The organism is Nocardia sp. NPDC050712, assembly GCF_040654295.1.
Taxonomy (GTDB): Bacteria; Actinomycetota; Actinomycetes; order Mycobacteriales; family Mycobacteriaceae; genus Nocardia.
The window spans coordinates 1,971,374-2,082,848 of sequence record NZ_JBFAHT010000002.1 but is presented as its reverse complement, the minus strand read 5'-3'; the positions used below and the strand labels follow the sequence as shown (position 1 = coordinate 2,082,848).

The following is a 111,475-nucleotide window of genomic DNA, read 5'->3' as shown; positions in this document are numbered from 1 at the left end:
CACGGCGCATCCCGGGTAGCCATCGGCGAAAGCCGGAATGGGCCGCCCTCTCCAGACATTCCGACTATGCAATTCCGCCGCTGAGAGGATTCATCATGTTTTTCGACGGCGCGGGCGGCCGCATGCACTACCGAATTTGGCGTACTCGTGAAAAGATTCCCGATGCCGTTCTGGTTTTCCTGCACGGCATCGGCCAATCCACGGTCGACTACCACCGCTTCGGCCGGGCCATGAACCGGCACAACATCGAAGTGTGGGGCCTGGATCACCCGGGCCACGGCCTCAGCGAGGGTGATCCACACACCCTCGCACCGATTTCGGTGCTGGTCGGCAACGCCGAACTGTTCTTGGCTGTCGCCCGCGCCGCCCGCCCCGACGCCCCGCTGATGCTGGCCGGCCATTCCCTCGGCGCCGGCGTCGCCCTGCTCGCGCTGCACGCCGCCGGTTCCGATGCCCGGCACGTCCGCCGCCTCGTCCTCACCGGAACCCCGTCCCGCGACCTGATCATGCGACTCCCGCCCCCTGCCGTCCCCACCCTGCTGCTGCACGGCGCCGAGGACCGCATCGCTCCCATCGTCCCGATCCGGCACTGGTCCGCTCGCTCCGACATCACCGAACTGCACGAATTCCCCGACGCCGGCCACGACATCCTCCACGAACCGGTCTATCCCGAAATCCACACTCGGATAACCACTTTCCTCCGACATCGGCCTGGCCGGCCAACGGCGCCGGCGAAGTTCGGGGGCCGGACCTCCACCCCACCGCCGAGTACGCCTCTTACGGCCCGATCTTCGTGATCACCGACGACATGCGGCCCGTCGTTGTCAGAGCCATTCGGCAAAGATCGCGGCCATGACCAGCACCCCGACCACTCCACCGCGGCCGCTCGACGTCACCACCGTCTTCTCTCGACAGGCTCCGCTGGCACGCGCGGCGACCCGGTTGCACCCCGACCCGGTGAACGGTCCGGCATGCTGGCATCGGAGTTCAGCGGGACGGATCGGGGGCGGGATGGGCACTGATACCGCCGATCACGATGTCGACCACCCGGCCGGCCAGCTCGTGGATTTCTTGTTCGGTCTGGCCCTCGATCTTGCGGTACCACACATCGACGGCGTTGAGGTTGCTCAGCAGGGTCCGAGTGGCCAGCGCGTCGTCGACCTGCCGTAGCGAGCCGTCGGCGATGCCCTCGGTGATGACGCGATTGAACAGGCCCTCGTAGTCGCGCCGAAGCCCGTTGAGGGCCACCAGCGCGTCGCGCTGACGGACCTTCAAGGCCGTCGATGCCTGGTCGCGCACCCCCTGGTGGACCACCTGGTGATACCCGAGATCGATCATCAAATTCTCGACATGGGCAATCGACATCGCCACCAAACGCTGGCGGCCGTTGCCCGAGCCGCGGGCATGTGGTTCGACCCGCGCGCGCACCCGGCTCATCCCGGCTTCGTACACCGCCAGGAAGATGTCGAACTTCGACCGGAAGTGGTAGTAGATCAGGCCTTTGGTGGCGCCTACCTGGTCGGCGATGTCGTCGATGGTGGTGTTGGAGAATCCCCGCGTCATGAAGGCGTCCGACGCCGCGTCCAGTATCCGCGCTTTGACATCGGGTGCCAGTTCGGCGCTCACGCTCACAGCTCTCTCACTTCCCTCAGCTCGCTCTAGAACCATCATCGCACCGCCGCTGCTCGCGACACCCCGGTGCGCTGGCTGCTGTCGGAGTGACGGGGGTCCGAACTCCCTCGTGTTACGGCGTGATTGACAGCTATTGTGACCCTCGTTACGATAATACTCAGTAGTATCCCTGGTGAAAGGCTTTTATCCCTCGTGAGTATCGACTTTTCAGGCAAAGTGGCCATCGTGACCGGGGCCGGTGGTGGCCTCGGTCGCGCGCATGCTTTGGCGCTGGCCGAGCGCGGCGCGAATGTTGTCGTCAACGACATGGGCGGGTCGGTCGCGGGTGCGGCCACCTGCGATGCCGACGCGGCCGCACGTGTGGTCGCCGAGATCGAGGGCAACGGCGGGCGGGCGTTCGCGCATCGCGCCGACGTCACTTCCCCCGGCGAGGTCGAGGACATGGTGAGCCAAGCGGCCGCGCGCTGGGGTCGGGTCGACATCTTGATCAACAACGCCGGCATCCTGCGCGACAAATCCTTCGCCAAAGCCGGCCTCGAGGACTTCCGAAAGGTCCTCGACGTGCATCTGATGGGGTCGGTGCACTGTAGCCAGGCGGTGTGGCCGTACATGGCCGAGCAGGGCTACGGCCGCATCCTCATGACGACCTCGGCCTCGGGCATCTACGGCAACTTCGGCCAGGCCGGCTACGGCGCCGCCAAATCCGGCGTGGTCGGGTTGATGAACGTGCTCGCGATCGAGGGCGAGCGCAAGGGAATCCGGGTCAACGCACTCGCGCCGACCGCGGCCACTCGCATGACCGAAGACCTGATCGACGAGGCGGCGCTCGAGGCGCTGACTCCGGAATCGATCACGCCCGGTGCGCTGTTTCTGGTGTCGCAGGCCGCTCCGACCAAAACCATCCTCGCGGCCGGAGCGGGTGTGTTCGCCGTGGCCCGAATGCGCGAGTCGGTCGGGGTGTACCTGCCCGAGCAGGCCCGCAGTGCGGAGGTGATCGCCGAACGCTGGGACGAGATCAGCGACATGAGCGCCTCGGTTGTCACCGAAACCGCGTTCGGTCAAACCGGTCGCTACGTCGCTATCGCCAACAGCGCCACCCTGCGCGCGGAGGTCACGCGATGAGGGAAGCGGTCATCGTCGCCACCGCGCGCACCCCGATCGGCAAGGCCTATCGCGGATCGTTCAACGACACCACCGGCCCGCACCTGGGCGCGCACGCCCTCACCGCGGCGCTGGCCAAGGCCGGTTTGGAGGGCGCGGAGATCGAGGATGTCGTGCTCGGTTGCGCCATGCAGGAAGGCTCGACAGGGCTGAACGTTGCGCGCCAGGCCGCGCTGCGCGCGGGCCTGCCGGTCACAGTGCCGGCGATGACCATCGACCGGCAATGTTCGTCGGGGTTGATGGCGGTCGCCGCCGCGGCCAAGCAGATCGTCGTCGACGGTATGAACATCACCGTCGGGGGCGGCGTCGAGTCGATCTCGCTGGTTCAGAACGAGCACAAGAACAGCTACCGGGTAACCGACGAGTGGCTGACCCACAAGCTGCCCGCCACTTACATGCCTATGCTCGAAACCGCCGAGATCGTCGCCGAACGCTACGGCGTCAGTCGCGAGTCCCAGGACGAGTTCGCGCTGCTGTCTCAGCGACGCAACGCCGCCGCGTGCGCGCGGGGTCTGTTCGCCGAAGAGATCGCCGCGTTCACCGGCACCCGCCTGGTGAGCGACCTCGGTGCGGGGCAATCACATGCCGTCGATTTCGTGCTCAGCGCCGACGAAGGCGCACGGCCCTGGACCACTGCCGCGGATCTGGCCGGGCTGCGGGCGGTCCTGCCCAACGGGAAGGCCTCGACGCGCTCGTCGATCACGGCCGGAAACGCCTCCCAGCTCTCCGACGGCGCCGCCGCGGTGGTGCTGATGGAGGCCGGGGTGGCTTCCCGCCGCGGGCTCACCCCGCTGGGCGCCTACCGCGGGCTGGCGGTCGCGGGCTGCGCACCGGAGGAGATGGGCATCGGCCCGGTCTTCGCGATCCCGAAACTGCTGTCCCAGCACGGTCTTTCGGTCGAGGACATCGACTTGTGGGAGCTCAACGAGGCTTTCGCCTCCCAGGCGTTGTACTGCCGCGACCGGCTGGGCCTGGACCCGGACAAGGTCAACGTCAACGGCGGAGCGATCTCCATCGGTCACCCCTATGGCATGTCCGGAGCCCGGATGGTCGGCCATGCCCTGTTGGAAGGACGACGACGCCGTTCCCGCTATGTCGTCGTCACGATGTGCATCGGTGGCGGTATGGGAGCCGCCGGCTTGTTCGAAGTGCACTGATCGGCCTCCGCGGCCCTCCGCAAGACCCCCATCGCGCCGGTGGATCCGGCGACGAGCTATTGCAACAACCCTAAGGAAAATCTCATGAGCATCGATTCTGTGCTCGCTACCGCAGATGAACTGCACCAGCGCGCGACCCGCAAGGCCGTGCTGCGGCTGTTGCCGGTGATGTGCGCGGTCTACTTCATGGCCTATATCGACCGCACCAACGTCGCCCTGGCCAAAACCGCGCTGAAGGCCGACGTCGGCCTCAGCGTCGCCGCGTTCGGTCTCGGCGCCGGCATCTTCTTCATCAGTTACGCCTTCCTCGAAATCCCCAGCAATCTGGTCATGTACCGGGTCGGACCGCGCAAATGGATCGCCCGGATCGCGGTCACCTGGGGCACGCTGTCGGCGTTGATGATGTTTGTCCAGGGCGAGTACTCGTTCTACCTCATGAGGTTTCTGCTCGGCGCCGCCGAAGCGGGCCTGTATCCGGCGCTGATGTACATGGTCACGGTGTGGTTCGCCCAGCACTACCGCGCCACCGTCGTCGGTTTCATCTACCTCGCGCCCACCATCGCCCTGGTCGTGGGCGGCCCGATGGGCGGGGCGTTGATGGAACTCGACAATGGTCTGGGCCTGCACGGCTGGCAGTGGATGTTCCTCATCGAGGGCATCGTCACCGTTCTCGTCGGTGTCCTGGTCTGGTTCAAACTCCCTCAGGTGCCCGGTGACGCGCGCTGGCTCTCGGCCGAAGAAGCCGCCATCCTCACCTCCCGTGCCGTCGGCAATCGCCACGAAACCCACACCAAGTTGCGCGGAAACCTCGGCGAGGCCTTCGGGCGTCCCTTCGTCATCGTGGTCGCGCTCATCTACTTCCTCAACCAGGTCACCAACGTCGGCATCGTGTTCAACATCCCGGCCATCGTCGAAGATCTCGATGTCAGCGGGTCGTTTCTGATCGGTCTGGTCTCCGGCAGCGCGGGCATCGGCGCCACGATCGGTGTGCTGCTGGTTCCGCGCCTGTTCACCTGGTACAAGCGCGAGGCCAGCGCGGTTGGCATCCTCGCCGCCGCCACCCTGGCCACCTCGATCGCCTTCATGCTGTCCTCGAACGCGACGGTGCGCATCATCCTGATCGCGATCTCGATGATCTTCGTCTTCGGAACCCTGCCGCTGTTCTGGTCGATCGCCATGGCGCGGATGTCGGGGCTGATGGCCGCGGCCAGTCTGGCCTTCATCAACACCATCGGCCTGATCGGCGGCTTCGTCGGCCCCTACCTGTTCGGACTGGCCGAAGCCGCGACCGACAACCCCTCGGCCGGCTTCTACGTCGTCATCGCCGCCTCGGTGCTCGGCATCGCGCTGACCCCGGTGCTGGCCTACGCCATCAAACGAGAAGATGCCGCCACCCCGGTCCCGGCCCCGGTCACCGCGGCTGCACCCGCGCCGACCACCAGTCTCTGAGACCGAAACCGCTCTGCCGCAAGGACTTCACCCTATGCATGGATTGATGCAAGACAGACCCCTGAGCCTGCCACTGTTGATGGACGGCCTGCGGGGACGATTCAGCCACAAAACCGTTTCCACCCAGCACAACGGTTTTCACACCACCGCGAGCTATGGCGAGATCGCGCAGCGGATCGCCCGCCTCGCCGCAGCACTCGATCACCTCGAGATTCCACGCGGCGCTCGGGTGGGCAGTTTCGGATGGAACAGCCAGCGCCACCTCGAGCTCTACATGGCGGTGCCCTGCAGCAACCGAATCCTGCACACCATCAACCATCGGCTCTTCGCCGAGGACATCGTCTATATCGTCAACGACGCCGCCGATGAGGTCCTGTTCGTCGACCGCTCGATTCTCGAGGTGGTGTGGCCGCTGATCGATCGCTTCGAGACCGTCCGCCACGTCGTGGTCATGGACGACGGCGTAGGGATGGCGATCCCGCAGGATTTCCGCGTCCACGACTACGAGGAGCTGATCGCCGCCGCGGTGCCGGTCGATGGCTTCGAGGTCGCCGACGAACGCGACGCCGCCGCGCTGTGCTACACCTCCGGAACCACCGGACGCCCCAAAGGCGTGCTCTACGACCATCGCTCGATCGTGCTGCACGCGATGACCCTGCTGATGAGCGACACCTTCGCGATCAGCGAATCCGATGTGGTCATGCCGATCGTGCCGATGTTCCACGTCAACGCCTGGGGTCTGCCGTATGCGGCGATGATGGCCGGGGCGAGCCTGGCACTGCCGGGCGCGGCGACGGCACCCGCCCAGCTCGCCTACACGATCGCTACGGCCCGGGTCAGCTTCGCTGCCGCGGTCACCACGATCTGGCGCAGCGTGCTGCCCCTCTTGCAGAATCGCGAGCTGCCCGCCCTGCGTCGGCTGGTCAGCGGCGGCAGTGCGCTTCCGGTGGACTTGTCGCGCCGATACCACGAGCAGGTCGGGGTGCCTTTGACCAGTTCCTGGGGGATGACCGAGACCAGCCCGCTGGTGTGCAGCGCGCGCGTGGGCAGCGACCAGACCGGCCTCGATATCGACGACCAGATCCAGATCCTGGCCCGGCCCGGACCGCCGGTGCCCCTGACGGCGCTGCGGCTGCAGCACGAGGACGGCACCTTCGCCCGGCACGACGGCGTCGACTCCGGGGAACTACAGGTGTCCGGGCCCACCGTCGCCGGCGGCTACTACGGAAGCACCGACGGCTCGGCCGCTTTCACCGAGGACGGCTGGTTGCGCACCGGCGACGTCGCCACCATCGACGTCCGCGGGCACCTCCGCATCGTCGACCGCACCAAGGACCTCATCAAGTCCGGCGGGGAATGGATCTCCTCGGTCGAACTCGAGAACGCGATCATGAGTTCTCCGGAGGTCTCCGAAGCCGCGGTGATCGCCACCGCGCACGACACCTGGGGTGAACGACCTTTGGCCTGTGTGGTTCCCGTCGAGGGCAGCGCGGTCACCCCGGAGTCGATCCGCTCGCATCTGACGGGTCTGATCGCGCGCTGGTGGATCCCCGAGCAAATCGTGATCCTCTCGCAGATCCCCAAGACCGCGACCGGCAAGGTTGCCAAACTCGTTCTGCGCCAACACTTCAACGACCCCGCCGTCGCACCAGCCCTCGCCGAGATTGGCCACCCATGACTATCAAGAACCGCATCCTCGCCCTCGGCTCGGGTATCGCGCTCGCCGCGACCTTCACCCAAGCTCTTGCTGCCGGGGCGCCGGAGGCGCAGGGCTCGCCGTTGCTGCGGACCACCGACCTCGGTGTCGTGAAGGGAATCGATCAGAGCCGAGCCGGGGGAACCTATTCCTGGCTGGGCATCCCGTATGCCGAGGCGCCAGTCGGGGAGCTGCGCTGGAAAGCCCCGGTCACCCACAAGCCATGGACCGATACTCGCGCGGCCGACAAGTACGGCAACGGCTGCATCCAGCAAGGCCGCATGTTCAGCCCCGCGCCCAGCGGCCCGCACTACGGGCTCGATATCCGTGACGGACTCGGACAACCTGTGGGCGCCGAGGATTGCCTGACCCTCAACGTCACTCGCCCCGCCAACGATCAAACCGATCTGCCGGTCATCGTTTTCATCCATGGTGGCAGCAATGTCGTCGGCTACTCGGCGGATCCGATGTATGACGCTCGGGCGCTGGCGCAGAAGACCAATTCGGTGGTGGTCACGATCAACTACCGGCTCGGTGTGTTCGGGTGGCTGGATCTGCCCGGACTCAAAACCGGTGACCCGGTCAACGACTCGGGCAACTTCGGAACCCTCGATCAGCTCGAGGCCTTGCGCTTTGTCAATCAGAACGCCGCCGTCTTCGGTGGTGACGAGGGCAACGTCGCGGTGATGGGGGAGTCCGCGGGCGCGGTCAACGTGTGGGCGCTGCTGGTCTCGCCGAAAGCAAAGGGCTTGGTGGACAAAGCGATTCCGCTCAGCGGTGGTCTGGTGTTCGCAACTCCGGCCAAGGCGCGGACCTACGCCGAGCAGTTCTCCACCGACGCGATCGGCGCGGTCTCCGATCCGGCCGAGGCGGCGGGCAAACTGCGTGCGGCCTCTGCCCAAGATCTCATCCGGGCCGAGGTGCGCCGTGGCGCGGTGGTCGGTGACCCGCCCGCGGTGATCGCCGATGGCACCGTGCTGCCGGCCGACTATCACGCCGAGATCGCCTCGGGCAGGTTGGCCGGGGTGCCGGTGCTGGCCGGTAACACCGCCGAAGAGGGCAAGTTGTTCGGGTCGCTGGTCGGGGCCTATCGCCCCAACGACTACAACCGCTTCACCGCGCAGTATTTCTTCGATCCCAACAAGCCGACCCGGCTGACCGAGAGGGACTTCCTCAACGACAAGTTCCTTCCGGTCGACGCGCCCGGCAAATGGAACGACGCGGCAAAGCAGTTGGCCGATGCCATTTTCACCAGTATCACCGCCGACTCGATGAACTCGATGCAGGCCGCCGGCAACAAGAACTTGTACTACTACGAGTTCGAGTGGAATCAGGAACCGGCCCCCTTCGACACCGTCTACGGCGCGGTGCACGCGATGGATCTGCCGTTCGTGTTCCGCACCTTCGACAAAGGCCTCTATACCTTCGCGTTCAGTCGCGCCAACCAGCCCGGACGCTTGAAATTGTCGGACATGATGATCAACAGCATCGGTGCTTTCGTCCGTAGCGGCAACCCGCAGCACACCGGTCTGGGCGACCAGTGGGATCAGTGGCCGCGCAGCATCGTGCTCGATGCCGACAACCAGAACGCGACCGCAAAACCTGGATCGTTCTAGGTCCCGCCAGCGCGAGGCGAACCCCAACAGTGCAGCGCGACAGTGCATCTAGTCGCCAATCGCCGTGGTCTCGCCGCCGGACCGCAACACGGTCCCTCGGCGCGCTCACCGCCTACCGCCCCGGACTGCCGGCGGGGCAGACCCGCCGCCGGCACCGTGCGGCATCGATATCTCCTCAACGATCGAACGGATTCACACTATGAAGATCACCAAATTCGCCGTGGCCACGGCGCTCGCGACCACAGCGGTGGCCGTCACCGCGGGAACCAGTCCCGCACAGCCACCCGCCGCCGCTCCGGCGGCTATCGGGTTCTCGGCGCACGCCACCGACACCCAGTCGATCATCTCGATCGATTCCGGGTCGCTGGTCGTCGAGGACAACGCGCTCAAGATCAAATCCGCCGACGGGATCGTGGTCGCCGGAACCCCGCTGAACTTGCGTATCGATGAGTTCGAATTCCCCATCGCCGCCGAGATCTCCGGGCATGAGGCCACCCTCACCCCCCAATTGTCGGTGGATCGGGCGGTGTACAAGCCGGTCGCTCTGCCCTATGAGGACAAGGCGCCCTGGAAGACCGAATTCGACCGCGAACAGGCGGCCTGGTCTCGGCTGACCAGCACCATCAGCATGGGAGCCACCCTCGGCACCCTCATGGGTGGCCTCGGTGGCAGCGCGCTGGGGTGTGTCCTGGGTGGGATCGCGGGCGCGACGGTAGCCGCGGCGACCATCGTCGGTCTGTTCGGTGCTTTCCTTCCGGCGGCGGCCATCGGCTGCATCGGCGGCATCATCGCCGTGGGCGCGGTAGGCACCCTGCTCGGTCAGATCCTGGTCACCGCGCCGGTCGCCATCGGCGCGGTCATCCAATACGTCGCCACCCTCAACCAGCCGGCACCGGCACCGGCACCGGCACCGGCACCGGCAGCGAAGTAACCCCGCCACCCGGTCGCCGAGTCCCGAGCAGCCTGGAGCTCGGCGACCGGGTGGGGCCCGTGAACTATGCGGGAAGTCTCGATTCGTGGACGCGCTCACGACGCGAGCCCCCTCCGGTAGTGGCGGGGACTATCGGGCGGGTCTGTCACTGATAGGAAGCAGTACCTTGGGCCACCACCACTACGCCACCGACCGCGACGATCTCGAGGAAACCGCGGTCATCGACATCCCCGCAGGTGTTTTCGATGACGAGGCGGCGCCTTCCGAGTTGGCAGACCCCGACGACGACCAGGAGCCCGACGAGGACCAGGAGTCGATGCCGGTGCTGCGCCGGTGGCAGGCCAGGATCAGCGACTACGCCCACCGCGGCGATGCCCGCCGTCATCTGCCCTACGCCGTGGTCTCGGCGGTCGCGACGGTCGCGGTGTGCGGAATCTGTGTCGCAGCGGCGCTGTCCGGCCATACCGATGACGCCGAGTCGTTGCCGGAGCCGACGAGTACATACAGTATCGGCGACATCTTCGATCCCCTGCTGGGTAGTGCCGGGCAGACTGTCGAACCGCTGCCGTCTGATCCCGGCTCGGTTCCTAGCGACCTGTCCCTACCGGTTGAGGAGCAGAACCCCTACGAGGTCCCCTACGAGTCGATCGAGTCCACCACGATCACCGACACCGCGCCGGTCGACCCGAATGCCGAGCCCTCGACGACCGACACCTTCATCCCGGCAGAGACCGCATCGACCGCCCTGCCCGAGACCACCGCCCCCGCCGGGCCGAGTGTTTCCCTCCAAGCCGGCATCTCGCTGCCGCCTTATCCGCCACAGCAGACCGGCACCGCCGCGCTTGATCCCACCTCTTCCCCGGGCACCGTGGTCGTCCCGGCTGAGACGAGCTCGCTGCCACCGTCCACAGTCACCGTGATCATCACACCGCCCACGGCCACGACGGTGGCGAAGGCACCCTCGGCGGCGCCTGCGGCCGGTTGCGCGACGCCATCGACGAGCACCCCGGCCGCCCCGACTACCTCTGCGTCGAAAACCGCTGTGCCCCAACGTGCTACGGCAGTCGCGACGACCAAGAAGCCGCCCGTGCCGACGACCACCCGCGCCTGCAGATAGCCACGGAGCACGGAATGAACAGTCGAACTGCCCCCAGGAGACCAGGGGCTGCAACAGTGAGCGACAGCGGCATCGGCCGATCAGCCGCGCGAGGCCGTTACGCCGCGGCCATCGGTAGGGGGTGCTGATGCCCGCGGTGGCGATAGTCGCCCTCACCGGGGCCCGGCGGGGAGCGAGCGCGTCGCGACCTCGCAGGCTCCCGGGGCCGGGGGCTGGCCGCGGCCCGCTACCTGTGCGCCTCGGGCGGTGATCTGGCCACCTATCGCGGCTGGAGCAGGGCGATCGTTTCCTGCAATCACTCGGATGCCTATGTCCGCCAACTGTATTCGGCGGCAGGCGCATTGAGCAGCTGAGGCCTGTCTCGGGCATTCTCTCGGCCTCGCGCCCGTTGGGCGTCGCGACTACGGGCGTCGCCGCGACCCTGGTTCCCGGGCACGCGGAGTGCTTCTGCGATGGCACTCTGGGCAGGTCGTCTGAGCTCTTATCCGGATCCGGTCAGCTGCGCAGAGCGTGCAGCCGCAGGGCGACCTGCAGCTGCAGGGCGCGGTCGGGGGAGTCCCAGCCGGTCCCGAGGATGGACTCCACGCGGTCGAGGCGTTTGAGCAGGGTGTTGACGTGCACGTGCAGGGCGCCCGCTGTGCGGGTCAGGTTGGTGCCGTGGTGGAAGTACGCCGTCAGGGTGGCCACGAGCTGGGTCGCGCGGCGTTGGTCGTGGTCGAGCAGGGGCTGGATCGAGTCGGTGAGGAAACGGTCGAGGTCGCGCGAGCGGTCGGGGTCGAAGAGCAGGGCGAACATGCCGTACTGGTCGGTCGTTGCACCCGCGTCGTTCACCCCCAGCGACGCCATCAGGGCACAGCAGCGGCTTGCGAGGTCGAACGCGCGACCCCAACCGTGGTGGGTGACCCGCTCGGCTACCACGCGCACTTCAGTGCCCAGCTCGCGTCGCAGGCGCGCGTGCACCGCCCTTGCCAGCTCACCCGCCTCGGTGCCCCCGGCGAGCAAGGTCGCCCGGCCGAGGTGCTCGCCGGCCAGCCCTCCCCACTCGCCCGAGAGGGCGTGCAGCCGACGGCCGACCTCGGCTGAGGTTCTGGCCGAGCACTCGGCTACCAGCAGCACCTCGAGCGCGGCGATGTCGATGCCACGGACCTGGGCGCGGGCGCGCTGGGTGGCGCCCAGCGGGGTCGCCGACACCAGAAGCTCGGTCAGTAGCTCTCCGCTGACGCGCTCCTCGGCCGCCGCGACGGCGGTCTCCTTGAGGAAGAGCAGCCCCGTGATCTGCGCTGCCCGTTCGAGTGTGCGGACGTCGAGAGCGCTCGGCCGGTCCGACCGAGTCAGTAGCAGCGCGCCCAGGTGGGAATCCCCTGCCTGGATCGCCGCGGCGCTGTGCCACAGGCCCGTGCTGTCGGTCGTGGTCGCCCAGCGGCCGGACCGGCGGGCCTGCTCGACCGCATCGGGGAAGGCGCGCTCGGTCGGATGACCCACTGCGTCGTGATGGCACCGCGCGACGACGGTGCCGGTCCGGTCGAAGACGGTGACCGCACCGTGCAGGTGCTCGACGAGCAGCCCGGCGACCTCGGCCGCGCCACCGCCGGTGAGCACCAGGTGAGCCAGGGATTCGTGGGCGGCTTGTGCGCGCTCCATCACCTCGACCTGTTGCTCGATCGTTCGATAGGCCGCTCGTAGCTGCTCGAGAGCCGAGCGCGACTCGTCGTAGAGGCGGGCGTTGTCGAGGGCGAGGGCCGCGTGGTCGGCGAAGGCGCTGAGCAGGGCCACCTCGTCGTGCGCGAAGGGTCGCTCGGTGCGGTCGGCCGCGAAGAGTACCCCGATGACCTCTTCGCCGACCAGCAGCGGCACCCCCAGCAGTGCCACCATTCCCTCGGGCAGGACGAGGTCGTCGAAGCCCTGGTCGTGCCGCACGTCGCGAGTCTGCAGGTAATTGCTGACCCATGCCGGTGCCCCGGTCGCGATGACCCGCCCGCCGACGCCGGACCCGGCGGGCATGCTGGCGGTGGCGAAGCTCGGGGAGATGGTGCCCTGGGATGCGGTCACGGTGAGCCCGCCATCGGGTCCGACCAGCGACAGGTAGGTGAAGTCGGTCCCGATCAGCTCGTGGGCCGCTCGCACGATCGAGGCGAGAACCTGGTCGACCTCTCCCAGGGCCGTCAGCGAGCGAGCGGTGGCGTAGAGCGAGCTCAGCTCTCGTTCGCGGCGCAGCCGGTAGGAGGTGAGGTCGGGGCTTTCGATGTGGTGCTCCCGATTCATCGTGATGTCCGCTCTTCCCTCGAAAGGTGGGAACTACCGACACCTTGCCGTCTGGATGGTGGAGGAATCATCCCTCTTCGCCGCCGATTCGGCCACCTATGTTCTAAGCACCGCATGTGGCACACGCCACAGATGGTGTCTTACGGCTCAGGAGTTCACATGCCCACCTTCCGGTTCGCGCACCTACTCAAGCTCATCGCCGTGCTGGCGAGCCTCGGTCTGGCCGCCGGGTGCGGCAGCGGCTCCCCGCAGGCGGATAGCTCGGGAGCCGTCGGGACCGCGAAAGGGAAGACCGTCGCGTTCGTCGGCTACGGCAAGGAAAACCCCTGGGGCGCGTACTTCAACCAGATCTTCATCGGCCGGCTCACTGGCCAAGGGGTGAACGTTCGCGATCTCACCTCGATGGACCCCGGCACGGCCGTGACGAACTTCAACCAGGCCGTGGCCGGCAAGCCGGACATGATCGTGACCGCGCTGCTGGACACCTCGGCCATGGTGGTCCCGATCAAGAAGGCCAAGCAGGCACGGATTCCGGTGCTCGTCTTCGACGGCCGTCCCGACCCGGCCAACGAAGCCGACGTGCTCCAGGTGCTTTCCGACAACGCCGCGCTCGGGACCGCCGCGGCCACGAACCTGGTGGAGGGATTGCAGGCCCAAGGTAAAGACTCCGGCGCGGTTTTCGTAATCACCGGCACCGCCTCGGGCTTCGTCGCGCAGGACCGCATGCAGGCTTTCACGCAGGAGATGGCCAAATACCCTGCCTACAAGGTGATCGATGTCCAGGACGGGAATTGGGATCCCGCGCTGACCGGCAAGATCGCCACGCAGCTGTTCGCCAAGTACGGCTGCTCGGGGGTGCAAGGCGCCTACGGGATGGCCGACTACACGGCGCTGGCAATCATCGCCGCGGCCAAGCAGGCCGGTTGCGCTCTCGGGGGCAAGGACGGCCTGATCGTCACCAGTAGCAACTGCTTCAAGGCCGGTATCGAGGCCATCAAGGCCGGCACGCTCTACGGCACCGCGACCGAGGACCCCGGCACGATCGCCGGTCAGACCGCCGATTACGTACTGCGCTACTTCAGGGGGCAGAACCCGCCCGCGAAGGAAAGTGTCAAAGAGCAGCGTGTCACCAAGGCCAACCTCGCGCTGCTGGAGTCCCAGTGCAGCAACGCGTGATGGTCGAGCCGGCCGCGCAGGCCGGCCCCGCGCCCCTGGTGCGGGTGCAGGGCCTGGCCAAGAGCTATGGCGGCACCCGCGCGGTGCGGTCCGCGTCATTCGGCATCGCTGCCGGGGAGATCCACGCTCTGTGCGGCCACAACGGAGCGGGCAAGAGCACCGTGGTGAAGATGCTCTCCGGGCAGCAGCGCCCGGACTCGGGCACCATCCATCTCGGTGCGCAGTCCCTGGAGCTGCGCAGCCGGCAGGTGGCCCAGCGCCAGGGCGTGGCCTTGGTCGATCAGGAGCTCAGTGTCGTCACCGCTTTGACGGTCGCGGAGAATCTCATGCTCGGGGATCGCCGGACTCGGTGGGTCAATCATCGACGCGCCAGTGCGTCCCGATTCCGGACGCTGCTCGACAGCGTCGGGCTCGAACACGTCGGCCTCGACCAACCGTTGGCGCAGCTGGGCATCGGTGAGCGGCAGCTCGTCGAGATCGCCCGCGCTCTCGGACAGGACGCCCGCCTGATCATCCTCGACGAGCCGACCGCAACGCTCAGCGACGTCGAGAGTGCCTATGTCTACGCCTCGGTGCGCAAGGTGGCCGAGGCCGGGCGTGCGGTGCTGTTCGTCTCGCACCGGCTCGGCGAGGTGCTGGCGCTGTGTGACCAGGTCACGGTGATGCGCGATGGCGAGGTCGTAGTGACCCGGCCCGCCGCGGAGTTCACCGTCGACTCCCTGATCCACGACATGCTCGGCGATGCTCCCCAGCATCCGCAGAAGCGGACCGCCGAGGAGGTCAGCGACGAGGTCGTCCTGGCGGTGTCGGGACTGCAGGTCCCCGGCCGGGTGCACGAATTCGGTCTGTCCCTGCGGCCCGGACGGGTGTACGCGGTGGCCGGGCAGCTCGGCTCGGGTGCCTCCGAGGTGCTGCGCACTCTGGCCGGGCTCGTACCCGAGGCGAGGGCACGGGTTGTTCTCGACGGGACCCCCCTGCGCCTCGCGAGTCCCGGGGCCTCGGTCCGCGCCGGCATCGCGTTCGTGTCCAATGACCGCAAGGCCGAGGGCCTGTTCCTCGACCAGCCGATCAGCTGGAACCTGCTGGCCACACGGCTACCGTCGATCACCCGCGCGGGGCTGGTCAGCCGGCGTCGGTGGACCTCGGCGCTGGGGTCGCTGGTGGAGCTCTGCGGCCTCGACCGCCACCGAGCCGGACACCCCGTGCGCTCGCTGAGCGGGGGCAACCAGCAGAAAGTCTTCGTAGGCCGCTGCCTGGGGCGCGAGGACGTGCGCGTGCTGCTGCTCGACGAGCCGACTCGCGGGGTGGACGTCGGTGGCCGCGCGGCCATCCACGCCTTGATTCGCGACGCCGCGGACGCCGGGATGACGGTGCTGTTCAGCTCGACCGAGCTCGAGGAGCTGCTCGATCTCGCCGACGTTGTCGTGACCATGCACAAGGGGGTCGTCGTGGCGCGCCACGAGAGCACCACCGCAGGCGCGGTCCTGCTGCGCGAGATGACCCACGGTGGCGCGAGCGGCCCGGTGGCCCAATCATGACCGCCATATCGACTCCGTTGCGGGGAGAACCTGGGCCGCGGCGCCGGCAGCGTTCGATCAGCGAGCTCGTCACCGACGTTCTCGTCGTGGCGGCGGTCGTGGCCGTCGTGGTCGTCGGTCTGCGGACCGAGCGCTTCCTGACGGTGGCCAACACCAAGGCGATTCTCACTTCGGCGAGCCTGGTGGGCATCGCCGCGCTGGGGCTGACGCTGATCATGATCGGTGGCGCGGCGGTCTCGCTGGCGGTCTCGCAGACCGTGGCAGCGGCCGGCATGGTGTTCCTGGCCGCGCAATCCCTGGGACTGGTGCCGGCCTTGGTGCTCGCCGTCGTGGTGGGCTCGCTGCTGACCGGTGTTCAAGGTGCTGTCGTGGGCTACGCGGGCGCCAACCCGGTGGTGCTGACCATCGCCGCCGGCTTCGCCATCGCGGGCCTGGCCGTGGGCATCAGCGGGGGAGAGTCGGTAGATCCGTCCGGCACGGGCTACGACCTGCTCAACGCCACCCCGGCGGGCGTCCCGCTGTGCGTGTTCGTCCTCGTGGCGCTGGCCCTGCTCGTCGAATGGGTGCTGCGGCGGAGCGCCTTCGGGCGCACGCTCTACCTGGTCGGGGAGAATCGTCCGGCTGCTCGCGCCGCGGGCCTGCCGGTCGGGCCCACCACGACCGTGGCGTGGCTGGTAGCGGGAGCGCTGTTCGCCGTGACCGCGGCTTTCACCGCTTCCTTCAACACCGCGGCCAACGTCAACCTCGGAGGCACCCTGACCTTCGATGCGATCGCCGCCGTCTTGGCCGGGGGCACGCCGATCTCCGGTGGTCGGGGCTCGGCGCTGCATACTTTGGCCGGGGCGGTGCTCATCTCGGCGGTCTCCGACATCTTGCTGTTGCGCGGCTATTCCACCGGTGTGCAGGTATTGGTGAAAGGACTCATCGTCTTGGCGGTCGTCGTACTGGTCTACCTGCGAGCGAGAGGACGGCGCTCATGAACCTCGCACGTCTGAAACGACCCGAAGCGTTGCTGCCCGCCACGGCGTTCGCGCTCACCGCGGTCGCGTTCCTGGCGATCCCGACCTACACGGACTCGGGGCCGGCCGTCTTCGACGTGTACAACACTCTGCAGATATTCGCGCGGCTCGGCCTGCTCGCCCTGGCCCTCGGGCTCACGATGATCGTCGGGGAGTTCGACCTTTCGGTCGTGGGCATCTACGCCCTGGGTGGCATGCTGGCGGTGCAGGCCGGCCAGCAGCACTGGCTCCACGGCGTCCTCGTGGCCGTGGCGGCGGGCGCGGTCATCGGGCTGGTGCAGGGCGTCATCATCGCCGGTCTGCAGATCCCATCGATGCCGGTCACGCTCGCGACCTACATCGCCCTCCTGGGCTTGACCAGTGCCTTATCGGGCGGGCTGACCAAAACCTACGCCAACATCGAGGTCACGCTGTGGGTCGATGAGCCGGTGCTGCAGATCTTCTCCCCGCGCAGCCTCATTACTCTCGCCCTGTTCGTGCTGGCGGCCGTGGTGCTGGGCTGTACCCGATGGGGGCGCGAACTGCGCGCCATCGGCGGCGATCGGCGCGCGAGCCGGGTCGCCGGCGTGCGTGTCGAGTGGCTGCTGGTCGGAACGTTCGTGGCCTCCGGAGTGCTCGCGGCGCTCGGGGGCTCGCTGCTCAGCTTCAGTCTCGCCTCGGCCAACCCCGATCCCGGGGTACAGCCGTTGATCCTGGCCGCCGCCGCGGCGTTGCTCGGCGGGGTCTCCCTCGCCGGCGGGCGCGGGACACCGCTGGGCCTGCTCGGCGGGATCGCGGCCGTCTGCCTGCTGAGCTCCATCGTCACCGTGGCGGCCCTGCCGGGCCACCTCGCCCAACTGTTCTACGCAGGCCTGCTCGCCGTCATCGTCGTCGTCGACGCTCCGGACCTGCGAGACACGGTGGTGGCGCTGCGCACCCGTCTGGCATCTCCGGACATCCACGTCCCCGCGACCACCGAGACCTAGGAACCGCTGTGGCTGAACTATCTGTGATCTTCTCCGACCTGCGCTTCCCCGAGGGAGCCCGCTGGCGCGAGGGCCATCTCTGGTTCTCCGACATGCACACCGGACAGGTGTTCCGCTCCGACCCTATCGGCCGGACGTTGCAGGAGGTCGTAGTCGTCGACGACCAGCCGTCGGGCTTGGGCTGGCTGCCCGACGGCTCACTGTTGATCAGCTGCATGCTCGACCGCGTTGTGCGACGTCTCGATGTGTCGGGCACGTTGAGCGACTTCGCGGACTTGTCGGCACTGACCTCCGCGCCCATCAACGACCTCGTCACCGACGAGTCGGGGCGGACGTTCGTCGGCGGGTTCGGCTACGACCTGTACGCCGACGCGCCTCAGCGGCCCGGACCGATCTTCGGCGTCGACCCCGAGGGCAGCGCGACCCTGCTGGAAAAGGACATGGTCTTCCCGAACGGTTCGGTCCTGCTCCCCGGTACCTCGACGCTCGTGGTGGCCGAGACCTGGGCCGCGCGGCTGACAGCGTTCGACGTCGACGACCACGGAGCTCTCACCCACAAGCGGGTCTGGGCCGAACTGCCCCCGGGCTCCACCCCCGACGGCATCTGCGTCGACGCCGCAGCCGGAGTGTGGGTGTCCTCCATCGCCACCGGGCAATTCCTGCGCGTCGAGGCGGGTGGCCGCATCACCGACACGATCGAGGTTCCGGGGCGGTGCGCCACGGACTGCGTGCTCGGTGGACCCGACGGGCAGACACTGTTCCTGCTCACCTCCAACAGCTGGCAGCCGCCCGAAACCACCTCGCGTATGGGGCGGGTCGAGGCTGTCGAGGTCGAGATTCCGGCCTGAGGCGCGAAGGTCTGAGCCGACCTAGCGCTCCCAGCCGCGTTCGGCCGGCGCCTGCCGTCGGCAGCGGGATGCCGCGATCGGCGAAGGCGAAGCCCGCGCGAGCCAACCTGGTGAGCATCGGCCCGGGCGGTGAAATCGTGGTGGTCAGTCACCCACCGGCAGCCATTCGATCGTTTGGAACGCCTGGTCGACCTACGGTCCTCGGCGCGCAATTTCTGTGGCTCCGTTGATATCCGAGCGGCTCGCCGGGCTGAGCTGCTCGGGTCGGAGGCTCACCGGACTTGAACCGGTCATGGTCATCTCCGATATTGCCCGCACGAGTACCAATGGCATTGCAATGAAGCAGCTTTCAGGCCGCAGCGAGCTGAGGCGCGATCTCCTCCCGCGCGGTCAGGCCATTTTCGACGATGTCGGTGCCGGCGCGGACCGACCTGTGTACGGTGGCCGTCGGTGCATCAGCCTGGTAAGTGGTTGCGCCAGTCCAGTTTACGGGATTGCGAGAAGGGGGTTTCATTCATGGCCGATGGTGCAGTCGTGGAGATGCGATTCGGCGACGTCGACGTGCTGGTGGAAACGGTGAGGGCGACAGTCGTCGGCTCGGAACCCACCGCGGCGGGCGGGCCGTCGAGGGGAGTTGTGGACGCGCTCGAACGTGCTCGTGAGGTAATCGTCGCGGCGGCGACCTCCACCGCACACACGATCCAGCAGTTGGGTGCGGCTACGCGACCGGATCGGGTGGAAATGGAGTTCGGGCTCGGGTTCTCGTTGAAGGGCAACGTGATCGTGGCCAGCGGGTCCGCCGACGCCACCCTGAAGGTCAAGCTCGTCTACGAAGCACACGCTGTAGACGCCCAGCAATGACCGGCCCGGACACTGCCTCGTCCCCTCAGCAGCCGGATCAGCGAGTGCCGGGGTACCTGGGGCGAATCCTGTACACCACCGGCGCGCCCGCGGGAACGTGCTTCCAGGCAGCACCTGGGATTCTGGTGACGGCAGCGCACGTGCTGCACGAGGTCGCCGCGGGATATAAGACCGCGACGGTACGGGTCGATGCGTTGTCCGGGGGGATGCCGGCGTTCGAAGCCGTAGTCGTCGAGTTCGACGAGGTTCATGACCTGGCGGTGCTCACTTCTCCAGTGGTCCTGTCGGATTCGGTGCCGGGATGGGGTGCGACCGATTTCGTCGGGGTGCGAACCGAGACAGTGATCACCGGGGTATCCGCCGTGCCCGACCCTCGCCACGATTACCGGTACCTCGATGCGCCCGGTACCTGGTCGGGCGGGACGATGCGCGATGATCAGGTCCGGCTGGGACGGTTGGAATCCCGGTCAGTGATGCGGGGGATGAGCGGCGGCCCGGTCCGCCGCAGGGCCGATGGCTACATCGTCGGCATAGTTTCGGCACGCTACAACGCCGCGGACGGGTGGGGGCGCGACAGCGTCTTCGTCGCACGCGTCGAGGATCTCGAGCCCCTGCTATCCAAATTCGTCAAGTTCGAAGTTGTTCGAAGTCCGGCGTCCGAGGAAAGACCGCCGCGGCTCGAGGTCGGCATCATCCCGGCACCGCCGATGGGCGGGTTCGTCGAGCGCGCCGAAATTCTCGGCAAATTGGCGGCCATGCTGGATTCGTCTCGGGTCGCGGTGATGTGTGCTGCGCTGACCGGGATGCGCGGGGTCGGAAAGACGCACTGCGCCGCGGCGTATGCGCGCGAGGCCACGCAGTACGACCTGGTGGGCTGGATACCGGCCGAGAGCCCAGGAGACCTGGTCCTAGGGCTCGCCGCGGTGGCCGAACGCTGCGAGTGCGCAGACCCGCACGGCGATTCATATGAATCGGCGCTGCGGCTCGGCGAGCACCTGGCCCGTGCACAGCGCCGCACGCTGCTGGTATTCGACAACGCGACAGATCCGGACGAGGTGCGCCGGTGGCTGCCCACGTCTCATCTGGTCGACGTCGTCATCACCAGCACCGACCAGAATTTCACGAACATTGGGGAGCGGGTCGAGGTCGGCACCTTCACCCGTCAACAATCAATCGACTTTCTGATCGATCGCACCGGGTGCCGCGACCGCCTGCACGCCGATCTGATCGCCGACCGCGTCGGTGATCTGGCCCTGGCATTGGCCTCTGCTGCCGCGACAGTGCGGTCGAGTGCAATCGATCTTCGGGAGTACCTGAAACGGTTCGACAAATATCCACTCAAACGCGTACTGCCGCGCCTGCCCGGTGCTGGCTACCCGCACCCGACCGCGACAGCGCTGCTCATGGCCGTGGAGAGTATCGAGGCCGCGGATCCCAGTGGCTTCTCGGCTCGACTTCTCGAGACCATCGCTTACCTGTCGCCGGACGGTGTGCGTCGTGACCTGCTCGTCGGCGCGGCGCGGGACCTGTCGGCCGCCGACGATCTGGCAGTCGAGGACGGTTTGCAGGCCTGCGTCGACCGATCCACGCTGACCTGGTCTCGCTCGGGTGAGGACGTGATCATGCACCGGCTGACGGGCCGAGTGATCCGCGACCGCGCTGAGGCCGCCGGCCGTGGTGACACCGCCCGCCGATCGGCGGCGGACCTGCTGGAACGCTATCTAGGCGCGCACGGTCGGCACGGTGGGCTCGATCGCGACACCACCCACCGTCTGGTGGACAATATCGAGGCCTTTTGGTCGACCGCGATCGAGGAACGCGACGACGAGGACGGCTCAACCGACAAGCCTGGTGACCGACGAGATGACTGAGCACGCGGAACGTCGTCGGGCAGTGGTGTTGCGGTCGAACAGCGTGCGGCTGTTGACCGAGCACGGTGAACTGGTGCGCGCGACCGATATCGGCGAAGATCTCGTCCGGTGCGCCGAAAAGATGCTCGGCGGCCGTGATCCCGACACACTCACCGCCAAACACGATCTGGGCAGCGCCCACTTGGCGGCCGGGCGTTTCCTGGACGCGACGCAGGTGCTCAGCAGTGTGCGGGAAGGACGCGAGAGCGTGCTCGGTGCGCTGGCGCCGGAGACGCTACGCACCCGCCATCAGCTTGCTATCTCGCGTGGTAGGCAAGGCGGTGCGGCCAATCTTGCCGCGGCGGTCGCCGAGCTCGAAGCGGTACTCGCTCAGCGGATCCGTGATCTGGGCGAGGCAGATCCCGAGACGCTGACCACCAAAGCCGACTTCGTTTTCTGGCGTGCCGAATACGACGGTGATGCCGGCGCCGCGGTCGAGGGATTCGTCGATGTGCTGGAGTCTCGAATCCGTGTCCTCGAACCAGACCACCCCGATCTGCGTACCACCCGGGGCAATCTCGCGATGTGGCGGTACCGACAGGGTGATCTGGCAGGTGCGATCCGGGATGGCAAGATCGCGGTCGATGACAGTCGAGAAGTTCTCGGCGACCTGCACCCGACCACCCTGGCATTCTGGAACAACCTTGCCGCTTGGTACGAGGTGGACGGTCAGACCGACAGGGCGGTCGCGGAGTTCAGGAAGCTGCTGCCCCGGCTGCGCCAAGTGCACGGCGAACGTCACATGGCACCCCTGATCACCCGGCTGAATCTCACGAGAATTCAAGGCAATTCGGGTGACGTCGACGGTGCACGCACCGAGCTGACCCAACTGGTCCCGGTGTTCGACGACGTCTTCGGCACGGACAATCCGCTGACCTTCATGTGCAGGGGTGGTCTGGAATACTGGAACGCGCGGGCGGGAGACACTTCGGCGGCGGCGCGACTCGGAGATCTGGAGGCGGCCGCGACTCGCGCTCTGGGCGAGAACAACCAAGCCGTGAGCTCGATTCGGCAACAACTCCGCTCGCTCGGCGCCGAGAAATAGACCTAGATTTCGAGGTCGCCCGCGCGGCGGGACGTCCTGGGAAGCCAGGGGAGGGGCGCGGATCCAGTAACCACCCCTCGAACATAGGTTCGAGGGGTGGTTGTATCGTCTGCCCATGGTCGAGGTAGCCACGGATGACGCACGCCGAAGTCTGGAGCAGGTTCGCGCTCAACTGCTCGACGCGGCGGCCTTCGGGAAACACCTGAATGCGGCGCAGTTGGAGAACGCGGCCCGCAAGATCGCCTACGCGCTGCGCGTCTACGGCAGTCCTGACTGAAGGGCTGCCCGGGGACGCGCCTGTGGTGGGCTATCCCGTGTGCATGGCCTGCGGCCCGGCGCGCACGACAAAAAAGGTAGCTGTGAATATGCTGACTGTGTGATATCAGCGCCGGCACCGATGCTGGCCGTCGCGGGACGGCCACCGGACACCGCCAGGTGGGCGATCGAGATGAAATGGGACGGCGCCCGCGCGCTCGCGATCACCGATGGCCAGAACTGCCGCCTGTTCAGTCGAAACCGCCGTGAATTCACCACCTCCTTCCCTGAGCTGGCTGCCGCTATCGCTATGGCCGCCCGCGGCCGCAAGCTGATCCTGGACGGCGAAGTCCTCGCGCAAGTACCCTCTGGCGCGCCCTCTTTCGGTTTGCTGCAACGTCGCCTGCATGTGCGACCCGATGCGGGGTTGATCTCTTCGGTGCCGGTGCAGTGGTACGGCTTCGACATACTCTCGATCGACGACCACGACGTGGCGGGGTTGCCCTACCTCACCCGCCGCGAGATCCTCGAGGACCTGAACCTGGGTGGCGGGCTGGTGAGCGTGCCGCCGCACTGGCTCGGGGTGGAGGCCGAACGGATGCTCGCCCTGGCCGCCGAGCATCATCTCGAGGGGATTGTGTCCAAGCAGGTCGAGTCGGCCTACTATCCGGGGCGGCGCTCTCCGTCGTGGGTCAAGACCGCGCTGCGGCGCACGGCCGAGGTGATCGTGGCCGGCTGGACTCCGGGTGCCGGGATGATGTCGCAGACCTTCGGCTCGCTGGTGCTCGGCGCGCACACACCGGACGGGCGTCTGGTCTACATCGGGAACGTGGGCACCGGATTCACGCTGGCCGCGCGCCGCCAGCTGCGCGCACGCCTGGAAATCCTCATCGAACCGGTGCCGCCGTTCGACCTCGGACCGAACGGCCGCGGCGGCGGTGTCGTGACCTGGGTGCGCCCGGAAGTGGTCGGTGAGGTCGAGTACCGAGAGTTCACCGGCGAGGGGTTGCGGCATCCGAGCTGGCGGGGCTTGCGTGCTGACAAAGATCCTGGCGCGGTCAAGGTGCCATTGTTGGCGTAGGCAAACCAACACTGGATCGGACTTTGTTCGGGACGTTTCTCCAGTTGGCGGGCCGGCGTATTGATCTGACCTCATGCCGATTCGCGCCGAGCCTCGAGCGACCGCCGAACACCGGCAACCAGGATGCGCGCCAGCACGCAGCAGGCGGCGATCCCGGCACCGATCAACCACGCCTGGACATTCGCATCGGCCACCGCGACCAGAGCGGCCAGACCTTGCCAGGCGGCGGGCCTCGCGTCGAATGCCGAACGGCGGGGATCGCCATCGGAACTTGTTGTGCTGCTGCGCATTCGAGTCACATCCTTTGGAACTGTGGATCGGGACAAGCCCTGTCCTCAGATGCTCCCGCGACGCCGCGGCGTTCGGTAGCGACCGGATTCGAACACTGCGGATCCGGACCTACTCGCCACCGGAGCGAACAACGACGGATCGCAACGGGCAACCACGGATACTGAATGGGCGTCACCCACCAGGAGGCTCAGGTGCCACCCGCTCGCCGCCCACTCGATCCACGTCTGCCGACCGACAACTTCGCGCTGGCGCTGCGCGACCTGCATCGCAGCGCGGGCCGGCCGAAGTATCGGATTCTCGCAGCGACCATCAACGCCAGCAACGCCACGGTCTCGGCCATCCTCAACGGCCACCGATTCCCGTCCTGGGAACAGACCAAAGGATTCGTCCAAGCCTGCGACGGCGATCTGGTGCAGTGGAAGCGTCTGTGGACCCACGCCGACCTCGCGCGCGCCACGAACGCCGCCGACTACAGTCGGCCGCCGACTCTCCCGCCTGCGAGCTTGACCCCGGTCACTGGCGCCGATTTCTACGCCGCGATGCTGGCCGAGATTCGCCGTGCGCGGTACCGAATCATGACCAGCTACATCAGATTACGACCGCCCTCCTATTTTCTCGGCTTCACCGACGAGCGCACCAGCCGGGTCGCCGGCGCATATTTCGAGGAGGTCGTCGCGTGGGCGTCCGGACCCGGTCGCCGATCAGTGCGCCGGGTCATCGCCACACCCAACGAGGAAATGCGGCAGTGGGCGCGCGAGTTGGCGGACGCGACCGCCGATCAACCGAACCATCGCATACACCTCATCGACTGGCCCCTATCCGCCGACGGGGTCAACTTCGCGATCTTCGACGACACCGTTGCCTTCCTTGCGTTCACGACCGGAACCACCCAGCAGCTCAGTGGATTCCGTATCGAGGAACCCGCCTTCGTCCACGGCGCGATCGGGTACTTCGAACAGCTATGGCTGGCCGGGCGCGCGCTTCCGGCGTGAGGCCCCGGACCGCGGGATTCGGTCCGCTTGTGATCGTCTGAATCGGACCGGGGCAGGGTTGCTTCGCAGACCGTGGTGCGCGCGGCGCTACCGGATCGAAGTCGGCGAAACCGTTCGGTCCTCATATACATTTCCGGATTTCCCGGGCGACGTCCGGCGATAGACTCGAGGTCGGTCTATTCGCTTTCGGGCCAAGGAATCTCATGACAAGCAAAGAAGAAGTGCCCGGTGCTCAGCCGCGGAAAGCACGCGTGACGGTCAAGGGCAAGTTCACAATGATCTCGGCGACCTCGCGCAGCGCGGGAACAGGAGCGACACATACCCAAACCGATGCCCCTGCAAGCCAAGCCAGAGCGGTCGAACAGGCGCCCACGACCCCGGAGGCCGGGGCACATATGCAGTGGCTGGGGTCCACGACGGTCCGCTCCGCGCTGGCGGAACCGAGCATCAAGGCGCAGTGGTCGCCGCACAAGGATTGGTCGGTCACCGTCCGCGATAAAAAGCTGAACCACTTCACGGCTTTCGATTGGGACCCCGAGCATCCCTATATCTGGCGTTTCACCAGTCTGCCGTCGACAGAATTGGTCTCGATCACCGCCAACACCGGTTTCGCGACGATAATCCAATTGATCGGCGAGCACAGCGGCGGCAACATGAAGACCGATCCCCGGGTACGCACCTCGTCGTTCTGCCGCAACATCGGCGCCCTGCTCGGGGTCGCGGCCTCGGCGGGCGGCGACAAGAAGGTGCTCAACATCATCAACCGGACGCCGTATCTGTGCCGGATCGATCTCACCACCCTTCCGGCCAGGGGTATCACGGCAGCACCAGCGCTGTACCGGGCGATCAGCCTGTTCGAGACCGAATACGTCCTGGTGCCGACCCCGGCGAAGACGTACTACCTCGCCGATACCGGACATGTCCCAGGCGGTGCGGGCTGCCTGGACGCGGTGCTGTTCAACAATCCGTTCTACGGCTGCATCGACCCCGGCGGGACTTTCCGCCCCTTCCTGGTCGGCGATGACCTGAGCATCAGTCTCGAGTCCGACCTGTTCATCAAACCCGCGGGAGACTTCGCGCGGGCCGCCCAGGAACTGCCGCCGATCACGCCAGAAGCAAGGGTGCAGAACGTCCTGGATCTCGATCCCGGCGATGTCGTTCGGATCGTGTGCTACGCCCAGGCGGTATCCGAAGTCGCCGGCAAACTCGCTGCCCTGGTCTTGAACAAAGACCCGATGCTGCTGGGCAAGACCATGGAGCATGCGGCCAAGTACGCGGCCGATGTGGATGCCCGCTACAATGAACTACTTTCGACGCTGTACTGATCATTAACTGCGTGCGTTGATACAGCGAGCTGCGGGCAGCCGCTCATGCCGGGGCTCGATCCGGTTCAGGTGCCCGCGCGAGCGATTCAGGCTTTGCAGAGCAGCACCGACGCAGGCAACAGAGCCGAACAGATTACTGCGGAACCGCCCTTGCGCGCCTACGCCACCACCCCCTGACCCGCTGGCCACAGCTACCTACCCGGCGCGTCGAGTGACGAAGTCGAACTCGAGGTATTGCTCCGCGGCGGAGGGGACGTGCGTGAGGGTGAGGTCGGCGAGGTTGCCCTGGTCGGTTTGCACACAGAGGTGGCTGCCTGGGAGCAGGCGATAGACATCGTCCAGGGTCTGCTTCCAAGCGATCGGCGGAATGTCGGTGCATCGCTCGGCACCGGTGTCCGCGGGCGGCACCGCGAAGCGGGCATGGCCGTCGGTCATGGCGTTGAGTGAGTCGCCGGTTTTCGACGGGCTCATGTCGACGCCGGGCTGATTCTGATCGCGCACCTGACCGTTGTCCAAGTCGATACCCTCGACATTGATGAGTCTGGCGTGCCCCTGAGCCAGAAGTGTGACAGGGCGCGATGTCTCGGTCGAGGGAGTCGGGCGCGTGGTCGGCTGCGGCGCGGTGCCGGACGCGGAGTCCGGGCCCGAGCACTGGGCGACTGCGAAGACGATGAGTGCGACCGCAACGCTCACGACGCCTGCCGCGCCACCGACCGCCGTCCAGAAGTGGGTGGAGCCGAACCTGTTGCCCGCGGCGGGCGCCGGCGTCGGATCGTTCTGGGGCATCTACTCCTCCTGTTTGCGACTGGAGTCGAAACCTGAAGTGTACGAACGCACCTCAATATTGCAGAGGTTGTCCCCGCGACTGTGGGACAGGACGACCATACATAGCCGGCCGCTATATCGTGCGGGTTCGGCGATGATGGATCAATCTCCGAGCGTTGCTACCGGTGTGCACGTCGCGGCCGTCCAGATCGGTTGGCTGGCAAGGCTTTCCCAAGCGCACCCATGTGCGGGTCAGGTCCTGGCGCGAGTCTCGGAAGTCGTCCTCGCCATGCCGGGTGCGGCATTGGAGATATCAGATCGAGTAGCTCCGAACAGGGCTGCTCGGTTTGGATTCATCCCTGGAAAGATATCCAATGCGGAAAGCGATGCATTTCGAATGAAGTATGCGGCGCCAGTTCAGTGCAGCGTCGCGGGAAACCGCTTCGGCAAGAACTCATAGCGTTTCGCGGTGATACGACGGACTCGGCTGTCCGGTGTCAGTGCCAGGCTCGCCAGCGCGCGGTCCACGACCAACTCCCAGCGCGTCGGTGCGTCCCAACCGCCGTCGACCAGGATCTGGCCCACCTGTTCGGCGGTGCCGACGCCCAAGTGGCCCGAACCCCTTTCCAGCACCTCCGAGATCAGCTGTTTGGCTTTGCCGATCGACTCGATCGGAGCGGCCCGATAGTAGCCGTTGCCGAACTCCAGCACTCCGCTGTCGGGGTGTGCGGCCAGATCGCGCAGGATCGCTTCGACCTTGTCGACACCGTCGGCGCGCGGCTTCCATCCGTCCTTGTGCAGCAGTTCCGTCATCTGCGCTGGTGTGTGCGTTTCCTTCGCGTGCCGGTGCACCATCACCATGATCCGGTCTTCCAGATCCAGCATTGACGTGCTCGGTTTCGGATGGGCGGATCCGCTGCGCGGGCTCCGTTGCCGAGCTGTCCGCCGCGCCGCCGAGAGCCGCTCCGGGTGCTGATCGGGTGGCGGGCATTCGAGACCGCTCTGAATCTCCTGCATGCGTGCGCACAGGGCCGCCAACTGCGGATCCGGCTCCAAATGGGCGCCCATCGCGGTCAATGCGTCGAAGTAGTTGCATAGATTCGTCAGATCGGCTTTGACCTGCTGTACGCGTTCGCCGGCCACCGCATCGAGGGGAGTCCTCGCCGGCGCTGTGTCCGAATCAGGCGTCGAATCCACGCTGCGTAACCTCTCATTGTCGAAACCGATTCTGTTCGGCGCATATCCGACCACATCGACCGGGTTGTCGCGAGGCGGCGCGCCGCACTCTCGGCGCAAAAATATGGCAGCGGGCATTCAGCTGCGACGATGAGATCGAGTGCTGGATAACCGAGTTGGGGTTCCCCCGCAATGCTCTCGAATTCGACCGCTATATGCCAGAACGATCTCTTTCGTTATCGACCGCGGTGGACGGCCTGATGAACTCGGCGATGGCCGGTAGTTCGGGCCGGTATCCCGCTGTGGTGTCGACGGACAGTTCCGCGACCTCCCTCTGCACGGGCACGAAGGTGTTGGTCGTGAGAGCGCGGTCGTTGTGTGCTCTGCGGTGGGGATCGGTTCGAAGTCGCCGGGCTATCCGGTCGTGCCGGATCTCCGCGGCTGCCGTGCAGTGGATGACTCGGACTTCGGCGAACTCGGTCAGCGGTGGCATGTGGGGCCGAGGCGTTCGTTGCTCGCTGGTTAACGACCGTTGGGTGATTCGTCGTTGATCACGCCCGGCGCGCACTTGATCATTGATCGTCTACCAAAACATTCAGAAAGGTTGGTTTCGAAGTTCGCCGTCGGCCACCATTCGCTGTCTCGAACCGAGAGTTTGAATCATGCTCACCCCCATCGCCTATGGCCTTGCCGTCTTCCTCGTCGTCTTCGTCCTGCTCATCGGAGCACGTTTCCTGCTGACCCCGCAGTCGGCCGCGGTCGGCTTCGGAGTTCCCGCCGAGCCGGACGGCGACACGGCTTACTTGACCGTGAAAGGGTTGCGTGACTTCACCTCTGGCGTCATCGTGCTGCGTCATGGCGGAACGAAAGCCACCGCCTTCGGCATCCACTTCGCCACCGCTGTGGTCGTGCTGATCAGCGCGGCCCTTCTCTTCATCGCCTGAAACGGAGGAGCCGTTATGAAGAAGCTCTATAACGCCGCGCACATCTACATGATTGTCGGCCTGGTCAGCGGCCTCTACTACCGCGAAATCACGAAACTCAACGACTTCACCGGCGACTCCCAGCTGGGGCTGGTCCACACCCATCTCCTGGCCCTCGGCATGCTGTTCTTCCTGATCGTCTTGGCGCTGGAGAAGATGTTCACCCTCACGGCGAACAGGTTGTTCAATCCGTTCTTCTGGACCTACAACGCCGGCCTCGCCCTGACCGTCACAGTGATGATCATTCGTGGCACCCGAACGGTCCTCGGTCACGAAACCAGTGAAGTAGCAGCCCATTTCGCCGGAGGCGGCCACATCATCCTCACCATCGGACTGGTCCTGTTCTTCATCGCCCTGGGCAAACGCATCACCGAAACCACCCCGCCCGTCCCGGCAGCGGCGGCAGTGGTGCGGAACCAGGGGATACCTGCAACGCCTGGATCATGAGTGCGGCGAAGCGCCGGGTGGCCGCGAGGCGTGCGGCCGGTGTGGTCGCCTGAATGCCGTTGTTGGCCATGATCATCAGGATGAGGTCGTCGAGCATGATGTCGGGGCGCAGGCGCCCGGTGTCCTTGGCGCGGCGGATCAGTTCGGCGGCAGCGGTCAGCGAGGCGGTGCGGATCGCGGCGAAATCCAGCGCGTGGGGGTAGGTGGACATGAAGGCCGCGGTGAAACCGTGGTCGCGCGCTTGCAACTCGAAGAGCTGCTCGATCGCGTGGCAGAAGCCATGCCAGGGATCGGGGTCGGCGAGCCCGTCCTCCACCAGGGAACGGCAGGCCAGCATCTGATCGGTGAACGCCTGCGCGACCAGTACCTCCTTGGTCGGAAAGTGGCGGTACAGGGTCGCGGGCCCCACCCCGGCGCGGCGGGCGACCTCGCGCATCGGCACGTCCAGGCCGGCGCTGACGAATACCGTACGAGCGGCCTCGAGGATGCGTTCGCGATTGTCCCGAGCATCCGAACGCGTTGCCTGAGGCAAATGAGCAGTCACCACTCTCACTTTAGCTAAACGGACGGGGGCGTCCGTTACGGTCCGCTGGTTGGTTCCGATCGAGGAGAGTACGGAGAAACTGGTGCGAGCAGTGATGGTTCAGGCATTCGGCGGCCCCGAGGTGCTCACGGTCGTCGACCTTCCCGACCCGCGTCCGGGCGCCGGGCAGGTGGTGGTCACCACCGAGGCGATCGGCGTCGGCGGCGTCGACGCCCTGATTCGCGGCGGCGCGCTGGCCGCGTATGGCATCACGCCCGGTCACGTCCTCGGCAGTGAAGTCGCGGGCACTGTGACCGAGGTCGGTGCGGGTGTCGACACCAGCTGGGTCGGGCAGCGGGTGTGGGCATTCACCGGGGAAAGCGGCGGCTACGCCGAACAGGCCGTTGCCTCGGCCGAGACGCTCGTCCCCATCCCCGCCGAGCTGTCGGCCGTCGCCGCGGTGACGCTCGGTAGTTCGGCGATGGTCGCGCACTTCGCCCTGCGGCACGCGCACTTCGCTCGCGGGGAGTCGGTGCTGGTGCGGGGCGCGGCCGGCGGCATCGGGGTCGCGGCGGTCCAGATCGCCGCTCGTGGCGGCGCCGGTGCGGTGGCGGTCACGACATCCTCGCCCGAGCGTGGCGAGCGGTTGCGTGAACTCGGTGCGACGCATGTGCTGGATCGGCTCGGCGCGGGTGCGTCCGACGCTCCCGCGCACTACGACGTCATCATCGATATCGTCGCCGGTGCGGGGCTGCCGTCCTTCTTCGGCCGGCTCGCGCCGAACGGTCGGATGGTGGTCGTCGGCGTGATGGCGGGGCCGCCGCCCGCCGACTTCGGGATGGAGATGGTCGCGGCGTTCCGGAAGTCGATGTCGTTCGCCACCTTCAGTGCCGACACCGTGCCCATGGTCGAGCGCCGCGCCGCGACCGCCGAGATCTTCGCTGCTGCCGGTCGTGGTGAGCTGGAAGCTGTTGTGCACGAACAGCTTCCCCTCGAGCAGGCTGTTCGTGCGCACGAAATGATGGACGCTGGCGAGGTGTTGGGCAGGGTCGCGCTTACCGTGTCGCGGAGCTAGCCGCTCCCTGTCCGTCTACCTGGAGAGATCACTGGGCTACCTGCGGCGCGCAATAGGCCGCCCGAACCGGCTTCGCGGCGATTACAGCACGCGCGAACCGGTTCGGGCGAGGGGAATACTCAGCGCTCGCTGTCGAGGGTCAGCACGACCAGCGGCACTGCCCGGTCGATCTTGGACTGGAAGTCGGCCAGCAGGGGGTTGTTGGCCAGCACCCAGGCTGCGAACTCGTCGTATTCCGCACCTTCGAGGGCCTTGCCGGTCGCCTGGTAGGTCTTGTCGCGGAGCTCGACGGTGACCCGCGGATTCGCCTTGATGTTGTACCACCAGGCCGGGTACTTGTCCTCGATGAACGAGCTGATGTACATGGTGTCGTCCCGGTAGAGCGGGCCCAGGGGCGTGGTGTGCTGCTTGCCGCTCTTGGCGCCGGTGGTGGTGAGCAGGATGAGGTCGCCGCCCGCGTAGGCGCCGCCGACCTTGCCCGAGTTGTTGCGGAACTCGGTGATCACATCGTCGTTCCAGTTGGCGATGCTGCCCTCTTCGTCCCAGGCCTGGTTCCAGGGCGCGTTCGGATCGTTGTAGTCGGTGATGTCGGCCTGATCCTGCTGGCGGGCAGTCGATTCCGTGTTGCTCATGATTCAAGTATCTCGGCGAGATAGGACAGATACAGTCCTAACTCGGAGAGAGATCGAAAGAAATTTCTGATCGCGATCAGGCAGTTGCCATCGCGTCCGTCTCGACGAGCCGGCGCCGCCGGCTCGGCACCAGCAGTGTCGGGTGTTTCACCGACCACGCCGTACCCGAGCAGATCAGCTCTTTCACGCGTGCGGCCATGCGGCCCACCTCGACCTTCGAGGTCGGCTGATCCTCCTTGGTCACCTTCTGCACGATGGCATCACGGCGGCCGAGGCTGATGCACTGGCTGTAGTAGCCGATCGGGGCATCGGGGACCGGACGTCCGGTCAGGCGGGCGGCGAGAGCGTCGGCGCCCAGCCAGGCCATCGGGGAGGCGGTGGCACAGCCCATGCGCAACGTCTTCCCGCCCACTCCGGCGGCGTGCGCGGCATCGCCGACGGCGTAGACGTCCGGGTGCGAGACCGAGCGCTGGGTGGCGTCGACGACGATCCGCCCGGTCTCGGAGACGGTGAGGGTGCTCGCGGCCGCGATCGGGTGCACGGTGAATCCGGCTGTCCAGACGGTCATTCGGGCAAGAAGCCGCGCTCCCGACCGGGTGGTCACGCCGTCCTCGGTGACGCTGATGACCTCGGCCTGCTCGTGCACGGTGATCCCGAAGCGTTCGAACGCGCCGCGCAGGTGGTCCCGCGCCTTCTCGTCGAGCCAGTCGCCGACACCGCCGCGCGCGGCCATGGCGACCCGCAGATCCGGGCGCGCCTCGGCGATCTCGGTGGCGATCTCGATGCTGGTCAGGCCGCCACCCACGATCAGCACGGTCTCGCCGGCGCGCAGCTGGTTCAGGCGTTCCCGCAGCCGCAGCGCGGCCTGCTTGCTCGCCACCTGGTGAGCGTGCTCGGCGACGCCGGGCACATCGAAATCGGCGACGGTGCTGCCCAGGGCGTAGACGAGGGTGTCGTAGGTCAGGGTCTCGGCGCCCTGCTCACCGATCAGGTCGACGGTCTTGCGGTCGGCGTCGACAGACTCGACGCGGGCGATGCGGACCTGAACGCCGGTGCCCGCGAAGATCTTTCGCAGCGGCCGGAGCGGCAGGTCCTGGCCGGCGGCGAGCTGGTGCAGTCGGACTCGTTCGACGAAGTCGGGATCGGCGTTGACCAGGGTGATCTCGACGTCGTCGCGGTGCAGTCGCTTGGCCAGGCGGCCGGCGGCGATGGCTCCGGCGTATCCGGCTCCGAGGACGACGATGTGGTGGGTCATGGTGTTGCTCCTGTCTCGGTGGGTTCGGTACTTGAACCGGACAGCCACGCGAATGCTGACAGGAGTTGACTGTGATGTGGGTCACCACAGATCGGGCAGGGGTGCTCCCGGTGTGTAGATGGCCCACTGGCGGTTGACGTAGGCCAGCTTGTCGGGGTTGACGTGGCCGTGCACCGCGGCGATGCCGTCGGCGGTCACCTCCAGCACCACCACGCCGACAACGCGCTCCCCGGCCACCAGGACCAGCGCGGGCCTGCCATTGGCGATCGCGGCGAACAGCATGGGCTTGCCGCCGAGCTTGTCCCACTTGGCGCCCGAGGGCTTGATGGCGAGTCGCATGAACAGCGCGATGCGCTCGGCGCCGACGAGCGGCCGGTTCAACGTGGGGAAGAAGGCGCCGCCGTCGCCGATGATGGCGGCGTCATCGGTGAGCAACCGCACCAGTTGGTCGGTCCGGCCGCTGACCGCCGCGGCCAGGAATTCCTCGACAATCCGGCGGGCGGCGGCCGCGTCCACCTCGATGCGTGCCCGCTCGGCGGCCAGGTGCTGTTTGGCGCGGCGATAGACCTGCTGGCAATGGGATTCGGTGATGTCGAGCAGGTCGGCTATCTCGTGGTGCGGGTAGCCGAAGGCCTCGCGCAGCACATACACCGCGCGTTCATTGGCGGTCAGCCGCTCCATGAGCGTGAGCATGGCGATCGACACCGAATCCCGCTGCTCGACCGTGTCGGCCGGGCCCAGCATCGGGGCGCCGGCCAGCACCGGCTCCGGAAGCCACTGCCCCACATAGGTTTCCCGGCGCGCGCGGGCCGAGGTGAGCTGGTTGAGGCAGAGATTGGTGAGCACCTTGGTCAACCACGCCTCGGGCGTGGCCACGTATTCGCGGTCGGCCGCCTGCCAGCGCAGATACGTTTCCTGCACCGCGTCCTCGGCGTCGCCGGCCGAGCCCAGCAAGCGGTAGGCGATCGCCTCCAGGCGGTTCCTGGAGCTTTCGAACACATCGGCCTCACGCGCGAGCAACATGTCAGTCATTTTCGGTCATCCGCGCCGGTCGAGTCCAGTCGCACAGAGCGCATTCGAGCTATCGAGCCGATCGGTTGCGCCGCCAGATATCGGCGGAGAGAACGGTCGCGAACAGGCACCAGGCGGCATAGGGGAGCAGGGCGGTGCCGGCGCGCCGGTCCAAACGCCGGGTGCGCTGTGCCAGGTCGGCGGAGCCGGCGGCCAGTGCCCCGGCGGTGAGCGCGGCGGCACCGGGGCGGTGGGCGCGGAAGAAGATCCAGCTCCACGCGCCGTTGACCGCCAGATTCGCCGCGAGTGCCCGGAGATACGCGGCCCGATCCGCTCGGTCGGCCTGGTCGGCCGCGTAGGCCGAGGACACGGCGATATCGGCGTACAGGATCGTCCACACGATCGGGAAAACCGGTGCCGGCGGTTGATACCCGGGCTTGCGCAGCGTGCGATACCACGCTGAGCGTGTGCCCTGTCCCGCGATGGATCCGACTCCCGCCGCGGCCGAGGTGAGCAGTGCGGTCAGGCCCAGCGTGCGGGACCACGGAAAGTTGCGACGCTTTCTCATATCGGGGGAGGTACCCCGGCGCACATCAGAGAAACGGCGTTTCCCTCACGCGGGAAACCACCGCTGCGCGACACCCCAAAGCGCGCTCAGACCTCGATGTGATGACGATCACTGATAGTTTGCCGTGACGAATCTCGACGCATCGGTGTCCAATACAGGAGCAGCGGAGGAGGTGCCGGTGTGACCACGACGACGCCCGCACCCGAGGCAACGTTGGACGACGCGACCCTGGTCGGCCGGTCGCGTGACGGCGATGTCCGGGCATATGAGCAGCTGGTGCTGCGCTACCAAGGCGCGATGTTCCGGTTGGCCGCGAAGATGCTGGCCGATCGCGCCGAGGCCGAGGACGTGACCCAGGAGGTGTTCCTGAAGGCGTGGCGCGTGATCGGGCGCCTGCAGGACGATGCCGCGTTCGTCGGCTGGCTGTACCGGATGACGACCAACCGTTGCCTCAATGTCCTGCGCGCCCGGCGCGTCCCCGCCGAGGTCGATCCCGACACGACGGCGTCGCCGCGGCACACCCGGCCCGAGCACGCGACCGAGATGAGCAGCCAGATGGCCGCGCTCACCGAGGCACTACAGCAGCTGACCCCCGAGCAGCGGGCCTGCTGGCTGCTACGCGAAGTGCACGGCCGGTCCTATGACGAGATCGCCGAGATCGTCGGCGCCAACAGCACAGCGGTGCGCGGGCGGATCGCGCGCGCCCGAGCCCAACTGGCAGAGGTGATGCAGCCATGGCGGTGACCCACAGCACCGACAACGACTACTTGCTCCCGTGCGGCCGCGGTCTGGAACAGGTGTGGGAGCGCCTCGACGACCCGGACGGTGACGACCACGACGTGTCCTGCCCGCACTGCGCCGCGGCCCAGGAAAGCCTGCTGACCCTGCGCAATGCCACCCGGGAGCTGATCGAGGAACCGGATCCGCCGCCCCCCGATCTGTTCGGCCGGATCATGTCCGCCGTGCGCGCCGATGTGCGCCGCAGCCGGACCCTCAGCGTCGATACGCCGTTGCCCGGCGCGATCCAGGTCAGCGAACAGGCCGTGGCCGTCGTGCTGCGCTTCGCGGCCGACACCGTCGAGGGCGTGCGCGCTCGCGGTTGCCGGGTGCACAGCAGCGAACCCGGCGACGACGGCGAGCAGGTGATCGCGGTCGACATGACCATCGCCGTGCGCCACGGCGAGCACACCATCGACGCGCTGGTCGAGGCGGTGCGCGAGCGTGCGCGTGCCGCCGCGACCGCCCGCATCGGGGTCCGGCTGGGCCGGCTCGACATCACGGTGGTCGACCTCTACGAGGAGGATCGATGAGCCCCGACGCTCCCGTGGCCGAGTTGGTCGTCGGCGAACCGGTGATCGCCGGTGTGGCCGCCAAAGCCGCCGCCTCGACGCCGGGTGTGGCTCGGCTCGAACCGGGCGTGCTCGGGCTGGTCGGCCAGCTCGTGCGTTCCGGCCGGCAGTTGTGGATCGGCCAGGCGCCGGCGCCGTCGGCGGGCGTGCGGGTGCGGCGGGCCGGTGGGCTGCTCGATATCCAGATCAACCTGGCGCTGTCGGCGTCCGGAAACGTCGCCGAGGTGGGCCGGGCGGTCCAGCGGGCCGTGACCGATGCCGTCGCCGAAGCCGCGGGCCTCGAGGTCGATTCGGTGCGGGTGTATGTGGTCGACATCGAAACGGGGCGCCCGGGATGAGCATGGACGACCTGATCGACCGCATCATCGCGGCGATCGACGCCGTCGGCGGCACCGAGCCCGCCGTGCCGATGGGCCTGCAGAACAGCCAGTGGCTGCGGTGCAACACGGGCCGGGCCGCCGTCGATCTCGGCGAGACCGTCGAGATCCGGGTGGTCGCCACGACGCTGCCGCTGCCGCCGCTGGTCGAGAAGCTGGACGCGGCCGTGCGGCCCGCTCTCGCCGGAACCACCTGGGCGAGTACGGCATTGCGCATCCACGTCGTCGACCTGCACGCCGACGTGTTCGACGGGAACAGCGATCCAGATCACCCGCCCGGCCCGTGAGGTTTCCCCGGCCGCGGTGTCCTACCTATGACAGCTCGTCAACCCTTGCAGCACAAGACAACCGGGAGGCATCATGACCAGCACGACCACCGAGAACACCAAGTCCGGCACCCGTCGTGAGGAGACGAAGCGCCCCAGTGCCCTGGTGACCGACCAGGGCACCACCACCATCGCCGACGCCGTCGTGCAGAAGATCGCCGGTATGGCCGCGCGCGAAGTGCGGGGGGTGCACGACCTGGGCGGGGGCACCGCGCGGGCGATCGGCGCACTGCGCGACCGGATTCCGGGCGCGTCCTCGAGCGTCGGCCAGGGTGTGTCGGTCGAGGTCGGCGAGAAGCAGGCGGCGGTCGACCTGGAACTCGTCGTCGAATACGGCGTCGCCATCGCGGAATTGGCCACCGCGGTGCGCCGCAACGTGATCACGGCGATCGAGCAGATGACCGCGCTCGAGGTGGTCGAGGTCAACATCAACGTCAACGATGTCTACATCGAGGACGAGTCCGACGATCAGCAGCCGACTCGCGACCGGGTGCAGTGACATGAACGCCACCACGATCTGCCTCGTGATGGGGCTCTCGCTCGGATTCGCCGCCGCCTTCGGCGGATTGGGCGCCTTCGCCGTCGTGTTGATCTTCGGTGGCCTCGGCCTGCTCATCGGGCGCTGGCTCGACGGCGCGGTCGACCTGTCCGGTCTGGTGCGCTCGGCGCAGGATCGGGGCCGACGGTGACCAGTGCCGTCGGCCTGCCCGGCCGGACCACGGTCGGTGAGCGCGCGGTGCGCCGGATCGCCGAGCGGGCCGCCACCGAGGTGGCCGGGGTCGAGTCGCAGGTGCAGGCGAACGCGCAGGTGGTCGGGAACGACGCGACCCTGCGGGTCCGGCTGCCGATTCGATATCCGTTGCCGATCGGGCGAATTGCCGACCAGTGCCGCGCGCACCTGATCGCCCGCACCGAGGAGTTGACCGGCCTGACTGTGCCGCGGGTCGACATCGAGGTCTCGGCGCTGGTGCCGGAGCCGCCTGCTCGGCGGGTTCGGTGACACGCGGTCCGCGCCGGGTGATCCCGGCGATCATTGTCGCGATTCTGCTGTGTGCGGCTGCGGTATCGGTCGCGGTGTCGCTGATCCAGCTGCTCACCGGGAGGCGGGAGTGGGTCTCCTACGACAGCATCGCCACCCGGCTGCACGACACCACGTGGGGCAGCGGGTGGGTGCTGGCGGCGGGTGTCGCCGTCACCGTGCTCGGACTGATCCTGCTGACGGTGGCGGCCCTGCCCGGCAAGCCGGTCGTGCTCGCGCTCGAAGCGGGTGACGGCATCGACGCCGGGATCGCCCGCGGCAGCCTGCGGTACGCGCTCGCCGAGGCGGCGCACCGTGTCGACAGTCTGGATAGGCCCCGGGTCACGCTGCGCAACAAGAAGATTCATGTCAAAGGCCGCACGCGGAACGCCGTGGAGCAGACCACGCAGGACGTCGGCGTCGCGCTCGCCGAGCGGCTGGATCGCATCAAACCGGCCACCGTTCCGCGCCTGCGCACCAGCCTGCGCACCATCGACCAGGAAGGCGCCCGATGAGTGCCGCCGATCGGCCCGCCCGGCTCAACCGGAGCGTGCTGGGCCTGCTCGGTCTGCTGTGCACGGTGGGCGGTGGCCTGGTGGTCGCGGCGTACTTCGGCGCCTTCGGTATCGACCGCGGATCGTCGCTGACCCCGGGTACGGCGGAACCACCACGGTGGGTCCTGTATCTCGTCGCCGCCGGTGCGGTGGTGCTCGCGCTTCTCGTATTGCGCTGGCTGGCAGCACAATTCATCCGGCTGCCCCGGCCCAGCCGATGGCAGCTCGACGGCGCGGACGGCCGAGGCCGGACCGTCCTCGGTTCCGACATCGCGGCCACCGCGGTAGCCGCCGACATCGAGACCTACGCCGACGTCCGGTCCGCGACCGCCCGGCTCTCGGGCAGCGCACTCGCCCCCGAGCTGTATCTGCTGGTCGACACCGACCCGGCGGCCGATCTTTCCGCTCTGCGACAGCAAATTCTCGAACACGCCGTGGCGCGGCTGCGCACCGCCCTCGAACTCACTGCCGTCCCGGTGGCGGTCGAGTTCCGCATCGCCCGCTCGCGGTAGGCGCCGCCGTCGTGATCAGTGCGCGTCGGGCGCTGTTTCCGATCGAGGCCACGGCCGGCCGATGTAGGCCTCGATCGAGGCATTGAACCGGCGCAGGTTTTCGGCGAAGGCGGCGACGTCGGCGTCCGGCCAGTCGGCGAGGATCGCGTTGAGCGCGTGGATCGACCCGGCCCGGTCGCGCTCCAGGGCCCGCTGCCCCGCATCGGTGATGCGGAATTTGCGGGCGATGCCCCCTTCGGGGTCCGGAATGCGTTCGACGACACTGTTTTTCATCATGGCGGTGGTCTGCCGGTTGAGCGTGGACTGGTTCAGGTTCATGGCGTCGCTGAGTTGCCCGATCGTCATCGGGCCCTCGGCCGACAACCGGCTGAGCAGTGTGTAGGCGCTGCGGTCGAGCCGATGCGCGGCGCCGCGCCGCTCGCTGAGGCTGTAGCGGCCCAGCAGCATCATCTCGAATTCGATCGAGTCCAGTGCCTTGTCCATCTCGCCCTTCCGCTGCCGCCGATCACCCTCACCTTAGAGGCTCGGCTTTATGCATCATGCATATTGAGTGTACGGTGCATATCGCATGCATCATGCATAACACTGCTTCCGCTAGGAGTTCCCTTGTCTCCCACCGCCGGTAAACCGGGAGTCGTCCTCGGTGTCCTCGCTACCGCCGGGATCGTCGCCGCACTCATGCAGACGCTGGTCATCCCGCTGCTCGGCCAGTTCCCGCAGCTGCTGCACACCACCGCGGGGAACGCGACCTGGGTCGTGACCATCACCCTGCTGATCGGCGCCGTCACCACGCCGGTGGCGGGCCGGCTGGGCGACATGTACGGCAAACGCCGCATCCTGCTCGCCTCGATCGTGCCGCTGGCCGCCGGGTCGGTGGTGTGCGCGCTGGCCACCTCGGTCGCGCCGATGATCGTCGGGCGCGGCCTGCAGGGGATGGGGGTCGGGATCATTCCGCTGGGCATCAGCGCCCTGCGCGATCTGCTGCCGCCGGAGCGGCTCGGCTCCGCCATCGCGCTCATCAGCTCCTCGCTCGGTATCGGCGGCGCGCTGGGGTTGCCGATCGCCGCCGCGGTGGTCGAGTACAGCGATTGGCGCGTGCTGTTCTGGGGTTCGGCCGTGCTGGTCACCGGGGTCGGCGTCTTGATCTTCTTCCTGGTACCCGCCACGCCGGCGACCGGCAGGGGAGCGCGGTTCGACTACTCCGGCGCGCTCGGCCTCGGGATCGGGCTGGTGAGCCTGCTGCTGGCGGTGTCCAAGGGCGCGAGCTGGGGCTGGACCAGTCCCGGCATTCTCGGTCTGTTCGCGACAGCTGTTGTCGCACTGGTGATCTGGGGCTGGTGGGAGCTGCGGATCAGCGACCCGCTCGTCGATCTGCGGACGACCGCGCGCCCGCCGGTGCTGCTGACCAACGCCACCTCGATCGTGGTCGGCATGGCCATGTACGCGCAGTCGCTGATCGCGCCGCAACTACTGCAACTGCCCACTTCCACCGGCTACGGTCTCGGTCAGTCGATGATGGCCATGGGGCTGTGGATGGCGCCCAGTGGGCTGATGATGATGCTCATTTCGCCCTTGGGCGCCAAGCTGTCCGCCGTGCGCGGCCCCAAGACCACGCTGATGGTCGGCTGCGTCATCATCGCGCTCGGCTACGGGTCCGCGCAGTTCCTGATGGGCACCACCTGGGGTCTGCTGGCCGTCGCGGTCATCATCAGTTCCGGCACCGGATTCGCCTACGGCGCGATGCCGGCCCTGATCATGTCGAGTGTCCCGCTGTCGGAAACCGCCGCGGCCAATGGGTTCAACACGCTCATGCGCTCCATCGGTACCTCGTTCGCGGCGGCGATCGTGGGCGCCGTCCTCGCGCAGATGAGCACCACGGTCGCGGGCCATTCCATTCCGACCGAGGACGGTATCCGTATCGCCTGGTTCTTCGGTCTCGGGGTCGCCGCGATCGGCGCGGTGGTCGCAGCGCTGATTCCGGCGCGCCGGCCGATCGCGGATCCGGCGCTGGATCCGGCGGTCGTCACGAAAGTCGCCGCGAAAGTGTGAATCTCGCGACCAACAACCGCTGAATGCCAGGTCCGAGATTGCTCAGGGCGCTTCGAGAATCAGCTGTATTCGGCGACGACGCGGTAGAGGGCGGGATTCGCACTCGCTGTTTTCCGGGCCTGCGCGACGGAGGCGGTGACCGCGGCATGACTCCCAGCGGCTTCGCAGGCTTCGGCGCTGTCCCAGTGCGCGATGTTGACGAGTTGGAAGCGCGCGTCCGGAAGCAGTGCGCGATGGAGCCGGACATCGCGGAAGCCCCGCGCGGCGGCCATGATCGCCACTCGTTCCCGCCACTGCTCGATGAAGCCGTCGACTTCCTCGGCGGGGAGTTCGATGGTGTTGATGAAAGTGACACCCTGGTCGGTCATAGTGGCTCCTGTTTCATTGCGGCTGTTGGACATTCGTTTCAGCGGTTCTACGTCGCGGCGGTGGATCGGAACCGGTCCCGGTAATCGGAGGGGGCGAGTCCGAGACGGCGATGGAATGCGCGGCGCAGCGATTCGGCGGTTCCGAAACCACACCGACGGGCGATCAGATCGATCGAAACACCGTCGGCCAGTGCCTGTTGAGCTGCTTCGATACGTACCTGCTCGACGTACGCGGCGGGTGGCGTGCCGAGTTCGGCGGTGAAGCGACGCTGTAGATGGCGCGGGCTCAGCCCCGACCGGGTAGCGAGATCCCCGACGCTGTGTCTGGCACCCGGGTCGGCGTGGATCGCCGTGACAGCGGTGCGGATCGGATCGGTGGCCGGCTGTGCCCGCCACAGCGCGGTGCTGAACTGCGACTGCCCGCCCGGGCGGCGCAGGAACATCACGAGGAAGCGCGCGCACGCGAGGGCGGCGGCCCGGCCCTGATCCTCCTCCACCAGCGCCAAGGCCAGGTCGATGCCCGCGGTCACACCCGCCGACGACCACACGCGGCGGTCGCGGATGAAGATCGGTTCACGATCCACCGTGATATCGGGATACTCACTCGCCAACTGGTCGGCGTGCGCCCAGTGGGTGGCGACACGGTGCCCGTCTAGGGCGCCCGCCGCTGCCAGCAGCGTCACGCCGGTGCACACCGAGGTGACCCGCCGGGCGTGCGCCGCCGCGGCCCGAAGCCACGCCATGAGCCGCTCATCCGCGAGGGCGTCGTCGACACCGGGGCCGCCGACGGCCACCAGGGTGTCCACGGTGGCCGGATCGATAGCGTCCACACCGAATTCGGCAACGATCGCCAACCCGCTGTCGCAGCGCACCGCGCCCGCCTGCGTCGCCACGACCTGACACTCATAGCCCCCGGCACCCTGGAAGACCTCGTGCGGTCCGAAAAGATCCAGGGCTTGGAAGCCGTCGAAGATCACGAAGACCACGCGTCGTTGCTGCACGAGTCGAGTCTCCGGGAGGACGTGGAGCGGCGTCAACGACAGGTACCCCACAGATCGCGCCACGCACCCGAGCCGTCAGCGGGCGGAATCCGCGACGCGGTGGGTGAAGGTGCCGTGGAATCCCCAGGGGATGTGGTGCTCCAGCCAGGCCGTGGCCAAGGGGCCGCGCTCTAGGTCGCGGGCGTCGAGAATCAGGAGCTGGGAACGGTTTTCGGTGAGGTCGTGGTTGAGGACCAGGAGGTGGCCGTCGTCTTCGGCGGCGTCGGGGGTGCGGGGGACGAACAGGGGTTCGCCGACCGAACTGGCGCCCAGTTCGCAACTGGTGAGGGCGCCGGTGTGGTGGTCGACCTTGAGGACGGCGTTGAAGACGCCGGCGGGGCCGCCCGCGCCGGCGAGGTAGCTGTAGCGGTGTTCGCGGGTGCCGCGGCGCCAGTCGTATTGCGGGAACTCGCCGGAGCGGTCGGTGAGTTCGCGTTCGATGACAGTGCCGCCCTGGGTGATTCGGTACTGCATCAGCCGGGATTCGGGGAACTGCGGCGTCGCGCCGGTGCCGAGGTTGACCATCCCGGTCATGCGGCGGAAGTGGGCCCATTCGGTGTCCAGGCGCACCAGTTCGACGACGACGTCGTTGCCGTCGTCGTAGGCGTTGGTGACGTGGACGTGCAGTAGGGCCGGGTGCTCGACGATGCGTGGGCGGCCGCCGTTCTTGGGGACGAGCAGGAATCGGGTTCCCTTGGCGGGCTTGAAGTTCAAGGCTTCGATGAAGGAGTGGGTGGCCAGTGCGATCTTGCCGATGTCGGGCAGGATCGGGTCCAGGACGAAGACCAGGTAGCGGCCGGTGAGGGCGAAATCGTGGTTCCAGGGCAGGTCCAGCAGGGGCACCGTGGCCAGCCGGTGCAGTCGTCCCGACCGGTCGATGCGGTAGGTGCGGATGCGCGGGGTGGGCAGCAGATCCAGGCCGAAGTTGTACATGTCGCCGGTGCCCGGATCCCACTTCGGATGGGCCGAGAACGCGCCCAGGAAGCCCAGTTTGCCGTCGAAGTCGTTGGGGCCCAGCGTATCCAGGGTGTCGGGGTCGATGCGGTAGGGGTTGCCCAGCTCCCACAGGGCGAGCAGCCCGCCGTCGTAGTGCACTACGTTGGTATTGGCGACGTTCTCCGGCAACCGCCCGATATTGGCCAGTGGCCCGCCCGGAATCTGTCCTCCCACACCGCGATAGCGGATCCGGTCCGAGCGCGACCCGTGCTGGAAGTGGCGGGTGCGCACGTATCGGTTGCGAAAGCGCACCCCGGTCCCGTCCAGCACGAACTGCGAGATCATGCCGTCGCCGTCGAACACGTTGTGCAGCAGCGATCGTCCGACCTGATGCTTGCCGGGCCCGATGCGGTACAGCGTGCCGCGCAGGTCGGCGGGCAGCTGTCCGTCGATCTGCGCGATCCGGTAGTCGTGCTCGTCCAGCAGGGGTGCGGTGACCTGGTGATAGGCGGTCGCGGAGGAGTGGGTCATCGCGGATTCTCCCTTGAATCACTGATCTGATGACGACTGTCATCTGATGACGTGTGTCCGCAAATGTAGGAGAGTGCCTAGAGTGTTGTCAATGACGACTCCGGCCATTCGCACCTACGGTGGTGTCAGCGCCGCCGACCGCCGCGCCGACCGCCGTGCCCGGCTGCTCGCGGCCGCGCGCACCACCTGGGGCGAATCCGGAATCGGCGCGGTCACGGTCCGCGGAGTGTGCAAAACCGCCGGGCTCACCGACCGCTACTTCTACGAGCACTTCGTCAATCGCGAAGAGCTGCTGGTCGCGGTCGCCGACGAGATTCGCGACCACCTGCTGGCAACCCTGGTGCAGGCGGGCGTCTCGGCCGCGGGGCCGGCCGAGGAAAAGCTGCGCGCCGCCCTGCGGGCTTTCCTGGAAACGCTGGCCGATGATCGGCACCTGCACCGGATCGTCGCCAGCGACCCCGGCGAAATTCCGGCGCTGGTGCAGCGCCGTCACGACGTGCTCGGCCTGATCGCGGATCTCGTTGTCGCGCACGCCCCCGTTGCCCTCGGCGTCACCCCCGACCCGGCCTGGTTGCGCCGCGCGGCCGTGTTCGTCACCGGCGGCGTCAACCAACTCATCGAAGGCTGGCTCGACGACAGCGTCGAGCTGACCGCGGCCGAACTCGCCGCCGAGTGCGCCCACCTGTGCATCAGCGTCATCGGCACCCCCGCGCCGGCCGCGGACTGAACTTCGAACGGTCCCGGACCCTGAATCTGATTCGGGTGCAACATGATCCAACATTTCGGGCCCTGCGCCGCCGGCCGTCGATCTATGCTCTTGATCAGCGAGTTCGATCTACGGCAAGCGCACTTCCCAGCGTCACCTATGTTGAAGGTGGTCGAGTCATGCGTGAATCGAAGGCAGACCTGAGCCCGGAAGTGAACGGGCACAACGGCGTCGGACAACTCAGCCTCAGTACCGCGGCGGCGCGCAAGCTGTCCGGGACCACGAAGTCCGTTCCGCAGATGCAGAGCATCACCCCGCGTTGGCTGCTCGAACTATTGCCGTGGGTCGAGGCCCGGGGTGGGGCGTACCGGGTCAACCGGCGCATGAACTACACGCTGGGTGACGGGCGGCTCGATTTCCACACCACCGGCGACCAGGTGCAGGTGATTCCGGCTGAGCTGACCGAACTTCCGTGGCTGCGGACCTTCGCCGACACCGATGTGCTGGATGCCCTGGCCGGCCGGTTCGCGCAACACGAGTACGAACCGGGGGAGGTCCTGGTCACGGCCGGTGCCGACGCCGACGAACTCTATCTGCTCGTGCACGGCCGGCTCGCCAAACTCAGTGAAGGCGAATACGGGCAGGAATCGACGCTGGAAATCATCGCCGACGGCGACTATTTCGGTGACGAGGCTCTGGTCGGCCCCGACAGCTCCTGGGGCTATTCGGTCAAAGCGACTACCGCCTGCACCGTGATGTCGTTGCCCAAGACGGCGTTTCAGGAACTGCTCGACCAATCCGAGCCACTGCGCGAGCACCTGGAGCTGTACCGGAGCACCGCGGGCAAAGCGCAGAACCCGTACGGTGAGGCCGACGTGGAAGTCGTGTCCGGTCATCGCGGCGAACCGCCCCTGGCCGGCACCTTCGTCGACTACGAACTCCGGCCCCGCGAATACGAGCTGAGCATCGCCCAGACCATCCTGCGGGTGCACACCCGCATCTCCGACCTCTACAACGAACCGATCGACCAGCTCGAACAGCAGTTGCGGCTGACCATCGAGGCGGTGCGCGAGCGTCAAGAATACGAACTGGTCAACAACCGGGAATTCGGGCTGCTGCACAACGCCGATTTCAGCCAGCGCGTCTACACCCGCAGTGGCCCGCCCACCCCGCACGACATGGATCAGTTGCTCAACACCGTCTGGAAGAACCCCGGTTTCATTCTCGCGCACCCGGAAGCCATCGCCGCGTTCCGCGACGAGTGCACCCGGCAGGGCGTTTCCCCCGAGACCGTCCACGTGCTCGGCGGTCGTGTCTCCGCATGGCGTGGCGTGCCGATCTACCCCTGCTGGAAGATCCCGATCAGCGAGCGGCGGACCACCTCGATCCTGGTGATGCGCACCGGGGAGGCCGAACAGGGTGTCATCGGGCTGCGTAAGACCGGCCTGGTCGACGAGCGCGAGCCCGGGTTGAGCGTGCGGTTCATGAGCATCAATGAGCAGGCGATCGTCAACTATCTGGTCACCTGCTACTACTCGCTGGCGGTGCTGGTGCCGGACGCGCTGGGCGTGCTGGAGAACGTTCAGCTCGGGAGCGCCAATGGTCACCGGGCCTGATGCGGCCACCGACCCGTTCGCCCGCGCCCGCCGGCTGATCGATCCGGGTTTGCGGGCGGCGGCGGATCGGATGCGCTCGTCGCTGCGCCGGGTCATCGGCTACCACTTCGGATGGTGGGACGAGCACGGCACCCCGATCGAGGTGAACGCGGGCAAGGCGCTGCGGCCGGTGCTGGCCATGCTCGCGGCCGAGGCGGTCGGCGGCACCGCCGAGCGCGCGACCAGCGCGGCGGTCGCGGTGGAACTGGCGCACAACTTCTCGCTGCTGCACGACGACATCATGGACGAGGACCGCGTCCGGCGGCACCGGCCCACCGCCTGGACCGTCTTCGGTGTGCCCGCCGCGATCCTCGCGGGCGACGCGCTGAGCACGCTGGCGACGGAGGCGTTGGCGGCCGACGGCGCACCGCTGGCCACCGACGGCGTACGCCGGTTGGACGAGGCGCTGCTGCGGCTCGACGATGGCCAAGCCGCGGACCTGTCCTTCGAGAGCCGCGCCGATGTGCCGCTGGCGGAGTGCGTGACGATGGCGGGCGACAAGACCAGCGCGTTGTTCGCCGCGGCGTGTGAGCTCGGCGCGATGTCGGCCGGTGCGTCACCGCAACGGGTGTGGCAGTTGCGCCAATTCGGGGAGCATCTCGGCCTGGTGTTCCAGTTGGTCGATGATCTCCTCGGCATCTGGGGCGATCCGGCCGTGACCGGTAAACCCGTCCTGTCCGACCTGCGTGCTCGCAAGAAGTCGCTGCCGGTGGTGGCCGCGCTCGACGCGGGCAACGGCGCAGCGGCCGAACTCGCCGAATTGTATTGCGGTGAAGCGCCGTTGGACGATTCCGCGTTGCAGAAGTGTGCCGATCTCATCGAGCGAGCGGGCGGGCGCACGTGGGCGCAGCAGGAAGCCGAGCGCGAGCTCGACTCGGCCCTGCGTTGCTTGCAGGCCGCCAACCCGGAGTCGAAAGCGGCTGCGCAACTGGAGGCTTTGGCGCGGCGACTCAGTGTGGGGCCGAGCGCGACGCCCGCGGCCGTGGCGGACCTGGTTCCGAGTCCGAGGTTCGAGGGGCTTCGTCCGCCCCGGCTCAACCCGCACCTCGACGCGGCTCGCGCCCACGCCGCCGCGTGGGCCCGGGACATGTCGCTGTTCACGGCCCCCGCGGGCCTCGCACCGTGGACCGAGAGTCAGTTCGAGCAGGAGGACTACGCACTGCTGTCCTGCTACATGTTTCCCACCGCCCCCGAGGCCGCGATCGAGGTGATCACCGACTGGAATACCTGGCTGTTCTACGTCGACGACTATTTCGCCGAGACGTCCGACAGCGCGACCGTCAAGGCGCACCTGGCACGGCTGGGACAGTTCATGCCGATCGACCCGGCCCAGCGGATGCCGGTGGCGACCAGCCCGACCGAACGCGGGCTCGCCGACCTCTGGTCACGCACCGCGCCGGCCATGCCGGAGGAGTGGCGGCGCCGGGCGCGCGAGCACGTCGAGCGATGCCTGGCCGGCAACCTGCGCGAGCGGCGCGACCTCGGCGTCCGGCACACCAGCAACCCGATCGACTACCTCGAACTGAAGCGCGTCACCAACGGCGCGCCTTTCGTCGCGGGGCTGATCGAATATGCCGGGGCGGCAGCGTTACCCGCCGCGGTCGTGGCCGCGCCGGAGCTGCGCGCGCTGGTCGACAGCGTCAACGACGCGAGCATCCTGGTCAACGACATCCATTCCTACGAGCGGGAGATGGCCGGTGAGAACGAGCCCGCCAACATGGTTTTCGTGCTGCGGAAATTCCTCGGCTGCGACCTGGACCAGGCGATGGCCATGACCGGCGACCTGGCCCGCTCTCGCTTGGACCAGTTCGAGCAGATCGCCGGCGTCGAGGTGCCGGCGATGATCACCGAGCACGGCCTGAGCCCGGGCGAGGGCGCGTACGTGCTCGCTTACGCCGATGGTCTGCGGGACTGGGTGCCGGGCTGGCAGGAATGGTTCGCGCGCACCGCGCGGTACCCGCAGCCTGCCGCCGCGCCCAGCGAGCCGCCGATCATCCACCGGCTCGGCGGCCCGACCGGCGTCGGCACCGCGACCGCTCGCCGGCTGCTGAGCCCATGACACATCGGCGTCAGCCGGTCGTCTCCATGCTCTGGGTGCCGATGACCGCCAGCAACCGCAGCGCCTGCTCCGAGGGCGAGCCGGGGGTCGCCGTGTAGATGATGACGCGCTGGTCGCGGTCGGCGATATCCAGCACGTCGCAGGCCACCGCGATCGGGCCGACCAGCGGATGGGCGAAGGTCTTGCACAGGGTGGGCCGGTCGGTCACCTCGTGGGCGTCCCAGAGCCGGGCGAATTCCGCACTGCCGGAACGTAGTTCGGCCACCAGGGCGGTGAGTTCCGGGTCGCCGGGGTAGCGGGCCGCCGCGGCGCGCAGGTGCCGCGCGGCGGTCCGGGCGAATTCGTCCGCGTCCGAGACCCCGTAGAGCCGCCGGCCCTCGCGGTGCGGGCCGAGATAGGCCCGCCGGATGAGGTTGCGGTCACGCCGGGACACGGCCGAGAAGTCCTCGAGCAGGGCGGCGGCCAGGTGATTCCAGGCGATGACCTCGTAGGTGGCCGACAGCACGACGGCCGCGGCGTCGGGTAGCCGATGCAGCAGGTCGAGGATGCTCTGACGAACCTCCCGGGAGGGGCCGGGCGGCGGTCCGGGCGGGACACCGGCGAGGTGGTGCAGATGATCGCGTTCGGCGTCGGCCAGCCGCAGGGCGCGGGCGAGCTGGACCAGGACCTCCCGGGACGGCTGCGGGCCGCGCGCTTGCTCGAGCCGGGTGTAGTACTCGGTCGAGATGAACGCCAGCTGCGCGACCTCCTCGCGGCGCAGGCCCGGGGTGCGGCGGCGCGACCCGGCGGGTAGCCCCACGTCGGCGGGGGTGATGCGCTCGCGCCGGCTGCGCAGGAAGCCGGCGAGTTCTGCTCTGTCCACCGGTCCAGTGTGCCAACCCGTGCGCGTCCAGCCAGGTACCGGTCGTACCTGGCTAGCTCCGGCGGACCGGTCCAGGCTCGTCGGTATGACCAACACATCGACCACCGCCACCGCCACCGCCACCTCGGGCCTGCTCGCCGGGAAAGTCGCCTTTATCACCGGCGCCGGGCGCGGCATCGGCGCGGCGGCCGCGCGGCTGTTCGCCCGCGAAGGCGCCCAGGTCCTGCTCGCGGCGCGCACGGAGACCGAATTACAGGCGGTCACCGCGGAAATCCGGGCGGGCGGGGGCACCGCCGACTACGTCGTCTGCGATCTGGGCGACGCGGCGAGCATCCAGGCCGCCGTCGACCGCTGCGTGCAGGTGTACGGGCGGCTCGACGCGGCGTTCAACAACGGTGCGACCGGGCAGCCGCCCGGGCCGATGGATCAGCTCGCACCCGCCGATTTCGACCAGGTGTGCGCCGTGAACTTCAAGGGGCCGTGGCTGGCCATGACCGCCGAGATCGCCGCCATCCGCGCCACCGCGCGGCGCGGTGCGATCGTCAACACCTCGAGCGTCGGCAGCCTGATGGGCAATCCCGCGCTGCCCGTCTACGGTGCGGCCAAGCGCGCGGTCAACAGCCTCACCGAATCGGCGGCCGTCACCTACGGCCCGGAGGGCATTCGCGTCAACGCCATCGCGCCGGGCACGACGCTCACCGAGATGCTGCACGAGTGGGACGCGAAGTCGCCCGGCATCATCGAGCAGCTCAATGCCGGGACCCCGCTGGGCCGCGCCGCCGCGCCGGACGAGATCGCCGAGGCCGCCGCCTGGCTGCTCAGCGACCGCGCCTCCTATGTGACGGGAACCGTCCTGCGGGTCGATGGCGGCATGCGCGCCTGAGCCGGGGCATCAACGCTCGAGGCCGACGGCCTGCAACGCGTCCAGATCCATGATCGCCGTGGCGGTGCGATGCACGATCGCGCGGCACACGTCGGCGGGCTGGAATTCGGGCATGAGGGCGCTGCGCCCGATCGTGATCATCCACGCGAAATAGGGGTAGAGGCACTGCTGCCGGTAGGCGAGCCACGCCTGCTCGAAGGGCAGCGCGGGGCCGCCCGCCGCGTGCAGGCGATCGAGGTAGAACGCGAGGAGATCACGTTCCCAGGCCCGGCGGTCGGCTACCGCGAGCCCGGAGGTGATCGTGTACGCGACGTCGAAAGCCCAACTGCCGCGCAGGATCAACTGCCAGTCGGTGAAGCCCATGGCGCCGTCCTGGCACACGTACGCGTTACCGATGTGCGGGTCGCCGTGCAGCAGTGTCTGCGCGCCCTGTTCGGCGATCAGCAGGGATTGCGCGCACGCGTCGTAGAGCTTGTCCTGCACGGGAGGCAGTGTGTCCGGCACGATTTCGGGGGCGCGCCGAAGGCCGACGGTCGCGCGCTTGCGCATACCGAGCAGCCGGTCGAAGTTGCTGAAATGCGCGCCCGGCGTCTTCAACCAGTCGCGCCGGGCCAGCTCGGGCGATTCCCAGTAGTGACCGTGCCAGACCGCCATATTCGCCAGTAGCCCCTGCATCTGGGCCTGGGTGATGGGATCCATCGGGGTGCAGAACCGCGCCTGCTTGGTGACGCTGATGTCTTCGAGCAGCGTGAGGGACCGGCCCGTGCGCGTATCCGCGGCGCCGAAATAGCCACGGGGCGCCTCGATCTCGAGTTCGGGGCGCAGGTGCTGGAAGAAACCGGGTTCGCCGGGCAGCGCGTGCGCCAGGTACTGCGTCAGCCGCTGGGTGAAGGTCAGGGTGGTCTTGGCGAACAGATGCTCGGGTAACTGCGCCTGCCTGCCCGCCTCGTTGTAGCGGAGGGTCGCCGTCCATCTGCTGGTCGTCCCGCCGCTGGCGTCGACGATGTCGAATGATTCCACTTCCGCGCCAGGATATTCGGCGGCCAGGATCCGGGTGAGCCACTGGGCGTCGATCTCGCTGGTGCGCATCGGAATCGCGCCGGCTCCGCGCCGGAAGACCTTCTCCGCCAGTCTGTGCCCGCCGAGTCGCAATACGCCGGGCAATACGCGCTCCGCGGGACCGTTGCGGGGTGTCTCGGCCATGTCCTCGCCCTTCCTCGGCTTGCCGTGCCGCACTGGCGACCTGGTGTAAGCGAGTATGCGGCAACGGATTCGGCGCAAGCGCGCCGTCGAGTGCGGGTGGCGCGGTTCGCCCGGGGAATGGCACGCGGGCTCAGGCCCCGGTGTCCCACCTGCGCTGGGCGCGCCGCAGTGTCCCGGCGTCGGAGTAACCGACGCGCCGGGCCAGCGCTTCCTGGGTGTCGTCCGCCGGGGATCGGTGCTCGACCAGGGTGCTGCGGGCGCGGTCGAGTTCCCGGGTCCAGGTGGTTCCCTCACCGGCGAGCCGGCGTTGCAGGCTGCGGCGGCTGGTCAGCAGGTGGCGTGCGACCCGGTCGATCGGCACGGGGCCGTCGCCCAGCATCGCGGTGAGCGCGTGCTGCACCTGGCTGGACCAGGTGGAGTCGAGGCGGCGCGGTGGCGGCAGCGTCAGCGCGCACCGGCGCAGCACCTCGGCCAGCGCGGGGTCGGCGGTGCGCAGGGGCAGCGCCAAATCGGCTGTCCGGAACGTGATCTGGTCGGTGGGTGCGCCGAAATCGATGCACCGGGTGCCGAATATGTCGGTGAAGTGCCGGTGCCGCCGCGGCGCGCGCTGCCGGAACCGGATCCGGACCGGACACACCTCACGCCCGGTGGCGAAGCGGGCCCGGGCGACGACCGCCGCGAGCGAGAACTGGGTGGCCAGTTGCCGTCCGCGCCCCTGGCCGCTGAGCAGCCGGAAATCGGCGTTCGCCTCGTCCTCGGACTCGCCCGAGACCGCGAACCCGATATTGGTGGTGATGAGGTCCGCATGCTGCTCGGCCAGCGCCAGCCCCTCGCCGAGTGTCGGCGCGGTGCTGAACAGGTAGTCGTGTAAACCGAAGCGCCCCAGCGTGTTCAGCAGGCCGATGTGCAAGGCGATATCGGGATTGTCGAGCCGATGTTCGATCAGCTCCCACAGCTGGAGTTGCACGGTGCTGGGCACCATGGCATCGCCCTCGTCGAGCAGCCACTGCGGCAGCTCCGCCGCCCGGGCCAGCCGTTGGCGCGCCGCCTCGGTCAGGCCGGCGTTGTCCAGGATGAACTTCGAGAACGAAACATTGTCCACCGTATCCAATTACGAACACCTATCACCGTCAACGACAAGCCGCGAAGGGCGGCAATCAGTGACACTAGACGACCGCCGCGGGCCGCCTCCGGCTCGACTCCGTGGCGCGGTTCGCCCGACATATTGGCACCATCAACACTTTTCGGCAGCACGACGTAGTGGCACCGTCGTACCGAAACCTTCGGACGCGAGCTGTTAGGACGACTGTGCCGCCTCGGAATTCCGCACCCGTCCGGCCCGGCGCGGCGATCTTCCACGGGTCGCCGCTGGCCCAGGACGATGCGCCGATCCCGTTGTACGCACCGGAATTCGCCGCGGACCCGCACCGCGTCTACCGGGAGATGCGCGCCCGATTCGGCTCCTTGGCGCCGGTGGAGCTCGCGCCGGGCGTCGGTGCCACGCTGGTGCTCGGGTACAACACCGCGCTGCGGATCCTCAACGATCCCGAGCGCTTTCCCGCCGACCCGCGCACCTGGCAGCAGCACATCCCGGCCGACTGCCCCGTGCTGCCGATCATGGCGTGGCGCCCCACCGCGAGCCGGAATTCCGGCGCGAGTTTCCACCGTTACCGGCAGGCCACCACGGCGAGCAACCGGGAGGTGGATCTGTACGCGTTGCATGCCCGGGTGGAGAAGATCGCGATCCGCCTGATCAACGGCTTCTGCGCGACCGGCAGTGCCGATCTGATCCGCGAGTTCGCCTTTCCGCTGACCTTCGAGGTCGTCAATGTCGTGCTCGGCTGCCCGGCGGCGATCGGGCAGCGCGTCGCCACCGGGATGGCCGCGCTGGTCGAGGGCGTCGACGCCGAGCGGGGCAACCAGATGATCAGCGCCGCGATGCTGGAGTTGGTGGCATTGAAGAAAGCCGAACCCGGCGACGACATCACCTCGCAGCTGCTGCGGCATCCGGCCGGGCTCGACGACGAGGAGATGATGCACCAGGTCGCGGGGCACTACGGTGCCGGGATCGAATTCCAGCAGAACCTGATCGCCAACGCCTTGCAGCTGATCCTGACCGACGACAGCTTCGGCGGCAGCGTGCTGGGCGGGAATCTGTCCACTCGCGATGCCCTGGACAAGGTCTTGTTCAACGACCCGCCGCTGGCGAATTTCCTCATCACCTATCCGCGGCAGCCGATCCTGGTCGACGATGTCTGGCTGCCCGCTCATCAGCCGGTCGTCGTCAGCATGGCCGCCTGCAACAACGACCCCGCGACCAGCGCCGACGATCACACCGGCAATCGCTCGCATCTGGCCTGGGGAATCGGTCAGCACGCCTGCCCGGCGCAGCCGCTGGCCTACCAGATCGCGCAGGACGCCATCGATCAACTCCTGGACGCCCTGCCCGAGATGCGCCCGGCCGCACCGGATGTCGCACCGGCCTGGCGGCCCGGTCCCTTCCATCGGGCCTTGGCGACCCTGCCGGTCACGTTCCCGCCCGCCGCTCCGCTGCCTGAGTAGCGGCCGCTATGGCCGCTCCCGGGACAGCAGGCCGTTGTCCATGGCGACTACGACGGCGTGGGTGCGGTCGCTGACATCGAGTTTGGCGAAGATGCGCAGCAGATGGGTTTTGACGGTGGCCTCGGCGATGGTGAGGCGCTTGCCGATCTCGGGGTTGGACAGGCCATCGGCGACCGCATGCAGGACGTCGGTCTCGCGGGTGGTCAAGGTGACCGGGTCGGGGCGGCGGATGCGGGCCACCAGGCGTTCGGCGACGCGGGGCGCCAGCACGGTGCGGCCGCGGGCGGCGGTGTGGATGGCCTCGACCAACTGTTCGCGGGTGGTGTCCTTGAGCAGGTAGCCGATGGCGCCGGCCGCGACGGCGCGTTCGATGTCGGCGTCGGTGTCGTAGGTGGTCAGGATGAGGACGTGGGTCGCGGTCCGGGCGACGATCTCGCGGGTGGCGGCGACGCCGTCCAGGACCGGCATGCGCAGATCGAGCAGGGCCACATCGGGTTTCAGGCGTTCGGCCAGGATGATCGCCTCGCTGCCGTCCGCGGCCTCACCGACGATCTCGATGGTCGGTTCGGCGGCGAGTAGGGCGGCGATACCGGCGCGCATGACGAGGTGGTCGTCGGCGAGGATCAGGCGGAGGCGTTCGGCCATGTCAGTTCCGATCGTTCACGGGCAGGGTCGCGAAGACGCGGGTGCCCGCGCCGGGGGAGCTGGTCACGGTGAGGTCGCCGCCGAGTTCGGTGAGCCGGGCCCGCATGCCGTTGATGCCGAATCCGCGGGCCCGGTGCGGTGTGAATCCGATGCCGTCGTCGGTGATTTCGAGTTCCACACCGGCGGGGCCGCGGGCCAGCACCACGCCGACCGTGCTCGCGCCGGCGTGTTTGCGCACGTTCGCCAGTGATTCCTGGGTGCAGCGCAGCAGGGCGATCCGGGTGGGTTGATCGCAGTCGACATCGGCCAGTTCGGCGTGCACGATCAGCCCGGTGTCCTCGGTGAGCCGGTCCAGGATGTGCCGCAGCGCGGGCGCGATCCCCTCGGCCGCCCCGCCGCGCGCCGGGGCCGCGCCGACGAGAACACGGGCCTCGGTGAGGTTCTCGCGGGCGGTGCGCTGGATCGACAGCAGCTGTTTGGCGCTGGACACCGGGTCGGTCTCGAGGCTGTTGCCGGCCGCCTCGGCCAGCACGATGATCGAGGCGAAACCCTGGGCGAGGGTGTCGTGGATCTCGCGGGCCAGGCGCTCGCGTTCCTCGGCCGCGCCTTGGCGCTGGTGCGCGGCGGCCAGTGCCGATTGGGTCTGTGCCAATTCCGTGGCGAGCACCCGGTTGCGTTCCTCGCCCAGCTTCAGCACCCGGTCCATCCACAGCCCGAGCAGGATGCCGCCCGCCAGCCCGATCATGGTGAACACGACATTGCCCGGGGAGTTCTGATCGCCGACCGCGGTCCCGAGCAGCGTGGCCACCGCCGCCGCGACGGTCCAGCCGATCGCCCCGCGCGGCGTCGCGGTGTACATCCAGAACATGGGCAGCGACACGATGAAGAACGCCGCGCCGCCGTCGAGCAGGACCGCGGTGCCGCCGAGCGCCAGCACCAGCAGGCCGAGAAATCCGGCCGGCCGGGCCAGCGGACTGCGCGGGAACGACTGCACGATCAGATAGCTCACCGCGAGCACGGCGATCTGTGCCCAGGTCCCGTACTTGGTGAGGTCGACGCGATCGTGCACCGCCACCACGGGCGGGCCCAAGCCGAACAGCACCCAGCAGCCGCTGTACCACCGCCGCAGGATCCGGACTCGATCCTCGGTGCGCGGCTGCTGGCTCATTTCGCTCAGCCTACTTTCACGGGCGAACGGTCCGCGGCGGTGGCGGCGGGGCGGGTGGGCCACCAGGTTCGATCGCCGAGCAGGAGCAGTGCCGCGGGCAGGATCACGATCCGGATGACGAAGGCGTCCAGCAGCACCGCCGCCGCGAGCACGAAGCCCATCTGCTTCATCTCCATGATGTGCAGCGGGACGAAGCTGGCGAAGACCGTCACCATGACGAACGCGGCACTGGTCACCACCCCGGCCGACCCGCCGACCCCGTCCAGGACAGCCTGCCGGGTGGGCACGCCGTGGTCGACGGCCTCCTTGATGCGGCTCAGCACGAAGACCTGATAGTCCATCGAGAGGCCGAACAGGATCACGAACAGCAGCAGCGGAACGCGGGAGCCGATCGTGCCGGTCGAGTCGAAGTCGAGCAGTCCTTCGGCCCAGGTCTGCTGGAAGACCACCGTGAGCAGGCCGAGCGAAGCGCCCGCCGAGAGCAGGTTCAGCAGCACGCCGAGCGCGCCCAGCACGGGGGAGCGGAAGGCGAGGGCGGTCAGCGCGAAGGTCACCAGCAGTAGTGCGCCGATGATCAAGGGCAGCTTCTGCTTCTGATGCGCCGGGTAGTCGGCGTAGCGGGCGACATCGCCGGTCACCGCGTAGTCGAGATCGGCGAGCCGACCGATGGTGGCGGGCACGTAGTCATCGCGCACCCGGTCCAGGGAGGCCACCGCCGCTTTGTCGCTGACGTGGTGCGGCACCGGCAGCTCCAGCAGGCTGACCCGGTTGTCGGACGAGGTGCGCAGCTGGAAGGTGCCGGTCAGCGCCGGGTCGGCCGCGGCCCGCTGGGCCAGGGCGCGCAGGGCGCCGGTGACCTCGCCGGTGCGCGCCGGGTCCGCCGCCACGACCACCTGGTGCATCGACTTCAGTTCCGGGAACGCGGTATTGAGCCGATCGAAGGTCTGCATGGCCGGGATGGCGCGCGGGTGGGTCTCGCGGCCCATATCGCTGAGTTCGAGCCCGAGCAGCGGTGCGGTGAGCGCGAGCAGCGCGAGCACCGAAACCAGCAGTCCGGCAACCGGGTTCGCCGCGATGCGGCGCAGCAGGAAGCCGGTGAACCGGCCGCCCCGCGAGGGTTCGCGACGGACCGGCGCCGCCTTCCGGGCGGCACGGTCGGTGAGCACCGTCAACAGCGCGGGCAGCGCGGTGAGCGAGCTGATCACCGCTACCAGGGTGACCAGAATGGCGGCGGTCGCGATCGAGGAGAAGATCACGTCGTCGGCGAGATACAAGGTGGCGGTGGAGATCGCGACGGCGAGGCCCGACACCACGACCGCTCGGCCCGAGGTCGCCGCGGCGGCTTCCACCAGCGCCCGGGAACTCAGTGTCCCGCCGGAGCGCGCCCGTTCCTCGCGTGCGCGTTTCAAATAGAAGAGCGTGTAGTCGACGCCGACCGCCAGCCCGATCAGCAGGATGATGTTGGTGCCGACACCGTTGTCCGGGAACAGATGCGAGGCGGGCATCGACAGCCCGATGGCGGCGACGATGGCGGAGATCGCCAGCAGCAGGGGCACCAGCGCCAGCGCCACCGACCGGAACACCAGCAGCAGCGTCAGCAACGTGACCGGCAGCGCGATCATCTCGGTGCGCGCCAGATCCCGCCCGCGCAGCGCCTCGACCCCTTTGCTGATGGAGGGCCCGCCCGTCTCCTCGATCAGCAGCCCGGGGTGCGCCCGCTGCACGTCCTCGGTCTGTGCCCGCAGCGGCGTCACGTGCTTCTTGCCGTCGAGTTCGGCGCCCGCCATGGTGACATCCACCCGCAGCGCCGTCCGGTCTGCCGAATACACCGGCGCGGCAACGGATGCCACCTCGGGCAGGGCGCGCATGCGTTCGACGATGTCCTGGGCGGCGCGGTCGGCGGACGCGTCCAAGCGCGCACCGTCGTCGGTGATGAGCACCCGCTCTACGGGCCGCTGCTGTAATCCGCCCGCGGCGGCGATGGCCTCACCCCGGCCGGCCTCGCCGATCCGGAAGTCTTCGGTGGCAGCCGGTTTCGCGCCGATCCCCATCCCGACCCCGAGGCACAGCGCCACGAACACGAACCATCCGACGATGGCGAGCCACGGACGGCGCGCACTCCACCCGGCCACGGCTATCAAGCGATTTCGCATGCCCTGAATGCTGCTCGCCGCACCGGTGCCGCCGACAGCATCGACCGGTCGAACTTCGTGTCCACCGATCGGTGGACACGAAGGACTCCGCGATCACTCCATGCCGCGTTTGCCCGGCGTCCAGAAGGGTTTGGTCAGGATGGCCTTGCGCGGCCAATGCCGTTCCTGCACAAGATGTTTGGCGATCTGCTGGATGGTGCGCGCCTCTCCGGCGAGGTAGGCGACGCCCGGTGCCGAGGGCAGCTCGAGCGCGCGGACCGCGTCGAGCAGGATCGCCGAGCCCGCGGCGGAGGCGTCGCCGCGCAACGGCTGGGCCAGCTCGGCGGCGCGCGGCAGGGGAAGACGATCCGCGGCGGTCGATGTCTCGATCGCACCGTATACGGCGACATCACCGGGGATCTCGCGCAGCATCGGGCCGAAGGCGACCGACGCGGTCTCCTCGCCCGCGAACAGGTGATACGGGGCATCGGGACGCAGCGTGAACGAGCCCTCGGGCCCGCGGAATCGGACCTGGTCGCCGACCTCGGCGGCGCGGCCCCACCGTGCGCCCGGGCCGTCGCCGTGATCCAGCACGCACAGATGCAACTGGCCGGCCTCTTGGTCGAAATGCCACACCGAGTAGGTGCGCAGGTCGCCGACGCGCGCGAACAGGCCGTCGGCCGCTTGATCGCCGGTGGCGATCCGAACCTGCTGGCCGGGCCGGAAACTCAGCGCCCGCAGCGCCTCGCCGCCCAGGCGGATGCGAATCATCCGAGCGGCGATGCGCTCGGTTTCCAGCACGTGAGCGGTGCTGAAGAACCGGTCGAGCAGCCGGTCGCCCAGGCCGCGTGCGCGGCGCTCGTCGCGCGCGGTGTTCTCGGTATGCGCCATGGAAATCCCTCGATCTCAGGTGTCAGTCGGTGTGCCGGCCGCGCTGACGGCGATGGTGGCGACGCTTGGCGTCGGTCTCGAGCTGCCGCAGTTCGCTTGTCGTCTCGGTGAGAATCGCGCGAACCTGATCGACCACGGCGGGATCGCCGTGCGCGTGCACGACCGCCGAGACCGCGGCCTTGAACAAACGCAGTGCGGGCTTGAGGATTTCGGCGGCGTCGGGATCGCGGAACATGCCCCACTCGCCGCGCTGGTCGGCCCGCGCCCAGATGCGCTCGACCCGGGCGCGGTTCGCCTCGACCTCGGCGTGCCCGGTGTCGTTGCTGTGGAAGACCTTTCGGCCGCTGTCGAGGACGAGGGTGACCAGCCCCTCGTCCTCCAGCTGCTGAAGTGTCGGATACACCGCGCCCGCGCTGGGCCGGTAGGAGCCACCGCAGCGATCTTCCAGCCGCGACATCAGCTCGTACCCGTGGCTCGGCTGCTCGGCGATGAGCGCCAGTAGCGCCAGCCGTAGTTCACCGGGGCCGAAGAAGCGTCCCGCGCCCGGCCCGATGTCGTCCCGTCCGGGAAAGCGTCGCGAGTCCACGAGCTCAAGATATATCTTAAGACATAGCTCGAGCAAGGGGATCTCAGCGTTTGCGGCCCGAGCAGACGTGCGATTTGGCTTGTTCCACCTGCTCATCGGTCAAGGGCGGCACCGGTAGCGGACGGCGCGGTGTGGTGTCGCCGCGCACGCCGTTGAGGCCGATGGCCAGATAGCGCTGCCACAGGTCCGCGGTGACCGGCTTGGCGAACTCGGCCAGTGCGCCGACCATGTGGACCAGCGCGAAGAAGTCCGAGGCCTCGATATCGGGTTGCAGCGCACCGGCCGCGCGAGCGCGATCGACGATCGCCGCGACGGTCGGCTTGATCCGGTCGCGCATCAGGGCGAAGCGCTCCCGATCGTTCTCGAGTTCGAGCATCACCTCGCTGAAGCCCCGGTTCGCGGCCAGGTGGGTGCAGGCGTACTCGAAGAATTGCACGAGCGCCTCCCACGGATCCGGGTGCGCGGCAGCGGCTTCCGCGGCGCTTCCGAATTCGGTGACGCTGGCCTCGAAGACCTCGGCGATCAATTCCTTCTTGTTGGCGAAGCGGCGGTACACCGTCCCGACGCCGACGCCCGCGCGCTCGGCGACGTCATCGAGGGTGGTCTCGAGTCCGCGATCGGCGAAAAGGTGCTGGGCCGCCTCGATGATCCGCTGGTGGTTGCGGGCGGCGTCGGCGCGCAGACGCCGAGGTTGGGCCCCGGTAGTGGCGTGATTCACAGGCACATCCTAGGCAAAAGCGGGATTAAGCGGAGGCGTTTCCTCCGTTAAGGTGATAGCTTAGCTCGTAAGCGGAGAACATGCCTCCGCATCAAGACTTGGGACAAAGGGGACACATGACTACCACGTTCGACCGTGGGGCACCTGCCCCCGAGAAAACGGATCCGGGCCGCCGCGGCTCGCATGCCTTGCGCTGGTGGGTGCTCGCCGTACTGGGCGTGGCACAGCTCATGGTCGTGCTCGACGCGACCGTCGTGAACATCGCGCTGCCCGCGGCGCAGGCGGACCTCGGCTTCAGCGATGGTGACCGGCAATGGGTGGTCACCGGATACGCGCTCGCCTTCGGCAGCCTGTTGCTGCTCGGCGGTCGGCTCAGTGATCTGTTCGGCCGCCGCAATACCTTCATGCTCGGCCTGATCGGTTTCGCGGTCGCCTCCGCCATCGGCGGCGCGGCCACCAGTTTCGAGATGCTGGTCGCCGCCCGCGTCGGCCAGGGCGTCTTCGGCGCGCTGCTCGCCCCGGCCGCACTGTCGCTGCTGACGGTCACCTTCACCGAACCGAAAGAGCGGGCCAAGGCCTTCGGCATCTTCGGCGCGGTCGCCGGCACCGGCGGCGCGCTGGGCCTGCTGCTCGGCGGCATGCTCACCGAATGGGCCTCGTGGCGCTGGGTGATGTTCGTCAACCTCGCCTTCGCGGCCGTCGCCCTGGTCGGCGCGGTCATGCTGCTGGCCAAGCACGTCGTCACCGAGCGGCCCAAGCTCGATATCCCGGGCACCCTCGTGGTGACCGCCGCGCTGTTCGGCATCGTCTACGGCTTCTCCCACGCCGAATCCACCAGCTGGACCAATCCGGTCACCCTCGGCTTCCTGATCGGCGGCGCGGTACTGCTCGCGGCGTTCGTGTGGCTGGAGACCAAGGTCGCGAATCCGCTACTGCCGCTGCGCATCGTGCTGGACCGCACCCGCGGCGGGTCGTATCTGACCGTGTTCGTCATGGGCATCGGTATGTTCGCCATCTTCCTGTTCCTCACCTACTACATGCAGCTGAGCATGGGCTACTCGCCGATCACGACCGGCCTGGCATTCCTGCCGATGGTCGCGGGCATGATCGCCTCCTCGACCACGGTGCCCTCGCTGCTGCTGCCCAAGGTCGGCCCGAAGATCGTGATGAGCGGTGGCTTCCTGGTCGCCGCGGCGGGCATGGGCTGGCTGACCCAGATCAGCCTGGACAGCTCCTATGTCACCCACATCCTGCCGGCGCTGGTCCTGATGGGTCTCGGCCTCGGTGGTGCGATGTCGACCGCCTTCCAGGGCGCGACCGCCGGGGTGCGGCACGAGGACGCGGGTGTCGCCTCGGCGATGATCAACACCAGCCAGCAGGTCGGTGGCTCGATCGGCACCGCGCTGCTGAGCACCATCGCCGCCTCGGCCGCCGCCGACTACATCGGTGCCCATCAGCCGGGCGCGCTGACCGTGGCGCAGGCCCAGATCGAGAGCTACACCACCAGCTTCTCCTGGGCCGCCGCGATTTTCGTGGCGGGCGCGGTGATCACCGCGTTCCTGATGCCGAATACGGTTCCGGCGCCCTCGGAAGGGGAACCCGTAATCGTGCACTGATTTATCGGTGCGCACGACACAACGCCCGCGTCAACGGTGACGTGGGCGTTGTGCTGTCTCGGGCCGCGGCTAGTCGTCCGGACCGGCGCGCCGGTTGCGTTTGGTGACGCCCCGGCGCTTCTTCGCGGCGATGCGCCGCTCCTTGGCGCCGCGCGACGGTTTGGTGGCGCGGCGCACGGGCGGCGGGGCGGCCGCCGCCGCGCGCAGCAGCGTGAGCAGGCGTTCGCGGGCGGCCGCGCGGTTCTGTAGCTGGGCGCGCTGCTCGGACGCGGCGATCGTGAGCACACCGTTGACCAGCCGGGTGGACAGGCGTTCGAGCATCCGGTCGCGCAGCGACTCCGGCACGGAAGGGGAGTTGGCGAGATCGAAGGACAGCTCGACCCGGCTGTCGGTGGTGTTGACGTGCTGCCCGCCCGGACCGGACGACCTGGAGAACCGCTCGCGTAATTCGGCCGCGGGGATCACCAGCGCCCGAGTCACGATCATGTCCTCTGCCATATCCGGACGACGCTCTTTCCCGCGAGCTGACCGATCGGTTTCGGTGCAGCGTCGCCGTCCACGATAGCGCCGGCCGATGCGGGCGGCGGTCGTCAGTTCTCCGCGGCGCGCTCCTGGGCGAAGGAGTTCAGGAAGGCGCGCGGCGCGGTGCCGTTGACGGCGTGGTCGCCGAGCAGCGCCGCCTTGTACGCGGCGGGGTTGTGCGAGGAGACGGTGCGGGCGTTGCGCCAGTGCCGGTCCAGGCCGAGCCCGGATTTCACGGCGGTGGCGCTGCCCGCGTCGAAGAGCCGCCAGGCCGCGGCGCCGACGAGTTCGGTGTTGGCCACCTGGGTCGCGGCCGAATCGAGCAGGGCCTGCTGGGCGCGGCGCGGAGACGGGTCGGCGTGGAACGCGTCCAGCGTGCGCGCCAGTTGCAGGACGTTCGCGCGTGCGGAGTACGCCTTGGTCCAGACCTCGCCGACGATCTGGGAGACCTGCGGGTCGGCGCTCGGGTCGGGTGTCGAGGCCAGGGGGTAGGAGCGGGTGCGGCCGCGAACCAGGGCGGCCAGATCGTCGGCGACGGCGCGGGCGATCCCGGCCTGGGTGGCCGAGAGCACGAACTGGTAGAACGCCTCCATGTAGTCGTTGGCGAGTGGGTTGTGGTGGCGCAGGAGGTAATCCGGATCGACCGGCACCTCGTCGAAGACCGCTGTGCCGCTCGCGGTCAGGCGCTGGCCGAAGCCGTCCCAGTCGTCGAGGATGGTGACGCCCGCACTGCGCCGGGGAACGATGGCCGAGACGAATTCCCCGTCGTCGATCACCAGCACATTGAGCCAGTCGGCGTAGAGGCTGCCGGTGGTGTAGTACTTGCGGCCGGACAGCAGGTAGCGGTCGCCGTCGCGGCGCAGTTCGGTCGCCAGGGCGGTCAGGTTGGGTGTGGCCAGTTCGGCACCGGCGGGGCCGAAGAATTGCCCCGCGGCCGCCGCGCGCAGCAGGGTCTCGCGGGCCGGGCCGGGAGCGGCGAACCGGAGGATCTCGGTGAGGCCCAGGTGGCCGCGAAAGATCTGCGCCACATTGGAATCGCCCGCGGCGATATCGATCAGCACCTCGGCGATGGTGCTCACCGGCGCCCCCGCGCCGCCGAATTCGACCGGCACCCGCAGTGCGCCCGCACCGGCGGCGAGCAGGCCCGCCAGTTGATCGGTCGGCAGCTTGTGTTCGGCGTCGCGGTCCGCCGCCTCCGCACCCAGTCCGGCGACCGCCTCGGCGATGACATCCAGTCGTGCGCGCAGATCGTCGGCCGCAGCCATAACACCCCGTTCGTCGAAGATATCTCCCGAAAACTACAGCGCGTCAATGCATTTGCCGGAAGACATCCGATCACGGTGGTCGCAACTGTTCCCAAACCGCCCGTGCGGGCCGCACGATATCGGGTGGAACCAGGGACTTCGCTCGAACCAGCTCACTTCTACGAACGGACGTTTGTACGTGTCTGATGTCGTCGGCAACGAGCCGCTGATTCACGTTTCCGACGAGGTCGAGGCGGCGCTCGCGCAGCGGCGTCCGATCGTCGCCTTGGAATCGAATGTGGTGGCGCACGGATTCACCCGGCCGGAGAATCTCGCGGTCGCCCGCGAGGTCGAGGCGGTGGTCCGCGCCGGTGGCGCGGTGCCGGCCACGATCTTCCTCGCGCCCGGGCGCATCGTGGTCGGAGCGAGCCCGGAAGAGCTCGAAACACTCGCCACCGCAAGCGATGTGGCCAAGGTGACCACCCGCGACATCGCCGTCACGCTGGCGCGCAGGGCCTGGGGCGCGACCTCGATCGCGGCCACCATGGCCATCGCCGACCGGGCCGGGATCACGACGGTGGCCTCCGCCGGACTCGGCGGTGTGCACCGCGGCGCGGAAACCTCGATGGATATCTCCGCCGACCTCACCGAACTGGCCCGGACCCGGTTGATCGTCGTCTGCGCCGGAGTCAAGAAGATCCTCGATGCCGGGCGCACGCTGGAGTTCCTGGAGACCCAGGGCACACCGGTGATCGGGTACGGGCACCGTGAGTTCCCGGCCTTCTATTGCCGCGGTAGTGGTTTCGATACGCAGGCGCGGATCGACGACCCCCGCGAGATCGCCGAGATCGCCCGGCTGCACCTCCGGCTCAACAAGACCGGCTCCGTGCTGGTCACCCATCCCATCCCCGTCGCGGACGCGCTCGACGGCGACCGCATCGAGGCCGCGATCGTGCAGGCGCTGGCACGTGCCGCGGCCGAGCGGGTCAGCGGGCCCGCCGTCACCACGTTCGTGCTGCGCGCCGTCGACGCCGCGACCGGCGGCGCCGCCGCGGCCGCCAATCGCGCGGTGCTGATCAGCACCGCCCGCGCGGCCACCGAGATCGAGGTCGCGCGCGTCGCCGCCGCGTCGGAGGTCGACCGAATCGTCAACGCCCGGGAGATATCTCATGTCAACTGACGCCGCACACTCGGTGCTGCTCTTCGATCTGGACGGCACCCTGCTCGATACGCCGCGCGCCATCGCCGAACAGTTCTCGATCGCCGTGGAACAGGTCACCGGCGTGCATCCGGGGGAGGAGGCGGCCCGGCGGCTGATCGGCGCGCCGCTGGAGCGGATGGCGGGTGCGCTGTCCGGTACGGATCCGGATTCGCCCACCGCGCAGGCGGTTTCGGCGGAATACCTGACTCGCTATCGTGAACTGATCGTGCCGAAGGCCGCCGACCTGCTGTTCCCCGGGGTGCGGGCGGGCCTCGAACGGTTGACCCGCCACGGATTCGTCCCGGCCGTTGTCACGAGCAAGCGCCATGAGAGTGCCGAGCTGATCCTGGCGGCGGCGGGCATCCGGGAGTTGTTCGCCGTCGTCGTCGGCGCGGACGAGGTCGCCCATCCCAAACCGCACCGCGCGAGCGCCGATGTCGCGCTGGCGGCGCTGGGCCGCCCGGACACGGGACCGCACGGCGCGGTCGTCGGCGACACCGCCGCCGATATCGGACTCGCCGTCGCCCTCGGTGTTTTCGGGATCGGCGTCACCTTCGGCGTCTACTCCCACGAGCAGATCATCGCGGCCGCACCGGATTTCATCGCCCACAGCTTCGACGACGTCACCGGCGCGCTGCTGCGCCGCAGTGGAGAGTGAGCCAGCCCATGACCGCATGGACCCGCCCGAGCACCGAGCCCGTCGATATCGAGAAGTACCTGGGCGTCAATGTCTTCGTCCTGCCCGCCCAGCCGGGCCTGATCGCGCTGCACACCGAGGCCCGCGACGCGGAGACGGACCAGGCCCGATTCGTCCGCGCGACCCAGCGCATCATCCGACTGCTGCTCGAACACGCGCTCTCGCACCGGGACCATCGCCCGCGCCCGGTCACCACGCCCACCGGCTTCGTCTTCGACGGCGTGGAACCGGCCTCCACGACGTTGTACGCCGTCTCGATCCCGCGGGCCGGTGACGCGCTCGAAAGCGGACTGCGCGAGATCCGGCCCGACACCCGCTTCGGCAAGATCCTGATCCAGCGGGACACCGTCACCAAACAGCCGACACTGCACTACAGCAAGCTGCCCGCCGGGATCGCGGGCAACGAGGTGCTCCTGCTCGACCCCACCATCGCCACCGGCGGCACCCTGCTGACCGCCGTCAACGAACTCGTCGCCGCCGGGGTGGAGGAGCACCGCATCCTCGTGGTCAACGTCCTGACCTGCCCCGAGGCGCTCGCCACCGTCCTGTCACGGCGGCCGGACCTGCGCATCATCACCTCACACATCGACCAGACCCTCACCGACCAAGCCTTCATGCGACCCGGCATCGGCGACTTCGGTGATCGGTTCCACGGCACCACCGCCCGGGCGTGAGAGTACGGAGCCCTGGGTGAATCTGCTCGATCTGCTCGATGCACAGGTACTGGAACATCCGAACGCGATTGCCGCCGCCGATGATTCGGACACCTTGACCTTCGCGGACCTGTCCCGCCGCTCGCTCGACGTGGCACGAACTCTGCACGCCGCCGGTGTCGGGCCGGGCGATACCGTAGGCGTCTTCCTGCACCCCTCGGCGCATCTGGTCGTCGCGGTGTGGGGCATTCTGCGCGCGGGTGCGACGTATGTACCACTGGCCGTGGACTATCCGGCCGAACGCCTCGGTTACATGGCCGCCGACAGTGCGCTGCGCGTGGTGCTGACCGACCGGGGTACCAGCGAACTCGCCGCCCGGATTCTGCCCGCGGGGGTGCGAATCCTGCGGGTGACCGAACCGGTCGGCGATCGCGCGTTGCCGGTCGAGCACCGACCGGCCGCCGATGCTCCCGCGTACACGATCTACACCTCGGGCACCACCGGCGCGCCCAAGGGCGTGGTGATCCAGCATCGCGCGATCGCGAATCAGATGACTTGGCTCGCAGCCGAACTCGGGCTCGGTCCGGGGGCGCGGATCTTGCTGAAGACGCCGGTCAGCTTCGACGCGGCGCAATGGGAGTTGCTGGCCAATGCATGTGGGGCGACGGTTGTGGTCGCGCCGGCGGGCACACACACCAGCCCGGACGGCATTCTGGAACGTGTTGTCCGCGCGTCGATCACGGTGTTGCAGTGCGTGCCGACCGTCTGGGCGGAGTTGGCCGCGCTGCCGGGCATCGGCCGTGCCACGACCCTGCGGACGGTGGCCAGTGGTGGCGAAGCGCTGCCCAGTGCGCTGGCGGAGCGGTTACGCGCTGCCATCCCGCAGGCCCGCATGATCAATCTGTACGGCCCGACCGAGACCGCGATCAACGCGACCTGGTTCGACTTCACCCGGGCGGACCTCACCGGCACGGCGATCGTGCCGATCGGCGTCCCCGTCACCGGATGTGTCGTCGCGGTCGTGGACGAGCAGGGTCATCCGAGTACGGCCGGTGAATTGCTCATCGGCGGAATCCAGCTCGCGCAGGGCTACCGCAATCGCCCCGGCATCACCGCCGAACGATTCCCGGACCTCGCAGTGGAATCCGGCCATCCCGAACGCTGGTATCGCACCGGCGATCTGGTGCGCCGCCGCCCCGACGGCGCCCTGGCCTTCATCGGCCGCAACGACGAGCAAGTGAAGGTGAACGGCCACCGCGTCGAGACCAACGAGGTTCGGGTGTGGATCGAAAAGCACGACTGGGTGCGCACCGCCGCGGTCGTCCCCTGGGTGAACGAACGCGGCGTCACCCAACTGGCCGGCTTCATCGAACTGGATCCCGAGGAAGCCCCACTGATGGATCAGGGCCAAGCCGGGCGCCATCACCGGTCGAAATCAACCCGCACCCAGGTAACCGCCCAACTCAGTGACCTCGGCCTCCGCCCGATCACCACCGAGCCCGAACTGCGCCTCCCCGGCGCCGCCCCCACCCCCGACCAGCGCCAACGCGCCTTCGCCCGCAAGACCTACCGCACCTTCGCCGCCGACCCCATCGACCTCACCACAATCGAAGCCGTGCTGCGTCAGTTGCCCGATCACCTCACCCCCGCCGAGCAGCCGCTGCCCAGCCCTGCTCACCCGGCCGCGGAACCTTCGCCCAGTCCGGCCGATCCCGCCGCCAAGACGCTGCCCGCGTCGGAGCGCCCGATCGCGCGGCCCCTGGCGGATGTCCCGGCCCGCCCCACCGCAGAGCGCCTGGGTACGCTCTTGCGCTGGCTCGGTCCGTTCCATAGCCCGGATCGCTTGCTCCCCAAGTACTCCTACGCCTCACCCGGAGCGCTCAATGCGACCCGGATCTACTTGGAGACGGAGGGTGTTCCCGGGTTGGCGGCGGGCACCTACTACTTCCATCCGGTGCGGCACGCGCTCTACCGCGTCGGTTCGGCCGGTCGGCCCGGCATCCGCCTGCATCTGATCGGCCTGCCCGAAGTGATCGAGTCCGTGTACTCGACCAATGTGCGCGAGGTCCTGCAATTCGAGGCGGGTCATCTCCTCGGCGTCCTGGACGAGGTGAGCGCGGAGTTCGGCTGGCAGGTGCGCACCGTGCCCGCCGTGCACGAGCTCACCGACGGGCTGGCGACCGTGAGCGTCGAGATCGGCCCGCCGGAAGCCGTGGTGGCGTCGCCGGTCGCGATCTACGTCCAGGTGCAGGGCACCGTGGCGGGCGCGCGCCACGGACTCTACGAATTCACCGGCACGGGGTTACGGTTCGTGGCCGACGGCAAGATCGAACGACGGCACGTGATCGCCATCAATCAGCGGACCTATGACCGGGCTCCGTTCGGTGTGGTGCTCGCCGTGCAGCCGGGGTCCGGGTGGTCCGGATTCACCGAACTCGGGCGGGCGCTGGCGCATCTACAGCAGATCGGCACCCGGCACGGTCTCGGGTTCATGTCGGCGGGATATGCCTCGCTCACCGGCCGCGACCTCCCGTCGGCCCGGCGTTTCGACGACCTGCTCGGCACCCGCGCACTGAGTTACTTCGCGCTGGCCGGCCGGGTGACACCGGAGCAGCTGGCCGCGACGGATATGGCCGAGGACGCCGTCCACATGCAGGGCCCGGAGGAACTGCTCAAGGACGACCTGCGCGCGGTGCTGCCGCCGTACATGGTGCCGCCGACGATCCACGTGCTGGACCGTATTCCGCTGTCCCAGAACGGGAAACAGGACCGCACAGCACTGACCGAATTGGCCGTGGCATTGGGTGCGCGACAGGCGCGGCCCAGCGACCCGCCCGCGACCGCCCGCGAGATCGAGGTGGCCCGGATCTGGTCGCAGGTGCTCGGCTACACGCCGGTCTACCGTGCCGACGATTTCTTCGCACAGGGCGGCAATTCCATGTCGGCGCTGCGCCTGCTCCGCGCCCTGGAGCAGCAGTTCGGGACCACACTGCCGGTGCGGACCATCTTCCGGGCGGCCACGGTCGCCGAGTTGGCCGCTGCCACTGTCGATTCCGCACCCGGATCGCGATTCCTGCGACTGTCGGGAGCGGCCGAGCCGACCGCCACCACGGTGCTGTGGCCGGGATTGGGCGGCTACCCGATGAGCCTGCGCACACTCGCTGGCGGGCTGGCCCAGCACGGGCACGCCGTCTACGGCGTGCAGGCCCGCGGCCTCGAGCCGGGCGAGACCCCGCACGATTCCCTCGACGCGCTCATCGCCGACGACCTCGCCGAACTATTGGATCTCGAGCTGCCGCAACCCTTTCGCCTCGTCGGATACTCGTTCGGCGCGCGCGTGGCGGCAGAGGTGGCGCAGCGGCTCGTCGCGGCCGGGCACGAGGTCGAAGAGCTGGTACTGATCGCCCCGGGCTCGCCGGTCATCGCGGGCATCCCGGATGACGCGCAAGTCCGTTACGACAGCAGGTATTTCAAGCGCGTTCTGGCCTCGGTGTTCAGCGGCCGGATCGATCCGGGCTATGTGGCCGACCTCGACGAGAACGTCGGCAGCCGTGCGGAATTCATCGACCTGGTCGCGGCCAATGAGCCCGGCTTCGCCCGCGCGACGATCGACCGTATCGTCGCGGTGGTGGAGCGGACCTACGATTTCCGGTCACACCCGGCGACGGTCGATCAGGAGTTGCTCGACCACAGCCTGTATCTGCGGGCCCGCGGCGACGGCCCGTCCTTCGCCGACATTCCCGTGGCTCCGCTGCGGCTGCGCGGCTGTCCGGTGAGCAATCTGCCCTACCACCACTACGACATCATCACCGCCGGCGCCCTGGATATCGCCGCGGCGGTGCTGGAACACACGATGAACAGGGAGCTGGTCTGAATGCCGCACGTAGAGATCTCGCACTATCCCGCCGACCTGCCCGAAGACGTCCAGCAGCGGTTGGCGGCGGCCATCGTCACGGCGGTCACCGAGGCCTTCGGCGTCCGCGAGGGCGCGGTATCCATCGGCCTCGACGGCGTGGACCGGGAGGACTGGCAGCAGCGGGTGTACCGGCCGCTGATCACCGACCGCGCCGCGGGCACCGCGCTGCTGCGCGCCCCGCAGTACTGATGGGCGCGAAAGCCGACACCGCGACGTCCGTGGGATTGGCGGCCCCGGCCGTCGCCGTCGCGCTTCTCGCGCTGAATCTGCGGCCGGGCATCACCACGGTCGGGCCGGTCCTGGATTCGGTCATCGAGTATTTCGGCGCGGGCGTAGTGGCCGCCGGTCTCATCACCGCCGCACCGGTCATCGCTTTCGCCGTGGTGAGCCTGGCGACGCCGTTCGCGCTGGCCCGGATCTCGCTGCGGCACGGCCTCTACGCGGCGCTGGCGCTGATCGGGGTGAGCCTGGCGGTCCGGCCGTGGGGTGATCTCGCGGTCTTCGTCGTCGCCACGTTCACCTCGGCGCTCGGTGTCGGGCTGCTGGGAGTGCTGCTGCCCGCGGTCATCCGCGCGGTCGGCAATACCCGGACGCTGGTCAGCAGCTTCACCACCGCCCTGCAAGCCGGTGCGGCGCTCGGATTCGCCGCCGCGGTGCCGCTGTCCACCGCGCTCGGTGGGTGGCGCTGGGGGCTGGCGGTGTGGGCCGTGCTCGCGCCGATCGGCATTCTCGCCGTGCGGTATTCGCCGCTGGGTGCGGGGGAGGCGCGACCGGAGAGCGCGGTCGAGAACCCGGTCGCGGTGCTGCGGCGCACGCGAATGGTGGGCCTGGCGGTGTTCTTCGGGCTGCAGGCGCTGCTGGCGTTCGTGGTGATCGGCTGGCTGCCCTCGGTCCTCGCGGACGCGGGTATCGGTGCGCAAGCCGCGGGCGGCTACCTCGGCATCCTCACCTGCACCGCGGTGCCGATCAGCCTGATCGTGCCGCCGATCGTGGCCCGCTCGGCGCACCCGTCGCGGTGGCTGTCCGGGTTCAGCGCCTGCAGCGCGCTGGGCGTCCTCGGTTTCGCGCTGGCGCCGGCCGCCGCCCCGCTGCTGTGGTCGCTCGTGCTCGGTGTCGGGTTGTCGGTGTTCTCGCTGGTGCTGACCGTCGTCACCGTGCGGGCGGGCAGCACGGGGGAGGCGATCGGACTGTCCGCCGCGGTGCAGGGCTTCGGTTATCTCCTCGCCGCCGTCGGGCCGTACGCCTTCGGGGTGCTGCGGGAGGTCGATGCGGGCTGGGGGCTGCCGCTGGGCGCGCTCCTGGCCACGGCCGTGGTGCAGACCCTCGTCGGCTATGCCGTCGGCGACCCGGAGCCGGCGGATCAGAACGAAGCAAAAACAGTGGGAGGCAACGACATATGACGGCAGCCGCCGTGGCGAAGGTCGCCGATCTGCTCGACGACCGCAGCCATCACATCGAATTCAACGGGCACCTCACCAATCACGTCAAACACGCCGTTGTCGCGCTGGCCGCGATCGGCGCACCGGAACAGGTCATTCGCGACTACTACAAGAACTACGCCGAGCTGACCCCCTACGGCTTCCCGCTCGAACCCCAGCGCCCGGTCACCCAGGTCATCGACGCGGGCAACTGGCGCGAATTCATCGGCCGCCGTGCGCATTTCAGCGCCTACTGTGCCTTCTTCGACGCCGAGATCGCCGAGCGCGGAATCACCGCGGCGGTCGGCGAATACGCCCCCGAGCTGCTGCGCGGCTGGATCGGCGCGTTCACCCACGCCACCATTCACCTGGGCTGGGCGCTGTGGGCGGAGCATCCGGGAATGACCGCCGAAGCGCTGGCCTACCTGGCCTTCTCCTTCGTGCGGGTCGTCGACGGTGACCGGCCCGCCTCGACGGCCGCCGATCCGCTGGACTCGCTGCTGGGCCTGAGCGCGAGCTGGGAGCGGGATCCGGCTTTTCGCCGGGCGGTCGAATCGGTCATCGACGACACCAACGCCTTCTCCGAACTACATCCGGAACTGAACCGCTCCGGCCTGCAGGCGCGCGTCGCCGGCGTCGCACTCACCGGCATTCCCGAGCTGATCGGCGCCACGGCGTGGTCCGGCCCGGACCGGCGCACGCAGGTCCGGCGCGCGGTCACCCTGCTGTATCTGGCGGTGCCGGGCGACTTCGTGGTGCTCCATCTGATCACCTCGTTGTTCGCCCTCGAGGTGATCGCCGACACCCTCGAGGCAGCGGAAGATACTGTGCACGACCTGTTCTGGGCCGGACTGCGCATCATCGCGGCGGCCGAGCGCAAGATCCCGGCCGAGCACAAACTACGCGAACTCGCTCGACTGTACGACGGTGCCGCGCCCGACGAATCCGGTGCCGCCGCCACCGATTTCGAGTTCAGCGCGCGCCGCGCCTGGCTCGAGGACGAAGAACACAATCCCAAGCTGGTCTTCGTCCTGCGCTCCTGGTGGGACGACGATCCCTGGAGCGCGTACCGGCACGCCGCCGGACAGTTCACCCATACCCCGGACCTGCCCGCCAGTTTCGAAGCACCCCCGAACGATTGAACAGGACGACGATGACCGACGTGATCTCGACAGTGCTGCAGGAGCAGCTACACAAGCGCTACGGCGCGGCAGCCCCGGTGGTGACCGCGGAGGTCGGCAACCAGACGCTGGAGGTGCTGCTGCGGCATCGCACCGTGCGGCAGTTCCTGCCGGGCGAGATCAGCGAAGCCGAACTGGCCGTGATCCTGGCCGCCGGCCAATCCGCCTCCACATCGGCCAATTTCCAGTTCACCAGCGTGGTCGTCGTCGACGATCCCGAGCTGCGGGCGCGGCTGGCCGAGCTGGCGGGCGGCCAGCAGCTGATCAACGACGCCGCGGTCTTCCTGGTGTGGCTGGCGGACTGGTCGCGCAATATCGACCTCGCCCGAGCCAACGGGCACACCGTCGAAGCCACCGAGTACCTCGACAGCGCGCTGTCGAGCGTCATCGACGTCACGCTGTCGGCGCAGAACACCGCCGTCGCGGCCGAATCTCTCGGCTACGGAATAACGTTCGTCGGCGCGCTGCGCAACAACATCGACGCTGTCATCGAGTTGCTGCGACTGCCCGAGCACATCTTCCCGGTCTACGGCCTGGCCATCGGCATCCCCGACCCGGCCGACCCGGCCGACGTGAAACCCCGCTACGGCCAGAGCGTGGTGGTGCACCGTAACACCTACACCCGGCCCGCGACCGAGGATGTCACCGACTATCTGGACCGCATCAACGCCTACTACCGCGAGCAGGAACTGCCCGCGGACTGGGTGAAGAACCGTCTCGCCGGCCGTATTTCGACCAAGGAGAGTCTGCACGGGCGGCAGGGGATCCGCGGCACCTTCCATCGTCAGGGCTTCCCGCTGAAGTAAACGCACACGGCCCGGCCACCTCGGAAGGTGGCCGGGCCGTTGTGTATTCGCCGCTCAGTTCCGATGCAGCCAGGCGTCGAAGAACTGCAACCGCGCCGAAGCCTCGAACTTCAAGTCCGACACCGGCTTCGCGACCCCGACCGCTTGGGACAGCTCGATCGTCGGAATCCACAGTCCGTGCTCAAGCACCAACTGCTGCGCCTTGCCGATCAACTGTGCGCGTGCGGCGGTGTCGCCGGCCTGCAATTCGGCCGTGAGCGCCTCGTCCAGCGCCGGAATCGGACCGCGCACATTGAAATTGCGGCCGTCCAGCCCGAACGTGCTGCGCAGGATGTCCCCGTCGGCCCGCGTGAAGTTGTAGTACAGCGCGTCGTAATCCTTGCTGTTCTGGCGCGCCGTGTATTCGGCGTCGGAGAGCAGTTCGAGCCGCAGATCGATTCCAGCCTTGCGCAACTGCTGCTGTGCCAGTTCGAGAATCGACTTGTTGCCGGCGAACGCGGCCGTGAACGACACCGCGAACGAGAGCTTCGTACCGTCCTCCGCGCGGATGCCGTCACCGCCGGGCACCCACCCCGCTTGTTCCAGGATGCGGCCGGTGGCTGCGACGTCATGACCGAGCTTGGTCGAAAGGTCGGTATAGGCCGGGGTTTTCGATGCCAAGGTGCTGCTGGCGACCTTGTACTGCGGACCCAGGACGGTATCGACGATCTCCTTCCGGTCGATGGCGGTGAGCAGCGCCGAACGCACCGCGGCATCGGCCAGTACGCCGCGGGTGAGGTTCGGTTGCAGCCCGAACGGAATGCCGGGATTCGAGGTCACCTGCACCCGCGCACCCGTGGCTTCGATCTGCGGGGCGTCCTGTGGGAGCACGTCGCTGACGGCATCCAGTTGACCCGAGGACAAGCTGCCCGTGCGCACCCCGGACTCCGGCACCACCCGGAACTCGATGCGATCCAGGTACGCCTCGCCTTGATGCCCGAAAACAGCCGAGCCCCAGGCGTACCCGGCCCGCTTGGCCAGCACGGCCGACTGCCCCTGCCGGTACTCGGCATAGGTGAACGGCCCGGTTCCGACATTGTCGCCCAGGCAGCGCTGCTCGGCCGGTTTCGCCGTGGTGGATTCGGCTTGAATCCCCAGCTGCGGCGTCGAAGTCGCTTGCAAGAACTGCGCATTCGGCTGGCTGAACTCCACCCGCGCGGTCAGCGGATCCAGCACTGTCGTGCCGGTGTACCCGAACAGGTAGGTGGCGCCCACCGGAGCCTTCGCGGTCGTGATCTTCTGCACGATGGCGTCGAAGTTCTGCCGCACGGAGGTCGCCGTGAACGGCGTGCCGTCACTGAAGGTCACATTCGGCCGCAGCTTGAAGGTGAAGCTCTTCGCGTCCGGGCTCACCTCCCAGCTCTGCGCCAGCCACGGCTTGATCTGCCCGGTCGCCGGATCCTGATCCGTCAGCGAATCCACGATCTGCCTCGTCACATACAAGGTCTGGTTCGTCTGGGACTGCGCCGGATCCGAACAGGTCGGCGCCAGCGACAATCCGTAGCGCAGGGTGCCGCCCGGTTGCGGCGGTCCGGCCGGATCGCCGGAGCTGGTGTCGGAGCCGCCACAAGCGGCGAGCGTCGCCGTCGCGGCGAACACGCCGAGCAGGGCTACAGAGCGTTTCATCGAGTTCCTCGGGTTGACGAATAGCGTTGCGCCTGACGCTATTTGCCGAAATCCGGCCTGTCAGCGGTCTCGTTCGCCCTGAATCGAATGCTTGCTAGCCGGTCGCGGGCCCGGCGCCGAGCGGGTACTCGGCGGAACCGACCACGCAAGGGGGTGCCGTCAGGGCACTCGGAACGCCCGCCGGTAGGCGCCCGGGGTTGTGCCGACTTGTTTGTGGAACCGGCGGCGCAGGTTGACCGCGGAGGTGAGGCCGACACGGGTCGCGATGGCTTCCACCGGCAGGTCGGAGGTTTCCAGGAGGGTGCGGGCGGCGATTACGCGGCGTGCGAGCAGCCAGGCGCCGGGGCTGGTGCCGAGTCGGTCGGCGAAGCGGCGGGCGAGGGTGCGGGGGGAGATGTTGAGGTGGGCGGCCATGTCCTCGACCGACAAGGGCGTGGCCAGGCGGGCGCCGGCCCATTCGAGCAGGCCGTCCAACGCGTCCCCGGGCGGTGCGGGTGGCATGTATTGGACCTGGCCGCCCTCGCGGTGCGGCGGCAGCACCATGTGCCGCGCGATGAGGGCGGCGTGCGGGGCGCCGTGGTCCCGCCGGACGAGGTGCAGGCAGAGGTCGATGCCGGCACCGGCCCCGGCGCTGGTGGCGACATCGCCGTGGTCGATGTAGAGCACATCCGGCTGCACCCGGACCCGGGGGAATTCCCGCGCCAGCTGATCTGCCCGCGCCCAATGCGTGGTGGCCGAGCGGTCGTCCAGCAACCCCGTGCGCGCCAGGGCGAACACGCCGGCGCAGATCGTGACCAGCCGTGCCCCGCGGGCGTGCGCCGCCAGCAGTGCCTGGCGCACACCGTCGGAGAGCGGCGCTTCGACCGGCGTCCAGCCGGGGATCAGCACGGTGTCGGCGGTCTCCAGCGCCGAAAGCCCCTGGGGCACCGACATGGCGTACCCGGCCGTAGTCGGCACCGGGCCGGGGGTTTCCGTGCAGACCTCGAATTCGTAGTACTGCGGTATCCCGTCGCGGCGCGTTCCGAAAACCTCGACGGCACAGCCGAGTTCGAAGGTCGGCTGCACCGGCCGGACCAGAGCCGCCACACGATGCATGGCAGAAAAGTACCCTATCGAGTCATTTCTGACACTTTCCGGGGGTGCACCGCCTGCGGCACCGTAGAACCCATGCACCCCGAAATCCTCGCCCAGCCGGGCTACCAAGCCGCCGCCGTCACCGATTCCGCTGTCCGGGAACTGTTTCCCGGAATCCGGCTCCGTCCACTGTGGCGCGGCCCCGCGGGCGCGCACGCCAACGTGCTGGAGATGGACGCGGGCGCCTCCTGGCCGCACCGCGACGTCCACGAACCCGGACCGGAGGAGGTCTACGTGGTCGCGGGCACGTTCAACGACGGTGCCCGTGACTACCCGGCAGGCACCTTCCTGCACGCACCGGCCGGTTCCTGGCACGTGCCCGCCACCCGGACCGGCTGCACGCTGTTCCTCTTCTACCCCGAGGGGTAGGCCGCATCCGGCACCCGCGGTGGGCGGAGTTCTCAAGAGAAACTTCAGTATTCGTGTAGGGATTCTCGGCGATTGGAAGTCGCGGAATATCGGGTCGGCGCGCCTAGCCTCCTTGGAGAGATACCGCAGGACGGCAGAAGGACGCACCATCGCGATGAAGATAAACGGATTCCGCAAGCTCTTGGCAGCGGGCACGGTAGCCATTGCCCTCGCGACGGCGCTGACCGCATGTGGTGGCTCGCCGTCGTCAGGGAATGGGCCGGCCGGTGACCCGGTTTTCGGCGGCACGCTGAAGTTCTACGACCCGATCGAGTACACGGCATGGCTGCCGACGAATTCGATCTGGTCCAACAGCCAGGTCGCCAACAATCTGGCCGAGCGCCTGACCTGGCAGGATCCCAAGACCGGCGCGATCAAGCCGTGGCTGGCCAAGTCCTGGCGCATCAGCGACGATAAATTGACCTACACCTTCACTTTGCGCGAGGGCGTGACCTTCAGCAATGGCGATCCGGTCGACGCCGCGGTCGTGAAGGCGAATTACGATCAGCACGGCCTGGGTGACAAGGCGCTGGGAATTCCGCCGGACCGCTTCTTCTCCGATTACAAGTCCAGCGAGGTGATCGATCCGCTGACCGTGCAGGTCTCGTTCACCAAACCGAATGTGGGTTTCCTGCAGGTGGCGTCGTTCTACCGGGCGGGCTCGATTCTGGCGAAGCCATTTCTGGCCCAGGACCTGAACGGTCAGGGGCAGGCCAAGAATTGGATCGGCTCCGGCCCGTTCGTGGTCGAATCGGTGAGCGGCACGACCGGGATCACGCTGAAGCGGCGCGAGGACTACAACTGGGCGCCCGAGGGTTCGGGCCACCAGGGCAAGGCCTACCTCGAGCGAGTGGTCTTCAAGACCGTGCCCGAGGCCGGCACCCGGGTCGGCGCGCTGAAGTCGGGCGAGGCGCACATCGCGCGCAACATCGCGCCCTACGACGAGGACACGGTGACCGCGGGCGGCGGCGTGATCGAGGCGTTCCCGGTGCAGGGCCAGACCAATAAGCTGTCGTTCCAGCTGGATTCGGTCACTCCGGTGCTCGACAAGAACGTCCGCCTGGCCCTGCAGGCGGCGACCAACCGGCAGGAGATCAACGAGACGGTCCTCTCGCCCAGCTATCCGGTGCCGAAAAGCATTCTGGTGCAGGGAACTCCGAACCGCGGTGAGGCCTCGCGCTATCTCGGTTACGACCTGGACCGCGCCAAATCGCTCTTGACCGCCGCGGGCTGGCAGCCCGGCGGTGACGGCATCCGCGTCAAGGACGGCAAGCGTCTGCAACTCGACATCTGGGTCGCCCCGTACTACCAGGTCGCCCAGCCGGTGCAGGAACTGCTGCAATCGCAGTGGCGCAAAGCCGGTGTCGAGCTGAAGATCAACGCCACCTCGCTGACCGACTACGAGGCCACCCAGCTCGCCCGCCCGGACAATTGGTCGCTGGTGCAGGGCCAGACCTCGCGCGCCGAGGCCGATGTGCTGCGCACCGCGTTCGACAGCGGCGCCACCAATGAACTGCACGCCGGCACCCCGGACGAGAAACTGAACGAGCTGGTGCGGGCCCAGGCCTTCGAATTCGATCCGGCCAAGCGGACGGCGGCCGTGCAGGCCATCGAGGATCACCTGTTCGCCGAGGGCTATGTGATTCCGCTGTACGACGAGACCCAGGTCTTCGGCCTGGCCCCGTCGGTACACGGCTTCAGCACCGAGTCCACGGCTCGCACCTGGTTGTACGACACCTGGATCGCGGAGTAGGCGGATGCATATCTACGCCGCGAAACGCCTCGGGCAGGCCGTGCTGGTGCTCTGGGCCGCCTACACCCTGTCCTTCGTGCTGCTGAGCGCCCTGCCGGGCGATTCGGTCAACAATCGGATCCAGAACCCGGAGGCCCAGATCACCCCCGAGGCCGGGCGGATCATGCTGGAGTACTACGGCCTGGATCGCCCGGTCTGGCAGCAGTACCTGCACAGTCTGGCCGGGCTGTGGCGCGGCGATTTCGGCTTCTCGCTCACCAACGGCAAGCCGGTCGAGGAGCTGATCGGCCAGTCCTTGCCGGGCACGATGCAGCTGGCGGGGCTCGCCCTGGCCTTCGGGCTGGTGTTCACCGCGGTGGTCGCGGTGCTGGGCAATTACGCGCCGTGGGCCTGGTTGCGCGGCCTGGCCGGGTCGGCTCCCGCCCTGTTCGCCTCGGTGCCCACCTTCGTGGTCGGCATCCTTGCCCTGCAATATCTTTCGTTCCGATTCCAGCTGATCCCGTCGGTCGACGACGGCACCTTCCGGGCGCTGCTCGCGCCGTCGGCGACCCTGGGCCTGCTGATCGCCGCTCCGCTCTCACAGGTGTTCACCGGCTCTATCCGCAGCACCCGCCGCCAGCCCTTCGTGCACGTGCTGCACGCCAAGGGCGCGGGGGAGGGTTTCGTCTTCCGCAAGGACGTGCTGCGCAATTCCGCCCTGCCGGTGCTGACGCTGCTGGGCCTGGCGTTCGGTGAACTGATCGCGGGTGCGGTGGTGACCGAATCGGTCTTCGCTCGCGACGGCATCGGGCAGCTCACCGTGGGCGCGGTGAACACCCAGGATCTGCCGGTGGTGCAGGGCGTGGTGCTGCTGTCCACGCTGGTCTACGTCCTGGTCAATCTCGCGGTGGACCTGGCCTATCCGTTCATCGACCCGCGTGTCCTGGTGGACGGCAAGTCGCGCCGGTTCACCCGGGCCGTGGTGGCGCGGCGCAAGTCGCCGATCGTGGCGGTGCTGCCCGCGCCGCGTCCGCTCCCGGTCGAGGCGGCCATGCCATGAGGCGCTGGAGTCTGGTGCTCGCCGTGGCGGTGGTCGCGCTGGCGGTGCTGTGGGCCACGGTGCCGCAGCTGTTCACCGATGTCGATCCGCTGGCGGTGAATCCGGCCGCGAAGCTGCGCCCGCCGTCCGGTGAGCACTGGTTCGGCACCGACCAGCTGGGCCGTGACCTGTACGCCCGGGTCGTCTACGGCGCCCGCGCGTCGCTGACCGGCTCGGCCCTCGCGGTGACGGTCGGCGTCGCGGTGGGCTCGCTGCTCGGGGTGACGGCCGGCTGGTTCGCCGGATTCACCGACAACGTGGTCATGCGCGTCATCGACATCCTGCTGTCGATCCCGGGGTTTCTGCTGGCCATCACCTTCGTGGTGCTGCTCGGCTTCGGGGTCTTGCAGGCCGGGGTCGCGGTCGGGCTGACCTCCGCGGCCACCTTCGCGCGATTGATTCGCTCGGAGGTTCTGGAGGCGCGCACCAGCAACTACGTGGAGGCCGCGATCACCAGCGGGGCAACCACTTTCGCGGTGCTGCGCCGGCACGTGGTGCCCAATTCGATCGCCTCGACCATCTCCCTGATCACCGTGCAGTTCGGTATCGCCATCATCTGGATCGCCTCGCTGAGCTTCCTCGGTCTGGGCGCGCAACCGCCCGACCCGGAATGGGGCCGGCTGGTCTCCGACGGGCGCAACTACATCGCCACCCGGGGCTGGCTCACGCTGTGGCCGGGGTTGACGGTCGTGGCGGTCGTCCTGGCGACCAATCACCTCGCGCACCATCTCAGCAGGAGGGCGTCGTCATGACCGTCGCACCGCTGTTGGCCGTGCGGGACCTGACCGTCGGCTACCGGGTGCGCCGCCGCTTCGAGCCGGTGGTGCACGACGTCTCCTTCGACCTGCCGCCGGGGGAGGTGCTGGCCCTGGTCGGCGAATCCGGCTCGGGCAAGACCACCACCGCGCACGCCATCCTCGGGCTGCTGCCACACACCGGCGCGGTCGCGGGCGGTCGGATCACCTTCCGCGGGCAGGAGCTGACCGAGCTGTCGCCCAAGGGCTGGCGCGATATTCGCGGCCGGGCGGTGAGCCTGATCCCGCAGGACCCGGGTTCGTCACTGGATCCGGTGCGCCGGGTCGGGCATCAGGTCGAGGATGTGCTGCTGCTGCACACCGAACTCGACGCCGAGGCCCGCCGCCGCCGGGTGTACGAATTGTTCGAGCTGGTCGGCTTCACCGAGGTGGAGCGGCGCTATCGGCAGTATCCGCACGAGCTGTCGGGCGGCATGCGGCAGCGGGTGCTCATCGCGGCGGCGGTAGCGGCCGAACCCGACCTGATCATCGCCGACGAGCCGACCTCGGCGCTGGACGCGACCGTGCAGCAGCAGGTCCTGGATCTGATCGACGACATTCGCCGTCGCACCGGTACCGGCGTGGTGCTGGTGACCCACGACCTCGGCGTGGCCGCCGACCGCTCGGATCTCCTCGGCGTGATGCGCCAAGGCCGCCTCGTGGAATTCGGGCGCACGAAAGACGTTGTGGCACAACCACGGCACGAGTACACCGAACACCTGCTGAACAGTGTGCCCGCACGAGTCGGCGCCGCCCGCGAACGCACGCCCGCGCCGGCACGGGAGCCGATCATCCAGGTCACCGGCCTGGTGAAGCGGTACGGCGACGCGACCGCCGTCGACGACATCTCCTTCCGGGTGGGCCGCGGCGAAACCTTCTCCCTGGTAGGCGAATCCGGCAGCGGTAAGTCCACCACGGCCCGCGTGCTGACCGGCCTGACCACGGCCACCTCGGGACGGATCGAGTTGCTGGGCACCGAAATCAGCACCCTGGGGCCGCGGGCTTTCCGTCCGCTGCGCCGCGAGGTGCAGATCGTCTACCAGAATCCCTTCTCCTCCTTCGATCCTCGGTTCGACGTCTACGACGTGGTCGACGAGCCGCTGCGCTCGTTCCAGCCGCGGCGCGGACTGCGCCGGGGCAAACGGCCGAACGAGGACCGGGTGGTCGCGGCACTCGAAGCCGCCGCGCTCCCCGCCGATTTCGTGAACCGGCATCCGCGCGAGCTGTCCGGTGGTCAGCGCCAGCGGGTGGCGATCGCGCGCGCCCTGATCCTGGAACCCGCGGTGCTGGTACTGGACGAGCCGATCTCGGCACTCGACGTCTCGGTGGCCGCGCAGATCCTGGATCTGCTGCGCACGCTGCAAGAGGAGCGCGGCCTGACCTATCTGTTCATTTCCCACGACCTGGCCGTGGTCCGAGCGATCTCGGACCGGGTGGCGGTACTGCGGCAGGGCCGAATCGTCGAGCAGGGCACGGTGCACGAAGTGTTCACCCGTCCCGCCGAGGATTACACGGTTCGCCTGCTCGACGCGATCGCCGGCCGCCGCTCACTCCCCGGAGGCTTGTCATGACCACCGCACAACCGGCCACCCTGGCCGAGGCGCTGCCCCGCATTCGCGCGGTGCTGGCCGAATTCCCGAAGGGCGCCGGCGAACGCGATCTCGCCTTCGAACATCCCGACGCGCTGATCCAGGCCCTGGCCGAGGCGGGGTTCGGGCGGCTGCGGGTACCGGCGGAGTTCGGTGGCTTCGACGTCGATCTGCCCACCCTGTTCGATCTGCTGGCCGAGGCCGGTGCGGCCGATGCCAATGTCCCGCAGATCTGGCGGGGGCATTTCACCACCACCGAGATCCTGCGCGCCGAAACCGATGTGGTCGTGCGGGAGCACTGGTTGCGCGTGGTCGGGCAGGGCGCGGTGTTCGGCAACGCGCAGTCCGAGCCGTCTGCTGTGGTCGCGGAAGCGGTTGCCGCGCAGCAGGTGTCGACCGGGTGGGGTGTCACCACCACCCGGGTGCGGGAGGGCGCGGACGGTGCCCGGTATGTCTCGGGCACCAAGTTCTATTCCACCGGGTCGCGTTTCGCCGATTACATCCGCGCCGCCGTGGCCGATGCCGACGGGGTGCGTGGATTCGTGGTGATTCCGGCGCGGCACGAGGGCGTCACCCATGTCGACGACTGGGACGGCATCGGGCAGCGCCAGACCGGCAGCGGCACCACGCTTTTCGCGGATGTCCCGGTGCAGCCGCACGGCGACATCGGCCGCTATCGCGAATCGCTGCGCGGCCTGGACTCGTTCGTGCAGATCGTGCACCTGGCGAATCTGACCGGTATCGCCCGCGGCCTGGTGCGCGAGACCGCCGACATCGTGCGCGCGCGGTCCCGCACCAGCCTGCACGCGCTGACCCAGGACGCCACCGCCGATCCCGAGGTGCTCGGTGTGATCGGCCTGCTCGAAGCGCGCCGGCTCACCGCCGAAACGCTGCTCCGGCATGCCGCCGAACGGCTCGAGGCCGCGCACGCCTCCGGCCTCGAAACCGATTACACGACGGCCTATCTCGACACCTCGGCCGCCCAGGTGGTCGTGATCGAGGCGGTACTGGACGCCGCGACGCGGGCCTTCGACGCGGGCGGCTCCTCGGCGGTGCGCAACAGCGTGCACCTGGACCGGCACTGGCGCAACGCGCGGACGCTGGCCTCGCACAACCCCGTGGTCTACAAGCCGCGGGTGATCGGAGACTTCGTGGTCAACGGGAACGCCCCGGTGCCCGGCTACTACACCAACCGCCCGTCGGCCGCCGACGCCGAGGAAAGGATCGCGCAGTGAGCAACCTGCTGCATCTCAACGTCAATATCCTCAATGCCGGAGTCTTCGGCGGCTCCTGGCGCTTCCCGGGCACCGACGGCGCGGCCTCCTACTCGATCGAGCACTACACCTCGATCGCGAAGAAGGCCGAGGAAGCCAAGCTGGACGCGGTCTTCCTGGCGGACGGTCCGGTGCTGGATCCGGGCATCGAACACCGCACCGGCAACAACCTGGAGCCGACCACGGTGCTGGCCCGGGTGGCCGCGCAGACCGAGCGCGTCGGGCTGATCGCCACGCTGTCCTCCTCCTACAACGATCCGGCCGAAGTGGCGCGCCGGCTCGGCGACCTGGACCACGTCAGCGGTGGCCGGTTCGGCTGGAACGTCGTCACCACGGCGGGCCCGATCGCCGCCCGCAATTTCGGGCGGACCGGGGAGCCGGATCACGGCCTGCGCTACCGCCGCGCCGCGGAGTTCGTGGAACAGGTGGTGGCGTCCTGGGCCGAGCGCACCGATTTCGTGTCCCCGCAGGGCCGTCCGGTGGTGGTGCAGGCGGGTGGCTCCAGCGACGGCAAGCGGCTGGCCGCGCGGGTCGGTGAGGTGATCTTCTCGGCCGAGCAGGACATCGACAAGGCACGGGCCTTCCGTGACGAATTACGTTCCGGGGCTGCCGACTTCGGCCGCGACCCGGACGAGATCGTGGTGCTGCCCGGCCTGTCCACGGTGCTGGGCAGCACCGAGGCCGAGGCGCGCGAGCGCCGGGAACTGCTCGACGAACTGCTCCCGGATGCCTACGCCCGCCAACGGCTCGCCGGACAGCTCGGGTTCTCCCTCGACGGCCTGGACGACGACGCGCCGATCCCGGCCGAACTGCTCGTCGAACCCGACACGGCCGGTGGCTCGCAGACCTTCTACCGCGTCGTGCGCGACCTGGTGGATCGCGAGAATCCGACGCTGCGGCAACTGCTGAAGAAGCTGTCCGGTGGTGGCGGGCATCGCATCGTGGTCGGCACCCCGGAACAGGTCGCCGACGACATCGAGCGCTGGTTCCGCGCCGGGGCCGCCGACGGTTTCAACGTGATGCCGGACGTCTTGCCCTCGGGCTTCGACGATTTCGCCGACCACCTGGTGCCCGAGCTGCGCCGGCGCGGGCTGTTCCGCACCGACTACGACGGGACCACGCTGCGCGATCACCTCGGTCTCGGTCTCCCGCCCGTGCCCACCGGCGTATGGGACCGCGGCCCGCTCGAAGCCGCTCGCTGAGCGATCGTACGAAAGAAGAGGCAGGACAATGGGTTTTCCGATTCTGATCGATATCGCGGTGCGCGATCTGGGGGCCGCGGTGGCGATCGCGACGGCCGCCCGGGAGGCAGGCGCGGCCGGGGTGCGGGTCCGTGACGCGGCGGGTGAGCGGGCGGCGCTCGATCCGAGCGTCGTCGCGTCCTACCTGGCCGGAATCGCCGACGGCATCGGCTATCTGGTGGATCTGCCGACCACGGGCAACGCGCCCTACAACGCGGCCCGGCGCATCCTGTCCTTCGACCGCGCCACCGGCGGCCGCTCGGGCGTGGTACTGCGGACCGGTTCCGGCGACGAGGTGAGCCGGGCCACCGCGCCCGACCCGGCGGCCACCGATCCGGTGCGGCGCTGGGCGGAGTACGCCACCGTTCTCACCCGGCTCTGGGAGTCCTTCCCCCGGGAGGCCCTGATCGCCGACCAGGAACGCGCCCGGGTGGTGGATCCGGCGCTGATCTCGGCGATCGACTACGAAGGCCGGTACTACCGTGTTGCGGGCCCGCTCGACGGCCCGTCCTCGGTGCAGGGGCGTCCGGTGCTGGCCGTCGCCGATCCGGGTGAGCTGGGGTGGGACGTCGTCGCGGGCAGCGCGGATGTGGTTGTCGTGGAACGAGATCGGTCCGCCGAGGCGAACACCGCGTTGGTCGCCGCGCTGGCGACCACCGACCGCGAACGGGCGGATATCGCGTTGCTCGGCGTGGTCTCGGTCGCCCCGCTGGCTGCTGTCGAGGCCCGCGCGGTGGCGGACGACCTGTCTGCCTGGGTCACCGCCGACGCCCTGAATGGTCTGACGCTCGCGCCGACCGGCAACCCGGACGAGATCGTGGCGACCATCCACGCGCTGGTGCCCCTGCTGGCTTCCCGGCCGGCCGGGCCGACCCTGCGCGAGGGGCTGGGACTGCGAACATTTGTGGGAGCGGCGCGATGACCGCCGTGCACAACGGTCGAGCGGCCGTCGGTCTGACGGTCGCCGGGATCCGGGACGCGCTCCGACCGGCATTGGATCGACTGGCCGCGACCGCGAACGAGCGCGAGGCCGTGCGCGACTACGCGGTCGCCGATGTCCGGGAGCTGGCCGAGGCCGGGATCGCGCTGGCCGGCATTGCCGTCGAGGAAGGCGGTGCGGGCGGCACGGTGCGCGACGTCGTCGATCTGGTCATCGAGGTCGCGCGGGCGGATTCCAGTGTGGCGCAGGCCTTGCGGAGCACTTTTCTCATCGCGCATCAGGCCGTGAATCGCCCGGATCTGCCGCAGCGGGATCTGGTGCTGGCCCGGCTGCGGAACCGGGATCTGTTCGCGGGCACCGCCAACGAGCGGACCGGGGGAGCGAGCGGGCAGACCTATGCCACCGCGCGCGCCGACGGGGAGGACTGGATTGTCAACGGCGAGAAGTACTACTCGACCGGCGGGCTGTACGCGAGCTGGTTCTCCACCCAGGCGGTGACCGAGGACGGCACCCTGCTGCGGTTCACCGTGCCGGTGGATCGCGCCGGAGTGCAACTGCTGGACGACTTCGACGCGGTCGGTCAGCGCCTGACCGCCAGTGGCACTACCCGTTTCACCGAGGTCCGGGTGGCGGCCGCGGAGGTCACCACGGCCGGGTTGATCGAGAGCGTGCCCGGCAATCCGTGGGCGGGCTCGTTCGCGCAGCTGTATCTGGCCGCCGTGCAGGCGGGTATCGCGGCCCGGGCGTTCGACGACGCGGTGCGCTACGCACGCGAGAAGGCCCGGCCCATCAAGCACAGCTCCGCGACCGCGAGCGTGGCCGATCCCTACGTGCGCGAGACGATCGGCGAGATCGCGGCCAGGGCGCAGGCCGCGCGTGCGGTAGTCCTGCTGGCGGCCGAACAACTCCACGAAAACCGCGGCCTGACCGGCGAGCGCGCGCGCACCGCCGGCGCGGCCGCCGCCGTGCACGTGGCGCAAGCGGGCGTCATCGCCATCGAATCCGCCTTGCGCGCAGCGGAATTACTGTTCGACGTCGGCGGCGGCTCCATCACCGACCGCGCGCACGGCTTCGACCGGCACTGGCGCAACGCGCGCACCGCGGCCAATCACAATCCGCGGCAATGGAAACAGGCGGTCGCGGGCGCGTATCACCTGACCGGCGAAGACCCGCCCACCACCGGCCTGTTCTGACCATCCGAGATTTCGACACCGAAGAAGAGAAGAGAACCCCACCGATGAACTACGGTCCCCACGAACTGACCTACGCGGCCGCCGAGAACCGCTACGAGCAACTGCCCTACCGGCGCACCGGCAAGTCGGGCCTGGACCTGCCCGCCTTCTCCTTCGGCCTGTGGCAGAAGTTCGGCACAGACTACGCCTTCGCCACCCAGCGCGAGATCATCCTGCACGCCTTCGATCTCGGCATCACCCACTTCGACAACGCCGACCGCTACGGTCCGCCGCATCGCGCCGCCCAGCAGAACTTCGGCCGGGTGCTGGCCAAGGACCTGGCGCCGTACCGCGACGAGCTGATCCTGTCGACCAAGGCGGGCAACGCCATCGGGCCCAGCCCGTACCAGCGCGGCGGCTCGCGCAAATCGCTGCTGACCTCGCTCGAGCACAGCCTGCGCGATCTGGGCACCGACTACGTCGACATCTTCTACCACCACGTCCCCGATCCGGAGACTCCGCTCGAGGAGACGGTCAGCGCGCTGGTGAGCGCCGTGGAGCAGGGCAAGGCGCTCTACATCGGCATCTCGAACTATCTGCCGGATCGCACCCACGAGACCGCGGAGCGGCTGCGCGCGGCCGGTGTGCCGCTGCTCATCCACCAGGCCCGCTACTCCATCTACGATCGCCGCCCCGAGCGCAACGGGCTCCTGGAGACCGCCGATCAGGACGGCTTCGGCGTGATCGTGTACTCGCCGCTGGCCCAGGGCCTGCTGACCGACAAGTACCTGGAGACGATCCCGGCCGGTGCGCGGGCGGTGAACAGCACCTTCCTGTCACCCGACGTCATCGACGAGACCTACCGCGCGCGCACCGCCGAACTCAACAAGCTGGCCGAGGCGCGCGGGCAGTCGCTGGCACAGCTGGCCCTGCAGTGGGTGCTGCGGCGATCCGAGGTCACCTCGGCGCTGATCGGCGCGAGTTCGACCGCACAGCTCGACCACAACATCGCCGCCCTGACCTTCCCCGCGCTCACCGACGCCGAACTGGCGCTGATCGACGAGCACGGCGTGCACGGCACCGGACTCCGGCTCTGAGTTCCGGCTAGATCCTCTGGAGGACACCATGACAGCGGTCCATCGCAGCACCCTCGGCGCGGGCGTCGAGGACGGCCGGAACTTCCGGCTGGGCTTCCTGCTCCACCTCGATCGCGATATTCCGCCGGCCGACGCCTACCGGGAGGCGATCGACCTGTTCCAGGCGGCGGAGGAGCTCGGCTACGACTCGGGCTGGGTGATCCAGCGGCACTTCCGGCAGGGGCGCGAACATGTCTCGTCCCCGCTGGTGGTGCTGGCCGCCGTCGCCGCGCACACCTCCCGGATCCGGCTCGGCACCGGGGTGCTGGTGCTGCCGCTGGAGGATCCGCTGCGGGTGGCCGAGGACGCCGCCACCCTGGACGAGATCAGCGGTGGCCGCTTGGAACTGGGGGTCGGCTCCGGGCCGTTCCCCGGTGCCTGGGAAGCCTTCGGCAAGGACCTGAACCGCAAGCACGACGAATACGACGCGGCGGTCGCCCGGCTGCACGAGGTGCTCGACGGTGGGGCGCTCAACAGTCTGGGCGAGGTGCTGCACCCGCCCGGAGCCGGTGTGCGGCAGCGCCTCTGGCAGGCGACCACCGGCGAGCCGGGACGCGCGCACGAGGCGGCCGTGGCGGCGGCCCGGGCGGGCGACGGTTTGCAGTTGTCCCGCGCCACCAGCTGGCGAGACGGGAGTATCGCTGCGGCGCAACAGAATCAGGCCGCCTGGATCGCGTCGTACCGGGAGGCCTGGACGCGGACCGATGCCGCACCCCGCGTCCAGGCCTCCCGGGCGGTGTATCCGCACCCGGATCGCGACGCCGCTCTGACCCTGGTCGAGCCCGGGGTGCGGCGCTGGCAGAGCTGGGCGCCGGCCGACCGCGGTATCGACCGGCTCAGCGTCGCGGATTATCTCGACGCCGATCACGCGCTGGTCGGTCCCGCGCCGGAACTGGCGGACGAACTGGCCGCCGACCCGTCCTTGGCCGGCATCACCGATCTGCTCCTGAGTTTCGTGCCGGGCGTGCCGGAACCCGACGAGCACGTGCGCCTGCTGGCCGCGAGCGCTCGGGAGCTGGCTCCGGCGCTGGGCTGGACCCCGGCCTCCTCCTGACCCTCGGGTCTTCCGCTTCACGAGAGACTGCTCATGCCTGGATTCCACCTGAACCTGTCCCTGATGACGCCGGGGCACTTCCGGCACGCCTGGCGGGCCGAACACGCCGACCCGCTGGCCTACCTGGATATCGACTACTTCCAGCGGCTGGCGCGGATCGCCGAGGCCGCCAAGATCGACGCGGTCTTCCTCGGTGACGGGCCCGCCCTGCGCGGGGAGATCGAGGAGGCGCCCGGCACCGGCATCGACCCGCTGGTGCTGCTGGGCAACCTGGCGGCGGTGACCGAACGTCTCGGTGTGGTGATCACCGCGTCGACCACCTACAACTCGCCCTACAACCTGGCCCGCCGCTTCCAGGCGCTGGACCACGTGACCAAGGGGCGCGCCGCGGTCAACATCGTCACCACCGGAACCCCGGCCGCCGCAGCCAATTTCGGCCTGGACGAGCATCCGGACAAGACCACCCGCTACCGGCGGGCCTGGGAATTCCTCGATGTCGTCACCCGGCTGTGGGACAGCTGGGAGCCGGACTGGCTGATCGCCGACAAGGAACGCGGCCGCTACGCCGACACCGGAAAGATCCACCGGATCGACCACGTGGGTGAATTCTTCTCCGTCGCAGGGCCGTTGCCGGTGCCCTCGGGGCCGCAGGGCCGTCCGGTCGTGGTGCAGGCCGGTGGGTCCGAGGGCGGATTGAAGCTCGCCGGCGACTTCGCCGACGTGGTGTTCACGGTCGCGCAGACCCAGGCCAAGGCGGTCGCGTTCCGTGAGGATATCCGCCGCCGCGCCGCCGCATCGGGTCGTCATCCCGACTCGGTGAAGATCTCCCTCGGCGTCGTGGTGCTGGTCGGCGTCACGGCGGCCGAGGCGCGGCGCCGTGAGCGAGAGTTGTACGCGAACTTGCCGATCGAGCGGTTGACCGCCAACCTGCTCAACGATCTCGGCCTGCCACCCGGTAGCGTCGGCCCCGACGACCCGATCAACGCCGCGGATCTCCCGGATGTCGTTCCCACGGGCGCGTTCTCGGCCGGGTTCGCCGTCTCCACCCGCGCGCTGATCGCCGAAAGCCCGCGCACCCCGCGCGAGCTGATCCAGGGCGGCGCGGGCGGTTCCGGCCATCGGCTGCTGGTCGGCTCCGCCGAGCAGATCGCCGACGACCTGGCCGCCTGGTACGCCGCCGGGGCCGCCGACGGATTCACGATCATGCCCGCCGAAACCGCCGTCGACCTACCGGCCTTCACCACCCTGGTGGTGCCGATCCTGCAGGAGCGCGGCCTTTTTCAACGCGAATACACCGCCCCGACCCTGCGCGAGCGCTTCGGCCTGCCCTTCCCCGGGCAGGAACTCCCGACCGCCGCCTCCGCCTGATCCGAACCCCACACTGCCCGGCCCGCATGCCATGCGGGCCGGGCAGGTGCGTCTATCGGCCTATCGCTGCGGAACCGACGGTGTGGTGGTGGGCAGCGCGGCCGCATCGGGCAGCAGCGCCCGGCGGAAGCGGGCCAGCGGCACCAGTGCCAGCGCGGCGAGCAGCGCGGCCGCGCCCATGATCACCAGAAAGCGCCAGTCCCGCAGCCAGGCGGCGGCCAGCGGCGCACCGGCGCGGGAGAGGGCGATCGGCACGGTCATCAGCGCGGCGATGCCGGCGAAGCGGGCCACGCCGAAGGAGTCGGCGACGATCGACGGGCGGGCCACCACGCTGGTGCCGTAGCCGAGCCCGAAGGCTGTGACGCACACCAGGGTCAGAGGTAGGGAGGTGCCCGCCAGCGGGAGCCCCAGCAGGCCGAGGCCCTGGCAGGCGAAGGACACCGCGGTGACCCCGGTCATCCCGTAGCGCCGGGCCAGCGGGGCCAGCGCGAGCCGTGAGCCGATCTGCGCCACACCGATGACGATGGGCAGCGTGGCCGCGGTGGTGGCGACGAATCCGGCGTCGCGGAAGTAGGTGACCATCATCGTCAGGAACGCCGAGGTGGCGGCGGACTGCGCGACGAAAGCCAGGACCAGCAACCAGAATCGGTGATCGCGCAGCGTGCTGCCCCCGGCTACGACGGGTGACTCGGCGATGCGGCCCAGATGCGCGGCTCGGCTCGGCACCGCCCACAGGTGCGCGGGTATCGCGATCACCGCCAGTTCCGCCGCCAGCAGTACAAGTGTTGTCCGCCAGCCGAATCGGGCGTCGAGGTGGCCGACGAGGAAGTAGTAGAAGCTGGTCGCGAGCCCGCAGATCATGGTGACCGCGATGATCGCGCGGTCGCGATGGTGCGGTTCGGCGGCGACCACCAGCACCGCGAACGCCACCTCGTAGGTGGACATGGCCAGCGCGCCGCCGATCAGGGTGAATGCCAGATACAGCTGCGCCAGGTTCTGCGCCTGCGACCAGAGCAGCACCGCGACGACGCCGACTCCCGAACCGGCGGCCATCAGCGTCCGGCCACCGTAGCGGTCCAGCAATCGCCCGACCGGGACCGCCGCGACCGCGCCCACGAGCGTGGAAATCGTGGCGGCGGCGGCGATCGCGGTGCGCGAGGCGCCCAGGGCGTCGGACATCGGCAGCAGCAGGACGGTGAACGCCTGGATCATCGCGCCGTAACTGACGGTCTGGGTGACAGCGAAGACCGCGACCAGCCGAAGCGGGCCGCGGTCCTGCCGGAGTGCTGTGTCAGTGGTGGTGCGGATGCTCATTCGGCGAGCAGCGGCAGCAGCCGATCGCCCTGGCGCTCGATTTCCCGCAGGTACGGGGTGTCGGACAGCACGAAATGGGTGACACCGAGATCGCGATACTTGCGCAGAGAGTTCGCGACGTCGGCGGGGGAGCCGACCAGCCAGGTGGTGGCCGCGCCGCCACCGCCGTACCGGCCCGGAGTGGTGTAGAGGTTGTCGTCGAGCACCTCGCCGCGTGCGGCCAGATCGAGCAGGCGCTGCTGCCCGACGGCGGTGCGCCGGTGCGGGTTCTGCCCGGCCTCGCCCTGCTGCGCGGCCATCTCGGCCACCTTCGCCTCGGCCTCGGCCCAGGCCTGTTCGGTGGTGTCCCGCACGAAAGTGGTAATACGCAGCCCGAATTCGAGCGGTGCGTGTTCCCGGCCGAGCTCGGCGCTGAGCGCCTTCAGGCGTTCGATGCGCTCGCGCACCCCTTCGAGTGGCTCGCCCCAGAACAGCTGGACGTCGGCCTCGGCGGCGGCGACCCGCTCGGCCGCCTCGGACGCTCCGCCGAAGTAGAGCTTGGGATGCGGGCGCCCGGCGCGGGCCACGACGCGCGGTTGCACGGTGGAGTCGGTGACCTGGAAGTGCTCGCCCCGGTAGGTGACGCGCTCCTGCGTCCACAGCTTGCGGACCAGTTGCAGGAATTCCCGGGTGCGCGCGTACCGGTCGGCCTGCTCACCGTCGCTGTCGCCGTAGGCGGCCAGATCGTCCTTGCCGGAGACGATATTCACCCGTACCCGGCCGCCGGTCAGATGGTCGAGGGTGGCGGCGGCCGAGGCGAAGTTCGCGGGCCGCCAATAGCCGGGGCGGACGGCGATGAGCGGTTCGAAAGTGGTGGTGCGCGCGGCGAGCGCGGTGGCGGTGGTGAAGGTGTCCGGGCGGCCCCAGCCGGTGCCGAGCAGTGCGCCCTTCCAGCCGTGCTTCTCCAGTGCCAGCGCGTGCGTGGTGAGGGTATCGAGACTGTTGTGTGCCGTGGTGACGGGCTCGCCGCGATGCCCCGGGGTGACCTGATTCGGGATGTACCAAAGGAATTCGAGACTCATCGAGGGTGGTTCCTATTCGTCGTTCGGGGGTGGATCAGCGGGCGAGCCGGGCCAGCTGGGCCCGGCGAACATCGGTGGTCTGTCCTTGGACCAGGACGAAAAGCGCGGAGCGCGCGTGTAATTGGGCGGTGTCGTCGGTGCCGAGCCCGCGCCCGGCCCGGGCGATCAGCAGCGCTCGGGTGAGTGTGGACAGCGCTTCGCCGCTGGCGACCTTGGTGCTCAGGCGTTCGGCGATCCGGTGATCGCCACCGCCGAGCCTGGCCGCCTGATCAGCGAGTGTGTAGGCGGCCGAACGGATCTCGGCGACCCGCGGACGCCAGACCTCGGCCACCTCCCGGCCGAACTCGCTCTGTTCCAGTTCGCGCAGTACCGCCTCGGCCAAACCGAAGTGGTGTCCGCGGGCGTCACTGGCCACCCCGAGATCGAGGTGCCGGCTGTGTTCGAGGGAGTGCGCGGTGAGTACGTGCGCGTCCGGGACGAAGACCTGATCGATCCGCACCCGCGCGGTCCGACTACCGGTGACCGCGCTGAGCGGCAGCGGTCCCGCGCTGGTGATCCGGTCGCCGACCGGGAGCAGCGCGGTCACGACCGTCTCGGTCGCCGGATCCACCGCGGCGACGGTCAGCGCGCCGTGCAGGCCCCAGCCGCTGACCCAGGAGAGGGTGCCGTCGAAAGTCCAGCCGCCCGCTGATTTCCGCGCCCGCAGGTAGTGCTCGGGGTAGCGGCGCACATCGCTGACCCCGGCCCCGAGCAGCAGTTCGCCGCGCAGCACGCGATCGGCCAGCGGAGCCCGCGGTGCGGGTGTCTCGGCGATCCGGCCCGCCATGGGCGCGTGCTGGGCCCAGACCAGCCAGGTGTTGAAGCAGGCCCCGGCGATGATCTCGTGCAGGCGCCGATCGGTATTGCGGTCAATGCCCGCCCCGCCGAATTCCGCGGGCGCGGTGTGATTGAGCAGCCCGAGCCCGGCGAGTTCCGCGATCCGCTCCGGGGTGACCCCGGCCCGGTCGGTGTCCAGCGCCGCGGGCCGCAGCACGGATTCGGCATAGTCCCGCACGCGGAGCACGAACGGATGCGTATCCGCCGCGGTGACGGCTGCGGCCGGGTCGATTGCCGTATTACCCGCCGTCATTCCCGCACCTTTCGTTCGGCATATCGATATCCGGATTATCGGCCCGAATTTCGAGCCCGATCGCCGCGTCCGGCCGTCGGAATCGCCGCCCATGCGGCCTGATCTGGGCAGAACGGTCGCAGCGCAAATAAATTCGCGGCGATTCCAGTTGTTTCCGAACGTATTTCGCCTCGGCGGGCCCGCATCTTTTACGAAAACTGAACGAATTCGAAAGATCAGCTTGGTTGTTCCGGCCGGGGCCGCTATGCACACTTGCGGACAGATTCGATTACTTCGAGGAGTTCTCTCACATGCCCTCAGGCAAATTCGCGAAGGCGAGCACGCTCGCCGTGGCCACTGCACTCGTCGCTGCGGTATTGACCGGATGCGCGGCATCCGGGAACAAGGTCGCCGGCGGTGACGACGGTGGTACGCCGGTGCCCGGCGGCACCCTGCGATTCGCGGTGCTGGACGCTCCGGCGAATCTCGATCCGCATTCGGGCAGCTCCTATCCGGAATCGTTGATCACCAGCAATATCGCCGACAAATTGACCTATCAGAATCCGGAGACCGGCGCGATCGAGCCCTGGCTTGCGAAGTCGTGGGATATCGCTCCGGGGCTGCGCGAGTTCACCTTCCATTTGCGCGACGACGTCACCTTCAGCGACGGCAGCAAGTTCACCGCCGACTCGGTCAAGGAGAATTTCGACCTGCTCGGACGCGGCGACAAGGCGCTGGGCATCGTGCCGGTCACCGCCTACTGGGTCGGTTACCTCGACACCACGGTGGTCGACCCGCTGACGGTCAAGGTGCGGTCCGATCGGCCCAATGCCGGTTTCCCGCAGGCGCTTTCGCTGTACTTCTCCGGCATCGTCGGGCACTCCACCCTGCAACTGCCCAAGGAACAGCGCGCGCTGGCCCGCAATATCGTGGCCACGGGGCCGTTCACGGTGGCCGAACACGTCTACCAGCAGAAGACCGTGCTGAAGAAGCGGCCGGGCTACAACTGGGCGCCGCAGAGCCGCAAGCATCAGGGTGAAGCCTTCCTGGACACCGTCGAGATCTCTGTCATTCCCGAGGCGGGCGTCCGGACCGGCGCGCTGCGCGCGGGCACCGTGGACGCCATCCTGGACGTGAACAACACCGACGAGGCTCCGCTGAAAGCGGAGGGCTATCGGCTGGTGCCGCAGCTCATTCCGGGTCGCGACATCTCGCTGGACCTCAAGACCGACCTGTTCCCGACCGACGACCGGGCGGTGCGCGAGGCGATCAAGCTCGGCTGGAACCGCGACGCACTGGCCAAGACCGTGCTCACCCCGAGCTACACGGTCTCGACCTCGGTGGTGTCCAAGCGGGTGCCCGGCTGGGTCGACTTCTCCGCCGGCCTCAAACAGGACCAGAAGCGCGCCGAACAACTGCTGGACGCCGGGGGCTGGACCAAGGGCTCCGACGGCATCCGGGTCGATCGACAAGGCCGCCGGCTCGAACTCGCCCTGCTCGGCATCAACAACCTGGTCAACAACAAGCCCGCCTACGAGCTGATCCAGCAGGACCTGCGCAAGATCGGGATCGAGGTGAAGCTGAACGTGCTGCCGATCCCGGACTACACCGCGGCCGCGACTCAGCAGCAGCGCTGGAACATCCAGGTGGCCAACCAGAGTCGCGCCGATATCGCGGTGCTGGAACAGGTCTACTCGCCGCAGTACACCAATATGTCCAAACTGGCTCCCGCCAACCCGGCCTACCAGCAGGCGATCGACACCCTGAGCGCGGTGAGCACGACCCTCGAGGCCGGGCCGCGAGCCAAGGCCGCGGAGGCCGCGCAGCGCTTCCTGCTCGAGGAGCAGATCCTCACCGTCCCGGTCTACAACCCGGCGCAGGTGACCGCGGCCAACCCCCGCGTGCACAACGTGGGCTACGAGGCGCAGTCGCGAAACGTCTTCTACGACACCTGGATCGAGGCGAAGTAGGGCGATGACCCGATATGTGCTCGCCAAGGCGGGGCAGGCGGTGTTCGTGGTGTGGGGCGCCTACACGGTGACCTTCCTGCTGCTCTACGTGCTGCCCTACGACACGGTGGATCTGCTGTTCAACCCCTCCGACGGCGACATGATCACCGCGGCGGACAAGGACAACGCGCGTGCGTACTACGGGCTGGACCACAACCTGGCGGGCCAGTACCTGAGCCGCCTGCTCGGCGCCGCGCACGGTGATTTCGGCATCTCCACCCGTACCGGGGAGCAGGTCTGGCCGCTCGTCCTGTCGGTGCTGCCGCAGACGGCGCTACTGGCCGGCGTCGCCCTGGCGCTGGCCGTGGTCCTGGCGTTCGCGGTGGCGCTGTGGGCGGCCTACACCCGGAGCCGGTGGCTGGCCGATCTACTGGCCACGGTGCCGGCGGCCGGTGTGTCGGTTCCGGTGTTCCTGGTGGGACTCGCTGTGCTGCAAGTATTCTCGTTCCAGCTCGGCTGGTTCCCGCCGATCGGCAACGACGGCGTCGCGGCGCTGGTCCTGCCGGCGGTCACCCTGGCCATCCCGGTGTCGGCGCCGATCGCGCAGCTGCTCATCAAGAATCTCGATCTCGGACTCCGCGCCGGGTATGTCACGGTGTCGGTGGCCAAGGGCGCCACGCGATTCCAGGTGCTCGTGCGCGACGTGCTGAAGAACGCGGGTCTGCCGGCGCTGACCATCGCCGGGGTGACCCTGGGCCAGTTGCTCGCGGGTGCGGTGATCGTCGAGACGATCTTCTCCCGGGCGGGCCTGGGCCGGCTCACCGAGACCGCGGTGCGCACCCAGGACGTCCCGGTGGTGCAGGCGGTGGTGGTGTTCGCCGCGCTGGTCTTCGTGACCGTCAACTTCGCGGTCGACCTGATCTATCCGCTGCTCGATCCCCGGCTGCGGTCGCGGCTGCTGGTGCGGAGCGCGGCATGACCGCGCTGCGCCGGGTGCCGGTGGGATTGGCCATCTCGTGGGCCGTGCTCGCGGTGGTGGTGCTGTGGGCGCTGCTGCCGTCCTGGTTCACCGGCTACGACCCGAACGAGGGCGATTCCGACGCCAGCTTCCGCGGGCCGAGCCTGGAGCACCTGTTCGGCACCGACCGGCTGGGCCGGGACCTGTTGTCGCGCACCATCCACGGCACCTCGACCACGGTCAGCGCCACCTTGCTCGCGGTGGCACTGGGCTTCGTGATCGGGGCGGCGATCGGCTTGTTCAGCGGGTTCACCGGCGGCCGCGTCGACGCGGTGGTGATGCGGTTCGTCGATGTGCTGCTGGCCATTCCGAGCCTGCTGCTGGCCATGACCGTGGTCACCGCCCTCGGCTACGGCACCCTGAATATCGCGGTCGCGGTTGGTATTTCGGCGGTCGCCGCGTTCGCGCGGGTGATGCGCGCCGAGGTGCTCAAGATCGCGGGCAGTGATTTCGTGGAGGCGGCCTACGGATCCGGTGCCGGATTCGGCCGGGTGGTGTGGCGGCATGTGCTGCCCAACTCCGTCGCCGCGGTCCTGGCGCTGGCCGCCCTGGAATGCGGCTCGGCGGTGCTGGCCGTCGCGGCGCTGGGCTTCCTGGGCTACGGGGCTCCGCCGCCGGAACCCGAATGGGGTCTGGCCGTGGCCGAGGGCCGGGACTTCCTGGCCACCTACCCGTGGATCTCCATCCTGCCCGGCGTTCTCATCGCCGTGGTCGTGTTGTCCACCAACCGCATCGGACGATCGCTGGGAGGGTCCTGATGAGCGAACAACCACTACTCCGCGTCGACGATCTGACCGTGCGCTACCGGGGCAGCGCCGCGCCCGCCGTAGCCGGGGTGTCCCTGGAGGTGCACGCGGGCGAATTCGTTTCCGTGGTCGGCGAGTCCGGATCGGGCAAGAGCACCACCGTGCACGCCGCCCTGCACCTGCTCCCACCCGAAGCGCGGGTGCGGGCCCAGGCGCTGGAACTGGCCGGTCAGGACACCACCGGCTGGAGCGACCGCAAGCTGTCGCGGGTGCGGGGTCCGTTCGTCGGCTTCGTCCCGCAGGATCCCGGCACCTCGCTCAATCCCGTCAAACGGGTCGGCGCGCAGATCTTGGAGGCGGTGCGCCTGCATCGCCGGGTCGACGCCGAGACCGGACGCGCGGTGGTGCTGGCCAAACTCGAACAGGCCGGGCTGGGTGATCCGGAACGGATCGCGCGGCGGTATCCGCACGAGCTGTCCGGCGGCATGAAACAGCGGGTGCTCATCGCCATCGCGCTGGCCAGCGAGCCGGCGCTGCTGGTCGCCGACGAGCCGACCTCGGCGCTGGATGTCACCGTGCAGAAGGTCATCCTGGACCGGCTCGCCGAGTTGCGCGCCACCCTGGGCCTCGGCGTGCTGCTCATCACCCATGACCTGGGGGTGGCGGCCGAGCGGTCGGATCGGCTGATCGTCATGCAGCACGGGCGGATCGTGGAACAGGGCCCGACGGCCGGGCTGCTGGCCGCACCGCGCGAGGAGTACACCCGCCGGCTGATCGCCGCGGCTCCGTCCGCGCACGGAACCCGGCTCGCGCCCTCGCGTCCGGCGCCGGAAGTGCTGGTCCGGAAGCCGGAGTCGCGCGGGGTCATCCTGCGCCTGCACGAGCTGAGCAAGTCCTTCGGCGGGGTGCGCGCGGTCGACGAGGTGTCCCTCGCGGTCACCGCGGGTTCCACGCACGCGCTGGTCGGGGAGTCGGGGGCGGGCAAGTCCACGGTGGCCCGGATCGCGGTCGGATTCGCGACCGCGGACTCCGGGGCGGTCGAAGTGGACGGCCGGTCGATCAACGGCCTGTCCCGGCGGCAGTTGCGGCCGGTGCGCACTCTTATCCAATTCGTGCACCAGAACCCGTACTCGTCTCTGAATCCCCGCTTCGACGTGCGGCAGATCATCGCCGAACCGCTGGTGGCGCTCGGTCTGGCCAGCGGGCGGGAGCGCACGGATCGGGTGCGCGAATTGCTCGACGCGGTGGCCCTGGATCGAAAGTTCCTGGACCGCAAGCCCGCCGAGCTGTCGGGCGGGCAGCGCCAGCGGGTGGCCATCGCCCGCGCGCTGGCGGCCGACCCGCGCGTTCTGGTGCTCGACGAGGCGGTCTCGGCCCTGGACGTGTCGGTGCAGGCCCAGATCCTGCAATTGCTGGTCGATTTGCAGCACGAGCAAGGCCTCACCTATCTGTTCATCACCCATGACCTCGGCGTCGTCCGGCTCATCGCCGACGACGTGACCGTGCTGCGCGCGGGCCGGGTCGTCGAAACCGGAACGGTCGCCGAGGTTTTCGCCGCCCCGCGCACCGACTACACCCGTGAGCTGCTCGCGGCGGTGCCCGGGGTCGACACCCTGGCGCCGCAACTGGTCCGGGCCTGACCGCAACTACGAAAGGACGGTGAGCCGCCTATGACCGCGGTAGCCGAAAGAACCACTCCCGTCACCGGATTGGCGGAAGACGCCTTCGCCGCCGCGCTCGCGGTGGTCGCGGGCAATGCCGAGCGCTACGACCGTGCGGCGGTCTTCCCGGCCGATTCGTTCGCCGCGCTGCGCGAAGCCGGCGTGCCGGGACTGACCGTCCCCGTCGAATTCGGCGGCAGGGGAGCGGGACTGGCCGAAGCCGTCGAGGTGATCGAGCGGATCGGCGCGGCCGATCCCTCGGTCGGGCTGATCCTGCAATGGAACTTCACCAATCATCTGAGCCTGATTCGCGAGGACTGTCCGTGGCCCGCGGAGCTCAAGGAAGCGGTGCTGCGCTCGGCCGCGGCCGACGGCGCGCTGTTCAACGGATTCGCGGTGGAACGAGAGCTCGGCAGCTTGGCGCGCGGCGGCATTCCGGCCACCACGGCCACCCGGCTGCCGTCCGGTGACTGGCGCATCGACGGCGAGAAGGCCTACGCCACCGGTGTTTCCGGGCTCACCTGGTTCACCGTCACCGCCCGCACCGCCGAACCGGAGCCCCGGATCGCGACGTTCCTGCTCGACCGCACGGCGACCGGCTGGCGGGTGGAGCCGACCTGGAACCATCTGGGGCTGCGCGCTTCCGACACCCAATCGGTGGTTTTCGACGGCACCGTGGTGCCGCACGCGCGGCTGCTCGAACTGCGCGAGCCGGGCACCCCCGGGCCGCGGGCCCGCCGCCAGGCGCTGCCCCTGCTGCTGGCCGCCAACTACAACGGCGTCGCCATCGCGGCCCGGGACTGGTTGACCACCTACCTGCACACCCGGGTGCCGACCGCGCTCGGCGCGTCCCTGGCCACCGTGCCGCGCTTCCACGATCGGGTCGGTGAGCTGGAGGCCGCGATCCTCACCAGCCGCGCCCTGCTGCGGCAGGCGGTGGCCGAACTGGCCGTCGACGAGGACACGCCGCTGCCCGGCCTGGCCAAGCACGTGGCCACCTCGACCGCCATCCGGGTCACCGAATCCGCGCTGGACCTCACCGGCAATCCGGGACTGGATCGGCGGCACCCGCTCGAACGCCACCACCGCGACGCCATGGTCGGCCGGATCCATTCCCCGCAAAGCGATCTCGTCATCACGGGACTGGGCCGGGCGGCCATCGCCCGGGCAACGCCGGACTCCGGCAGAAAGTGAATTCCACCATGACACTGCGCTATCTCGGCAAGACCGGCGTGCTGGTCAGCCCGCTCTCGTTGGGCGCCATGAACTTCGGGGCGTGGGCCAATCGCGACCACGACGACGCCGTGCGCATCGTGCACCGCGCCCTGGACGCCGGCATCACCGTCGTCGACACCGCCGACGTGTACTCCCAGGGCGAGAACGAGACGATCGTCGGCCGGGCACTGGCCGGCCGGCGCGAAGAAGTATTCCTGGCCAGCAAGTTCCACGGTCAGATCGGCACGGATCCGAACAGTCGCGGCAACTCGCGCCGCTGGATCGTGCGCGCGGTCGAGGACAGCCTGCGCCGCCTGGGCACCGACTACCTCGATCTCTACCAGGTGCACCGGCCCGATCCCGAAGTGCCGCTGGAGGAAACGCTGCGCGCGCTGCACGATCTGGTCGCGGCGGGCAAGATCCGTTACTACGGGACGACGACCTTCGAACCGCATCAGCTGGTCACCGCGCAGTGGGTAGCCGAGGACCGCAATCTGCAACCGCCGGTGACCGAACAGCCGCCGTACTCGATCCTCGCGCGCGGTGCCGAACGCGCCACCCTGCCGATCGCGCAGAAATACGGGCTGGGCGTGCTGACCTGGAGCCCGCTCGCCGGCGGGTGGCTCTCGGGCCGCTACCGGCCGGGCGAGGACGCCGCCGAGTCGAGCCGCCTGACCCGGCAGCCGCATCGGCACGATCCGGCGCTGGCCGCCAATCAGCGCAAGCGCGCCGCCGCCGAGGAACTGGCGAAACTCGCCGACGAGGCCGGGCTCACCCTGGTCCAGCTGTCGCTGGCGTTCGTCTTGCAGCATCCGGCGGTGAGCAGTGTGCTCATCGGGCCGCGCACCCTCGATCAGCTCGAAACCCAGCTCGACGCGGTGCGGGTGCGGCTCAGCGCCGATGTCCTGGACCGCATCGACGAGATCGTCGCGCCCGGGGTGACCCTCAGCCCCGCCGACGAGGGTTATCTGCCGCCCTCGCTCACCGATTCCCGCACCCGCCGCCGCATCCTGTCAGGAGCCGTCCGATGAGCCTTTCCGATCTGCGCACCCTGGGCCGCACCGGCGTGCGAATCAGTCCCTTCGTGCTGGGCGCCATGAACTTCGGGGCGCGGAGCAAGACCACCCACGAGGGTTCGATCGCCCTCATCCACCGCGCGTTGGACGCCGGGATCAACACCATCGACACCGCCGACACCTACTCGCGGGGCGAGTCGGAGATCATCGTCGGCAAGGCGCTGCGCGGGCGGCGGGACCAGGTCATCCTTGCCAGCAAGTTCCACGGCGCGGTGGACGACGACCTGACCCACCGCGGCAACTCGCGGCGCTGGATCGTGCGGGCGGTGGAGGATTCGCTGCGGCGGCTCGAGGTCGACCACCTCGACCTGTATCAGGTGCATCGCCCCGAAACCGTGACCGCGATCGACGAAACCATCGGTGCACTCGACGATCTGGTGCGCTCGGGCAAGATCCGTTACTACGGCACCTCGGTCTTCTCGCCCGGCGAACTGATCGAAGCGCAGTGGGTGGCCGACCGCCGCAAACTGAATCGCCCGGCCACCGAACAGGTTCCGTACTCGCCGCTGGTCCGGGGGATCGAACGCGAGACCCTGCCCATCGCGCGGGAGCACGGACTGGGTGTCCTGACCTTCGGTCCGCTGGCGGCCGGTTGGCTCTCGGGCAAGTACCGGATCGGCGCCGAGCAGCCGGAATCGTATCGGGCCGACCTCATTCCGGGTCGCTTCGATATCGCCGCGACCGCCAACGCCGCCAAACTCGCCGCCGCCGAAGCGCTCTCGGTGCTGGCGGCGGAGTCCGGGCTCTCGCTCATCGACCTGTCGATCGGATTCGTGCTGGCGCATCCCGACGTCACGGCCGCGATCATCGGGCCGCGCACCGAGGAGCACCTGACCGCCTACCTGGCGGCCGCCGAGGTCGTGCTCAGCGCCGACATTCTGGACCGCATCGATGAGATCGTTCCGCCCGGAACGCTTTTCCACGAGCGCGACAGCGGCAAGACCCCGGACGCGCTGGCCGATCCGGCGCTGCGCCGCAGCGCCTGAGAGTCGCGGTGGTGTCCTGATCGCCCGGCGCGGCGGTCAGGACACCAACTGCAGCGGCTGCGCCACCGCGCGCAGCGCGTTGATGGCCGCGGCCACCGCCGGACGCTCCAGGGAGGCCCGCCGGTAGGTCACCCCGATCTGCCGGCTGCCGCCGTTGACCGGGCAGGCGATGAGCCGGTGATGCTCGGGCGCCACCGACATCTGCGGCACGATCGTCACGCCGAGCCCGTACTCCACCATCTCCGCCATCGCCTCGAAACTGCCGCTGCGATGCTCGATACGCGGCGCGAAACCCGATTCGCGGCAGGCATAGAGCACCGACGCGATCGACGGGGCGCCATCGCGCGCGGTGATCCAATCCGCGTCGCGGACCGCCGCCAGCCCCTGCTGCAGCACGCGGTCGCGGATCCCATCCGGGGCCAGCAGCACCAGCGGATCACTGAACAGGAACTCCGAGGCCATACCCAGCGGCAGATCGCGGGTGCGGAACGAATAGGAATAGGTGATCGCCAGGTCCACCTCCTGCTGGCGCACCGCGGGCACCGAATCGACCGGCATCAGGTCCACCACCCGCACCCGCAGCCGCGGATACGCCTCACGCAACTGCACCACCACCGGCAGCGCCAAACCCACCTGCGCGGTCCGGAAAGTCGCCAGCGTCAGCACACCACTGATCTGCTCGGCGGTCGCGGCCACCGCACTCTCGGCCTCCTCCAGTGCCGCAAGCACCCGGGAGGTGTGATCGACCAGCACCCGCCCCGCCGGAGTCAGCCGCAGCACGCGGCCCTCCCGCCGGGTCAGCACCGTCCCGACCTCCTCCTCGAGGATCCGCAACTGCTGCGACACCGCCGAAGTCGTGATGCCGTGCAACTCCGACACCGCCGTCATCGTGGTGTGTTCGGCCAGGTCCCGCAACAGGATGAGACGCCGAATGTCATACACGTCTGCCTCGCTTTCGCCCCGGCTGGAACCTTGATCTTCGGCCCGATGACACGTCCTGGACATGTTTTGGCTCAGGGCGATTCTGTGGCGCGGCGCGGTTTCGCCGCGATCCAGCGTTCGGTCGGTTTCGAGGCCGCCAGAACCAGTGCGAGCAGCGGCAGCACCGCCGGCGCGAGCCCCCAGACGCTCTCCTCCGCAAGACCTTTGACGGCGAAGTACATCAACCCGAAAACGGCATCGATGATGACAAGTACCCGGCCGATCGCGGTGCGCCCGAACAACAGTCCCGAGCCGAGCAGCCAAGCGATCGCCGCGACCACGAAAAACGGGGCCGACGGAAAGATTTCCCCACCTTGAAGTTCCGGGTAATCCCTCGTCGCGTCGTCGTAAGCGATCGCCGCGCACCACAGTCCGATGCAGCCCGCCAGCACCGCCGCCCCGATCGCCGCGCCGCCGTCGACCGGACGGCCTGGTCCGAGTTGCCTCATCGAAATCCCTCCCTGGTCTCGATCGCGAACCATACCGATCGGCGGTCGACTTAATTATGGAGCACTTGCTCTGTTATTCTCCTGTCATGCCCCGTCCACGCACCCATGACCTGGATAAGTTGATGGACACCGCTGAGCAGATGGCGGTGGAATTCGGGTCGGCCGCGGTGACCGTGCGGGCGCTTTCGCAGGCCACTTCGGTGTCCAACGGGGCGATCTATCACGCGTTCGGGTCTCGGGCGGGGCTGATGGGGCAGGTTTGGCTGCGGGCGGCACGGCGGTTCCTGGCGTTGCAGCGCGATGCCGTGGACAACGCCTTGGCCGCGGGGCCGCAGAGTGCGGTCGAGGCCGTTGTGGCCGCGGCCGACGCACCCGCGGAATATTCTGTCCTGCATCCGATTTCCGGGCGATTCCTGATGACGGTGGACCGCGCGGAATTGCTCGGCGCGAGCGATCTTCCGCTCGAAATGGCCGACGAGCTGAACGCTCTCGACCAGGCACTCACCGCGCTGTTCCTGCGGCTCTCGCGCGAGCTGTGGAATCGCGCCGACCGCGAATCGGTCGCCGTCATCCGCGACTGCGTGGTGGAACTGCCCACCGCGTTACTGCTGCGCGGGCGCCGCGCGCCGGAAACCGCTGTGCGCGAACGCCTTGCCGCGGCGGTGCGCGCCGTCCTGACCCTCACTCCTCCCGAACCGCACACGCGCAGTTAGCCACATGGACCCGAAGTACTACGAAAGGCGCATGATTGCACACCCCAACGCACCAAACAGGCGACCCCGGGTGCCGATGGCACCCGGGCGGTCCGCACCGGTCCGCAGCCGGTCAGGCTCGGATGCTTGCCTCCAACTCGGCAGCATCAGGGCCCGTAATCGTGAACTGGACGCCGACCGGCCCACTCGGTGTGCCTCCACCTACGGCGGAGCCGGGCACGATCGACCGGGCCAACTCGCGGATCACATCGAGTTGCTCAACCAAGCCGCGCTGCTCCGCGTAATGCCCGAGCACCGACTTGTTGTCATCGAGCAGGGCGGTCAAAACATCCTCTACGCCGAACCAGTCACGACCATGCTGTTCGGCGGCCAACGCGGCCTCACGTAGAGCCCGGATCAGGGCCGGAGCCGCGCCGGTGAGGGTCGTTTGAGTTTCGTTGTTTTCCGTCATGCTGCTACTCCCGTCAGAAAAGAACTTCAAGGCCCGAGTAGAACCCGCCGATACACGTTCGGGTTCCATCCATCTCGTAGATCACTACCCCGCCCCCATCCGCGCACTGCCCTGAGCTGACCGCCGAAGCCTGCCCGGCAGCGATGACCGTCGCCATCGCCGCGAAGACAACTACAGCCGTGAACCTGGCCAGAATCTTACGCATCTCTAACCCCCAAATTGGTTGTGTAAGCAAGGGAATCCCTTACACCAATTTCTGACGCACCCAGCCCCGGCCTGGTTCCCCCTGGAAATCAAGCCAACTAAACAGTACAACTCGCCAACCACGCCAACCGACTCACCTGGAGCGGCCGCTACGGCCGCAACGACCTCCCGTTTGGTCGACGCTCACTGCCGACGAACGCACCATCGCGTACGCGGCCGAGCCCACACGAAGAAAGCAGGTACCACCCATGACCACACAGCTGTCCTACCGCGACAAGATCGCCGTGCTGCATCTCGGTGAGGACGAAAACCGGTTCTCCCCGGGTTGGCTCGACAGTCTCGAGGCGCACCTGGACGAGGTCGAGGCCAACGCGCAGGGTCTGGTGACCGTCGGCGCGGGAAAGTTCTACTCCAACGGCCTGGATCTGGATTTCCTGGCGGCCAACGGTGATCGCTCCAGCTGGTACGTCGGTCGCGTGCACGCCCTGTTCGCCCGGGTGCTGACCTTCCCGATGCCGACCGTGGCGGCGGTCAACGGCCACAGCTTCGGCGCCGGGGCGATGCTGGCGATCGCGCACGACTACCGGGTCATGCGCGCGGACCGCGGCTACTACTGCTTCCCAGAGGCCGACATCAACATCCCGTTCACCCCGGGCATGGCCGCGCTGATCCAAGCCAAACTCACCCCGCAGTCCGCGATCACCGCGATGACCACCGCCCACCGCTTCGGCGGCGAACAGGCACTCGCCGCCGGTCTCGTCGACGAGACCGCCGCCGAGGACCGGGTCCTGGACCGCGCCGTCGAACGCCTCACCCCGCTGATCGGCAAGAACCCCGACACGATCCGAGCCATCAAGACGACGATGTTCACCTCCGTCGTCGAAGCGCTGGGGTAGTGCGCCGTGTTCGCCCAGAGCAGAGGAGCGGGCGTAGTGCGGGGGTCCGGTCGTACGCTCCTCGTATGAGCGAGCATCCGAGCGTTGAGACGCCGCGGACCGAGACGCGGCGGTTGCGCGCGATTCCCGGTGGACGTGATCACCAGCCGCGAGGGACCGAGGCGGAGGTGCCGTCGCAGGCCGGTGAACGGCGGCCGTTGGCGCCGGTTCCGCGCGGGCCTCGGGTGGTTCGTGAATTGCTCTGGCGGGAGGCTCTGGGGCAGCGCTTGCGTGCGCTGCGGCAGGAGCAGCGGGAGACGCTGGCGGAAACCGCTGGGCGGGCTGGGGTTTCGCCGCAGTATCTCTCGGAAGTCGAGCGGGGTCTCAAGGAGCCGTCCAGCGAGATGGTGGCGGCGATGGCGGGTGCGCTCGGCACCTCGCTCAGCGGGCTCATTCATCAGGTTGCCGACGATCTCGTCCGCCCCGGCCGGCTGGAGTCGAGGCGTGCGATCGGTCCGCGTGCGAGTGGCTCCTACAACGGGTTGCTCCTGGCGGCTTAGCACCTTGGCCGGGATCGCCGCACGAAACTGCGATCCCGGCCGAACGGCAGCCGCTCAGTGCCGCGGCTCGAGCACCTTGTCGACGATGCCGTAGTCGATCGCGGCCTGGGCGGTGAAGACCCGGTCGCGGTCGGTGTCGTGCCGGAGCGTCTGCACCGATTGACCCGTGTGCTTGGACAGGATGGCTTCGACCTCCGCGCGCATCCGGACCAGCTCGTCGGCCTGCAGGATCAGGTCGGGGATGGTGCCCTGACCGCGAGCCGCCGGCTGATGCAGGACGACGCGGGCGTGCGGGAGCAGCGCGCGGCGGCCCGGGCTGCCACCGGTCAGCAGGACCGCGCCGACCGCGATGGCCTGCCCGACGCAGGTGGTCACGACGGGGGAGTGGATGTGCTGCATGGTGTCGTAGAGCGCGAGCATCGCGGTCAAATCACCACCCTCGCAATTGATGTAGAGGTTGATGTCCTGGCCGGGACTGTCGGCGTCCAGGTGCAGCAGCTGTGCGATGAGGGCGTTGGCCACGCCCGAATCGATGGGGGTGCCGAGATAGACGATGCGCTCGGTGAGCAGATGGGAGTAGACGTCCATGATCCGCTCGCCGCGCGGATGCTGGGCGATGACATTCGGAATCGTGTAGCTGCTCATGCGATTCCCACCTTCTGCCGCTGCGGAACGACCTGCCAGAACGAATCGACGATCCCGTCGATGAACCCGTACTCCCGGGCCTGGGTCGCGGTGAACCACCGGTCGTGCAGGGAGTCGTCGAAGATCTGCTCGTAGGGCTGCCCGGTGTCCTCGGCGATGAGGCCGAGCACGGTCTGCACGGTGTGCCGCAGGTCGTCGGCCTGCACCTCGACCTCCACCGCGCTGCCGCCGATGCCGGCCGAACCCTGATGCATGAGAATCCGCGCGTGCGGCAAGGCGAAGCGCCGTCCCGGAGTTCCGGCGGACAGCAGGAATTGCCCTGCGCTGCACGCCAATCCGAGCGCCAGCGTCGATACCTCGCACGGCACCAGCCGCATGACATCGCGGATCGCGAGCATGGCCGGAACCGACCCGCCCGGCGAGTGGATCCACAGCGAGATCCCCGCTTCCGGATCCTCGGCGGCAAGTGTCAGCAGCTGCGTCATCAGCAGCGCCCCGTTGTCGTCGTCGAGCGGACCGTCGAGTACCAGAATCCGCCGGCCGAAGAGCTGTTCTCTGGTGCGCCAAGTGAAGGTCGGCGTCTTGTCGTCGTGTGCCATGAATCCACCGTGCCCCAGCGACACCCCGGAAATCGCGTCACGCTGCTGTCAGCGGATCCGCTCTGAGCAGCGGGAACGGCAAACCGGAAGCCGGATCAGCGATTGTCCAGCCTGCTGCCGACGGTATGCACGATCACCACGCGCGGATTCCACGGCACGATGTCGTCGACCCGGCGCTGCAACTCCTCGACGGGTGGCAGGTCGCCGGGCGCCAGTACTCGGACGGTCGCGGTGTCGCTGTGCAAGCTCACGTCGGTCACCTCGGCGCCGGGTACGTCGCTCAGCCACGACGACGTCGCGTCGGATACCCGGTCGGCCCAGAGCGAGGACAGGGAGTTGACGGCCATCGGGGCGGCGACCAGCAGGAGCGCGGCGGCCAGCACCGCGTAGGCCCGGCCGCGGCGGGCGGTGCCGATGCCGGCCGCCCGGGAGTAGCCGGTCGCGACGAGCACGACGGTGGCGGTGATGACCATGGCGACCACGTTGGAAGCGAAGAGCACGAACGCGCCCAGCGCCAGGGCCGGTGCGTGGGAGCCCAGGCAGACCCCGACGACCGCCAGCGGCGGCACCAGCGAGATGGCGATGGCGACGCCGGGCAGGACGTCGCCGACGTCGCGGCGAATCATCGCGATGACGCCGACGAGTCCGGTGGCGAGCGCGGCGGTGAGATCCATCAGCTTGGGTGAGGTCCGTCCGAGAACCTGGGAGTTGGACAGCACGTTCGTGGGGTTGGGCAGCAGCTGCGCGAAAAGGTAGCCGATCGCGATGACGAGCACGACGCCCGCCGCGACCAGGAGCAGGCTCCGCCCTACCAAAGCGACTCTGCCGGTGGCGATTCCGAGTGCGATCCCGAGGATCGGGACGGAGAGCGGCGCCACGATCATGGCGCCGATCACGGTGGCGGTCGAGTCGCCGATCACGCCGGAGATGGCGATGACGCCCGACAGGGTGAGCATGATCCAGAACGCGGACCGCTTGGACCCGGTGTCGCCGACGGTGAAATCGAGCCGGTCGTCGAGTTCGTCGAGGGTCCGGCGTTGGCTTTGCGGCGCCAGCAGGTGCACGGTGGGCTCCTCACTCCGGTAGTTGGCGCATCTCCAGCAGCGTCAGTCCGAGGTTGTCGAGGCGGGCCAGGACCCCGCGCATCGCGGTGTGGTCGGCGACCGTCCCGCACAGGACGGTGGTGCCGTCGTGCGGCGGTATCGCGGACAGGTCGGGGAAGGCGGTCAGCGCCCGTTCGGACAGCTCGCCTTCGACCACGAACCGGTATTTCGACATCGCCGACCTCCTTCCCTTTCGCTCGAGTGTGTGCCCCCGGACCGGCCTCGGCCTCATCCGCCGCGGGTGAAATCGGCTCAGAGCAGGCCGCTGCGCCGGGCCGCGGCCAGCACCTGCACGCGCGAATTGGTGCCGAGCTTGGCGTAGATGCCGCGCAGGTGGGTTTTCACGGTGTTGATCGAGACGCCCAGATCGTCGGCGATCTGCTGGGTGGTCTGCGCGGACGGGAGGCGGCGCAGGACCTTCAGCTCGGTGTCGGTCAGGGACGGATGGTGGGAAACCCTGTGCACCAAGGGATGCCGGCGCAGCGTCGCGGCGAACTCGTCGTAGTGCCCGAAGCTGCCGGCGAACTCGTCGAGTAACTCCAGCGCTCCGGGCACGTCGAGAAACGGGCGCACGATCTGTTCGCCGGACGCGCGCCGCAACCCGTTCTCGACCCCTTCGCGGGCCTTCGCCGCGCAGCCCAGCGCGCGGTGGGCGTGGGCGTGCAGCAGCCAGGCGGTGACCTCGTGCACCGGATGCGGGGGCGCGGCGGCCGTGAGCAGCGGCCGGACGAGATCGAGCACCGCGCGCGACCGATTCGCGGTGGCCGCGAGCGCGGCCTGCGCCAGTGCCATCTCAGGGGTATCGCCGAATACGGCGTGCGCGTGGTCGGTGAGCAGTTGCGCTTCGTAGGTTTCGCGCGCCCGGAGCAGCCGCCACACCACGAAGGGAACCAGCCCGGCGCTCAGGGCGGTGGGATGGGTATCGAGGAGGCGGGACAGGCTCTGCCGCAGCGGTTCGGTGGCGCCGGTGTCCTCGGCGGTGTCGAGGGCGGTCAGGATCGCGATCGTTCGCGTGGGCCAACCGCCGATCGGCCCCGCGGATTCGTCCGCCGTCCGATCCGGACCGGAAGTGTGTTGTTCGCCTTGCAGATAGGCGCCGAGCGCGGCCAAGGCGGTGGCGTGGACGGCTTCCGGGATGGTGGTCAGATCGTGCTCGTGCGCGAATGCCACTGCGGTGTCGGCACGTTGACGCAGCGTCGTCAATGCTCCGGCCAGGCCCGCGGTCGTGGCCAGGCGGGTCAGCGCACGTAGTCGTAGGCGGGGGTGGGCGCGCATGTCCGCCGCGGCGAGCGCCGCGCGTAGCCGGCGTTCGGCCTCCTGGAGCTCGCCGCGCCCGAGCAGTGCGGTCGCGGATTCGACTGCGAGGTAGCAATCCAGATCGGGTTGCCCAGTGGCAGTGCTGATCTCGGTGCCCGCGTCGAGGGTCATCTCGGTGGCCACGGCGGCGGCGAGAGCGCGCAGAATATCCGGCGAGACCAGCGAACTCGTGGGGTTGTTCGCGTGTGCCATCGCATCGAAATAGGCACGCGCGGAGGGGAAATCGGTTCGGCTCAGCGCGTCCGCCACATGCAGCAATTGTATGAACGGGTCCGCGAGCAGGCTGGGATCCAGCGCTGCGAGCCCCTCGAACATCTCGGCGCCGCAGCCGTCGAGGACCATGCCGAGCGCGTGCTCGGTGAGGAAGTCCAGCAGTGGCGCGCGATCCGGCAGGTTCAGCAGGTGGGGCAGGGCGGCGGCGGGTTCGCCGATCGCGCACAGGTAGCGCGCGGTCTGCGCGTGCAACTCACCGGTGGCCGCCGGGCCCAGCCGATCGAGTTCGGCACGGAAGTAGGCGCGCAGCATCGGATGGTAGGAGTACCAGAGCTCACCGTCGCGGACGACGCTGGTCAGCGGGTAGTTCGAGCGGGTGAGCTCGGGCATCCACTGGGCCGCGCCCGTGCCGATCAGGTCGTCGGCGAGCTGTTCGGTGAACTCGGCGGGCACGCTGGTGTAGGTCAGGAACATGCGCATGCCGGGCGAGAGGGTGTCGATGAGCTCGCCGGTCAGCAGGTCCGAGACCGGGGCCGGCAGGCGGGCGAGCGCGGTGAGCGCCGCGGCCGCCGGCTCCGGCCGGGCCGCGAGGTAGATGGCGGCGATGCGCACGAGCGCTGCCCAGCCGCGCGTGAGTCCCATCAGCAGCGCGATCTCGGAATCATCCAGCGCACAGTCGTGTTCGAGGCATATCCGCGCGGCTTCGTCGGCGGAGAATGCCAGATCCTCGGCGGACCATCGGCTCAGCCGCGAATTCAGCGCGAGGAGGTGCCATCGGATCGGGGGTTCGAACCGCGCGGCGACGATCGTCGTCAGGCAGGCGGGCGCGTGCAGCAGGAAGTGTTCCAGCCCGGCCAGGGTCACCGGATCAGTGGCCAGATGCGCGTCATCGATGACCAGCAGCGTCGGCACTGCCCGCTCGGCCAGCTCCGCGGCCAGGTCGGCGGCTTCGGTCAGCGGCGTGGTCAACGGCCCGTGTGCCGCGGCGGGTAGGCCCAGCAGGCCGCGCAGGCGCTGCCAGAGCGTCGTGGCCGGGTGTCCCGGTTCCAGGCTCAGCCAGGCCGCGCCGCCGGGGAAGGCCGGGCCGGGCTGTCGCGTCACCCACTCGGTGAGCAACACCGTTTTCCCGGTTCCGACCGGAGAGCAAACGATCAGCACCGGCCCGTTCCGCTCGGCGGCCGCCGCATCCAGAGAACTCATCAGGGCACTGCGATCAATAGGTGAAAATGCCAACCGCGGTATTCCCTCCCGGCCGTTCAGCGCACGATTCCGATGCTCTCGCCGATCGAGCTTCTGCGAAACGGACACTGTGCTCTCCTACAGCGGGGTTTGGGGTAGCGCTGTCGTCGAAAGATCACCCGAAACAGATGAAGGCCGCAATGGCCTCAAACCATAGTGTCGTTCGTCCGGGCGTTGCGGTTTTTCCGGCCGGATGAGCCGATCGCGGCCATTTCGCAACCACTCAGCAATCACTCGACG

Annotated in this window: 108 protein-coding genes (1 of these 108 only partly in view); 70 read left to right on the top strand and 38 right to left on the bottom strand. The window is 68.6% G+C overall.

Annotated features, from left to right (window positions below; all coding sequences use genetic code 11):
• Positions 1–19, top strand: partial view of a TetR/AcrR family transcriptional regulator gene (locus AB0H76_RS20540; protein WP_357325985.1) — the final stretch only. 611 nt of this gene lie to the left of the window's left edge; 19 of the gene's 630 nt are visible here — the last part of the coding sequence; the start codon falls outside the window, past its left edge; the stop codon is at positions 17–19.
• A gap of 76 nt (positions 20–95) precedes the next feature.
• The gene (locus tag AB0H76_RS20535) at positions 96–797 is read left to right on the top strand and encodes an alpha/beta fold hydrolase (protein ID WP_357325982.1); all 702 of its coding nucleotides are present in this window, start codon (positions 96–98) and stop codon (positions 795–797) included.
• Between the two features lie 190 nt (positions 798–987).
• Here the strand turns inward: AB0H76_RS20535 and AB0H76_RS20530 are convergent, their stop codons facing one another.
• Positions 988–1,668, bottom strand: a complete 681-nt coding sequence (locus AB0H76_RS20530) for a TetR/AcrR family transcriptional regulator (RefSeq protein WP_357325979.1) — start codon at positions 1,666–1,668, stop codon at positions 988–990.
• Positions 1,669–1,824: 156 nt separating this feature from the next.
• On the opposite strand from AB0H76_RS20530, the gene AB0H76_RS20525 reads away from it, so the two are divergent.
• The 7 genes from AB0H76_RS20525 (at position 1,825) to AB0H76_RS20495 (ending at position 10,759) form a co-directional block, all read left to right on the top strand.
• Positions 1,825–2,754: an SDR family NAD(P)-dependent oxidoreductase gene (locus AB0H76_RS20525; RefSeq protein ID WP_357325976.1), complete on the top strand. Its 930-nt coding sequence runs from the start codon at positions 1,825–1,827 to the stop codon at positions 2,752–2,754.
• Positions 2,751–3,950: an acetyl-CoA C-acyltransferase gene (locus AB0H76_RS20520; RefSeq protein WP_357325973.1), complete on the top strand. Its 1,200-nt coding sequence runs from the start codon at positions 2,751–2,753 to the stop codon at positions 3,948–3,950. The genes AB0H76_RS20525 and AB0H76_RS20520 overlap by 4 nt, the downstream gene beginning before the upstream one ends.
• Positions 3,951–4,034: 84 nt before the next feature.
• The gene (locus tag AB0H76_RS20515) at positions 4,035–5,399 is read left to right on the top strand and encodes an MFS transporter (protein ID WP_357325970.1); all 1,365 of its coding nucleotides are present in this window, start codon (positions 4,035–4,037) and stop codon (positions 5,397–5,399) included.
• Positions 5,400–5,445: 46 nt separating this feature from the next.
• Positions 5,446–7,077, top strand: coding sequence for a long-chain fatty acid--CoA ligase (locus AB0H76_RS20510; RefSeq protein WP_357325967.1), 1,632 nt, complete (start codon positions 5,446–5,448; stop codon positions 7,075–7,077).
• The gene (locus tag AB0H76_RS20505) at positions 7,074–8,711 is read left to right on the top strand and encodes a carboxylesterase family protein (protein ID WP_357325964.1); all 1,638 of its coding nucleotides are present in this window, start codon (positions 7,074–7,076) and stop codon (positions 8,709–8,711) included. Before AB0H76_RS20510 ends, AB0H76_RS20505 begins: the two co-directional genes overlap by 4 nt.
• Before the next feature lie 199 nt (positions 8,712–8,910).
• The gene (locus AB0H76_RS20500; protein ID WP_357325962.1) at positions 8,911–9,642 is read left to right on the top strand and encodes a hypothetical protein; all 732 of its coding nucleotides are present in this window, start codon (positions 8,911–8,913) and stop codon (positions 9,640–9,642) included.
• 166 nt (positions 9,643–9,808) lie between these two features.
• Positions 9,809–10,759, top strand: a complete 951-nt coding sequence (locus tag AB0H76_RS20495) for a hypothetical protein (RefSeq protein ID WP_357325959.1) — start codon at positions 9,809–9,811, stop codon at positions 10,757–10,759.
• A 495-nt stretch (positions 10,760–11,254) separates the two neighbouring features.
• Here the strand turns inward: AB0H76_RS20495 and AB0H76_RS20490 are convergent, their stop codons facing one another.
• A complete protein-coding gene (locus tag AB0H76_RS20490) occupies positions 11,255–13,021 on the bottom strand; it encodes a helix-turn-helix domain-containing protein (RefSeq protein WP_357325956.1) in 1,767 nt (588 codons plus the stop codon).
• 159 nt (positions 13,022–13,180) lie between these two features.
• Between AB0H76_RS20490 and AB0H76_RS20485 the strand changes: the two genes are divergently transcribed.
• From AB0H76_RS20485 to ligD, 10 genes are all read left to right on the top strand, one after another.
• The gene (locus AB0H76_RS20485) at positions 13,181–14,197 is read left to right on the top strand and encodes a sugar ABC transporter substrate-binding protein (protein ID WP_357325954.1); all 1,017 of its coding nucleotides are present in this window, start codon (positions 13,181–13,183) and stop codon (positions 14,195–14,197) included.
• Positions 14,182–15,735 (top strand): sugar ABC transporter ATP-binding protein, encoded by a 1,554-nt coding sequence (locus tag AB0H76_RS20480; RefSeq protein WP_357325951.1) that lies wholly within the window; start codon positions 14,182–14,184, stop codon positions 15,733–15,735. The genes AB0H76_RS20485 and AB0H76_RS20480 overlap by 16 nt, the downstream gene beginning before the upstream one ends.
• Positions 15,732–16,715, top strand: a complete 984-nt coding sequence (locus AB0H76_RS20475; protein ID WP_357325948.1) for an ABC transporter permease — start codon at positions 15,732–15,734, stop codon at positions 16,713–16,715. The genes AB0H76_RS20480 and AB0H76_RS20475 overlap by 4 nt, the downstream gene beginning before the upstream one ends.
• On the top strand, positions 16,712–17,719 hold the full coding sequence (locus tag AB0H76_RS20470) for an ABC transporter permease (RefSeq protein ID WP_357325945.1): 1,008 nt from the start codon (positions 16,712–16,714) through the stop codon (positions 17,717–17,719). The genes AB0H76_RS20475 and AB0H76_RS20470 overlap by 4 nt, the downstream gene beginning before the upstream one ends.
• An 8-nt stretch (positions 17,720–17,727) precedes the next feature.
• Positions 17,728–18,567 carry an SMP-30/gluconolactonase/LRE family protein gene (locus tag AB0H76_RS20465; RefSeq protein ID WP_357325942.1) on the top strand — a complete coding sequence of 280 codons (840 nt, stop codon included), beginning with the start codon at positions 17,728–17,730 and terminating at the stop codon, positions 18,565–18,567.
• A 516-nt stretch (positions 18,568–19,083) separates the two neighbouring features.
• A complete protein-coding gene (locus tag AB0H76_RS20460) occupies positions 19,084–19,428 on the top strand; it encodes a CU044_2847 family protein (RefSeq protein WP_357325939.1) in 345 nt (114 codons plus the stop codon).
• A complete protein-coding gene (locus tag AB0H76_RS20455) occupies positions 19,425–21,299 on the top strand; it encodes a serine protease (RefSeq protein WP_357325937.1) in 1,875 nt (624 codons plus the stop codon). Before AB0H76_RS20460 ends, AB0H76_RS20455 begins: the two co-directional genes overlap by 4 nt.
• Positions 21,280–22,383: a tetratricopeptide repeat protein gene (locus tag AB0H76_RS20450; protein WP_357325934.1), complete on the top strand. Its 1,104-nt coding sequence runs from the start codon at positions 21,280–21,282 to the stop codon at positions 22,381–22,383. The genes AB0H76_RS20455 and AB0H76_RS20450 overlap by 20 nt, the downstream gene beginning before the upstream one ends.
• A 115-nt stretch (positions 22,384–22,498) precedes the next feature.
• Complete coding sequence (locus tag AB0H76_RS20445) at positions 22,499–22,660, top strand: DUF6374 family protein (protein ID WP_357325931.1); 162 nt, start codon at positions 22,499–22,501, stop codon at positions 22,658–22,660.
• Between the two features lie 120 nt (positions 22,661–22,780).
• Entirely contained in the window at positions 22,781–23,719 is a 939-nt protein-coding gene (gene ligD / locus AB0H76_RS20440; RefSeq protein ID WP_357325928.1) for a non-homologous end-joining DNA ligase, read from the top strand.
• 71 nt (positions 23,720–23,790) lie between these two features.
• Here ligD and AB0H76_RS20435 read toward each other — a convergent pair whose 3' ends face one another.
• Positions 23,791–24,009 carry a hypothetical protein gene (locus AB0H76_RS20435; protein WP_357325925.1) on the bottom strand — a complete coding sequence of 73 codons (219 nt, stop codon included), beginning with the start codon at positions 24,007–24,009 and terminating at the stop codon, positions 23,791–23,793.
• 165 nt (positions 24,010–24,174) lie between these two features.
• Between AB0H76_RS20435 and AB0H76_RS20430 the strand changes: the two genes are divergently transcribed.
• On the top strand, positions 24,175–25,002 hold the full coding sequence (locus AB0H76_RS20430; protein ID WP_357325922.1) for a hypothetical protein: 828 nt from the start codon (positions 24,175–24,177) through the stop codon (positions 25,000–25,002).
• Between the two features lie 251 nt (positions 25,003–25,253).
• Positions 25,254–26,327, top strand: a complete 1,074-nt coding sequence (locus tag AB0H76_RS20425) for a hypothetical protein (protein WP_357325919.1) — start codon at positions 25,254–25,256, stop codon at positions 26,325–26,327.
• A 195-nt stretch (positions 26,328–26,522) separates the two neighbouring features.
• On the opposite strand, the gene AB0H76_RS20420 is transcribed toward AB0H76_RS20425, so the two are convergent.
• Both AB0H76_RS20420 and AB0H76_RS20415 read right to left on the bottom strand, forming a co-directional pair.
• Entirely contained in the window at positions 26,523–27,113 is a 591-nt protein-coding gene (locus AB0H76_RS20420; protein ID WP_357325916.1) for a hypothetical protein, read from the bottom strand.
• A gap of 396 nt (positions 27,114–27,509) precedes the next feature.
• Positions 27,510–28,235, bottom strand: a complete 726-nt coding sequence (locus AB0H76_RS20415; RefSeq protein WP_357325913.1) for a hypothetical protein — start codon at positions 28,233–28,235, stop codon at positions 27,510–27,512.
• A gap of 695 nt (positions 28,236–28,930) precedes the next feature.
• Here AB0H76_RS20415 and AB0H76_RS20410 point away from each other — a divergent pair.
• Positions 28,931–29,212 (top strand): DUF4267 domain-containing protein, encoded by a 282-nt coding sequence (locus tag AB0H76_RS20410; protein ID WP_357325911.1) that lies wholly within the window; start codon positions 28,931–28,933, stop codon positions 29,210–29,212.
• Positions 29,213–29,227: 15 nt separating this feature from the next.
• Entirely contained in the window at positions 29,228–29,698 is a 471-nt protein-coding gene (locus AB0H76_RS20405) for a DUF2871 domain-containing protein (RefSeq protein WP_357325908.1), read from the top strand.
• On the opposite strand, the gene AB0H76_RS20400 is transcribed toward AB0H76_RS20405, so the two are convergent.
• Positions 29,619–30,242, bottom strand: coding sequence for a helix-turn-helix domain-containing protein (locus tag AB0H76_RS20400; RefSeq protein WP_357325905.1), 624 nt, complete (start codon positions 30,240–30,242; stop codon positions 29,619–29,621). The genes AB0H76_RS20405 and AB0H76_RS20400 overlap by 80 nt on opposite strands.
• Before the next feature lie 94 nt (positions 30,243–30,336).
• On the opposite strand from AB0H76_RS20400, the gene AB0H76_RS20395 reads away from it, so the two are divergent.
• Positions 30,337–31,296 (top strand): zinc-binding dehydrogenase, encoded by a 960-nt coding sequence (locus tag AB0H76_RS20395; RefSeq protein WP_357326274.1) that lies wholly within the window; start codon positions 30,337–30,339, stop codon positions 31,294–31,296.
• 119 nt (positions 31,297–31,415) lie between these two features.
• Here the strand turns inward: AB0H76_RS20395 and AB0H76_RS20390 are convergent, their stop codons facing one another.
• From AB0H76_RS20390 to AB0H76_RS20375, 4 genes are all read right to left on the bottom strand, one after another.
• Positions 31,416–31,928 carry a nitroreductase/quinone reductase family protein gene (locus tag AB0H76_RS20390; protein WP_357325902.1) on the bottom strand — a complete coding sequence of 171 codons (513 nt, stop codon included), beginning with the start codon at positions 31,926–31,928 and terminating at the stop codon, positions 31,416–31,418.
• A gap of 76 nt (positions 31,929–32,004) precedes the next feature.
• Positions 32,005–33,183: an FAD-dependent oxidoreductase gene (locus tag AB0H76_RS20385; RefSeq protein WP_357325899.1), complete on the bottom strand. Its 1,179-nt coding sequence runs from the start codon at positions 33,181–33,183 to the stop codon at positions 32,005–32,007.
• 81 nt (positions 33,184–33,264) lie between these two features.
• Positions 33,265–34,215 carry an RNA polymerase sigma factor SigJ gene (gene sigJ / locus AB0H76_RS20380; RefSeq protein ID WP_357325897.1) on the bottom strand — a complete coding sequence of 317 codons (951 nt, stop codon included), beginning with the start codon at positions 34,213–34,215 and terminating at the stop codon, positions 33,265–33,267.
• A gap of 49 nt (positions 34,216–34,264) precedes the next feature.
• Positions 34,265–34,762 (bottom strand): TspO/MBR family protein, encoded by a 498-nt coding sequence (locus tag AB0H76_RS20375; RefSeq protein WP_357325895.1) that lies wholly within the window; start codon positions 34,760–34,762, stop codon positions 34,265–34,267.
• A 180-nt stretch (positions 34,763–34,942) separates the two neighbouring features.
• Between AB0H76_RS20375 and AB0H76_RS20370 the strand changes: the two genes are divergently transcribed.
• From AB0H76_RS20370 to AB0H76_RS20330, 9 genes are all read left to right on the top strand, one after another.
• The gene (locus AB0H76_RS20370) at positions 34,943–35,506 is read left to right on the top strand and encodes a sigma-70 family RNA polymerase sigma factor (protein WP_357325893.1); all 564 of its coding nucleotides are present in this window, start codon (positions 34,943–34,945) and stop codon (positions 35,504–35,506) included.
• A complete protein-coding gene (locus AB0H76_RS20365) occupies positions 35,497–36,072 on the top strand; it encodes an Asp23/Gls24 family envelope stress response protein (RefSeq protein WP_357325890.1) in 576 nt (191 codons plus the stop codon). Before AB0H76_RS20370 ends, AB0H76_RS20365 begins: the two co-directional genes overlap by 10 nt.
• A complete protein-coding gene (locus AB0H76_RS20360; protein WP_357325887.1) occupies positions 36,069–36,449 on the top strand; it encodes an Asp23/Gls24 family envelope stress response protein in 381 nt (126 codons plus the stop codon). The genes AB0H76_RS20365 and AB0H76_RS20360 overlap by 4 nt, the downstream gene beginning before the upstream one ends.
• Complete coding sequence (locus AB0H76_RS20355; protein ID WP_357325884.1) at positions 36,446–36,775, top strand: hypothetical protein; 330 nt, start codon at positions 36,446–36,448, stop codon at positions 36,773–36,775. The genes AB0H76_RS20360 and AB0H76_RS20355 overlap by 4 nt, the downstream gene beginning before the upstream one ends.
• 73 nt (positions 36,776–36,848) lie before the next feature.
• On the top strand, positions 36,849–37,313 hold the full coding sequence (locus tag AB0H76_RS20350) for an Asp23/Gls24 family envelope stress response protein (protein ID WP_357325881.1): 465 nt from the start codon (positions 36,849–36,851) through the stop codon (positions 37,311–37,313).
• 1 nt (position 37,314) lies between these two features.
• On the top strand, positions 37,315–37,503 hold the full coding sequence (locus tag AB0H76_RS20345) for a hypothetical protein (protein WP_357325878.1): 189 nt from the start codon (positions 37,315–37,317) through the stop codon (positions 37,501–37,503).
• Positions 37,500–37,814, top strand: coding sequence for an Asp23/Gls24 family envelope stress response protein (locus tag AB0H76_RS20340; RefSeq protein WP_357325875.1), 315 nt, complete (start codon positions 37,500–37,502; stop codon positions 37,812–37,814). The genes AB0H76_RS20345 and AB0H76_RS20340 overlap by 4 nt, the downstream gene beginning before the upstream one ends.
• A complete protein-coding gene (locus AB0H76_RS20335) occupies positions 37,811–38,347 on the top strand; it encodes a DUF6286 domain-containing protein (RefSeq protein WP_357325872.1) in 537 nt (178 codons plus the stop codon). Before AB0H76_RS20340 ends, AB0H76_RS20335 begins: the two co-directional genes overlap by 4 nt.
• The gene (locus tag AB0H76_RS20330; RefSeq protein WP_357325870.1) at positions 38,344–38,898 is read left to right on the top strand and encodes an alkaline shock response membrane anchor protein AmaP; all 555 of its coding nucleotides are present in this window, start codon (positions 38,344–38,346) and stop codon (positions 38,896–38,898) included. Before AB0H76_RS20335 ends, AB0H76_RS20330 begins: the two co-directional genes overlap by 4 nt.
• Positions 38,899–38,913: 15 nt before the next feature.
• On the opposite strand, the gene AB0H76_RS20325 is transcribed toward AB0H76_RS20330, so the two are convergent.
• Complete coding sequence (locus AB0H76_RS20325) at positions 38,914–39,381, bottom strand: MarR family winged helix-turn-helix transcriptional regulator (protein WP_357325867.1); 468 nt, start codon at positions 39,379–39,381, stop codon at positions 38,914–38,916.
• A 123-nt stretch (positions 39,382–39,504) separates the two neighbouring features.
• On the opposite strand from AB0H76_RS20325, the gene AB0H76_RS20320 reads away from it, so the two are divergent.
• On the top strand, positions 39,505–40,947 hold the full coding sequence (locus AB0H76_RS20320; protein WP_357325864.1) for an MFS transporter: 1,443 nt from the start codon (positions 39,505–39,507) through the stop codon (positions 40,945–40,947).
• A gap of 59 nt (positions 40,948–41,006) precedes the next feature.
• Here the strand turns inward: AB0H76_RS20320 and AB0H76_RS20315 are convergent, their stop codons facing one another.
• The 3 genes from AB0H76_RS20315 to AB0H76_RS20305 form a co-directional block, all read right to left on the bottom strand.
• On the bottom strand, positions 41,007–41,315 hold the full coding sequence (locus AB0H76_RS20315; protein ID WP_357325861.1) for an antibiotic biosynthesis monooxygenase family protein: 309 nt from the start codon (positions 41,313–41,315) through the stop codon (positions 41,007–41,009).
• Between the two features lie 47 nt (positions 41,316–41,362).
• On the bottom strand, positions 41,363–42,316 hold the full coding sequence (locus AB0H76_RS20310; protein ID WP_357325858.1) for a DJ-1/PfpI family protein: 954 nt from the start codon (positions 42,314–42,316) through the stop codon (positions 41,363–41,365).
• A 75-nt stretch (positions 42,317–42,391) separates the two neighbouring features.
• Positions 42,392–43,822 (bottom strand): carotenoid oxygenase family protein, encoded by a 1,431-nt coding sequence (locus AB0H76_RS20305; RefSeq protein ID WP_357325855.1) that lies wholly within the window; start codon positions 43,820–43,822, stop codon positions 42,392–42,394.
• A 91-nt stretch (positions 43,823–43,913) separates the two neighbouring features.
• On the opposite strand from AB0H76_RS20305, the gene AB0H76_RS20300 reads away from it, so the two are divergent.
• The 3 genes from AB0H76_RS20300 to AB0H76_RS20290 all read left to right on the top strand — a co-directional run bounded on the left by AB0H76_RS20300 (position 43,914) and on the right by AB0H76_RS20290 (position 48,242).
• The gene (locus AB0H76_RS20300) at positions 43,914–44,549 is read left to right on the top strand and encodes a TetR/AcrR family transcriptional regulator (protein ID WP_357325852.1); all 636 of its coding nucleotides are present in this window, start codon (positions 43,914–43,916) and stop codon (positions 44,547–44,549) included.
• 158 nt (positions 44,550–44,707) lie between these two features.
• Positions 44,708–46,144 carry a family 2B encapsulin nanocompartment shell protein gene (locus tag AB0H76_RS20295; protein ID WP_357325849.1) on the top strand — a complete coding sequence of 479 codons (1,437 nt, stop codon included), beginning with the start codon at positions 44,708–44,710 and terminating at the stop codon, positions 46,142–46,144.
• The gene (locus AB0H76_RS20290; RefSeq protein ID WP_357325847.1) at positions 46,128–48,242 is read left to right on the top strand and encodes a family 2 encapsulin nanocompartment cargo protein polyprenyl transferase; all 2,115 of its coding nucleotides are present in this window, start codon (positions 46,128–46,130) and stop codon (positions 48,240–48,242) included. Before AB0H76_RS20295 ends, AB0H76_RS20290 begins: the two co-directional genes overlap by 17 nt.
• A gap of 10 nt (positions 48,243–48,252) precedes the next feature.
• Here the strand turns inward: AB0H76_RS20290 and AB0H76_RS20285 are convergent, their stop codons facing one another.
• A complete protein-coding gene (locus AB0H76_RS20285; protein WP_357325844.1) occupies positions 48,253–49,104 on the bottom strand; it encodes a helix-turn-helix transcriptional regulator in 852 nt (283 codons plus the stop codon).
• Between the two features lie 85 nt (positions 49,105–49,189).
• Here AB0H76_RS20285 and AB0H76_RS20280 point away from each other — a divergent pair, with 85 nt between their 5' ends.
• Positions 49,190–49,987, top strand: coding sequence for a glucose 1-dehydrogenase (locus AB0H76_RS20280; RefSeq protein WP_357325842.1), 798 nt, complete (start codon positions 49,190–49,192; stop codon positions 49,985–49,987).
• Positions 49,988–49,996: 9 nt separating this feature from the next.
• Here the strand turns inward: AB0H76_RS20280 and AB0H76_RS20275 are convergent, their stop codons facing one another.
• Both AB0H76_RS20275 and AB0H76_RS20270 read right to left on the bottom strand, forming a co-directional pair.
• Complete coding sequence (locus AB0H76_RS20275; RefSeq protein WP_357325839.1) at positions 49,997–51,190, bottom strand: phosphotransferase; 1,194 nt, start codon at positions 51,188–51,190, stop codon at positions 49,997–49,999.
• A gap of 130 nt (positions 51,191–51,320) precedes the next feature.
• Positions 51,321–52,292, bottom strand: coding sequence for an AraC family transcriptional regulator ligand-binding domain-containing protein (locus AB0H76_RS20270; RefSeq protein WP_357326271.1), 972 nt, complete (start codon positions 52,290–52,292; stop codon positions 51,321–51,323).
• 206 nt (positions 52,293–52,498) lie between these two features.
• On the opposite strand from AB0H76_RS20270, the gene AB0H76_RS20265 reads away from it, so the two are divergent.
• Complete coding sequence (locus tag AB0H76_RS20265) at positions 52,499–53,752, top strand: cytochrome P450 (RefSeq protein WP_357325836.1); 1,254 nt, start codon at positions 52,499–52,501, stop codon at positions 53,750–53,752.
• A gap of 6 nt (positions 53,753–53,758) precedes the next feature.
• Here AB0H76_RS20265 and AB0H76_RS20260 read toward each other — a convergent pair whose 3' ends face one another.
• The 6 genes from AB0H76_RS20260 to AB0H76_RS20235 all read right to left on the bottom strand — a co-directional run bounded on the left by AB0H76_RS20260 (position 53,759) and on the right by AB0H76_RS20235 (position 59,892).
• The gene (locus AB0H76_RS20260; RefSeq protein ID WP_357325834.1) at positions 53,759–54,397 is read right to left on the bottom strand and encodes a response regulator transcription factor; all 639 of its coding nucleotides are present in this window, start codon (positions 54,395–54,397) and stop codon (positions 53,759–53,761) included.
• Between the two features lies 1 nt (position 54,398).
• A complete protein-coding gene (locus AB0H76_RS20255; protein WP_357325831.1) occupies positions 54,399–55,565 on the bottom strand; it encodes a sensor histidine kinase in 1,167 nt (388 codons plus the stop codon).
• Positions 55,566–55,570: 5 nt separating this feature from the next.
• Positions 55,571–57,718, bottom strand: a complete 2,148-nt coding sequence (locus tag AB0H76_RS20250) for an MMPL family transporter (protein WP_357325829.1) — start codon at positions 57,716–57,718, stop codon at positions 55,571–55,573.
• 93 nt (positions 57,719–57,811) lie between these two features.
• Entirely contained in the window at positions 57,812–58,588 is a 777-nt protein-coding gene (locus tag AB0H76_RS20245) for a siderophore-interacting protein (protein WP_357325826.1), read from the bottom strand.
• 22 nt (positions 58,589–58,610) lie between these two features.
• On the bottom strand, positions 58,611–59,174 hold the full coding sequence (locus tag AB0H76_RS20240) for a PadR family transcriptional regulator (protein WP_357325823.1): 564 nt from the start codon (positions 59,172–59,174) through the stop codon (positions 58,611–58,613).
• Positions 59,175–59,217: 43 nt separating this feature from the next.
• A complete protein-coding gene (locus AB0H76_RS20235; RefSeq protein ID WP_357325820.1) occupies positions 59,218–59,892 on the bottom strand; it encodes a TetR family transcriptional regulator in 675 nt (224 codons plus the stop codon).
• Between the two features lie 116 nt (positions 59,893–60,008).
• On the opposite strand from AB0H76_RS20235, the gene AB0H76_RS20230 reads away from it, so the two are divergent.
• Positions 60,009–61,508 carry an MFS transporter gene (locus AB0H76_RS20230; RefSeq protein WP_357325817.1) on the top strand — a complete coding sequence of 500 codons (1,500 nt, stop codon included), beginning with the start codon at positions 60,009–60,011 and terminating at the stop codon, positions 61,506–61,508.
• Positions 61,509–61,577: 69 nt separating this feature from the next.
• Here the strand turns inward: AB0H76_RS20230 and arfB are convergent, their stop codons facing one another.
• Together arfB and AB0H76_RS20220 are read right to left on the bottom strand one after the other, a co-directional pair.
• Positions 61,578–61,994, bottom strand: a complete 417-nt coding sequence (arfB, locus tag AB0H76_RS20225) for an alternative ribosome rescue aminoacyl-tRNA hydrolase ArfB (protein ID WP_357325815.1) — start codon at positions 61,992–61,994, stop codon at positions 61,578–61,580.
• A gap of 104 nt (positions 61,995–62,098) precedes the next feature.
• On the bottom strand, positions 62,099–63,295 hold the full coding sequence (locus tag AB0H76_RS20220) for an acyl-CoA dehydrogenase family protein (protein WP_357325812.1): 1,197 nt from the start codon (positions 63,293–63,295) through the stop codon (positions 62,099–62,101).
• Positions 63,296–63,473: 178 nt separating this feature from the next.
• On the opposite strand from AB0H76_RS20220, the gene AB0H76_RS20215 reads away from it, so the two are divergent.
• Genes AB0H76_RS20215 through AB0H76_RS20180 form a run of 8 tightly spaced genes read left to right on the top strand, consistent with a single transcriptional unit; the run spans position 63,474 to position 73,146 of the window.
• Positions 63,474–64,454, top strand: coding sequence for a pseudouridine-5'-phosphate glycosidase (locus AB0H76_RS20215; RefSeq protein WP_357325809.1), 981 nt, complete (start codon positions 63,474–63,476; stop codon positions 64,452–64,454).
• Positions 64,444–65,133 carry an HAD family hydrolase gene (locus AB0H76_RS20210; protein ID WP_357325806.1) on the top strand — a complete coding sequence of 230 codons (690 nt, stop codon included), beginning with the start codon at positions 64,444–64,446 and terminating at the stop codon, positions 65,131–65,133. The genes AB0H76_RS20215 and AB0H76_RS20210 overlap by 11 nt, the downstream gene beginning before the upstream one ends.
• A gap of 8 nt (positions 65,134–65,141) precedes the next feature.
• Positions 65,142–65,846 (top strand): uracil phosphoribosyltransferase, encoded by a 705-nt coding sequence (gene upp, locus AB0H76_RS20205; protein WP_357325804.1) that lies wholly within the window; start codon positions 65,142–65,144, stop codon positions 65,844–65,846.
• A gap of 16 nt (positions 65,847–65,862) precedes the next feature.
• A complete protein-coding gene (locus tag AB0H76_RS20200; protein ID WP_357325801.1) occupies positions 65,863–69,699 on the top strand; it encodes an amino acid adenylation domain-containing protein in 3,837 nt (1,278 codons plus the stop codon).
• Positions 69,700–69,930: a hypothetical protein gene (locus tag AB0H76_RS20195; protein ID WP_357325798.1), complete on the top strand. Its 231-nt coding sequence runs from the start codon at positions 69,700–69,702 to the stop codon at positions 69,928–69,930.
• A complete protein-coding gene (locus AB0H76_RS20190) occupies positions 69,930–71,141 on the top strand; it encodes an MFS transporter (RefSeq protein ID WP_357325796.1) in 1,212 nt (403 codons plus the stop codon). The genes AB0H76_RS20195 and AB0H76_RS20190 overlap by 1 nt, the downstream gene beginning before the upstream one ends.
• The gene (locus AB0H76_RS20185) at positions 71,138–72,301 is read left to right on the top strand and encodes a questin oxidase family protein (protein WP_357325793.1); all 1,164 of its coding nucleotides are present in this window, start codon (positions 71,138–71,140) and stop codon (positions 72,299–72,301) included. The genes AB0H76_RS20190 and AB0H76_RS20185 overlap by 4 nt, the downstream gene beginning before the upstream one ends.
• Positions 72,302–72,312: 11 nt before the next feature.
• On the top strand, positions 72,313–73,146 hold the full coding sequence (locus tag AB0H76_RS20180; protein WP_357325790.1) for an NADPH-dependent oxidoreductase: 834 nt from the start codon (positions 72,313–72,315) through the stop codon (positions 73,144–73,146).
• A 54-nt stretch (positions 73,147–73,200) separates the two neighbouring features.
• Here the strand turns inward: AB0H76_RS20180 and AB0H76_RS20175 are convergent, their stop codons facing one another.
• Entirely contained in the window at positions 73,201–74,811 is a 1,611-nt protein-coding gene (locus tag AB0H76_RS20175; RefSeq protein ID WP_357325787.1) for an ABC transporter substrate-binding protein, read from the bottom strand.
• Between the two features lie 159 nt (positions 74,812–74,970).
• A complete protein-coding gene (locus AB0H76_RS20170) occupies positions 74,971–75,906 on the bottom strand; it encodes a helix-turn-helix domain-containing protein (protein ID WP_357325784.1) in 936 nt (311 codons plus the stop codon).
• A 72-nt stretch (positions 75,907–75,978) separates the two neighbouring features.
• On the opposite strand from AB0H76_RS20170, the gene AB0H76_RS20165 reads away from it, so the two are divergent.
• The 12 genes from AB0H76_RS20165 to AB0H76_RS20110 all read left to right on the top strand — a co-directional run bounded on the left by AB0H76_RS20165 (position 75,979) and on the right by AB0H76_RS20110 (position 89,752).
• Positions 75,979–76,314, top strand: coding sequence for a cupin domain-containing protein (locus tag AB0H76_RS20165; protein WP_357325781.1), 336 nt, complete (start codon positions 75,979–75,981; stop codon positions 76,312–76,314).
• Positions 76,315–76,468: 154 nt separating this feature from the next.
• Complete coding sequence (locus AB0H76_RS20160) at positions 76,469–78,106, top strand: ABC transporter substrate-binding protein (RefSeq protein WP_357325778.1); 1,638 nt, start codon at positions 76,469–76,471, stop codon at positions 78,104–78,106.
• 4 nt (positions 78,107–78,110) lie between these two features.
• Entirely contained in the window at positions 78,111–79,145 is a 1,035-nt protein-coding gene (locus AB0H76_RS20155; protein ID WP_357325775.1) for an ABC transporter permease, read from the top strand.
• The gene (locus AB0H76_RS20150) at positions 79,142–79,936 is read left to right on the top strand and encodes an ABC transporter permease (RefSeq protein WP_357325772.1); all 795 of its coding nucleotides are present in this window, start codon (positions 79,142–79,144) and stop codon (positions 79,934–79,936) included. Before AB0H76_RS20155 ends, AB0H76_RS20150 begins: the two co-directional genes overlap by 4 nt.
• Complete coding sequence (locus tag AB0H76_RS20145; RefSeq protein ID WP_357325771.1) at positions 79,933–81,549, top strand: ABC transporter ATP-binding protein; 1,617 nt, start codon at positions 79,933–79,935, stop codon at positions 81,547–81,549. Before AB0H76_RS20150 ends, AB0H76_RS20145 begins: the two co-directional genes overlap by 4 nt.
• On the top strand, positions 81,546–82,802 hold the full coding sequence (locus AB0H76_RS20140) for an acyl-CoA dehydrogenase family protein (RefSeq protein ID WP_357325768.1): 1,257 nt from the start codon (positions 81,546–81,548) through the stop codon (positions 82,800–82,802). The genes AB0H76_RS20145 and AB0H76_RS20140 overlap by 4 nt, the downstream gene beginning before the upstream one ends.
• Entirely contained in the window at positions 82,799–84,043 is a 1,245-nt protein-coding gene (locus tag AB0H76_RS20135; RefSeq protein WP_357325765.1) for an LLM class flavin-dependent oxidoreductase, read from the top strand. The genes AB0H76_RS20140 and AB0H76_RS20135 overlap by 4 nt, the downstream gene beginning before the upstream one ends.
• A 28-nt stretch (positions 84,044–84,071) precedes the next feature.
• Entirely contained in the window at positions 84,072–85,004 is a 933-nt protein-coding gene (locus AB0H76_RS20130; RefSeq protein WP_357325762.1) for an LLM class flavin-dependent oxidoreductase, read from the top strand.
• Positions 85,001–86,215: an acyl-CoA dehydrogenase family protein gene (locus tag AB0H76_RS20125; RefSeq protein WP_357325760.1), complete on the top strand. Its 1,215-nt coding sequence runs from the start codon at positions 85,001–85,003 to the stop codon at positions 86,213–86,215. Before AB0H76_RS20130 ends, AB0H76_RS20125 begins: the two co-directional genes overlap by 4 nt.
• Before the next feature lie 44 nt (positions 86,216–86,259).
• On the top strand, positions 86,260–87,291 hold the full coding sequence (locus tag AB0H76_RS20120) for an aldo/keto reductase (protein ID WP_357325757.1): 1,032 nt from the start codon (positions 86,260–86,262) through the stop codon (positions 87,289–87,291).
• 28 nt (positions 87,292–87,319) lie between these two features.
• A complete protein-coding gene (locus AB0H76_RS20115) occupies positions 87,320–88,384 on the top strand; it encodes an LLM class flavin-dependent oxidoreductase (protein ID WP_357325754.1) in 1,065 nt (354 codons plus the stop codon).
• A gap of 33 nt (positions 88,385–88,417) precedes the next feature.
• Complete coding sequence (locus AB0H76_RS20110) at positions 88,418–89,752, top strand: NtaA/DmoA family FMN-dependent monooxygenase (RefSeq protein ID WP_357325751.1); 1,335 nt, start codon at positions 88,418–88,420, stop codon at positions 89,750–89,752.
• A 60-nt stretch (positions 89,753–89,812) separates the two neighbouring features.
• On the opposite strand, the gene AB0H76_RS20105 is transcribed toward AB0H76_RS20110, so the two are convergent.
• The 3 genes from AB0H76_RS20105 to AB0H76_RS20095 are packed head-to-tail and all read right to left on the bottom strand — an operon-like array spanning position 89,813 to position 93,256.
• The gene (locus AB0H76_RS20105; protein ID WP_357325749.1) at positions 89,813–91,066 is read right to left on the bottom strand and encodes an MFS transporter; all 1,254 of its coding nucleotides are present in this window, start codon (positions 91,064–91,066) and stop codon (positions 89,813–89,815) included.
• Entirely contained in the window at positions 91,063–92,127 is a 1,065-nt protein-coding gene (locus tag AB0H76_RS20100) for an LLM class flavin-dependent oxidoreductase (protein ID WP_357325746.1), read from the bottom strand. The genes AB0H76_RS20105 and AB0H76_RS20100 overlap by 4 nt, the downstream gene beginning before the upstream one ends.
• Before the next feature lie 34 nt (positions 92,128–92,161).
• Entirely contained in the window at positions 92,162–93,256 is a 1,095-nt protein-coding gene (locus tag AB0H76_RS20095; protein WP_357325743.1) for an acyl-CoA dehydrogenase family protein, read from the bottom strand.
• A gap of 290 nt (positions 93,257–93,546) precedes the next feature.
• On the opposite strand from AB0H76_RS20095, the gene AB0H76_RS20090 reads away from it, so the two are divergent.
• From AB0H76_RS20090 to AB0H76_RS20060, 7 genes are read left to right on the top strand one after another with little or no spacing between them, the layout of a single operon-like run.
• The gene (locus AB0H76_RS20090) at positions 93,547–95,205 is read left to right on the top strand and encodes an ABC transporter substrate-binding protein (protein ID WP_357325740.1); all 1,659 of its coding nucleotides are present in this window, start codon (positions 93,547–93,549) and stop codon (positions 95,203–95,205) included.
• A 4-nt stretch (positions 95,206–95,209) separates the two neighbouring features.
• Positions 95,210–96,163 carry an ABC transporter permease gene (locus AB0H76_RS20085; RefSeq protein WP_357325737.1) on the top strand — a complete coding sequence of 318 codons (954 nt, stop codon included), beginning with the start codon at positions 95,210–95,212 and terminating at the stop codon, positions 96,161–96,163.
• Complete coding sequence (locus AB0H76_RS20080) at positions 96,160–96,960, top strand: ABC transporter permease (RefSeq protein ID WP_357325734.1); 801 nt, start codon at positions 96,160–96,162, stop codon at positions 96,958–96,960. The genes AB0H76_RS20085 and AB0H76_RS20080 overlap by 4 nt, the downstream gene beginning before the upstream one ends.
• Positions 96,960–98,588 (top strand): ABC transporter ATP-binding protein, encoded by a 1,629-nt coding sequence (locus AB0H76_RS20075; protein WP_357325732.1) that lies wholly within the window; start codon positions 96,960–96,962, stop codon positions 98,586–98,588. Before AB0H76_RS20080 ends, AB0H76_RS20075 begins: the two co-directional genes overlap by 1 nt.
• 30 nt (positions 98,589–98,618) lie before the next feature.
• A complete protein-coding gene (locus AB0H76_RS20070; protein ID WP_357325729.1) occupies positions 98,619–99,803 on the top strand; it encodes an acyl-CoA dehydrogenase family protein in 1,185 nt (394 codons plus the stop codon).
• An 8-nt stretch (positions 99,804–99,811) separates the two neighbouring features.
• Entirely contained in the window at positions 99,812–100,855 is a 1,044-nt protein-coding gene (locus AB0H76_RS20065; RefSeq protein WP_357325726.1) for an aldo/keto reductase, read from the top strand.
• Positions 100,852–101,886, top strand: a complete 1,035-nt coding sequence (locus AB0H76_RS20060; protein ID WP_357325723.1) for an aldo/keto reductase — start codon at positions 100,852–100,854, stop codon at positions 101,884–101,886. The genes AB0H76_RS20065 and AB0H76_RS20060 overlap by 4 nt, the downstream gene beginning before the upstream one ends.
• 36 nt (positions 101,887–101,922) lie before the next feature.
• On the opposite strand, the gene AB0H76_RS20055 is transcribed toward AB0H76_RS20060, so the two are convergent.
• Together AB0H76_RS20055 and AB0H76_RS20050 are read right to left on the bottom strand one after the other, a co-directional pair.
• Positions 101,923–102,828, bottom strand: coding sequence for a LysR substrate-binding domain-containing protein (locus AB0H76_RS20055; protein ID WP_357325720.1), 906 nt, complete (start codon positions 102,826–102,828; stop codon positions 101,923–101,925).
• Between the two features lie 71 nt (positions 102,829–102,899).
• Positions 102,900–103,349 (bottom strand): hypothetical protein, encoded by a 450-nt coding sequence (locus AB0H76_RS20050; protein WP_357325717.1) that lies wholly within the window; start codon positions 103,347–103,349, stop codon positions 102,900–102,902.
• A 53-nt stretch (positions 103,350–103,402) separates the two neighbouring features.
• Between AB0H76_RS20050 and AB0H76_RS20045 the strand changes: the two genes are divergently transcribed.
• Positions 103,403–104,029 (top strand): helix-turn-helix domain-containing protein, encoded by a 627-nt coding sequence (locus tag AB0H76_RS20045; RefSeq protein ID WP_357325714.1) that lies wholly within the window; start codon positions 103,403–103,405, stop codon positions 104,027–104,029.
• A gap of 112 nt (positions 104,030–104,141) precedes the next feature.
• Here the strand turns inward: AB0H76_RS20045 and AB0H76_RS20040 are convergent, their stop codons facing one another.
• The gene (locus tag AB0H76_RS20040) at positions 104,142–104,480 is read right to left on the bottom strand and encodes a hypothetical protein (RefSeq protein WP_357325712.1); all 339 of its coding nucleotides are present in this window, start codon (positions 104,478–104,480) and stop codon (positions 104,142–104,144) included.
• Positions 104,481–104,932: 452 nt separating this feature from the next.
• Here AB0H76_RS20040 and AB0H76_RS20035 point away from each other — a divergent pair, with 452 nt between their 5' ends.
• Positions 104,933–105,580 carry an enoyl-CoA hydratase/isomerase family protein gene (locus AB0H76_RS20035; protein WP_357325710.1) on the top strand — a complete coding sequence of 216 codons (648 nt, stop codon included), beginning with the start codon at positions 104,933–104,935 and terminating at the stop codon, positions 105,578–105,580.
• Positions 105,581–105,645: 65 nt separating this feature from the next.
• The gene (locus AB0H76_RS20030) at positions 105,646–106,119 is read left to right on the top strand and encodes a helix-turn-helix transcriptional regulator (protein ID WP_357325707.1); all 474 of its coding nucleotides are present in this window, start codon (positions 105,646–105,648) and stop codon (positions 106,117–106,119) included.
• A gap of 54 nt (positions 106,120–106,173) precedes the next feature.
• On the opposite strand, the gene AB0H76_RS20025 is transcribed toward AB0H76_RS20030, so the two are convergent.
• The 5 genes from AB0H76_RS20025 to AB0H76_RS20005 form a co-directional block, all read right to left on the bottom strand.
• Positions 106,174–106,764: an ATP-dependent Clp protease proteolytic subunit gene (locus tag AB0H76_RS20025; RefSeq protein WP_357325704.1), complete on the bottom strand. Its 591-nt coding sequence runs from the start codon at positions 106,762–106,764 to the stop codon at positions 106,174–106,176.
• The gene (locus AB0H76_RS20020; protein WP_357325702.1) at positions 106,761–107,363 is read right to left on the bottom strand and encodes an ATP-dependent Clp protease proteolytic subunit; all 603 of its coding nucleotides are present in this window, start codon (positions 107,361–107,363) and stop codon (positions 106,761–106,763) included. Before AB0H76_RS20020 ends, AB0H76_RS20025 begins: the two co-directional genes overlap by 4 nt.
• A 95-nt stretch (positions 107,364–107,458) precedes the next feature.
• On the bottom strand, positions 107,459–108,427 hold the full coding sequence (locus AB0H76_RS20015; protein WP_357325700.1) for a TIGR00341 family protein: 969 nt from the start codon (positions 108,425–108,427) through the stop codon (positions 107,459–107,461).
• A gap of 10 nt (positions 108,428–108,437) precedes the next feature.
• On the bottom strand, positions 108,438–108,641 hold the full coding sequence (locus AB0H76_RS20010) for a hypothetical protein (RefSeq protein ID WP_357325699.1): 204 nt from the start codon (positions 108,639–108,641) through the stop codon (positions 108,438–108,440).
• A gap of 77 nt (positions 108,642–108,718) precedes the next feature.
• Complete coding sequence (locus AB0H76_RS20005) at positions 108,719–111,196, bottom strand: LuxR C-terminal-related transcriptional regulator (RefSeq protein ID WP_357325696.1); 2,478 nt, start codon at positions 111,194–111,196, stop codon at positions 108,719–108,721.
• Positions 111,197–111,475 lie beyond the last annotated feature (279 nt).

What these genes read in the sequence shown, in the direction of transcription:
- AB0H76_RS20300 (WP_357325852.1), top strand. Translation starts at nt 43,914, where the DNA reads ATGACGACTCCGGCCATTCGCACCTACGGTGGTGTCAGCGCCGCCGAC.
- AB0H76_RS20325 (WP_357325867.1), bottom strand. Translation starts at nt 39,381, where the DNA reads ATGGACAAGGCACTGGACTCGATCGAATTCGAGATGATGCTGCTGGGC.
- AB0H76_RS20305 (WP_357325855.1), bottom strand. Translation starts at nt 43,822, where the DNA reads ATGACCCACTCCTCCGCGACCGCCTATCACCAGGTCACCGCACCCCTG.
- AB0H76_RS20220 (WP_357325812.1), bottom strand. Translation starts at nt 63,295, where the DNA reads ATGGCTGCGGCCGACGATCTGCGCGCACGACTGGATGTCATCGCCGAG.
- AB0H76_RS20065 (WP_357325726.1), top strand. Translation starts at nt 99,812, where the DNA reads ATGACACTGCGCTATCTCGGCAAGACCGGCGTGCTGGTCAGCCCGCTC.
- AB0H76_RS20100 (WP_357325746.1), bottom strand. Translation starts at nt 92,127, where the DNA reads ATGAGTCTCGAATTCCTTTGGTACATCCCGAATCAGGTCACCCCGGGG.
- AB0H76_RS20040 (WP_357325712.1), bottom strand. Translation starts at nt 104,480, where the DNA reads ATGACGGAAAACAACGAAACTCAAACGACCCTCACCGGCGCGGCTCCG.
- AB0H76_RS20190 (WP_357325796.1), top strand. Translation starts at nt 69,930, where the DNA reads ATGGGCGCGAAAGCCGACACCGCGACGTCCGTGGGATTGGCGGCCCCG.
- AB0H76_RS20385 (WP_357325899.1), bottom strand. Translation starts at nt 33,183, where the DNA reads ATGACCCACCACATCGTCGTCCTCGGAGCCGGATACGCCGGAGCCATC.
- AB0H76_RS20405 (WP_357325908.1), top strand. Translation starts at nt 29,228, where the DNA reads ATGAAGAAGCTCTATAACGCCGCGCACATCTACATGATTGTCGGCCTG.
- AB0H76_RS20230 (WP_357325817.1), top strand. Translation starts at nt 60,009, where the DNA reads ATGACTACCACGTTCGACCGTGGGGCACCTGCCCCCGAGAAAACGGAT.
- AB0H76_RS20395 (WP_357326274.1), top strand. Translation starts at nt 30,337, where the DNA reads ATGGTTCAGGCATTCGGCGGCCCCGAGGTGCTCACGGTCGTCGACCTT.
- AB0H76_RS20030 (WP_357325707.1), top strand. Translation starts at nt 105,646, where the DNA reads ATGAGCGAGCATCCGAGCGTTGAGACGCCGCGGACCGAGACGCGGCGG.
- AB0H76_RS20090 (WP_357325740.1), top strand. Translation starts at nt 93,547, where the DNA reads ATGCCCTCAGGCAAATTCGCGAAGGCGAGCACGCTCGCCGTGGCCACT.
- upp (WP_357325804.1), top strand. Translation starts at nt 65,142, where the DNA reads ATGACCGCATGGACCCGCCCGAGCACCGAGCCCGTCGATATCGAGAAG.
- AB0H76_RS20435 (WP_357325925.1), bottom strand. Translation starts at nt 24,009, where the DNA reads ATGCGCAGCAGCACAACAAGTTCCGATGGCGATCCCCGCCGTTCGGCA.
- AB0H76_RS20245 (WP_357325826.1), bottom strand. Translation starts at nt 58,588, where the DNA reads ATGGCGCATACCGAGAACACCGCGCGCGACGAGCGCCGCGCACGCGGC.
- AB0H76_RS20500 (WP_357325962.1), top strand. Translation starts at nt 8,911, where the DNA reads ATGAAGATCACCAAATTCGCCGTGGCCACGGCGCTCGCGACCACAGCG.
- AB0H76_RS20345 (WP_357325878.1), top strand. Translation starts at nt 37,315, where the DNA reads ATGAACGCCACCACGATCTGCCTCGTGATGGGGCTCTCGCTCGGATTC.
- AB0H76_RS20430 (WP_357325922.1), top strand. Translation starts at nt 24,175, where the DNA reads ATGGGCGTCACCCACCAGGAGGCTCAGGTGCCACCCGCTCGCCGCCCA.
- AB0H76_RS20185 (WP_357325793.1), top strand. Translation starts at nt 71,138, where the DNA reads ATGACGGCAGCCGCCGTGGCGAAGGTCGCCGATCTGCTCGACGACCGC.
- AB0H76_RS20105 (WP_357325749.1), bottom strand. Translation starts at nt 91,066, where the DNA reads ATGAGCATCCGCACCACCACTGACACAGCACTCCGGCAGGACCGCGGC.
- AB0H76_RS20130 (WP_357325762.1), top strand. Translation starts at nt 84,072, where the DNA reads ATGGGTTTTCCGATTCTGATCGATATCGCGGTGCGCGATCTGGGGGCC.
- AB0H76_RS20085 (WP_357325737.1), top strand. Translation starts at nt 95,210, where the DNA reads ATGACCCGATATGTGCTCGCCAAGGCGGGGCAGGCGGTGTTCGTGGTG.
- AB0H76_RS20050 (WP_357325717.1), bottom strand. Translation starts at nt 103,349, where the DNA reads ATGGTTCGCGATCGAGACCAGGGAGGGATTTCGATGAGGCAACTCGGA.
- AB0H76_RS20070 (WP_357325729.1), top strand. Translation starts at nt 98,619, where the DNA reads ATGACCGCGGTAGCCGAAAGAACCACTCCCGTCACCGGATTGGCGGAA.
- sigJ (WP_357325897.1), bottom strand. Translation starts at nt 34,215, where the DNA reads ATGACTGACATGTTGCTCGCGCGTGAGGCCGATGTGTTCGAAAGCTCC.
- AB0H76_RS20390 (WP_357325902.1), bottom strand. Translation starts at nt 31,928, where the DNA reads ATGAGCAACACGGAATCGACTGCCCGCCAGCAGGATCAGGCCGACATC.
- AB0H76_RS20075 (WP_357325732.1), top strand. Translation starts at nt 96,960, where the DNA reads ATGAGCGAACAACCACTACTCCGCGTCGACGATCTGACCGTGCGCTAC.
- AB0H76_RS20375 (WP_357325895.1), bottom strand. Translation starts at nt 34,762, where the DNA reads ATGAGAAAGCGTCGCAACTTTCCGTGGTCCCGCACGCTGGGCCTGACC.
- AB0H76_RS20005 (WP_357325696.1), bottom strand. Translation starts at nt 111,196, where the DNA reads ATGAGTTCTCTGGATGCGGCGGCCGCCGAGCGGAACGGGCCGGTGCTG.
- AB0H76_RS20455 (WP_357325937.1), top strand. Translation starts at nt 19,425, where the DNA reads ATGACCGGCCCGGACACTGCCTCGTCCCCTCAGCAGCCGGATCAGCGA.
- AB0H76_RS20120 (WP_357325757.1), top strand. Translation starts at nt 86,260, where the DNA reads ATGAACTACGGTCCCCACGAACTGACCTACGCGGCCGCCGAGAACCGC.
- AB0H76_RS20365 (WP_357325890.1), top strand. Translation starts at nt 35,497, where the DNA reads ATGGCGGTGACCCACAGCACCGACAACGACTACTTGCTCCCGTGCGGC.
- AB0H76_RS20110 (WP_357325751.1), top strand. Translation starts at nt 88,418, where the DNA reads ATGCCTGGATTCCACCTGAACCTGTCCCTGATGACGCCGGGGCACTTC.
- AB0H76_RS20125 (WP_357325760.1), top strand. Translation starts at nt 85,001, where the DNA reads ATGACCGCCGTGCACAACGGTCGAGCGGCCGTCGGTCTGACGGTCGCC.
- AB0H76_RS20150 (WP_357325772.1), top strand. Translation starts at nt 79,142, where the DNA reads ATGAGGCGCTGGAGTCTGGTGCTCGCCGTGGCGGTGGTCGCGCTGGCG.
- AB0H76_RS20260 (WP_357325834.1), bottom strand. Translation starts at nt 54,397, where the DNA reads ATGGCCGAACGCCTCCGCCTGATCCTCGCCGACGACCACCTCGTCATG.
- AB0H76_RS20505 (WP_357325964.1), top strand. Translation starts at nt 7,074, where the DNA reads ATGACTATCAAGAACCGCATCCTCGCCCTCGGCTCGGGTATCGCGCTC.
- AB0H76_RS20155 (WP_357325775.1), top strand. Translation starts at nt 78,111, where the DNA reads ATGCATATCTACGCCGCGAAACGCCTCGGGCAGGCCGTGCTGGTGCTC.
- AB0H76_RS20280 (WP_357325842.1), top strand. Translation starts at nt 49,190, where the DNA reads ATGACCAACACATCGACCACCGCCACCGCCACCGCCACCTCGGGCCTG.
- AB0H76_RS20250 (WP_357325829.1), bottom strand. Translation starts at nt 57,718, where the DNA reads ATGCGAAATCGCTTGATAGCCGTGGCCGGGTGGAGTGCGCGCCGTCCG.
- AB0H76_RS20025 (WP_357325704.1), bottom strand. Translation starts at nt 106,764, where the DNA reads ATGAGCAGCTACACGATTCCGAATGTCATCGCCCAGCATCCGCGCGGC.
- AB0H76_RS20360 (WP_357325887.1), top strand. Translation starts at nt 36,069, where the DNA reads ATGAGCCCCGACGCTCCCGTGGCCGAGTTGGTCGTCGGCGAACCGGTG.
- AB0H76_RS20175 (WP_357325787.1), bottom strand. Translation starts at nt 74,811, where the DNA reads ATGAAACGCTCTGTAGCCCTGCTCGGCGTGTTCGCCGCGACGGCGACG.
- AB0H76_RS20410 (WP_357325911.1), top strand. Translation starts at nt 28,931, where the DNA reads ATGCTCACCCCCATCGCCTATGGCCTTGCCGTCTTCCTCGTCGTCTTC.
- AB0H76_RS20295 (WP_357325849.1), top strand. Translation starts at nt 44,708, where the DNA reads ATGCGTGAATCGAAGGCAGACCTGAGCCCGGAAGTGAACGGGCACAAC.
- AB0H76_RS20350 (WP_357325881.1), top strand. Translation starts at nt 36,849, where the DNA reads ATGACCAGCACGACCACCGAGAACACCAAGTCCGGCACCCGTCGTGAG.
- AB0H76_RS20035 (WP_357325710.1), top strand. Translation starts at nt 104,933, where the DNA reads ATGACCACACAGCTGTCCTACCGCGACAAGATCGCCGTGCTGCATCTC.
- AB0H76_RS20170 (WP_357325784.1), bottom strand. Translation starts at nt 75,906, where the DNA reads ATGCATCGTGTGGCGGCTCTGGTCCGGCCGGTGCAGCCGACCTTCGAA.
- AB0H76_RS20485 (WP_357325954.1), top strand. Translation starts at nt 13,181, where the DNA reads ATGCCCACCTTCCGGTTCGCGCACCTACTCAAGCTCATCGCCGTGCTG.
- AB0H76_RS20140 (WP_357325768.1), top strand. Translation starts at nt 81,546, where the DNA reads ATGACCACCGCACAACCGGCCACCCTGGCCGAGGCGCTGCCCCGCATT.
- AB0H76_RS20515 (WP_357325970.1), top strand. Translation starts at nt 4,035, where the DNA reads ATGAGCATCGATTCTGTGCTCGCTACCGCAGATGAACTGCACCAGCGC.
- AB0H76_RS20420 (WP_357325916.1), bottom strand. Translation starts at nt 27,113, where the DNA reads ATGCCCCAGAACGATCCGACGCCGGCGCCCGCCGCGGGCAACAGGTTC.
- AB0H76_RS20330 (WP_357325870.1), top strand. Translation starts at nt 38,344, where the DNA reads ATGAGTGCCGCCGATCGGCCCGCCCGGCTCAACCGGAGCGTGCTGGGC.
- AB0H76_RS20460 (WP_357325939.1), top strand. Translation starts at nt 19,084, where the DNA reads ATGGCCGATGGTGCAGTCGTGGAGATGCGATTCGGCGACGTCGACGTG.
- AB0H76_RS20535 (WP_357325982.1), top strand. Translation starts at nt 96, where the DNA reads ATGTTTTTCGACGGCGCGGGCGGCCGCATGCACTACCGAATTTGGCGT.
- AB0H76_RS20045 (WP_357325714.1), top strand. Translation starts at nt 103,403, where the DNA reads ATGCCCCGTCCACGCACCCATGACCTGGATAAGTTGATGGACACCGCT.
- AB0H76_RS20095 (WP_357325743.1), bottom strand. Translation starts at nt 93,256, where the DNA reads ATGACGGCGGGTAATACGGCAATCGACCCGGCCGCAGCCGTCACCGCG.
- AB0H76_RS20180 (WP_357325790.1), top strand. Translation starts at nt 72,313, where the DNA reads ATGACCGACGTGATCTCGACAGTGCTGCAGGAGCAGCTACACAAGCGC.
- AB0H76_RS20445 (WP_357325931.1), top strand. Translation starts at nt 22,499, where the DNA reads ATGGTCGAGGTAGCCACGGATGACGCACGCCGAAGTCTGGAGCAGGTT.
- AB0H76_RS20530 (WP_357325979.1), bottom strand. Translation starts at nt 1,668, where the DNA reads ATGGTTCTAGAGCGAGCTGAGGGAAGTGAGAGAGCTGTGAGCGTGAGC.
- AB0H76_RS20315 (WP_357325861.1), bottom strand. Translation starts at nt 41,315, where the DNA reads ATGACCGACCAGGGTGTCACTTTCATCAACACCATCGAACTCCCCGCC.
- AB0H76_RS20060 (WP_357325723.1), top strand. Translation starts at nt 100,852, where the DNA reads ATGAGCCTTTCCGATCTGCGCACCCTGGGCCGCACCGGCGTGCGAATC.
- AB0H76_RS20115 (WP_357325754.1), top strand. Translation starts at nt 87,320, where the DNA reads ATGACAGCGGTCCATCGCAGCACCCTCGGCGCGGGCGTCGAGGACGGC.
- ligD (WP_357325928.1), top strand. Translation starts at nt 22,781, where the DNA reads ATGCTGGCCGTCGCGGGACGGCCACCGGACACCGCCAGGTGGGCGATC.
- arfB (WP_357325815.1), bottom strand. Translation starts at nt 61,994, where the DNA reads ATGATCGTGACTCGGGCGCTGGTGATCCCCGCGGCCGAATTACGCGAG.
- AB0H76_RS20020 (WP_357325702.1), bottom strand. Translation starts at nt 107,363, where the DNA reads ATGGCACACGACGACAAGACGCCGACCTTCACTTGGCGCACCAGAGAA.
- AB0H76_RS20195 (WP_357325798.1), top strand. Translation starts at nt 69,700, where the DNA reads ATGCCGCACGTAGAGATCTCGCACTATCCCGCCGACCTGCCCGAAGAC.
- AB0H76_RS20470 (WP_357325945.1), top strand. Translation starts at nt 16,712, where the DNA reads ATGAACCTCGCACGTCTGAAACGACCCGAAGCGTTGCTGCCCGCCACG.
- AB0H76_RS20510 (WP_357325967.1), top strand. Translation starts at nt 5,446, where the DNA reads ATGCAAGACAGACCCCTGAGCCTGCCACTGTTGATGGACGGCCTGCGG.
- AB0H76_RS20145 (WP_357325771.1), top strand. Translation starts at nt 79,933, where the DNA reads ATGACCGTCGCACCGCTGTTGGCCGTGCGGGACCTGACCGTCGGCTAC.
- AB0H76_RS20355 (WP_357325884.1), top strand. Translation starts at nt 36,446, where the DNA reads ATGAGCATGGACGACCTGATCGACCGCATCATCGCGGCGATCGACGCC.
- AB0H76_RS20490 (WP_357325956.1), bottom strand. Translation starts at nt 13,021, where the DNA reads ATGAATCGGGAGCACCACATCGAAAGCCCCGACCTCACCTCCTACCGG.
- AB0H76_RS20210 (WP_357325806.1), top strand. Translation starts at nt 64,444, where the DNA reads ATGTCAACTGACGCCGCACACTCGGTGCTGCTCTTCGATCTGGACGGC.
- AB0H76_RS20290 (WP_357325847.1), top strand. Translation starts at nt 46,128, where the DNA reads ATGGTCACCGGGCCTGATGCGGCCACCGACCCGTTCGCCCGCGCCCGC.
- AB0H76_RS20255 (WP_357325831.1), bottom strand. Translation starts at nt 55,565, where the DNA reads ATGAGCCAGCAGCCGCGCACCGAGGATCGAGTCCGGATCCTGCGGCGG.
- AB0H76_RS20275 (WP_357325839.1), bottom strand. Translation starts at nt 51,190, where the DNA reads ATGGCCGAGACACCCCGCAACGGTCCCGCGGAGCGCGTATTGCCCGGC.
- AB0H76_RS20010 (WP_357325699.1), bottom strand. Translation starts at nt 108,641, where the DNA reads ATGTCGAAATACCGGTTCGTGGTCGAAGGCGAGCTGTCCGAACGGGCG.
- AB0H76_RS20520 (WP_357325973.1), top strand. Translation starts at nt 2,751, where the DNA reads ATGAGGGAAGCGGTCATCGTCGCCACCGCGCGCACCCCGATCGGCAAG.
- AB0H76_RS20080 (WP_357325734.1), top strand. Translation starts at nt 96,160, where the DNA reads ATGACCGCGCTGCGCCGGGTGCCGGTGGGATTGGCCATCTCGTGGGCC.
- AB0H76_RS20160 (WP_357325778.1), top strand. Translation starts at nt 76,469, where the DNA reads ATGAAGATAAACGGATTCCGCAAGCTCTTGGCAGCGGGCACGGTAGCC.
- AB0H76_RS20475 (WP_357325948.1), top strand. Translation starts at nt 15,732, where the DNA reads ATGACCGCCATATCGACTCCGTTGCGGGGAGAACCTGGGCCGCGGCGC.
- AB0H76_RS20165 (WP_357325781.1), top strand. Translation starts at nt 75,979, where the DNA reads ATGCACCCCGAAATCCTCGCCCAGCCGGGCTACCAAGCCGCCGCCGTC.